The sequence below is a fragment of the Microbacterium sp. 4-7 genome, assembly GCF_014332665.1.
Taxonomy (GTDB): Bacteria; Actinomycetota; Actinomycetes; order Actinomycetales; family Microbacteriaceae; genus Microbacterium.
Genome location: NZ_MCRH01000001.1, coordinates 456,049 through 568,769 on the forward strand (window position 1 = coordinate 456,049; position 112,721 = coordinate 568,769).

Here is a 112,721-nt window from a genome sequence, read left to right on the forward strand (position 1 = left end):
GCCGTCGGCGATCGACAGCACACCGGCCGCCGACACGATGATCTTCACCGGCTCGGCGAGGAGTGAGAACCCTTCCGGCGCCGTCGTCTCTTCGAGCCAGTACGTGCCAGGGCGCAGGCCCGCGGCGGTGAACAGCCCGACCTGGGCCCCGGCGATCAGCCCGGGAGTCACCGGCGCACCGGGAACCCCCGCGGCGTCGGCGAGCAGCCGGAACCCCGACCCGTCCATACGCACCCAGTCGCCGTTGACGTCTTCGCCGAGCTTCTCGACGATGAGCGAGGCCAGCACCTCTCGCGTGGTCGCGTGGGCCGGATCGGTGTCCGTCACCCGAGCCCCGCCCGACGCCGGCTGCCCTGAGGCGGTCGCCGTGTTCTTGTGCAGCACGCCGCCCGTGGTCGGGGCGGGGTAGGTCGCGGTGAACACGACCGACTCCCCCGGATCGAGCGTGCCGTCCCACGCGCCGACGGGAAGGATCGAGGCGGCCGCGATGACGTCATCCGCGAGCTGCACGGCGGTCAGCACGACATTGCCCGTGTTCGTGACCCGGAACTCGAACGTCATCGCCGATCCGGCGTCGACGGCGACTCCCGGCGCGGTGTTCGCGTCGTCGCCGTTCACGAGCTTGACGACCTCGATCGCGGGTGCCGCCGCGGCGAGGGTGAGGATGTAGTCTTCGACCTCACCGGACTGCGAGATGCCTCGCGGGTCAGCCACTTCCGCAGCGGTGAACGATGTGCGCAGACGCAGGTACGTGTCACCCACGACAGCCGTGCCCGGCACCGTCCACGCGAGGTTCACCGAGGTCGCACCGGCGAGGAATGCGGCCTGCACCCGCTCGGTCGCATCGAAGATGCCGTTCTTGTTGAAGTCGATCCATCCGGCGACCGTGCCGGGCGACGTGGTGCCCGACAGCGGGATCGGCAACGAGTACGCGGTGCCGCGGATCGCGCGCGGAGCCCGGATGCCGTCGGCGATCGCGTCATCCGTGTCGAGCGAGGCTCCTGCACCGGCGTTCGGCGAGAGCGTCGGCTTGGCCGTCGCGTCGGCATCCGACGTGATGCCCGCACCGAGGCGCAGCGGACCCTGGACGTGCACGGCGGCCTGAGCGGCGTCGTAGCTGCTCGGCGCGTCGCCCATGTCCTCGTGCAGCCGGATCGAGAGTCGGATCAGGTCGCCGAGGCTCTTGCCCGGGTCGTAGGTGTTGTACCCGTTCGCCCAGCCACCCGCCGCCGGCGCCCGCTGGATGTGCGTGCCGAGATTCATGGTGACCGTCTGGAAGGTGCCCTTCAGCACGACGGAGCCGCAGCCGGCGAGCGCGGTGCTGGTCATCGTCCGCCCAGCCAGCTCGGCCGCAGTGGGGAGCATGGTGTTGCACCGCGAGCTGCTCGTCTTCGTCGCAGCGGTGAGCGTGGTGGGGGTGACGCTGAGGTTCTGCGCGCCGGCGATCGGAGCGAAGGTCACTCCGGGTGTCACGATGTCCATCTGCATGGCGATCCAGCCCGCGGCTGTGCGGTCACCATCGGCATCCGTCTTCATCGTGAATCCGTTGCCGGTGATGATCTCGCAGAACGTGTCGGCTGTATTGCGCTCCTCCACGCACTGGGCGTAGCCGCCGAGACCGGAGATGTCGATGATCGGATCCGTGACCGCGCGGCTGAATGCCACCGTGAGGGTGCCGTTCTTGTTCGCGCAGTAGCCGGAGAAGTCCAGGCCGTCGCACATGCCGGCGCCCGCCTCGAGTCCTACCGTCGGCGTGGTCGCGACGTCCAGGCCGGGCGCGAACATCGCGTTGGTCGCGCCGTATCCGTTGTGCGGCGTGGTCGCCAGGAACTGCACGCCGGCCGAGCCCGACTTCGTGGTCGCCGGGTTCACCGTCAGTGTGGCGGTGACTCCGCCGCGGTAGTTCATGGTCGCGCTCGTCGCGGTGCGCGTCGTGCTCAGCGCTTCCTCGATGGCCTCTGCCGGCTGCTGCGTCATCGGCAGCCCGCCGGCGAGCAGGATCGCGCCCATGAGCGCGACTCCGAGGATCGTTCGGAGGCGACGGCGCCCTCGGGGTACGCGTGCGGATGCCGGTGCGGGTGCTGTCATGAGGTCCTCGAATCACAGGGACATCTCGCAGGAGTTCCGGGATCCGAGCAACGGACCGATGCGCATGGCAATCAGCCCCGGCGAAGCATGTCTGGGGTGTCGTCGATCTTTCGACGGCACTCACAAGACGTGGGGCTCGCGACATCGTGACGGGGGTGCATGGCCGCTGTTTCGGTACATCAATACACCCGCCCAGACACAGCGATGGGCGGAGGATCCGTGACAGATCCTCCGCCCATCGGAGGGGAGTCCACCCGCGTGCGGACGGACTCGTTCCCGTGAGTCAGGTCAGCTGACGACCCAGTCGAACTGGTCGCCGTTCTCCTCGAGCCACGCGTCGATGGCATCCGCTTCCTTGCCCTCGCCGTACTCGTTCACGACCATGTCCTCGAGCGAACCGTACTGCTCGTCGTCGAGCTTGATCTGCTCGATCAGCTCGGCGGCCTCGGGGAATTCCTCCGCGAAGCCCTTCGTGCCGAGGAAGTGCAGGGCCTCGGACTCGCCCATCGCACCCTTGGGGTCTTCGAGGTCCTTCACGGGGAAGGCGTCGTTGGCCCAGAACGGACGCCACAGCGTCACGACGATGTCCTCCTGCTTGTCGGTCGCCGACTTCAGCTCGGTGAGCATCGCCGCGGTCGACGAGGTGACGAGCTCGTACTCGCCGTCGAGACCGTACTCCGGCATCATCTTCTGGGTCTGCGCGGTGAGGCCGGCACCCGGCTCGATGCCGTAGATCTTGCCGTCGAGCTCTGCGCCCTTGCCCGCGAGGTCCTCGATCGAGTTCAGGTCGGAGTACTCCGGAACCGCGAGGGTCAGCTTCGCGTTGTCGTAGTACGCGCCGAGGTCCTCGATGTCGTCGCCGTACGTCTCCATGTACTCGGCGTGGGTCAGCTCGGGCCAGGCCGACGGGTACATGTCGACATCGCCCTGCGCCAGGCCGGTGTACAGCGGACCCGCCTCGGTCAGCGTCTTCATCTCGACCGTGTAGCCGATCTTCTCGAGCTGGTCCTGCAGCAGGTATGCGGTGCTGAGTCCGTCGGTCCACGAGGGCAGGAACCCGAGGGTGATCGTGCCCTTGTCGCCCGAACCGGACTCGCTGCCGCCGGTGTCTCCGCCGGTTCCGCCCATGCCGTCACCGCTGCAGCCGGCGAGGGTCAGTGTCGCTGCGGCGCCGATCGCCGCGATGGTCAGGATCTTCTTCTTCATGTGTATGTCTCTCGTTCCGTATATATAGGTGCTGTGTTGCTGTGTACTGCGTGTTCTCTTGTGCGGAAGGGATGAGTCAGTGCACGCCGCCGCCGACAGGGGCGCGGCGCGGGGAGGCCTTCAGTCGCTCGGCCTCGGCGTCGGCATCCAGCGCGTCGGCCGCGTCGGCCGATGCGGGAGCGGATGCCGTCGCCGTCGTGTCCGCCTCGGCGGATGCGGCATCGAGACGCTTCTGCGTGCGGCGACGCGCCAGCATCCCGAGCAGCGACGAGCGGTTGCTGCCCAGGTCGCCGAGGGCCGCGGTGACGCGGTCGAGGAAGACGGCGATGAGCACGACGCCCAGACCGGCCTCGACGCCCTTGGCGATGTTGATGGTCGAGATCGCCTCGACGACGATCTTCCCGAGGCCGTCGGCGCCCGCCATACCGGCGATGACCGCCATCGACAGCGCGAGCATGATGACCTGGTTGACGCCGGCGAGGATCGTCGGCATCGCGAGCGGGAGCTGGATGCCGCGCAGGATCTGACCCGGCTTGGCGCCGAACGCCTGACCGGCCTCGACGGTCTCGGAGTCGACTCCGCGGATGCCGAGCTCGGTCAGTCGCACACCCGGAGGCAGCGCGAAGATGACGGTGGCGACGAGACCGGGCACGACGCCGATGCTGAAGAACACGATCGCCGGGATCAGGTAGACGAACGCCGGCATCGTCTGCATGAAGTCGAGCACGGGCTTGAGCACCGCGCGCACGGTGGCGTTGCGGGCCGACCAGATGCCCAGCGGCACCGCGATCAGCACGGCGATCACCGCGGCGACGAGCACGAGGGCGAGGGTCTGCATCGCGGGGACCCAGAGGCCCATGGCCACGATCAGACCGAACGAGACGATCGTCCCGATCGCGAGCTGCCACGAGCGCACGAGCCACGCGATGAACGCCGCGATCAGGATGATGACCACGAAATGCGGGCTCAGCAGGGCGCGGGTGAGGCCGTCGACCAGGAAGCTGACCACGAACGAGATGACGTCGAGCAGACCGTCGAGGTTCGTCTTGATCCAGTCGACTCCCGTTGCGACCCAGCTGCCGAGAGGAATGCGGAAACCATCCATCAGCGCACCTCCTCCGTCGTCGTCGCGACCGGCAGCGGCTCGGCCGTCCATCCGTCATCGAGCACGGCATCGATCTCGGCCTGCGGCATCGGAAGAAGCGGCAGGGTGAGCTCGCCCGTGGCACCGGGGCCGGGGCCTAGGGCTGCGAGCAGGGTGATGCGTGGGATCACGCCGACGAGGCGCCCCTCGGCATCCACCACGGCCAGAGGCAGCGGCGATTCGACGGAGGGGATGAACAGGTTCATCAGCACCTCGTCCTTGCTGACGCTCTGCGGCGCCGGCTTGATGATGGAGTCGAGGGTCGACACCCCCTGGCGCACGAGCTTGACGGCATCGCGGTCGGTGACGATTCCCAGAAGCTTGCGGTCGCGACCGGTCACGTAGGTGGCCGACATGAACGCGTCGCGCATCTGGCGAAGCGCCGTCCGGGGGCCGGCGGTCTCGGCGACGACCGGGCGCGGGCGCTCCATGACGTTCGCGGCGGTGAGCACGCGAGCGCGGTCGACGTCCTGCACGAACTGCTCGACGTAGTCGTTGGCGGGGTCCGTGAGGATGTCCTCGGGCGTGCCGATCTGCACGATGCGACCGTCGCGCATGACAGCGATGCGGTCGCCGAGGAACATGGCCTCGTTGAGGTCGTGGGTGATGAAGACGATCGTCTTCTGCAGCTTCTCCTGCAGTTCGAGGAGCTGCTCCTGCATCTCGCGACGGATCAGCGGGTCGAGCGCGCTGAACGCCTCGTCCATGAGCAGGATGTCGGAGTCGGCGGCGAGCGCACGGGCGATGCCGACGCGCTGCTGCATGCCGCCCGAGAGCTCGGACGGGAACTTGTCGGCCTGGCCTTCGAGACCCACCAGGGTGAGGATCTCCTCGGCCTTCTTCAGTCGCTCGTCCTTGCCGACGCCCTTGAGCTCGAGCGGATAGGCGACGTTCGCGGCGACCGTGCGGTGCGGCAGCAGGGCGAAGTGCTGGAACACCATCGAGACGCGGTCGCGGCGGATCTCGCGGAGCCGTGACGACGGGATGCCCGTGATCGGGTCGCCGTTCACGATGACAGATCCGTCGGTCACATCGTGCAGCCCGTTGAGCATGCGGATGATGGTGGACTTGCCGGAACCGGAGAGCCCCATGATCACGAAGATCTCGCCGCGGTTCACGGTGAAACTGGCGTCGATGACGGCGGCGGTTCCTGCGTCGCCGACGGCGGATCTGCTCTCACCGGCCTTGAGTCGACGGACGGCACTGCTCGGATTCTTCCCGAACACCTTGTACAGATTGCGCGCTTCAAGAGCGATTTCGGACACGTTTCCCCTGCGGCTCGCCTTCGGGTGGCTGAGCCTGCTTCGGTTACGCCCGGGTGATCCTCCCGGCCGTTTCGAGTTGGAGCTGTGGCGGCGCGGACGGCGGATTTCGGATCCACCGCGATAGAGCATCGACCGTACGTCCACGCCTCTTCGCAGCACAGCACATTCGAAAGAAGGACGTGGTCGCGGACTGGTCTTCGGGCCGTCAGGCCCACCAACCAACGTAACGAAATGGCCGGTCAGGGGCAAATCCACGATCCCTAGTGCCGTTCAGTTTCGTCGGCTGACCGGGGGATTGCGCGGGTTTCGGACGCGGTCGCGGCGCGGTTCTGGTCGGCGATTTCGGTCGGCCGTTCGCGCCTGCGTCGGCCCGATCCCGAGCATTCGGCCGCGGGAAGTGCGTGTGACCGAACGACGCCCAGTCGGCGACGGATCAGCGCCGGATGCTGCGCGTGACCGTGAACTTCGGGGTGCGCGCGAGCTGCTCGGTCGCCCCGACGAGCCGGGTCAGTTCGGCGCGGTACCCGAGCGACGAGTTGAAGACCGTGAAGAGCTCTCCGCCGGGGCGGAGGATGCGGGCGGCGGCCTCGAACAGTCGGGTCGCTGCCCCGGTGTGCACGCTGCTGCCGAGGTGGAAGGGCGGATTGAGCAGCACGACGTCGGCGGTCGCGTCGGCGATCTCCGAGCCGGCGTCGTCGTGCATGACGGTGACTCGATCGTCGACGCCGTTCGCGACCATCGTGGCGCGGGCCGAGGCGACGGCCGCCGCAGATCGGTCGGTGGCGATCACGCGGGCTTCCGGGTGCGCGAGGGCGTAGGAGGCGGCGAGCGCGCCGGTCCCGCAGCCCAGGTCGACGACGATCGGAGCCGGGCTCGGCTGTTCATCGAGACCGAGCACCTCGAGCAGAACCCGCGTGCCGATGTCGAGTCTCGGCCCCGCGAACGCGCCGCCGTGCGCGACGAGCACGAGCCCGTCATGCCGCTCCGCGACCGGGAACGGCGGCTCAGCGGGGGTCGGCCGCGGCTCGGACGCGACCACCAGCCGCGACTTCCGCTCGGCGCGCTGCGCCTGCACCGTCTCGAAGCTCCGCGCGAGCACCTCGTTCTGCGTGATGGTCATGTGCTTCACGCGCCCGCCGGCGACGAGCACCACATCCGGGGCGGCCCAACGCGCTACGGCATCCGCGATCTCCTCGAGCTCGGCAAGCGCCTTGGGCAGCTGCAGCAGCACGAGCCGCGCGCCGTCGAGCAGAGTGGAGTCGAGCTCGTGCGTGGAGAATCCCGTCAGCCCGAGCTCCTCGGCGTTGCGGGCGAACGCGCGTCGCCCGGTCGCGAGGTCCTGATGCACGCGGATGCCGTCGAGTCCGCCGTCCGTCAGCGCGAGCGTGATCGCCCCGTATTCGTCGCCGATCACCGCGATCTCGCGCCCCGAGACACCGGAGAACTCCGGCGCCAGCGCGCGCTCGACGAGCAGCAGGTCGGTCGCGTCGTGCGCCTGCAGATTGTCGGCCTCGACGTCGGGCCAGCGGCGCAGGCGGCTGTATGGGAAGTCCACTCCTCCAGAGTACGAGCGACCCCTCTTGACCGCGGCTGAACATCTGTTTAGTGTGCTGTACATGCGTTCAGCTTCCGACGATCTCACCGCTCGTGCCCGCATCCGCGACACTGCCATCGCCGCTTTCGCGCGCAACGGCTTCGATGCCACCAGCCTTCGCGCGATCGCCACGGAGGCCGGAGTCAGCGCCGGGCTGATCGTGCATCACTTCGGCGACAAGAACGCCCTGCGCACGGAGTGCGACGACTATGTCGTCGGCGTCTTCACCGATGAGGAGCACGACCTCATCACGGCCCCGACCGGCGACCGCATCCGCACCGCGCTGAACGACCTCGGCCGGTACGGGCCCTATATCGACTACCTCGCCCGGATGCTGATCGACGGCTCTCCGGCAGCGGATCGGCTGTTCGACAGCTTCCTCGCGAGGACGCGCGATGTGCTCGCCGAGCAGCGCGAGGCGGGGATGCTCGAGCCGATGAGCGACCCCGAGATGACGACGCTGACCCTCACCCTGATCGGCCTGGCGCCGGTCGTGATGCGCGCTCAGATCGCCCGGGCCCTGGGCACCGATCAACTGAGCCCGGCCGGGCTGCGACGCACGACGCTGCCCACACTCGAGCTGCTCACCCACGGCATCTATTCGACGACCGCGCTGCTCGACGGTGCGCGCGAAGCCCTCGGAACAGAGGGTCCCACCCCGGAAGGAGACGCATCATGACCGACACCATCGAGATCGAACGTCTGCACAAGCGCTTCGGCAGCCGCGTCGCGCTGCACGAGCTCGACCTCCGAGTACGTCCGGGAACCGTGTTCGGGCTCATCGGACCGAACGGCGCGGGCAAGACCACCACGCTCCGCACACTGGTCGACATCATCCGTCCGTCCTCCGGCACAGTGCGCATCCTCGGCGAGGACCCGCGTCACGGCGGTGCCGCTCTGCGGCGGCGCATCGGCTACGTGCCGGGCGAGCTGCACCTCGAGGGGCGCACGAGCGGACATCGGATGCTGGCGTTCTACGCCCAGGTCTCGGGTTCACGGGACTCCGCCGCGACCCTGCGCACGGCACGCGACCTCGGCGACCGTCTCGGCGTCGATCTGTCACGTCCGGTGCGCACCCTGTCGAAGGGCAACAAGCAGAAGGTGGGGCTGATCCAGGCGTTCATGCATCGTCCGGAGCTGCTGATCCTCGATGAGCCCACCAGCGGCCTCGATCCTCTCGTGCAGCGGGAGTTCCTGCAGATGGTCCGCGAGGCGAAGGATGCCGGGCAGACCGTGCTGCTGAGCTCGCATGTGCTCAGCGAGATCCAGCAGACCGCCGACGAAGTCGCCGTCCTCGCGAACGGACGGGTCGTCGCCGACGGTGACGTCGCCTCGCTGCGACTGGGCTCGATCCGCCGGGTGAGCGTCGAGCTCGCGACGACGGATGCCGCGGCCGCGCGCGCCGGCTTCGACCGGGTGCCGGGGCTCACCGGCATCGACGCGCACGATGCCGACGGCATCCTGCAGCTGTCCGGCACGGTCGACGGCGCGATCGACCCGTTCATCAAGGCGCTCGCGCCGTTCGAGGTGCGCGACCTCACCGTCGAGGAACCGGACCTCGAGGAGTCCGTGCTCAGGCTCTACGGATCCTCTGTCGCTCCGGCATCGGCCCGACCCGCGACCCGACGATCGCGGCGCGACAGGGGGGAGCAGCGATGAACGGCATCCTGCCCGTGTTCCGACGCAGCCTGCGCGAGTCCTGGCGAAGCCTGCTCGGATGGACCGCCGGCCTCGCCGCGGTGCTGTTCCTCTATCTGCCGCTGTACCCGAGCCTCGCCGGAGACGGCCAGCTCGAGGCCATGATCTCGTCGCTGCCGAAGGAACTCGTCGACACCCTCGGGTACGACCAGATCGCGACCGGCGCCGGATACGCGCAGAGCACGTTCTTCGGCCTGATCGGCTTCCTTCTGCTGACGATCGCAGCAGTGACGTGGGGGTCGGCGGCCATCGCCGGCGCGGAGGAGAGCGGACGGGCCGAACTCGACCTCGCGCACGGCATCGGCCGCGGCCGGTATGCGCTGGAGTCGGCCTTCGCCGTGCTCGTGCGACTGCTGTGGCTCGGCGTCTTCTCGGGGCTCGTCGTCTGGGCGTTGAACGACTCGGCCGAACTCGGCCTCGACGGCTGGCGCATCGTCGGAGCGAGCGCCGCGCTCACCGGACTCTCTTTCCTCACGGCATCCGCCGCTCTGCTCGCCGGCGCAGCGACGGGTCGCCGCATCTGGGCGACCGGCGCCGGCGCGGGAATTGCCGTGGTCGGCTACGTCCTGCAGGCCCTCGCGAAGCAGTCCGATGACCTCGAATGGTTGAACGCGCTCTCGCCCTACGCCTGGGTGTACCGTCAGCCACCCCTCGCCGAGGGCGTGGATGCCGGTGGACTCGCGCTCACCTGGGGCCTGGCCGTGGTCTGCGCCGCAGCTTCGGCCGTCGCGCTGCGCGCCCGGGACCTGCGCGGCTGAGCCGCTTCGCACCGCACCAGCCAGGCGGGGTCAGTTCCGCACCGCACCAGCCGTGCGGGGTCAGTTCCGCACCGCAATGCGGCCTTTCGGATGCAGAACTGACCCCGCACGGCTGCGTGCCCGAAACAACTGTTGACACACCCGCGGTTCAGTGGTTACCTACTCTAGTAACTAACCCACCAACCAGCGGAGGACTCGTGATCGAAGAAGGCAAGCCGCTCTTCCTCCAGATCGCCGAGCAGATCGAGGACTCGATCCTCGACGGCTCTCTCGAGGAGGAATCGCAGGCGCCCTCGACGAACGAGCTCGCCGGCTTCTACCGGATCAACCCCGCGACGGCAGCGAAGGGAGTCGCCATGCTCACCGACAAGGGAGTGCTCTACAAGCGCCGCGGCATCGGCATGTTCGTCGCCGCCGGGGCGAAGGATCTGCTGCTCGGCGAGCGCCGTGCCGCATTCGCCGACCGCTACATCGAACCGCTCATCGCGGAGGCCCGCACACTGGGCCTCGGCTCCGAGGACCTCGTCGCGCTGCTGCACGAGCGCGCGACCCAGACACAGCAGAACGACCAGACAGAAGGGAAGACCACCGCATGACCGCCGTCATCGAGGTCCAGAACCTCACCAAGCACTACAAGGAGAAGAACGCGCTCGACGACGTGTCGCTCAGCCTCGAGGGCGGCGCGATCTACGGACTGCTCGGCCGCAACGGCGCGGGCAAGACCACGCTCATGTCGATCCTGACCGCGCAGAACTTCGAGTCCTCCGGCACCGTGCGCGTCTTCGGCGAGCACCCCTACGAGAACACGCACGTCCTCAACCGGATCTGCTTCGTGCGCGAGAGCCAGAAGTATCCGGATGACGCCTACCCGCGTCACGCGTTCAAGGCGGCGAGCCTGTTCTTCCGCAACTGGAACCAGGAGCTGGCCGACGAGCTCATCGAGCAGTTCCAGCTGCCGATGAAGCAGACCATCAAGAAGCTCTCCCGCGGACAGCTCTCGGCCGTCGGGGTCATCATCGGCCTGGCGTCGCGCGCCGAGCTCACCTTCTTCGACGAGCCGTACCTGGGGCTCGACGCGGTCGCCAGGCAGATCTTCTACGACCGCCTGCTCGAGGACTACGCCGAGCATCCGCGCACGATCGTCCTCTCGTCGCACCTGATCGACGAGGTCTCGAACCTCATCGAGAAGGTCATCGTGATCGACAACGGCAAGATCCTCCTCAACGAAGACACGGATGCCGTGCGCGACCGCGCCGTCACCGTGGTCGGCGATGCAGTCAAGGTCGACGCGTGGGCGGCAGACCGTGAGGTCCTGCACCGCGAGGCGCTCGGCCGAGTGGCATCCGTCACCGTGCTCGGGGCGCTGTCGGCCGCCGAGCGCGCCGAGCTCACGGCATCCGGTCTCGATCTGGCCCCGGTGTCGCTGCAGCAGCTGATCGTCCGTCTGACCCAGAAGGCCGAGGCGGGCGCAGCCACCAGAGCCTCCGTCGCGAAAGAGGAGGTGCGCTGATGCGACGCACACTCAACGTCATCCGCCTGCAGCTCATCAACCGTCAGACGTTCATCTGGGTGCCGCTGATCATCCTCGGCTCCGCGGTCGTGATCTCGGTGCTGATCTACGCGATGATCCCCGTCGACACCCCCAAGTACGGCGGTGGCGGCCAGGCTCCGCTCTGGTACTTCTTCGCGATCGGCCTCTCGGCCATGACACTCACCTTCCCGTTCTCGCAGGCGATGAGCATCACGCGGCGCGATTTCTTCTTCGGCACGCTGCTCACCGCGATCCTCGGCAGTGCGCTCATGGGCGTCGTCTTCCTGATCGGCGGCGGAATCGAGACGCTGACGAACGGCTACGGCGTGAACGGCTACGTGTTCTACCTGCCGTGGCTGTGGGAGGCGGGTCCGCTCGGAGCATTCACCGTCTACTTCACGCTCGCCCTGTTCCTGTTCGTCGTCGGCTTCACCGGGGCGACGATCTACAAGAGCTGGGGACCCACCGTGCTCACGATCGCGGGCGTCGGGCTCGGTCTCGTGCTCGTGGGTCTCGCGTTCCTCGCGACGAGGCTCGAGCTGTGGGACGAGGTGTGGCGGGGCATCCTCGACGCCGGAGCTCTCGGTCTCGCACTGTGGGGTCTCGTCGTGACCGCGGTACTGGCGGGCATCTCGTTCCTCGCGTTCCGCCGGGCCATCCCCTGATCGTCCGCTGATCACTCGACGCCGGTCGCTCCGAAGAGGGGCGGCCGGCGTCGACGCGTCGCGACCGCTACTCGCCCTCGCCGCCGGACGCAAGCACATGCGTGAACGGATGCCGAGCGGCTAGCGTCACCCTTCGGGGAGGATGACGAGAGGATGCCGTGACGAACATCAGGACACGAGTGCGCGCGCGCCGTCCCGGCATCGTGCGCTCACTGCGCGAGGCGGTCGACCCGGCCCGGCTGCTGCTCGTGGCCAAGACCGCTCTGGCTGTCGGACTCGCGTGGCTGATCGCCCCGCACATGCCCGGCGTCACCGACGAGTACCCGTACTACGCCCCGCTCGGCGCCCTCGTGAGCATGTATCCCACGCTGATGGGGTCGGTGCGGTCGGGGGTGCAGACCCTGCTCGGACTCGCCACCGGCATCGGACTGGCAGCGATCGTCGTGCTCACCGTCGGCCCGACGTGGTGGACCATCCCGGCCGTGGTCGGCATCGGCGTGCTGGTCTCGGGAACGGGGTGGTTCGGCGTCGGCCGCGAGTACGTGCCCATGGCCGCGCTCTTCGTGCTGATCATCGGCGGCCAGAATGCTGACGACTACTCGATCGGGTACCTGGTGCAGACGGCGGTCGGCGTCGTCGTCGGACTCCTCGTCAACCTGGTGATCGCGCCGGCGCCGCTGACCCTCGCCGCCGCGGCCAAGGTCGACGCGTTCCGCACGCAGCTGAGCGAGCACCTGCACGACATCGGGTCGGCGGTCTCGGAGTCATGGCCGCCCGAGCACCAGCAGTGGGCCGATGATGCGGCCTCACTCGCCGACACGACGGCGGAGCTGCGCACGGCCCTGTCGGAGGCCGACGACAGCCGGCGAGGCAACCCACGGGCGCTGGGACGACGGGGGGAGACGCGACACATCCACGCCGAGCTCGCCCGGCTCGACAGGATCGCGCATCTGATCCGCGACATCTCGGACGAGATCGCCGACACCATCTGGGATCGCCCAGGGGCTCTGGTGCTCGACGCGGCGCTGCCCGAACCGCTGTCGAACGCGTGCCATGCCGTCGCCGAGGTGATCGCCCAAGAGGATCCCCTGTCGCCCGAGGATCACCGGGTCAGGGGTGAGGCCGCGCGCGCCGTGAGGCTGCTGCTCGAGACCGTCGACGACCGGACCATCGACGCCCGCCGCTCGATGGGGCCGGGAGTGCTCGCGGCCATGCACCTGCGGCGCATCCTGATCCTCAGCGGCCACCGCGACGAGGACGAAGACGAGGACGAGTCGGACGACGGGGCGGGGTAGTCGGATCCGACGAGCGACCAGGATCGACGACGGTAGCCGATGTCCGTGCCCCTGCGTAGGATCGGCGGCACGCACCCACGACCTGAGGAGACGACGATGTCCGCCGAGCAGATCACCGAGAAGCCCCTTCCCTACGTCCGCCTCGCGGCGCTGACCCAGAGCGTCGCCTCACAGCCCGAGGTCGCGGGGGTGGTGGGTCCGCTGTTCGATCAGGTGGCCGATGCGATCGTCGCGTCGGGCGGAGAGCCGGGGCTCCCGATCGCGGAGTACGACATGAACAAGCACGGCGTGCGCATCACGGTCGGCTTCACCTATGACGGGCCGGCGATCGACGGCCTCGTCATCGTCGAGCTTCCCGCGGTCGACGATGCGTTCACCGCCACGCACCTCGGCACCATGGCGACGATCGATGACAGCTGGCATGCGCTGAACCAGGCGATCGCCGCGCACGGGGCGACGGCGCAGGGCGCCTGCCGTGAGGTCTATCTGCAGTCGGAGTCCGAAGATCAGGCCGACTGGATCACCGAGCTCCAGCAGCCGGTCACCCGCAGCTGATCGTCAGAGCGCTCCGGCGAGCGCCGCGATGCCGACGATCACCGAGACGAGCGCGAGCACCAGGGCGATCGCGATCAGCACGGCGTGCACCTTGAGGAACGCCGTCGCCTTGCCGTCGGCATCCCGTGCCCGCGGGTCGGTCGCGACGCGCTTGTAGAAACGGGGCCACACCAGCACGTTGAAGGCGGCGTTGAGGAAGAGCACGACGGCGAGAGCGATCACCACTCCACGCTAACGCCCGCGGCACGAGTCTCCGGACACCCGGCATCCGTCTCCCCGGGACGGAATCCCGCCAGAACCCCGAAAAAACATACCGAGTCCATGTATCAGGAGCCTCTTGCCGTGCTCCTTACCGGTGTGATCACAATGGGACTCATGATCGACGGCGCACCCGACGGCGCCGCCCTCGATCCTGCACCGGACGACGGAGCAGCACGCTGGAGGCGTGCCGCCGAGTTCTTCGACGCATGGCGGGACGGCGAGAGCCGCGCGATGGACGACCTCGTGCGGCTGATGACGCCTGTGCTCTGGCATGTCGTGCGCGCCTACGGACTCGACCGCACACTGGCCGAAGACGTCGTCCAGACGACGTGGCTGCAGCTGGTTCGCGGGCACCGCTCGATCAGTGATCCGAAAGCGGTGTCGGCCTGGCTGACGACCACCGCTCGCCGCGAGGCCTGGCGGGCCGGGAAGGCCCAGAACAGGGTCGACACGACCGAGTCGGATGCTCTCGACGCACTGCTTCCCACGCAGCAGTCGGCCGAGCACCACGCCACCGTCGGCGACGAGAAGCGACGGCTGTGGGCAGCGGTTCGCCTCCTCGCCGACCGATGCCAGCGACTGCTGCGAGTGATCGCCTTCGAGGAGCGACCGGACTACGCCCGCCTCGCCGCCGATCTCGCGATGCCGGTCGGCAGCATCGGCCCCACCCGCCAGCGCTGCCTCGCGAAGCTGCGCGAGCTGCTCGACGCACCGACACCACGAACGGAGGGCAGCTCATGAGCGAGAACGATCGCGCCAACGGCGGCGACAACCATGAGGATGCCGAGCTGTTCGCGCAGCTGCGTTCGCTCTGGCGTGACGTCGACCCGATGCCGGCCGCCCTCATCGACCGCATGATCGCGGCCGTGGCAGCCGAGGGGCTGTCGGAGGAGTACGCGCTGCTCACCCTCATCGAGGAACCGCTCGGAGCCGTTCGCGGCGACGCCGACGCGCTCACCCTGCAGTTCAGCGACGGCACGACCAGCATCCTGCTGCACGTCACGCGCACGGCGAGCGGTGCGCACCGGGTCGACGGCTGGGTCGACTCGATCTCGGGTGCGATCGAACTGGCTCAGGGCGAGAGCATCCGCACGACGACGGCGAACGACACCGGCCGCTTCCTGTTCGACGACGTGCCCGACGGGTTGACCCGCGTGCGCCTGAGCACCACGGTCGGCGACCAGGAGCGCACCCTGTCGACCCCGCAGTTCGAGTTGTGATCCACCGCGGGGCGACCCGCGCATGACGGGGCGACCCGTGCACAACACCGCTGGGCGACTCCCGCACCACGCAGGACCTCACTCACCGGAAGCGGGCCGACCCGCACACACCGCGGGGTCCCCCGCACAGGACGCGGGCTCATCCCGCAGAGGACGCGGGTCCGCCCGCGAGGAGAGGATCGACGATGGAGCAGCCCAAGGGGTGGAGCTGGCAGGACCGGGCGGAGGGATCGATCAGACGGGGGACGGCGCTGGACCCGTCGGTCGAACCCGTCGAGGGCGTCAGGGCGTTCCCCACCGCATATCTGCAGGAGCGGCTGCTGATCACGCAGGATCAGGAGAATGGTCAGGAGGAGTACGACGAGGAGATCCGCGAGCTGCGCGATGCAGCCGGCTCGTTCGGCTGGATGCTCGAGATCGATTCGCCGGATGCTCTGCGCGCGGCTGATCCGCTGGTCCCCGGCGTGCCGGGGTTCCTGCGCGCTCGCCTGACCACTCCCGACGAGCCGACCCGCGGCGAGTCCCCGGTGCCGCCGGACGCCTGGCGCGTGCTGCAGCGCGCGCGGCGCAGCTCCGGCACGTCGATGCCGCGAACCAGCCTCGAGCATGTGCTGTCGATCGACCCCGTCGGACTCAACCCGTTCAGCCGAACGAATCCCTTCAGCCGCACCAACCCGTTCAGCCGCACCAACCCGGTGCGCGGCGCGGGCGGAGGGGCCGGAGGCAGCGACGACTACCTCGAGCCGGGGCGCGGCGCGCGCCAGCCGGTGACCTGGCTCGGACCGGCTCCCCGGCGCACGGCGGCCCCGAAGCGCGGCCGACGTCCGGTGGTGGCGGTGCTCGACACGGGATGCGGTGTGCACGACTGGCTGCCGGACGACATCGTCACCCGCCACATCGAGATCGACGGCGTGCCGATCGGACTCACCGACGACGCAGACCCCGAGGTCTATCCGGATCTCTACGGGCAGCTCGACGGCGAGATCGACGCCGTCGCCGGGCACGGCACGTTCATCGCGGGCATCATCCGTCAGACGGCGCCGGATGCCGACATCCTGTCGATCCGCATGGCCGGCGCACTGGGCGTGATCGACGAGAGCACCTTCCTGACGACCGTCGCGCAGGTCGTCGAGCTGCTGCGGCGACACCGCGAGGACCCGTCGACCGGGCATCCGATCGACGTGCTCAACCTGTCGCTCGGGTACTACCACGAGACCCCGGTCGACGGTCAGTTCAGCCGGACCCTCGACGCGCTGCTCACCGCGGCGCGAGAGCTGGGGTGCGTGGTGGTGTGCTCGGCGGGCAACGACGCGATCGACCGGCCGTCGTTCCCGGCATCGCTGTGGCCGTGGCCCGGTGCCGACAACGGCATCTCCCGTGATCACGCTGCGCCGCATGTGTCGGTCGGGGCTCTCAATCCGTCGGGCCGGTCGGTCGCGCTGTTCTCGAACGTCGGCCCCTGGGTGCAGGTCTACGCCCCCGGCGCCGCCGTCGTGAGCACGTCACCGGCCTTCGTCGGAGGCGAGCAGGCGACGACCAGAGCGGACGTCGACGGACTGCGGCGCGAGACGATCGACCCGGACGACTACCGCGGAGGCTTCTCGATCTGGAGCGGCACGTCGTTCGCGGCTCCCTACGTGGCAGGGCGCATCGCCGCACAGTTGGGTTCGGTGCCGGCGCAGGGCGTCAGGGCGGATGCTGCGGCCAAGGCCGTCTCCGCCGTGCTCAAGACTCTGCCCTCACCGGTGACAGGGGCGTAGCCACGCACGTCGGATCACAGATGCATGCTCAAAACACAGATGCATGCCTGAAACAGCGATGCGGGCATGCATCTGTGATCTCGGCATGCAGTTGGCGCACGAATCAGCCGACAGGCGGCGAGAGCGAGCGTTCGTCCGATACTGCAGAAGCGGATGCGGCCGCATATCTTCCCTGAGACCAGGGATACCGGCATTCTGGTGCAATGCCCCTGTCTGCTCTCGAGCTGCATCAGCGCGGCGTCGACGCAGCCAACTCCCGACGGTTCGCGCAGGCGCGGCGTGCACTGACCGCGGCAGCGGCGCGCACCGACGACGCCGATCTGCGCGCCCGCATCGACGGAACCATGGCCTATGTCCTCGCCCAGACGGGTGAACCGGCCGAGGCCGAGAGGCTGTCGCGCGAAGCGCTGTCGCGCCCGGGCCTCAGCGACGAGACGGTCGCCCTCGCGAACGGTCAGCTGGGCACGCTGCTCATGCACAACGGCAGACTCGATGAGGCCGACCTGTGTCTCACGGCGGCGATCGACGGCCTCGACGTGGGCTCGATCGAGAGCGCGAACTGCCTGATGAGCCGGTCGATCGTCAGCATGCAGAGGCACCGGCTCGACGACTGCTCGGCCGATCTGCAGCGGGCCATCGCCGCCTATGAGGCCCACGGCGCCGACGAACCGCTCGCCGAAGCCCGACACAACCTCGGCTACGCCGCGCTGCTCGGAGGCGACCTCGTCACCGCGCTCGGGCTGATGACCCGTTCGCGGCCGATCCTCGCCGCCACGAGCGACCTCGCCGCAGCCATCAGCGACCTCGACCGGGCCGAGGTGCTGCGCGATGCCGGTCTCACCACCGAGGCCGAGGCGCTGCTCGGCGCGGTCGCGGCGCGGTTCGGCGCCCAGCGGATGCGGCAGGCCAGGGGCGAAGCAGAGCTGCACCTCGCCCGGTCGCTGCTGCGCCATGACGCCACAGGCGCCGAGCGTGCCGCAGCGACGGCATCCCGTCGATTCGCCGCACTGGGGAGCGAGAGCTGGGCTGCGCGCGCCGAGGCCGTGCGACTGGAGGCGCGGCTGCGGACACGACCGCAGAGTCCGCCGACCGCAGAGGACTTCACCCGCACGGTCGACGCGCTCACCCGCGGAGGATTCCGCACCGAAGCCACCGCCGTGTCGCTCACCGCTCGGCTCGCAGACGGAGGTCGCCTGCCCCGGCTCAGCACCGACGCGCCGACCCCGCTGCGGATCCGTGCGCATGAGGTGCGGGCGATGCGGGCGGCCGGCAGGGGCAGGGATGCCGAGGCCCGCCGGGCCGCGGCCGAGGGCCTCGACCTGCTCACCGCCTGGCAGCAGTCGTTCGGTGCGCTCGACCTGCAGGCATCGGTGGCGATGCACGGCACCGAGCTGATGTTCGCCGGACTCGCCGCCGCCGCACGGTCGCGCGATCCCGAGGTGCTGTTCGAGTGGTCCGAGCGTGCCAGGCACCTGAGCCAGCAGGTGGCACCCGTGCGTCCGCCGCACGATGCCGACCTGTCGTCCGACCTGGCCGAGTTGCGGATGCTGCGCGCCGACCTCGCGGGGTCGGACTGGACGACCGACGCTCGGGTGCGCGAATTGCGCGATCGGGTGCGCGACCGGCAGTGGTCCTCGACCGGGGTCGGCAGGAACCATGAGCGCCTCGGGCTGCCCGAGACCAGGGCACGGCTCGACGCCGACACCGCGATCCTCGCCTACGTCTTCACGCGCGAGGAGCTGCTGTGCGTCGTCGTGACGGCATCCGGGTCGTCGATCGTCGAGCTGTCGCTGCCGCTCATCGAGGCCGCGCTCGACGGACTCCGCGCCGACCTCGACGTGGCTGCCCTCACCCATGGCGGTCCGATGGCGCACGTCGTGGCGCGTTCGCTCGACGAGAGGCTGCGACGACTGGACGCTGCCCTCCTGGCACCTGCGCGCGCGGCATCGGGCGGAGCCGCACGTCTGGCGCTCACCGTGCCGGGCATCCTGGGCGGCATCCCCTGGGCGATGCTCCCCGGAATGCGCGGAACACCGTTCACGATCGCGACCTCGGTGTCGCGACTGCTCGGCGACTCACGTCGACGCCCCGCCTCGGGCGACGATCACAGGGCACAGGCCTCCCGGGCAGGTTTCGCGACCGGCCCCCGCGTCGCGCGCGCCGAGGAGGAGGTGCGTCGGGCCGCCGCAGCGTGGGCAGGAGCCAGCATGCTGACCGGCGACAGCGCGCGGGTCAGTGCCGTCACCGAGCTCGCCGAGCAGGTCGACGTGCTGCACATCGCCGCGCATGGCCGCCACGCTGTCGACAACCCGCTGTTCTCGGGATTCGAACTGGTCGACGGCACCCTGTTCGGGTACGACGTCGATCTGATCTCGCACGCGCCCGAGACCGTGGTGCTCTCGGCGTGTGAGCTGGGCCGCTCGTCGGTGCGCTGGGGCGAGGAGGCCCTGGGAATGACGCGGGTCTGGTTGCATGCCGGCACCGGCTGCGTGATCGCCGCCCCCGTCGTGGTGGCAGACGACGTGGCCTGCGAGCTGCTCGGGGCGGTGCACACCGAGCTGGCCGCGGGCGCACGGCCGGCGGCCGCGCTGGCCACGGCAGCCGATTCGACCGGGCTCAGTGCCCCATTTCAGTGCCACGGAAGCGGACTCTGAAACTTTTCTCCAGTCGATGTATCAGAACATCGATGGTCTGCTCCTTATCTCCAGAAGGTGCCGCGAAGGACTTCGGAAACGAAGTGCGAGGGAGGCGCAGTCGAATTGGGGACCCTCGTGCACTGGGGAGTGTGAGGGAACGACAGGACACCATCTGCTCCGGGGATGTCGCGAGAGGGGTCGCGGCATCCCCACCAGGAGTTCGGCACTGTGCTGCTTGTGAGAGCCGAGTCCGCGTGCGAAGATCACAGGCACATTCAGCACCGAAGGCAGTGTGCCCTGGCGTGCGGAGAGCTGGTCGTCATGGGGTCGAAACGAGTGCTCGCATTCATCGCAGTGGCCGTCTTCGGCGCTGCGGTGTCGGTGGGGTGCACCGACCAGGGTCTGAATTCAGCGACGCCGACCCCCACGGCCATTGACTCGACACCCTCACCGGGTGCGGCGGCGGTGGGCGAATGGGCCTCACCGGACGATCCCGACGTGACGCTGACTCTGAATGAGGATGGGTCGTTTGTCGGTTTCGACGGCTGCAACGGGCACTCGGGCGACTGGAGCGGCCCGAACGGCGGAGTCATCCACCTCGAGTTCACGATGCACACGGATGCCGGCTGCCCCGACGGGGTGGTGCCCTGGCTCGCGCTGTCCGACGGGGCGATGCTGCGCGGCGACGCGCTCGAGCTCTTCGGCCCCACCGACGGAACGACCGGCGAGCTGGCGAGGTCCGAGGACTGAGCAGCGAGCGAGGACGGCAGGTCAGGCCGTCAGGACCTCGTAGCCCGCGTCACGGAATGCGGCCAGAGTCGCGGCATCCGTGCCGTCGTCGGTCAGGAGCACGGGGAACAGCTCGGAGCCGCCGACGGCCGCGAACGCCACCGTGCCGATCTTGCTGCTGTCGGTGACGACCACGGCTCGGCGGGCGCGTTCGGCCATCATGCGGTTGACGGCGGCCTCGCGCTCGTCCTGAGTCGTGGCGCCGGCAACGGCATCCATGCCGTTGACTCCGATGAAGGCGATGTCGAGTCGCACTCCGCGCAGCAGCTGCTCGACGAACGGACCGACCAGTTCATAGCTGCGCGAGTGGATCACCCCGCCGGTCACGACGACCTTGATGTCGGGTCGGGTGGCGAGCTGGGCTGCGATGTTCACGGCGTTGGTGACGACCGTGATGCCCGATCCTGCGGCGAGGTCGTCGCGAGCGGCGAGCGCTGCGGCGATGGCCGTGGTCGTGGTTCCACCGGACAGACCGACGACCATGCCCGGCGCGACGAGAGCGGCGGCGGCCTGGGCGATGCTCTCCTTCTGCTGCGAGCGCTGGTGGCTCTTGTAGCGGATCGGCAGCTCGTAGGCGACCGAGTGCGCGACCGCCCCGCCGTGCGTGCGCGTGAGCAGACGCTGCTCGGCGAGCGAGTCGAGATCGCGGCGGGTGGTGGCGGCAGAGGCGCCGAACTGCTCGACCAGTTCGTCGACGTTCACCTCGCCGTCCGCGGCCAGCAGGTCGAGGATCGCGTTCAGTCGGGCGGCGCGCTTCATGTGACCATCCTGCCCGGCATCCCGAGCCTCACCCTGCGACCTGGGCGGTCTCGAGCGCGAAGAGGCGCAGCATTCGGGCGGCCTCGCCCGCGAGCGCCTCCCGCGCGGGGGTGAGGTACTTGCGCGAGTCGACGAGCTTCGCATCGGCGTCGAGGGTCGAGCGGATCGCCCGGGTGAAGAATCCGTTCAGGTGCGTCGAGACGTTGATCTTCGTCATGCCGGCCCTCACGGCGTCGGCGATCACGGCGTCGGCTACCCCGGATGATCCGTGCAGCACCAGCGGCACGTCGAGCGCGTCTCGCAGTCGCGCGATCAGCTCGAGATCGAGCGATGCCGTGCGATCGGTCATCGCGTGCGACGACCCCACGGCCACTGCCAGCGCGTCGACGCCGGTCGCTGCGACGAACGCGCGCGCCTCGTCGGGGTCGGTGCGCACACCGGGGGCGTGGGCGCCGTCCTTGCCGCCGACCTCGCCCAGCTCTCCTTCGACATAGACGCCCGCCGCGTGCGCTCTTTCGGCGACGGCAGCGGTCAGGGCCACGTTCTCGTCGTACGGCAGCGCACCGCCGTCGAACATGACCGAGCCGAAGCCCAGGGCGATGGCCTCGTCGACGAGCTCTGGGCGCTCCGCGTGATCGAGGTGCACCGCGACCGGCATCTGCGCGCGACGGGCGACGGCGAGCGTCGCCAGAGCGATCGGCTCGAGTCCACCGTGATAGTCGGCGCAGTTCTGCGAGATCTGCAGGATCACCGGCAGTCCGGCGTCGGCCGAGGCGCGAACGAGCCCCTCGGCGGTCTCGAGGTGGATCACGTTGAAGGCGCCGATGCCGGTGCCGCGCGCTGCGGCATCCGTCACCAGCTCACGGGCGGAGACCAGGGTCACAGAGGGTCCTCTCGAACGGTGGAGTCGTAGGGGGCGACGACCAGGCGCTCCTCGAGCTCCGCCCAGTCGTCGGAGATCTCGCCGGCGAGCGGCATGAGCACCGCGGCGGCCGACCAGGCGGTGGCGCGTCGCAGAATCGTGGCGGGATCACGGATGCCGTCGGCATAGAGCACCGCGCACGCGGCCACCCCTGCGTCGCCCGCGCCGGTCGGATTGCCGGCCAGCGGGGCATCGAGACGGGCATGGAGCACCGCCGATGCCGTGACCGCGAGCATGCCCTCGGCGCCGAGCGACAGCAGCACGAGATCGACACCGCGCTCGATCAGCGAGCGGGCACCGCCGACCGGGTCGGTGATGCCGGTCGCCTCGACGAGCTCGGCGGCGTTGGGCTTGAGCACGGATGCTCCGGCATCCGCCGCGTGCAGGAGAGCCGGACCCGAGGTGTCGACGATCACGGGCACACCGGCGTCCCGCGCCGTGCCGATCAGCAGCGGAAGCAGCGTCTCAGGAGCACCGGGCGGCAGGCTGCCCGAGACCACGAGCACGCGCGCGCCGGGAAGGGCATCGACGACCTCGCCCAGCATCGCAGCCCACTCGGGGTCGGAGGGGTTCACGCCCCGCTCGTTCACGATCGTCGTGTCGCCGAGGGTCTCGTCGACCAGCGCGATGCTCTGCCGTGTCGCTCCGACCACGGGGACCAGGCGATGGGGCACGCCGCTGGCCCCGAGCTCTGCGGCGAGCTCGACACCGCTGCGACCGCCTGCCGTCGACACGGCGAGCACCGAGGCGCCCTGCGCGTGGGCGACCCGGGCGACGTTCAGGCCTTTGCCGCCGGCACGCACCGCACCGGCATCCGCTCGGTGGGTCTCGCCGAGGGTCAGTCGCTCGACGTGCCAGGTGAGGTCGAGCGCGGGGTTCGGGGTGACGGTGAGGATCATGCCAGCTCCCTCGCGCGCAGCGCCGCGCCCAGGATGCCGGCATTGCCCGACAGCTCCGCCGGCACGAGCTCAGGAAGGCGATGGAAGCTCAGACGCTCCGCCAGTCGTGCCCGCAGCTCGTCGAAGAGCGCTCCCCCGGCGCGGGAGAGTCCACCACCGATCACGATCGCCTCGGGGGCGATGACGGCGGTGAGCTGCGCGAGGGACAGGGCGAGGGCGTCGAGCGCCGAGTTCCAGATCTCGGAGGCGACGCGGTCGCCGGCCGCCGCGCGGGCGATCACGTCCTTCGCGCCGTCGGGGCTGATTCCGGTCGCCTCGCGATAGCGGCGAGCGATGGCGCCGGCAGACGCGACGACCTCGAGGCACCCGCGCGCACCGCACGCGCACACCGGTCCGTCGGCGATCGGCGAGTGGCCGATCTCGCCCGCGTAGCCGCCGGCGGTGTACGGCTCGCCGCCCACCAACAGGGCACCCGCGATGCCCGTGCCGATGACCAGCACGACGGAGTTCGAGTAGGCGCGGGCGCCGCCGAGGCGGTGCTCGGCCCAGCTCGCCGCCCGCACGTCGTGATCGAACGCGACGGGCAGACCGAGCTTCTCCGACGCGAGGTCGCGCAGCGGCGAGTTCCGCCAGCCGAGATTGCTCGCGAAGACGCCGAGGCCGGCCTCCGCGTCGACGATCCCCGGCACCACGAGTCCTGCCGCCAGCGGCACGACATCGGGGTGGTCGGCCCGCAGTTCGGCGGCGAGCACGCCCAGGCGCTCGATCAGCACCTCCGTGCGGTCCCCCTCGGCGACGGGGGTCGGCGTGCGGCGGAGGCCGAGAGCCGTGCCGTCGGCATCGAACAGCGCCGACTTGATGTCGGTGCCGCCCACGTCGAACGCCAGCACCGGCGCGCCGTGACCGAGCGGGCGCGCGGCGGCGAGCCGCTCGCCCGACGCGTCGCTCACGACGTCGGCGATGCTCGCGGCATCCTCAGTGCTGGTCATCGATCGCTCCGCTGGTGGGTCGGGTCATGCATCCAGGATGACGGATCGCGTGAGGTTGCGCGGCTGGTCGGGGTCGAGCCCGCGGGCGACGGCCCTGTCGAGGGCGACGCGGTGCAGGCGCACGAGGTCGGCGAGCGGGTCGACCGGATGCTGCACGAAGCGGGCCCCGGTGGCCTCGACCTGCGCGGCCAGGCCTTCGGGCGCCTCGCCGAACTGCCAGGTGACGCGGCCGGGGGCGGCGATCGCGATCGGACCGTGGCGGTACTCCATCGACGGGTACGACTCGGTCCACGACTGCGACGACTCGCGCATCTTCAGCGCGGCCTCGTGCGCGAGGCCGACCGTCCACCCACGGCCGAGGAACGAGTACTGCTCGGCGTCGCGGAGCTCGTCGTCGTAGTCCGCCGTGAGCACGGCGGCCGCATCGGCGATCGCGCCGGAGAGATCCTCACCGAGTGAGGCACGGAAGAGGGCCAGGGCCGTGGTCGCGAAGCGGGTCTGCACGACCGACTTCTCATCGGCGAAGGGCAGCAGCACGGCGTCGTCGACGAGCGAGACGAGCGGCGATGTCTCGTCGCCGATCACGCCGATCGTGGGAACGCGGCCCTTGATGCGCTCGACCAGCTCGAGCACCTCGGTCGTCGTGCCCGAACGCGTCAGTGCGACGACCGCGTCGTAGCCGCGGTCGACGAACGACTCGGATGCGGCGAACGCATCGGTCTCGCCCTGGCCCGCGGTCTCGCGGAGGAACGCGTAGGACTGCGCCATGAACCACGAGGTTCCGCAGCCGACGACGGCGATGCGGGCTCCGGATGCCGGGAGCAGCGCCTGCGCGTCGCGGAGATCCGCCGCGCGGGCCCAGGTCTCAGGCTGCGAATTCAGTTCTTCGCGCATGTGTGCGCCGGGCAGAAGTTCGGTCATGTCGGGCCCTCCGGACCAGATGTTGCAAGTTTGTGATTGTTTAGCGGCTTATTCGATCATAGTATGTCGACATTAGGAATCGTTGCAAGGTTCCTCTTGATTTGTTTATTCTCCTGACAAATAATCGAACAAGTTCCACCGCCCCTCCGGAGATCCGGTCCATGGAGGGTTCCTCGAGCCGACCCGGCTTGAACCGATCGTCCCGCCACCGGGGGAGGCGATCACACGCATCGTCGCGTGCTGTGCTTGCGACTGTGCACCACCTACACAGTGAGGAATGCAATACACATGAAGAAGTCACTGCGATTCGGTGCTGTCGCTCTTGCGGCCACCGCCACGCTCACGCTCGCTTCGTGCGGGTTCGGCGGCTCGACAGGAGGCGGCGGAGACGCCGAGGGCGAGACGACGCTCAACCTTCTGGTCCCCAGCTACTCCGACGCCACCAAGGGCCTGTGGGAAGACGTGATCGAGGGTTTCGAGAAGGAGAACCCTGACATCACGGTCGACCTCGAGGTGCAGTCATGGGACAACCTCGAGAAGGTCGTCTCCACCAAGATCCAGGCCGGCGAGGCTCCCGACATCTACAACGGCGGTCCGTTCGCCGGATTCGTCGGCGACGAACTGCTCTACCCGGTCGAAGACGTCGTCTCGGAGGAGACCTACTCCGACTTCCAGGACGCGTTCCTCGCGAACGCCGAGGTCGACGGCACGGCCTACGCCCTGCCGCTGATCGCATCGGCCCGTGCGCTGTTCGTCAACAACGCGCTGCTCGAGCAGGCCGGCGTCGAGGCTCCGACGACCTGGGACGAGCTGCTCGACGCTGCGACCAAGGTGTCGGCACTCGGTGGCGGCGTGGCCGGCTACGGCATGCCCCTCGGCTCCGAAGAGGCTCAGGCCGAAGCGGCCGTGTGGCTGTGGGGCGGCGGCGGATCGTTCGGCGACGCGTCCGAGATCACGATCGACACCCCCGAGAACCTCGAAGGTGCCGAGCAGATCAAGAAGATGATCGACGCCGGTGCGACGCAGGCCGACCCCGGCTCGACGCAGCGCTCGCCCCTGATGGATATCTTCATCCAGGGCAAGATCGGCATGCAGGTCGGCCTGCCGCCGACGGTCGGCCAGATCGAAGAGGGCAACCCCGAGCTCGACTACTCGATCGTCCCGATCCCGACGAAGGACGGCTCGCCCTTCACCCTCGGCGTCATGGACCAGCTGATGGCCTTCCAGAACGACGGCGACAAGCAGGAGGCGATCACCGCCTTCTTCGACTACTACTACTCGGCAGACGTGTACGTGCCGTGGGTGCAGGCAGAGGGCTTCCTGCCCGTCACCAAGTCCGGTGCCGAGCAGCTCGCCGGTGAGGAGGCGCTCGCGCCGTTCCTCGAGGTCCTGCCCGACGCGCAGTTCTACCCGTCGACGAACGAGAAGTGGTCGGCCACCGACGGCGCCTTCAAGTCGCTGTTCGGCCAGCTGCAGTCGAAGCCGGCCCAGGACGTCCTGGCCGAGATCCAGGCACAGGTCGACGCGGGCTGAGCCCCGCAGACGGAGAGGTTCGGGTATCCCATGAGCCAGACGAAAGAATCCTCGAACCTCGCGGGGGCGGCCACCGGCCGCCCCCGCACCCCGGGCCGCCGATCGGGCGCCGCCCGCGGCAAGCCGGGAGGGAAGGACCTGCTCCAGGCGCTGCCCTGGATCGCGCCTGCCCTGCTCCTCATCATCGGCGTGGTCCTGTTCCCCGCCGGGGTGATGTTCTTCAACTCCACCCGTGACATCTCGCTCTCGGGCCTCGACAAGGGCTCGGTCGGCTTCGACAACTTCGTGACCGTGTTCACGTTCGCCGAGTTCTGGCCGATCATGTTCCGCACGATCATCTGGGTCGTCGCGGTGGTGACCTTCACCGTGATGATCTCGCTCGGGCTCGCGCAGATCCTCAACAAGGCCTTCCCCGGTCGCCAGATCGTCCGCATGGCCGTGATCGTGCCGTGGGCGGCATCCGTCGTGATGACGACGATGGTCTTCTACTACAGCCTCGAGCCGTACTTCGGCGTCTTCAACAAGTTCCTCTACGACATCGGGCTCGCAGACGACGCGGTCGGCTACGGCTGGACCAAGAACCCGGCCACCGCCTTCGCCTGGTCGATCGTGATCGCGATCTTCGTCTCGCTGCCGTTCACGACCTACACGATCCTCGCGGGGCTCCAGACGGTTCCGGCCGACACCCTCGAAGCCGCGAAGATGGACGGCGCCGGCGCGACCCGCACCTACTGGACGGTCGTCGTGCCCCAGCTGCGCAGCGCCCTCGCCGTCGCGATCCTCATCAACATCATCAACGTCTTCAACTCGCTGCCGATCCTCAAGGTGATGACCGGGTCGATCCCCGGATACGGCGCCGACACGATCATGACGATGATCTTCAAGTACATCGAGCTGCAGAAGAAGGTCGACGTCGCGAGCGCACTCTCGGTCGTCGCCTTCCTCATCGTGATCGTGATCGTCGCGATCTACGTCAAGGCCGTCAAGCCCATGAAGGAGGTCTGATCATGACCCTGACCGAGACCGCCCTCGTCACCACCGCGGGCGATGACGCCGCCCCTCGCATCCCCGGACGCAAGCGCCGCTACACCGAGGACCAGGTCACGCTTCCCCGCGTCATCCTGCGCATGGCCGCCGGCATCCTGGTGCTCGCGATCTTCGTGCTGCCGTACCTGATCATGTTCTTCGGCTCCGTGAAGACGAAGTCGCAGATCCGCTCGGTCGACCCGACGTACCTGCCGATCGAGTGGCACTGGGAGAACTACATCTCGATGTGGTCGACCCCCGAGACGCCGCTGCCCTACAACCTCATCTCGACGATCATCATCGCCGTGTTCGCGACGTTGCTCGTGCTGCTGGTCTCGCTGCCCGCGGCCTACTACACCGCCCGCTTCAAGTTCCCCGGGCGCATGGTCTTCCTGTTCCTGGTGATCGTGACGCAGATGCTGCAGCCGGCCGTGCTCACCTCTGGCCTGTTCCGCCAGTTCACGGTGCTCGGACTCAGCGACACGTGGGCGGCGATGATCTTCATCAACGCCGCGTTCAACCTGTCGTTCGCGGTGTGGATCATGCACTCGTTCTTCGCGGGCATCCCGAAGGAGATCGACGAGGCCGCCCAGATCGACGGCGCGGGGCGATTCACCGTGCTGTTCAAGATCAACCTGCCGCTCGTCTGGCCGGGCATCGTGACGGCCATCGTCTTCACGTTCGTCGCCTGCTGGAACGAGTTCGCCGCATCGCTCGTCATCCTCTCGACCGACAAGAACCAGCCGCTCTCGGTCGCATTGACCAAGTTCGTCGGTCAGTACGAGACGAGCTGGCAGTACGTGTTCGGCGTCTCGATCGTCGCGATCCTGCCCGTCGTCATCCTGTTCATGCTCATCGAGAAGCGTCTCGTCGGCGGCCTGACCGCCGGCAGCGTCAAGTAGACCTCGGGCCCGTCGCGGGGCGTCCGGTTCGCAGTTCGTGCCGCCGGGCGCACCCGCGAGCGGCACGAACTGCGACGGGAACCTCGACTCTGACGCCTACCGCGCAGGCAGCTCGACCCCGGTCGCGTCAGCGAGGGCCGCGAGGAGCCGCTCCTGGAAGGATGTGTCGTCGACGGCCGGGTGGGGTGTGCGCCGCTCGCCGTGGTGCCAGTATCCGCCGGTGACGTCGAGACGCGGCTCGGTCGCGAGGCGCTCCTGCGTCTCATGCCCGAGATCGAAGTCGTCGGGGGCGCCGGCACCGCCCATCTTCGTCGGCACCCATCCAGGATCGACCGAGTCGGCCGCGACGCGAGGCGCCCACCGTCGGGCGACCGCCGCCGACAGAGCCGTGACGAACAGCTTGCTGTCGGAGTAGCTGGCCGTCGTCCGCGAGCCGTCCCAGTCGAGCTCTGTGAGATCGGTCGAGCCGCCGCGATGCATCCCGCTGCTGAGGTAGACGTGACGTGTGGGCGTGCGCAGCAGCGCGGTGAGCAGGTAGGGACTGACCACGTTGACGGGCAGGATGCCGGACCCCGAGATGACACCGGCGTTGTGGATGACCGCGTCGACCTCCGCTCCCCCGTTCAGCTCGTCGGCGACATCCCTGACGGCGCGGCGATCCGTGAGGTCGGCGATGACGAGATCGGCACCGCGATCCGTCAGCGATGAGACGGCGGCTGCTCGATCCGCGCTGCGCGCATGGACGATCACCCGATGGCCCTGGTCGAGAAGTGCGGCGGCCGTCGCGCGGCCGAGACCGTCCGTGGAGCCCGTGACGAGGATGCGTGTCATGACCCCATCCTCTCGCGATGCTCAGCATCCTCTCCACCGACAGGAACCGACCGCTCCCGGTACTCTGGCACGGTCGACTCCGCCATCCGGCGCGGTGAGACGGGGGGGGATCACATGACCTGGCAGGATGCGGGGCGCGTCGAGAGGCGGCCGACGGAAGACGCTCACCCCGGGTGGGGGTGGGGCGTGGTGCTGGTGCCCGTGGCCGTCGGACTCGCGGCTCTCGGGCTGTTCTTCATCCGTGAGCTCGACCCCGGGATGGGCACCGTGATCGGCGTCGCGCTCATCGCCTGGGCCGTGTCTCTCGCGATGCCGTTCTTCGTCATCGCCTGGTATGCCGTGCAGGCTGCGTGGAAGGCATCACGCGAAGAGCGCGGGCAGACGTTCGCCGCACCGTCGCACGCGCTGCGGCGCATCGGGTTCGGCATGCGCTGGAGCTTCCGCGCACGCGGCACGCTCTTCAATCCCGCGTCGTACGACGGACCCGACCTGCCGATGCTCGTCGTGGGCAAGGTGGTGCACATCCTCGCGATCGTCGTCCTGGTGATCGCCGGGCTCGTCGCCGCTCTCGTCGGGATCGCCTCGCGCTGAGCGGGATCCCGCACCCTCCGATGCGTCGTCGCCGATCCGCGAATCAGGATGCCGGAACGGATGCCGCGCGCAGCTGCGCGGGACTCCAGCGGACCCCGAGCGCGCTCGACAGCGCCACCTGTGCGACCCCCGTCGAGATCGACGCGTCGGCATCCGCGAAACGCACCGGAACGTTCGCGGTGCCCGTCGCCGTGTAGTCGATCTCCGCCTGCACGAGGCCGAGGAACGGGTCTCCGAGCGCGCGCGCCGGCCCCCCGATCACGACCTCGGCCGCGTCGAGCACTGCGGCGATGAGCTTGATGGTGCGCGCGAGTGCGCGTGCGCCCTCAGCCAGCTTCTCCTCATCGGCAGACGCGGCCAGCGCGGTGATCGCCTCGTCATCCATGGCGTCATCGAAGTCGTCGCCCAGCATCGCCGTCATCGACGACGCCGATTCCAGGCATCCCTGGCGTCCGCAGCGACACGCGCGCGCATCCTCGCCGAACTGCACCTGGACGTGACCGATCTCGCCCGCGCGATCGCGTGGGCCCGGTGCGAGCTCGCCGTCGAGAGTCACCGCCGCACCGATCCCGGTGCCGATGTGGATGAACAGCCGGTATCCGGACGACTCATCCTCTCGGGCCGCTTCGGCGATCGCTTCGGCATCGACGTCGTTCACGAGAAGGACGGGAACCGAGAGCAGGCGCTCGAAGCGCTCGGCGAGCGGCACGTCGGTCCATCCGAGCTGCACGCTCTCGAACACGCGGCGGCCGTCTGTCGTTCCGGGAAGCTGCACGCCCGCGACGAGCAGCCGTCCGGCGTATTCGGCGGCGATCTCCGTCAGCGCAGCGTCGAGCATTCGCACCCGTGATTCATCGGAGAACGCGACTCGCCGCGTCTCGACCTCGGTGCCGTCGAGCGCGACCAGAGCGATGCGCGCATCGGTCGGTCGGATCACGAGCACCAGGATGACGTGATGCTCGGCCTCGATGCTCAGCGTGGTCGCGCGTTTGCCGCCCGTGCTGGCGGCCTGCTCGCCGTCGACGACCAGCTGCAGCTCGATGAGCTCGGCGACCAGCGACGAGGCCGTCGCCGCAGTCAGGCCGGTGGCTCGGGCGATCCCCGCCCGGGTCTCGGAGCCCGGGTTGCGGAAGACCAGCTGCAGCGCCCGGCGCAGGTTCGCGCGGCGGACCGAGGCCTGGGTGTCGAGTGCGTCATCGCCGTTCAGCATGGTGCCGGTCCCGGTGCAGGAATCAGTTGACAGACCTGGTGGTTCTGCGTACCCTCAGTCATAGTTTATTCAATAAACTTAGTTCGGTCCCCGGGCGAGTGAGTGCTGCACACACTGTCACTCGCTCGGAAGGCCGGATCATCGTCCTTCGGCGGCTTCGGTGTGATGGCGGATCACTTCGGCCACGACGAAGTTGAACCACTTCTCGGCGAACTCCGGATCGAGATGCGCCTGTTCGGCGAGTGCCTTGAGCCGCGCGACCTGCTGTTCCTCGCGACCCGGATCGGATGCCGGCATCTCGTGCTCGGCTTTGAGCTGACCGACCTGCTGCGTGGCGCGGAAGCGCTCGGCGAGCATGAAGATGAGTGCGGCGTCGATGTTGTCGATGCTCGAACGCAGTCGGAGGAGTTCAGCTCGGGGGTCTTCGGCGGCGGTCATGCCCCCTACTCTACGGAAACACGCGGCAGAACGACCCCACCCTGAAGGGGGGATGCCTCCCGGATGGACCCGCGCTCGGCCGCTATCGTGAGCACATGAGCCGAGAAGAGCAGGACCCGTCGAAGAGCGCGTCTGCTGCCGCATCCGAACCCTCCTCGGCACCCGACGTCGCAGCGTCGATCACCGAAGCATCCGCCGACACCCCGGGGTCCGCGAGCTCCCCCGCAGGAGACACCGCCGTTTCGGCGATCTCCCCGCACACCCCGAAGACGTCGCCGGCAGTTCATCACGGGGTCGTCGAGCCGATGACTCCGAGCCGCTCGTTCTGGACGCGCATCGACCGGCCTTTCGTGTTCGGATTCCTGGTGACGATCGGCGGCCTCGCCGCCATCGTGCTCGGTCTGGCCGTCGCGAACCTGTCGACCGTGCTCATCTACATCGCCCTGGCACTGTTCGCCGCCCTGGGCCTCGACCCCACCGTGCGCTTCCTCGAGCGGCGCGGGCTGTCTCGCGCCATCTCGGTGGTCGTCGCGATCCTCGGGCTCGTGGTCGTGGCGGGTCTCGTCGTGTGGATGGTACTGCCGGTCGTGATCGACCAGGTCGCGAGCTTCGTGCGGTCGGTGCCGGGGATGATCCAGGAGTTCACCCGCAGCGACATCTACGCGACGCTCGACGCCCAGTTCGGCGACCAGTTCCAGGACCTCGTCGCCGATGTGCAGACGTTCCTCACCGACCCGGGAAACATCGCCGCGATCGGCGGAGGAGCGCTGCAGGTCGGCGCCTCGATCGCCAACGCCATCTCGGGCATCATTGTGGTGCTCGTGCTCACGCTCTACTTCGTCGCGACGCTGCCGTCGATCAAGTCGGGGATGCTCCGCCTCGCTCCCGCACGTGACCGCGCGCGCGCAAGCGACATCACCGAGCAGATCACCGATTCCGTAGGCGCCTACGTGATGGGAATGGTCGTGCTCGCGTTCTGCAACGCCGTGCTCGCTTTCGTGCTCTATCTGTTCCTGGGCCTGCCTTTCCCGCCGCTCATGGCGACGGTCGCCTTCTGCATCACGCTGATCCCGCTCGTCGGATCGGTGATCTTCTGGATCATCGGCACGAGCCTCGCCCTGTTCACGAACCCTGTGGCAGCGCTCGTCTTCGCCCTCATCTACCTCGTGTACATGCAGATCGAGGCCTACGTCATCACCCCGCGCGTCATGAACAAGGCCGTCGCCGTTCCGGGTGCCCTCGTCGTGATCGGCGCGCTCGCCGGCGGCACGCTGCTCGGCCTGCTCGGCGCTCTCGTGGCGGTGCCGGTCGCGGCATCCATCCTCATCGTGATCAAACAGGTGCTGATACCCCGGCAGGACGCCAGGGTCTAGGCAGTACCTGGACGCAGAAGTGCCCGGCCCCCTGAGGGGCCGGGCACTACTGTGAGGACGACTCGGATCAGACGAGGTCGTTGTCAGCGAGCCACTTCTTCGCGATGTCCGCGGAGGACTGCTGCTCGACCGTGCTGAGCACGTTGAGGGCGACGAGCTCCTCGCCGGTCAGCTTGGCGCTGATGGCGTTGAGGACATCGGAGACGTCGTCGGCGATGTCGCTCGAGACGATCGGCACGACGTTCGACGAGATGATCAGGTTCTCGGGGTCTTCGAGAGCGACGATCTCCTCGGTCTCGAAAGCCGGGTCGGCGGTGTAGATGTCGGCGACCTGGATCTGGCCGGCGAGCAGCGACTCGAGCGTGGTCGGGCCGGTGGCCGAGAACGTCAGGTCGACGCCGTAGACCTCTTTGGCCTTGGCCGGGCTGTACGGACGCTGCTCGAACTCTGGAGCCGCACCGATCGTGACCTCGGAGGTCACCTTCGAGAGGTCGCCGATCGTCTTCAGGTCGTTCTCCTCGGCGAAGCTCTTCAGCACCGTGTAGGAGTCCTGATCGGTCGCCTCGGCGAAGTCGAGAGCGGTCAGGCTCTCGGGAAGGGCCTCCTGCAGCGCCGCGTAGACGTCGTCAGGGCTCGTGACGTCGACCTCGTCATCCGAGATGTACTCGAGCAGGCTGCCCGTGTACTCGGGGAAGACGTCGATGTCGCCCGACTCGACATCCGGCATGTACGCGTCACGCTGGCCGATGCTGAGCTGCTTCTCGACGTCGAAGCCGGCGGCCTCGAGCGCCTGGGCGTAGATCTCGGCGATGATCTCGTTGGAGTAGTACGCCTGCGAGCCGACGACGATCGTGTCGCCGCTGCCCGAGCTCTCACCGGAGTCGGACGGCTCGTCGAGCGGGTTGCTCGACGAGCAGGCGGACAGGGCGAGTGCAGCCGCGGCGACAAGACCGACGGCGAAGACAGAGCGCTTGCCTCGTGCTGTGAACATGGACTTCCTCTTTTCTGGAACTGCTGTGGGGGACTGCTGCTGTGTGGAACTGCGCGGTAGGGACGGAGGAGCCGGTGCGCGATCAGGCCGTGGCCGGAGCCGCGGCGGGAGCGAGGTCGCGCGACCGGCGACGGGTGGGACGGCCGGCACGGAGCCCCGCCGGCACCGCGGCGTGCTGGGCTGCGGCGAGGATCAGGTCGACGAGCAGCGCCAGCGTGGCCACGAGGATCGCCCCGGCCAGGACCTGATCGAACTTCTGCAGGGGAATGCCCTGGATGATCGGCCAGCCGAGGCCGCCGAGATTCACGTAGGCGGCGATCGTGACGGTCGCGATGACCTGAAGGAGGGCTGAGCGGAGGCCGCCGACGAGCAGAGGCAGTCCGAGCGGCACCTCGACCTTCCAGAAGATCTGCCAGCCGGTCATGCCCATCGCCTTGGCCGAATCGATCACGCGGCGATCGATCGCCTCGAGCCCCGTATACGCGCCGGCGAGCAGCGAGGGGATCGCGAGCAGAACGAAGGTGATGATGGCCGCCTGCGGCACACGCAGCACGCCGAGCAGGAGGACGAGCAGGATCATCAGGCCGAACGCGGGAATCGCTCGCGCCGCGCCGGAGATCGCGACCGCGACCTCGCGTCCCTTGCCCGTGTGGCCGATCAGCCAGCCGATCGGCACCGCGATCACCGCGGCGATCAGCACCGAGATCACCGTCAGGGCGAGGTGCTCGGCCAGCAGCTTCGGCAGCGCGTAGTTTCCCGTCCACTGCTCGGGAGCGAGCATCCAGGCGAAGGCCTCGGCGAAGAGATTCATGCCGGGGCCCCCAGCGCGATCGGGCGAGACGCGATCTTCTTCGAGGCGGCGCGAGTCCACGGCATCAGCGCGCGACCGATCAGCAGCAGGATCAGATCGATCACGAGGGCGATGATGACCACGGCGACGACGCCCGCGAACACCTCGGCGATGATGCGCCGGTCGAGGCCGTTCGTGAACAGGTAGCCGAGGTTGGTCACGCCGATCAGGATGCCGACCGTGGCGAGCGAGATGGTGCTGACGGCCGTCACGCGGAGTCCGGCGAGGATCACCGGACCGGCGAGCGGGAACTCCACCGCCCAGAATCTGCGGAAGGCGGCGAAGCCCGTCGCCGTCGCCGCCTGGCGCACATCGTCATCGACCGAATCGAGACCGTCGGAGACCGCGCGCACCAGGATCGCGATCGCATAGATCGTGAGCGCGATGACGAGATTCGACTCGCTCCGGGCCGAATACCCGGCGACCGAGGGCAGCAGGATGAGCAGCGCGAGCGACGGGATCGTGTAGAGCAGACCGGTGAGCACGATGATCGGGCCGCGCACCAGGCGGAAACGCCACGCGACCCAGCCGAGCGGGAGCGACAGCACGAAACCGAGCACGATCGGGATGATGCTCTGACGCAGATGCACCAGAGTCAGATCGAGGATCAACCCGAGGTTGTCGGTGACCCAGTTCACGCGCCCTCGCCCTGCACAGCGCCGAGAGCGGCGGCATCCGGCCCCGCCAGGGGACCGTCGGACGTCTCGGCCGCCGCGACGATCGCGCCCTGCGTGCGCCCCTCGGAGTCGACCACGACGGTGCCGTGCGGGGTCTCTTTGAGGTGCAGGGCCCGACGCCCACGGTCGGCTCCGATGAACGAGGCGACGAAGTCGTCTGCCGGGTTCTCGATGATCTCGCTCGGGCTGCCCACCTGCACGATGCGCGCGCCCTTGTCGAGGATCACGACCTGATCGCCGAGCAGGAAGGCTTCGTCGATGTCGTGGGTGACGAACACGACGGTCTTGTCGAGTTCGTGCTGCAACCGCAGCGTCTCCTGCTGCAGGTCGGCGCGCACGATCGGGTCGACGGCGCCGAAGGGCTCGTCCATCAGCAGGATGTTCGGATCCGCCGCAAGACCACGGGCCACGCCCACGCGCTGCTGCTGACCGCCCGAGAGCTGACTGGGATACCGGTCGGCGAGTGACTGGTCGAGTCCGACCGTCTTGAGCAGCTCACGCGCGCGCTCGTGCGCCGGCCCCTTCTTCACGCCGGTGAGACGCAGCACGGTGGCGACGTTGTCGATCACCGTGAAGTGCGGCATCAGGCCGGAGTTCTGCATGACGTAGCCGATGCGGCGGCGCAGGGCGACGGGGTCGCCGCCGAGCACGCTCTCCCCGTCGATCTCGACCTCGCCCGAGGTCGGTTCGACCATGCGATTGATCATGCGCAGCAGAGTGGTCTTGCCGCATCCTGAGGATCCGACGAACACCGTCGTCTTGCGGGACGGCAGCACCAGGCTGAAGTCCTTCACGGCGGTCGTGCCATCGGGGAATTGCTTGGTGACGTTGCGGAACTCGATCACGATTTACTACTCTCCGGTCGATCGATCGACGAGGCGCGCATCAGCACCTCGACTGCGGCATACAGAGGTCATGCAGAGACCTCGACCCGCGGGTCGAAGGCGACGAAGCCCGAGAAGTCCTTGCCCACACGGTCGAAGGCGCTCGGATACGGCGTCGGATAAGACCAGGCGTAGTCGGTGTGCAGCTCGCCACCGGCCTGGACGGAGAAGTACTGGGCGGCGCCCTTCCACGGGCATGTGTACGGAGTGGGGCTCTCGACGAGCACGCCCTCCGTGATGGATGCCGGCGGGAAATACCAGTTTCCCTCGATGCGCGCGAGATCGCTCTCGTCGGCTTCGGCGATGACGGTTCCTGCGAGTACAGCCTTCATGGTCCTGCCTCCTCGGATGTGTGTTCGAGCGTATAAGAGGTATGCGACATTCGGCCGGGGGTTGTGCCGGAGGTCGTCAATGTGGGAAACAATCCTGCTCCGGGCGCGCCGATCGCGCCAGTCTCTCCTCGGTTGTTCGGAGCGGATGCCGAAACGGATGGGCCGCGCGGCGTCCGTCGTCGGCATCCGTCCGATGCGCTCAGGCCGAGTCCCTCCCATAGGACTCGAGCAGCCGCAGCCAGATCTCGCTGATCGTCGGGTACGCCGGAACGGCGTGCCACAGGCGGGCGATCGGCACCTCACCGACGATCGCGACCGTGGCTGTCTGCACGAGCTCGGCGACCTCGGGGCCGACGAAGGTCGCTCCGATGATCACGTCGCGCTCCTTGTCGATCACGAGGCGGGCCTGCCCCTCGAAACCGTCCTCGTAGAGACTCGCGCCGGCGACAGAACCCAGGTCGTAATCGACGACGGCGACGTCGGTTCCGGCCTTGCGGGCCTCTGCCTCGGTGTGCCCGACCGAGGCGACCTCGGGGAACGAGAAGGTCACCTGAGGGGCGCCCGCGCCGTCCGCGGTGGCGACGTGACGACCCCAGGCCGCATCGTCGACATCCTCGCCCTTGGCGCGCGCCGCGATCACGTCGCCCGCTGCTCGCGCCTGATACTTGCCCTGGTGCGTGAGCAGCACACGACCGTTCACATCGCCGACCGCATAGAGCCAGTCGGATCCGGGAACACGCAGCGTGTCGTCGACCGTGATCCAGCGACCGGGCTCGAGACCCGCGACGTCGAGGCCGATGTCGCCGCTGCGAGGAGACCGCCCGGTCGCCACGAGGACCTCGGCAGCGGTGACCGTCGACCCGTCGTCGAGCACGATCTCGACTCCCTCGTCGCCTCGCGTCACGCTGGTCGTGCCGGTGTCGGTGCGGACGTCGACACCGAGCTCCTTCAGCCCGGCCGCGACGCGCTCCCCGGCGAACGGCTCCATCGAACCCAGCAGACCGCTGCGGGCGATGATCGTCACCGTCGAACCGAGGGCCGCATAAGCCGTGGCCATCTCGACAGCCACGACCCCGCCGCCGATCACGGCCAGCGACTCGGGCAGCTCCTCTGCGCTGGTCGCCTCGCGGCTGGTCCAGGGGGACGAGTCGCGCAGGCCCTCGATGGGCGGGATCACGGCATCCGATCCGGTGCTGATCGCGACGGCGTGGCGGGCCCGGAGCACGCGGGTGCCGCCGTCGGAATCCGTCACCGTCACCTCGCGCTCACCCGTCAGACGACCGTGCCCGCGGGCGAGGTCGATGCCGGCGGAGTCGAGCCACTTCACCTGCCCGTCATCCGACCAGTTGCTCGTGAACGAGTCGCGGCGGTCGAACACCGCGCGCACGTCGAGCGACCCCGTCACCGCCTCGGCCGAGCCCTTGACGTTCTGCGCGGCTCGCAGCGCCTGGGCCGGACGCAGCAGCGCCTTCGACGGCATGCATGCCCAGTACGAGCACTCACCGCCGACCAGCTCGCTCTCGACGATGATCGCGGTCAGTCCGTTCTGCACGGCGCGGTCGGCGACGTTCTCGCCCACCGGCCCGCCGCCCAGCACGATCAGGTCGTAGTCGTCGGTCTTCTCAGCAGTCATGGGGTGCACCTCTCCGTCGCCCAGTCTTGCTCAAGTCCAACGTCGAGTCACGGGGTGGTTGTTCCGCGACGCGCCGTCGGGCGCGTTGCCGGCCTGCTCCACAACTCCGGAAGGCCGGCGAACAGCGACGCGCACCGGCCGTGCAGCCCCGCATCGGGCCGTTCGTCCGGAGTTATGGCGCCGCCCCGGTTCACAGCCTGAGTGCGAACGCCAGGTCAAGGTCCCCGAGGCGCGACCCGCGCGTCAGCGAACCGGCAGGATGTGCGTCGGCGCCGGGGCCTGCGCGAGGTGGCGGATGCCGAGCGGCGCGCCCGTGCGCTCGTCGAGGTCGATCAGCGCGACGGTGTCGGAGCGCTGCCCCGCGACCAGCAGCTTGCCCTCGTGCACGACGTGATGACGGGGCCAGTCCACGCCCGAGTCGGCGAGGGCGATCGACTCGAGAGCCTCGCCTCCCCCGCGCACGCGGAGCGCGGCGATCGTGTTGCTGCCGCGCAGGGCCGTGTAGAGGAACTGCGCGTCACGGCTGCGGGCGAGTTCGGCGGGGAAGTCCACGCCGATCTCGGCGATCGGGCTCGCGAGCACCGACGACACGACAGCCCACGTGCCGTCGCGCCCGGCGCCGAGAGTGAACACCTCGCACGAGTACTCGGTCACCACGTGCAGGTGGCCGCTGGGGTGCACGACCATATGCCGGGGGCCGGTGCCGACGGGCAGCACGACCTCGTGATCGAGCACCAGGCCACCCCCGGTGGGTCGCCAGATCCGCACCAGGTCGAAGCCGAGATCGGTGGTCGCGATGCGCCCGTCGGCGAGGAAGGCTGCCGAGTGCGCGTGCGATGCGCGCTCCTCACCCGTCGCGGTGAGCTCGCCGGGGTACGGATCGGATGCCGCGACCGCGACGCCCGCCGGAGGCGCCGCCTCGAGCGGCTCGCCGAGGAGAGCGGCACGCAGTTCGGCTGCCTTGTTCACGGCATCCGGCACCAGGCGGCCCTGCGAGTCGATGCCGATGCGGACGACCCGGCCGTCGCCGTAGCAGCTCGCGACGAGGAACGATCCGCTCGACGAGACCGCCACGTGGCAGACGCCGTCGCCCGCGGCGACCGGCTCTCCGAGCGGCTTCAGCGTCGAGTCGCCGCTGCGCGCGAACGCCTGCACTCCGGCATCCCCTTCGAGCGCCGCGTAGACGACGTCGAGCGACGGATGCTGCGCCAACCACGACGGGGAGGGGGTCTGCGTGACCGCTCCCCGATACTCGAGTGCGGTGGGCGCGCTCTCGTCGCCCGCGAGCAGGCCGATGCCGTCGGCCGAGCCGTCCATCGCGGGTCCGTACCCGCCGAGCCAGAACCGGGTCATGTCAGCCTCAGTCGAGCAGGTCGTGACGCACGATGACCTGGTCGCGCTCGGGGCCGACGCCGATGACGGAGATGCGCGTGTTGCTCATGCCCTCGAGCGCGATGACGTAGTCCTGCGCGTTCTTCGGCAGGTCGTCGAACGTGCGTGCGGTCGAGATGTCCTCGCTCCACCCCGGGAAGTACTCGAGGATCGGCGTCGCGTGGTGGAAGTCGGTCTGGTTGACCGGCACCTCGTCGAAGCGCCGACCGTCGACGTCGTATGCGACGCAGACGGGGATCTGCTCGAGTCCGGTGAGGATGTCGAGCTTGGTGAGGACGAGATCGGTGATGCCGTTCACACGCGTCGCGTAGCGGGTGATCGGGGCGTCGTACCAGCCGACCCGGCGCGGACGGCCCGTGGTGGTGCCGAACTCGAAGCCGCGTGACCGCAGCCACTCGCCCTGCTCGTCGAACAGCTCGGTGGGGAACGGACCGGAGCCGACACGGGTCGTGTAGGCCTTCACGATGCCGACGATGCGGTCGAGCGCTCCGGGGCCGACGCCCGATCCGGTGGACGCGCCGCCCGCCGTGGCCGACGACGACGTGACGAACGGGTAGGTGCCGTGGTCGACGTCGAGCATGGTGGCCTGACCGCCCTCGAACACGACCACCTCGTCGCGGCGCAGGGCCTCGTCGAGCAGGTATCCCGTGTCGGCGACCATCGGCCGCAGGCGCTCGGCGTACGAGAGCAGGTCTTCGACGACCTCGTCGGCGGTGATCGCGCGACGGTTGAAGATCTTCACCAGCAGGTGGTTCTTCTGGTCGAGGGCGCCTTCGACCTTCTGGCGCAGGATGTTCTCGTCGAAGAGGTCCTGCACGCGGATGCCGACGCGGTTGATCTTGTCGGCGTAGGCGGGGCCGATGCCACGGCCGGTCGTGCCGATCATGCGCTTGCCGAGGAAGCGCTCGGTGACCTTGTCGAGAGTGCGGTGGTACTGGGTGATGATGTGCGCGTTGGCGCTCACCTTCAGACGGGAGACGTCGATGCCGCGGCCGCCGAGCGCCTCGAGCTCGCTGAAGAGCACCTCGAGGTCGATCACGACGCCGTTGCCGATCACCGGCGTGACGCCCGGCGACAGGATGCCGGACGGCAGCAGGTGCAGTGCGTACTTCTCATTGCCGACCACGACGGTGTGGCCCGCGTTGTTGCCGCCGTTGAACTTGACGACCCAGTCGGTGCGCTCGCCGAGCAGGTCGGTGGCCTTGCCCTTGCCCTCATCGCCCCACTGGACGCCGACGATAACGATTCCTGGCATGGGTATCCCCCTTGCTTTCGCCGGGTTTGCACCGGCTGATGAGCTGGCCCTCTTCGGGCGGCTCCATCCTATCGAAGGTCGTTCGCCGACCCTCCGGGCTGTGGGCGGCGGACGCTCTCGAACGGACTGCAGCGACCCGTGGCGGAAAACGAGCGGATGCTGTCGCTCGGGCGCATCGCCGATGTCGGTGGCCGGTGCCAGGATCGAAGGATGCCGAAGACCGGTCGCGTGCGTCGCGACGACAGCCTGAACCCCGCGAAGCCCCGACCACAGGGTCCGCTCGTGCTAGTCGCCGCACTGGTGACGGTGGTGCTGTGGGCCTCGGCGTTCATCGGCATCCGCGGCGCCGGTCCGCACTTCGACCCGGGCGCGCTGGCGCTGCTGCGCATGGCTGTAGGAAGCGCCGTGCTCGCGATCATCGCGGTGCGCCACGGCATCCGTCTTCCCGACCGGAGGCACTGGTGGCTCGTCGCGGTCTGGGGCGTCGGGTGGTTCTGCGTCTACAACCTGGCCCTCAATGCCGCCGAGCGCACGCTCGATGCCGGCACGGCCGCGATGGTGGTCAACCTCGCGCCGCTCATGGTGGTGGTCTTCAGCGGGCTCTTCCTGCGTGAAGGCTTTCCGAAGCCGCTGATCATCGGCGCGCCGATCGCCTTCCTCGGTGTCGTCCTGATCGGCATGAACTCGTCGACGAGCGAGGGTCCCGACATCACCGGGCTGCTGCTCGCGCTGCTCGCGGCAGTGATGTACGCCGGATGCACTCTGCTGCAGAAGCATCTGCTCAGCGCGGGGTCCGACGCGACCACGCTGACGTTCCTCGGCGCGGTGGCCGGCACGGTCGCGCTGCTCCCGTGGGCAGGCAGCCTGGTCGGAGCACTGCAGACGGCCCCGCTCGGCTCGACGCTGTGGGTGGTGTATCTCGGCATCTTCCCGACGGCGATCGCGTTCACCACCTGGGCGTACGTCCTGCAGCGCAGCACGGCCGGCCAGACGTCGGCGACGACCTATGTCGTGCCCGCGATCGCGATCCTCATGTCGTGGGCGATCCTCGGTGAGGTGCCGACCCCGCTCATGTTCGTCGGCGGTGCACTGTGCCTGCTCGGGGTGCTCGTGACACGGATGAAGTGGGGGCGCCGCGCCGCGTGACGTGACGGCATCGAGGCTAGCGTCAACCGGCATACTGACCGATAAAGTGTGCGCGGAGGCGAAATGACGACCTGGTGGCCCTACGCCCGACTGGCAGCAGCAGCGCTCGGACTCGCGGCGATCATCGCCCAGCTCGCACGCAGCGTCGAGAACGCTCTCGCGGCCACCACAGAGTGGGGCCAGCACCTGCCGACGGTCGCGGCGAACTTCCTCAGCTTCTTCACGATCCTGTCGAACCTGCTCGCGGCCATCGTGCTGATCGTCGCCGCGGTCTGGGCGCTGCGCCACCGTCACGACGACGAGCGGGAGCCCGCCTGGCTCGCTGTCCTCCTCGTCTGCGTCAGCACGTACATGATCGTCACGGGCATCGTCTACAACACCCTGCTCCGCGGCGTCGAACTGCCCCAGGGCGTCACGGTCCCCTGGTCGAACGAGGTGCTGCACGTCGTCTTCCCGTTGTTCCTGCTGGTCGACCTGCTGTTCGCTCCGCGGCGGCGCGCGCTGCGCTGGCGTGCCGTGGCGATAGCGACGATCTTCCCCATCGTGTGGGTCGTCTACACGATGATCCGGGCGAATCTCATCATCGCCCCCGCCACCGGCGAGGCCTGGTGGTATCCGTACCCGTTCCTCAACCCCCACATCGTGCCGGGCGGCTATCTCGGGGTCGCCGGCTACATCGTCGGCATCGCCATCGCCATCATCGGCGTGGCCTGCGCGGTCGTCTGGGTGGGCCGCAAGCGCGGCGCCCCTCAGGACGTCGCCGACACGACGCACGTCGAGGAGTCCCCGCGCGCCCGAGGATGATGCGGCGAGAAGCCTGCCCCGAGGCGGAGCGGCTCACGCTGCGGCTATCGGGTTCCGCCCTCGGGCCTGAACGTCGCGAGCACCGCATCGCTCACGTGCTGAGGAGTCGTGGCCAGGGCCTCGCGCGGATCGAGGAGGCGAGTCGGAACACGGTCACCGCGAAGCTCCTCCCGCGTCGATGGTTCGAGTACGTAGAGACGAAGGGCGAGCCAGAGCAGTGTCCCGTCCAGCCCCAGCGCTGCCGGGTCGATGTCGATCACGCCGCGCCTGCGTGAGAAAGGAGGTACGCCCAGGCGCAAGCAGAGGTAGCGACGGCCGCGAGGATCACGTTCAGCACGACCACGGCCACCCACAACGGTCGTCCGATCGAGTACTCGAGCGCACTGCGCGGCATCGTTCTGGGCTGCTTCATCGTTCCCGCATCATCCGAAGATCGAGTTCTCAGCTAAGCACGCGTCCGTCGCTCCGCCGATATACGCGTCGGGCCGGATCAGATCCCATGATGTCGAGTCACGGATGCCGTCCCCCCTGCGTGCCCCGCCGCCGCGCCATCCGCGCCGGGGCCGGAGCCGCGCCGGCCGATGCGGTTACGCTGGTCGACGGGGGGTCGTCGACGCGTCCCCCGTGGGAACGAGGAGACACACCGATGAACGAGCCCTACGCGCCCGGCCCCTCCGCAGGTTCGACGCCGCCGCCTCCGCCTGCGCCCTCCGCCCAGGCCGCCGCGCCGGCTCCTCCCGCTCCCGCGACCCGCGCCGAATCGTCGGCCCCCGCGGCCCCCGCGGCCTCCCCGTCGGCGAGCAGGAAGTCCGAAGCGCCGACGGACGCCGAGCTCCAGCGCGCGAGCGCCGTGCTCAAGACCGTGTCCGACGCGTACTCGGCCAAGATGGTCGGCCAGGAGCGTCTGCGCATGAGCCTGCTGATCTCGCTGATCGCGGGCGGGCACATCCTGCTCGAGAGCGTTCCGGGTCTGGCGAAGACCACCGCGGCCAGCACCCTCGCCGACACCGTGAGGGCGCAGTTCAAGCGCATCCAGTGCACCCCCGACCTGCTGCCCAGCGACATCACGGGCAACCAGATCTACGACGCGGCGACCGGGTCGTTCCGCACCGTGCTCGGACCGGTGCACGCGAACTTCGTGCTCCTCGACGAGATCAACCGCTCGAGCGCCAAGACCCAGAGCGCCATGCTCGAGGCCATGCAGGAGCACCAGACCACGATCGGCGGCGAGGTCCACCACCTGCCCAAGCCGTTCCTGGTGATCGCGACGCAGAACCCCATCGAGCAGGAGGGCACCTACGAGCTGCCCGAGGCGCAGATGGACCGCTTCCTGCTCAAGGAGATCGTCGAGTACCCGAGTCCCGCCGAGGAGTTCGAGATCCTCGGCCGCATCGACTCGGGAGTGCTCGATCCCGACCGTCACGTCTCGAGCGCCATCAGCCTCGACGACGTGCACATGCTGCAGGACGTCGCGAGCCGCATCTACGTCGACCCCGCGATCCGCAACTACATCGTCTCGATCGCCTATGTCACGCGGAACCCCGCCCCGTACATCGGCGAGGAGCGCGCGCGCTTCATCAAGTACGGCGCGAGCCCGCGCGCGAGCATCGCGTTCCTGCAGGCGTCGCGGGCGCTGGCGCTGCTCAACGGCCGCGGCCACGTGATCCCCGAGGACATCCGCTCGCTGCGCCACCTCGTGCTGCGTCACCGCGTGCTGCTGACGTTCGAGGCCGACGCCGAGGGCATCCGCAGCGAGGAGATCATCGACCAGATCTTCGCGTCCGTCCCCACGCCCTGACCCGCCATGGCCAGCCTGATCGCCCAGGTGAAGAGCAAGCTCTTCATCCACTCGTCGCGCAAGTCGCTGCACGCGCTCGACGGCGCCTACGCGTCGCTGCTGCACGGCCGCAGCCTCGACTTCGAGGACCTGCGCAAGTACGAGTACGGCGATCAGGTGCGCGACATCGACTGGCGCGCGACGGCTCGACTGGGCACTCCTCTGGTCAAGCGGCACCGTGCGATGCGGATGCACACGGTCCTCTTCGTGGTCGACACCGGCCGCTCGATGGGCGCGCTCGCGCACGACGAGAAGTCGAAGAAGGACCTCGCGATCCTCGCCACCGGCGTGCTCGGCGTGCTGGCGCTGCGGCACGGCGACGACTTCTCACTGGTCTACGGCGACTCCGACCGCATCCGCCGCCGCGCGCCGGGCCGCAGCGAGGGCGCACTGGAACACGCGCTGCGCACGATCGACCGGTCGATCGACACGAGCAGGGCAGCCAGCGACCGCGACGCGCTGCTGTCGTACGTCACGCGCACGATCTCTCGCCGCATGATCGTCGTCGTCATCACCGACGAGGCTCCGGTCACGACGGAGACCGAACGGATGCTGCGCCGACTGCGCGTGCAGCACGACGTCCTGTGGCTGACCGTGAGCGACGCCGATCCGGTGCTCGACCACGCGACGGCCACCATCCGCAGCGATGTCGACAGCATGTGGGAGGTGCCGGACTTCGTGCAGGGCGACCCCGACATCATCCGCGAGCTCGCCGCGCAGACCGAGGCCGACGCGGCACGACTCGCTGAGCTGCTCAAGCGGATGGAGATCAGCCACAGCGTGCTGGCGGGTCAGGACGACGCCGTCTCGCAGCTGCTTCAGCTGCTGAATCGGAGGTCGAATGCCCGACTCTGATGAGCTGTACCCGCCTTTCCAATACGGCTGGGGCTGGATCCTGGTCGCATTCGGCATCCTCCTGCTGCTGATCGCGGCAGCGTGGGTGGTCGTGGCGCTCACCAGGCCGCGGCGTGACCTCACGCTGTCGCGCGACGCCCAGGGACCGACCCTGCTCACCACCGACGTGCTGTCGCAGCTGCGGGTCGAGTACTTCGACCGGATCCAGCGCATCGAAGACGACTACCGCGCCCGCACCCTGTCCGCCCGCAACGCGAACCTCGAGCTCAGCCGCGTCGTGCGCACCTTCGTGAACGAGTACAGCGGACTCGAGGCACCGGTGCTCGCGCTCGACGACCTCGTCTCTCGAGGGGTCCATCCCGCGCTCGTCGACGCCATGGGTCGCCACTACTACCCCAGCATCTTCCGGCCCGGTCCCGCGATCGACCCGATCGCCGGCGCCGAGGCGGCCCGAACGGTGGTGCGCACATGGCACTAGCGAACGGGTGGCTCATCCTCGTCGCCGTGGCCGTCGTCGTCATCGCGATAGCGCTCGGAATCGTCATCGGGCTGCGCAGCGGTGCGAAGACCGAGGCCCACGAGCGCGCCCGCGTCGCCCGAGCCGAGCGCCTGCGCGCGCTGCCGACTTTCCGCCAGGCGTTGAACCGCCGCGTGCTCGCACTGTCGAGCATCCTGCTCATCGGCGTGATCGCGACCCTCGCGGCCGGGGTCGTCTCCGCCCGGCCGATGGCGTCGCAGACCATCCAGCCCGTCAACACGAGCCGCGACATCATGCTCTGCCTTGACGTCTCGGGGTCGATGAGCGAGGTCGACGTCGAGGTGCTCACGGTCTTCGAGGAACTGCTCGAGGACTTCGAGGGTGAACGCATCGGCCTCACGATCTTCAACAGCTCTCCCGTGCAGATCTTCCCCCTGACCGATGACTACGAGTTCATCCGCAGCCACCTGCAGAGCATCCGCGAGAGCTTCGAGTTCACCGAATCGGTCCCCGAGCACTGGGTCGGCACGCTCAACGGCAACGGCGCCTCGCTGATCGGCGACGGCCTCGCGGCATGCGCGATGGCGTTCGACCACCCCGACGACGAGCGGTCGCGCTCGATCATCTTCGCGACCGACAACGAGGTCAACGGCGCCTCGATCGTGACGCTCGACGAGGCCGCCGCGTATGCCGCATCGAACGGCGTGCGCGTCTTCGCACTCAACCCGGTGCAGGGCAAGGACGCCGACGTCAGCGCCGAGCTCACGAAGGCCGCCGAGGCCACGGGCGGACAGGCGTACGGCCTCCGGGACACCACCACCGTGAGCGACATCGTCACGCAGGTGCAGGAGCAGGAGGCGTCCGCGCTGAAGGGTCAGGCGCAGGTCGTCTGGACAGACGCGCCGAACCTCTGGATCGTCGTGCTGATGATCTCGATGCTCTCGTTCATCGTCGTGCTGTGGAGGGTGAGACTGTGATCTTCCAGCCCGTGCTGAACGTCTTCCTCCTCGCTCTGCTCTGCGCGCCGGTGGCCGCCCTCGCCGTGATGGCGCTGGTCAGGGCGACCGGCCGCGGACGGGCGCTCTGGGCCATGCGGCTCGTCATGCTGCTCGCGTGTTTCGTCATGCTCCTGCGCCCGGGGATCCCCGGCGGTGCCACCGAGACCCTCGCGACCGACACCGACATCGTGCTCGTCGTCGACACCACCGCGAGCATCGTCGCCGAGGACTGGGACGGCGACAGGCCTCGCCTCGACGGCGTCCGCGCCGACGTGCAGGCGATCGTCGACGAGTACCCCGGTGCGCGGTTCGCGCTGATCACGTTCGACGCCACGGCCGATCTCCGCATGCCGCTCACCACCGACACCACCGCGCTCGTCTCGTCGCTCGAGGTGCTGCGCCCCGAGGTGACGAGCCAGTCGCGCGGCAGCTCCATCGGCATCGCGAACCAGCTGCTCTCGGACACCCTGTCGAACGCGGCCGAGTCGTCGCCCGATCGCTCGCGCATGGTGTTCTACTTCGGAGACGGCGAGCAGACGGTCTCGTCGGCCCCCGAGCCGTTCGACGGGAGCGCCGAGCTCACCGACGCCGGCGCCGTGCTCGGGTACGGCACCGCGGAGGGCGGACCGATGAAGCTCACCACGGGCGGCGTGGACGGTTCGTCGAGCGAATACATCGAGTACGAGGGGGCGGACGCACTGTCGGTGATCGACGAGGGGAACCTCGAGGCGATCGCCTCGGATCTCGGAGTCGAGTACCAGCACCGCACCGCGGATGCCGCACTCACCCTGCCCGAGGCGCCCTCGACCACCACCACCTACGCGGAGTCCGGAACCGTGGGCAACGTGACCGAGCTCTACTGGGTCGCCGCCCTCGTGATCGTGGCGCTGCTCGGCGTGGAGCTCACGAGGGCGAGCATGCTCGTGGCCCGACTGCGTCTGCTGCGAGCGCCGTCGACATCGCCGCGACGCCGGACGACCGACGGAGGTGCCGCATGACAGATCTGTCTGCACGCGCCGGCGGGACGCCGTCCGACAGCCCGGAGGACCTGAGGGCGTCGGCCGCCGCCGCGCTGCTGGCCTCGAATCGTCGCCGTCGCCGCATCCGACGGTGGATCGCGATCGGCACGCTTCCGCTGACGCTGGCCGCACTGCTGTTCGTCGGCAAGATCCTCAGTATGTACGCATTCGCGCACCAGTCGATCACCGCGTACGTGGCCGATGACTATGCCGGATCAGAGGCGTCGGCCCGCGGGCAGGAGTTCCTCAACTGGTTCGAGCCCTTCAAGGCGCCGTTCAACGTCGGCACCGCGCTGGCGGGCGCCGAGAAGCTGCCGGATGCTCGGGCGAAGCTCGAGGAATCACTCGACCTCGCGACCGGCCTCGAGGTGTGCACGGTGCGCATCAACCTCGCTCTCGTCCTCGAGCGCATGGGTGACGCCGCCCGCGCCGAGGGCGACGGCGAGGGGGCCGCGGAGTTCTACGGCGAGGCGCTCACCATCACGACCGAGATGCCCGAGGAGTGCAACAGCGACGAGGCGCAGGAGCAGTCGTCCGACCCCGACCGAGACATGCAGCAGAGCAGGGAAGACCTCGAGGACCGCCTCAAGCAGAAGCAGCAGAACGAGCAGCCGCCGCCGGAGGAGGAGCAGGAGCAGGAGCCGCAGCCCTCCGACGAGAAGCTCGAAGAGCTCGAGGACAAGCTCGAGCAGGGCACGCAGGAGCGCGATCAGCAGCAGGGCGACGATGGCGGAGGCTCGGGAACGGACAAGCCATGGTGATGGATCACGAGAAGCAGCGGGCCCGCTACGTCGCCGGCACGGAGGGAGCGCCGCCCGTGCCGCCGCCCGGTGGCTATCGCAACGCCCGCCGCCAGGCCGGGCCGGTCGTGCAGCATCCCGGTGCTCCGGCGATGTCGGGCACGGCGACCGCAGGCGAGGTCGCCTCCGCCGAGAAGAAGCCGGCGAACGCACTCGGCTGGATCGCACTCATCGCCGGCATCCTGTTCGCCCTGATCCTCCTCATCATGCTCGCGATCGGAGCGACCGACGCGGTCTACGGCGTGACGATGCTGACGCTGCAGCTCGTCGTCGTCGCCGTCGTGATCGGCGCGCTGTTCACCGCCCGAGGACGCACGCTGGCAGCCGTCGCCCTCGCTGTCACGCTGATCTTCAACGTCGCCACCGTGGGCGGCATCGGTGCACTGCAGACGTCGGCCTCGGGCAGCTACGACGGCATGAAGACCGACGAGCAGAAGCACGAAGAGGCCTACCCGGGCATCAAGGGCACCGACCCGCAGGACGCTCTCACCCAGCAGTCGCTCGAAGAGGTGAAGGCCGAGGCGGACAGCCTGTTCGCCGACATCCGCGAGCGCATCACCGCCGAGTACGGATACGACTGGGTGCAGGTCGGCGACGAGGATCTGCGTCCGGAGCGCAACGGCTACGGCGGCGAATCGATGCTCATCGAGTACACCTCCGCCGGCTGGGCCACCACCGAGCCGATCCAGGACTACAGCCTCAAGCTCGAGGTCATGTCGACGATCGACTCGGTCGTCGCCGAGCACGGTCTGCCCACGCTGTACTCGTTCAACGGGGAGTACTCGGGGATCGACCCGTCGATGATCGCGAAGCTCTACGGCAGCGAAGACCCGCGCGAGCAGCACACGTGGGAGTACTACACCGAGAACTACCCCGATCCGATGAGGTTCTACGCGAACATCTTCGACCTCTCGAACGACCCGTCGGGCGACTTCCTGACGACGCGCGAGGCGCAGAACGCCCGCACCGGCGAGCCCCTCGAGGGGCTGCAGATGGTGGTCATCGCGAGCGCCGTGCTCAGCGATGCGGACCGAGCCGAGTTCGAGCAGAAGCTGCAGGAGTACCCCGGGTTCTGAGCCCTGCCGGCTCTACCACGCCGCTGACCGCGGTCGCGCTCGTCTTATCTCTCGCGACGCCCAGATCAGCTCGCGAGCGAGAGCCCCGCGGCGAGCGCGAAGCCCAGCACGGTCGCGAGCCCGGTCACCTGCTTGGCCTTCTGCTGCGCGTCGGGCACCATCGAGTCGACGAGCATCACGAGCAGCGCGCCTGCCGCGAAGCCGCTCGCGCCGGCCCGGAAGTCGTCGCCGGTGCTGCTCGCCACAGCGAATCCGGCGACGGTCGCCAGCGCGCAGATGACCGAGATGCCGGCCCACAGCAGCAGCACGCGCGACTTCGCCATGCCGCCCTTCAGCAGGTCGGCGGCCGAGCCGATCGACTCGGGTAGGTTCGAGACCACGATCGCCACGACGAGCGCGATGCTCACCGGTTCTCCGGAGGCCAGTCCGATTCCCAGCACGAGCTGCTCGGGGATGCCGTCCAGCAGTGCTCCGAGCGCGAGCGGGACGCCCGCCCCCTGCTCCTGGGACTTCGCGGCTCGCGCATCGAGGATCCGGTCGGCGATGAAGTACGCGAGCGCGCCCGCGACCACGCCGACGATGAGAGGGATGGGGCCTGCGAGGTCCAGCCCCTCCTCCCACAGCTCGAAGGCGATGGAGGCCATCAGGGCACCGGCTCCGAAGCCGAGCACGATGCCCAGCCAGCGCGGCGGCCAGGTGCGCAGCAGAGCGAGAACAGCGCCGACGATGAGGGGCGACGCCGCGACGACGCCCCACAGGATCGCTCCACCCATGCCGTCCTCCTTCACGGACACTCTGCCACCGTCGGGGCCGATCGTGCAGAAGCGGAGAGCTACGCCCGCACGCGTCGGGCCGCGTCGCCTCAGTCGACCGCGACGCGATGGATGCCGAGGTCGGTGCGCCCGGGAAGCAGGTCCGATCGCAGCGCCCGGGTGCCGTGGTAGTCGCCATCGCGCAGCCGACGGTACGGGCGGCTCGGAGATTCGAACGCCACTCCGGAGAGCCTCTCGATCAGCCGTGCGCTCTCGAGATCGACGCGCTCCGCGTCCAACCCGTCAGCGTCGTGGACGACGTGCAGGTCGAGCGGCTCGATGCCCGTGTACCAGAGGGTGCCGTGGGTCAGCGGGAACAGCAGCGAGTCCAGATCCCCGCTGATGCCCCGTTCTCCGATCGAGCGCTCGTCCTCCCCTGCCGTCACGATCACGAGGGCTCGGCGCCCGGCGAGCGGGCCCTCTCCGTATCGCAGCGGCAGACCGGTCTCGGCATCCGCGGGGCCGTAGGCGAAGCCGTTGGTGAGCACCCGATCGAGCCAGCCTTTGAGGATCGCCGGCGGTCCGTACCACCACAGCGGGAACTGGAGCACGACGAGGTCGGCGGCCGCGAGCTTGCGCTGCTCCTCGGTGACGTCCGGCGGCAGCTGGCCCGCGGCGTACGCCTCGCCCATCAGGTCGACGACGCTGCCCTCACGCCCCCGGGGCTCGCCCAGATCCGGCGTTGCGAGAACCGGATCGAAGCCCTGAGAGTACAGGTCGGTGATCTCGACATCGTGGTCGTGCACGAGGGCGTCGACCCCATCTCGGAACAGTCGCGCGTTGAACGAGCTCGATCGGGGGTGGGCATAGATCCAGTGGACGGTCGGGCGCGATGCTGACACGAGTGTCCTTCCTTCAGCGGGCATCGATGGCCGGGTTCTCGGCAGTGGTCACCGGCGAGCGTCTCCACAGCGGCAGGAGCGCGGCGGCGACGACCGCGACGGTCGCGACCAGCAGGGCGACGAGGAAGCCGCGAGACCCGACGATCGATGCGATCGTGCCGAGCACCGCGATGCCGAGACCGCCGCCGAGGGCGAACCCGACCTCCTGGATCGCCCCCACCTGACCGGCGTCGTCCTCCGTCGTGACGTCGAAGAGCGTGGTGGCGGCGAGCGTCGCCGCGACTCCGAACCCCGCGCCGACGAGCACCAGAGGGATCACGACCAGCTCGACGCCCGTCGACAGCCACGCGAGTCCCGCCCCCTGCACCACCAGGGCGAGCACGGTGAGCGTCGGCGAGGTCAGCCACCGCAGGAACAGGGGTGCGAGCACCCCGCCGAGGGCGATCGCCACCGCCTGCGGCAGGATCGCGATACCGGCTTCGGCCGCGCTGAAGCCCCGCGCATCCTGCAGGTGGAGGCTCACCAGGAGCACGGATGCCGTCGACACCCCGCTGCTCGCCAGGATGCGCACGATCGCGGGGCTGAAGCCGGGCACGCCGAACAGCCGCATGTCGATGAGAGGCTCGGCGAGGGCACGCTGGCGGCGGATGAAGAAGACGAGCGTCGCGACGGCGATGACACCCGCGATGCCGGCGGCGAGGGGAGCGGCGAGCGCCTCGTGCAGGGCGAAGACGAGAGACCCGAGCGCGACGATCGACGACACGATGCTGAGGATGTCCCACGACGGGCGACGGGAGCTGCGCGAATCCGGCACGAGCCAGATCGCGAGCACCCCGGCGACGACGGCGAGCGGCACGCTTCCGAGCAGCAGCCAGCGCCACCCCGGCCCCTCGGTCACCAGCCCGCCGAGCACGGGTCCGAGCGCGCTGCCGGCACCGAACGTCGCGGTCCACAGCCCGTAGGCGAGCACCCGCTGCCGTGCGTGATAGTGCGCCCCGATCGTCGCGACGACGCCCGCCACGACGAACGCCTCGGCGACGCCGAGGAGCGCCCGGACGACGATGAGCAGCATCCCGTCCTGAGCGAATCCGCCTACGAGGTTGAGCACCGCGAAGCCGGCGAGACCGGCGAGCACGATCCGCTTGCGACCGAACGCGTCTCCGATCCTGGCCGCGATGATCAGGGTCGCCGCCAGCGACAGCGCGTACACGTCGACGAGCCACAGCGCGCCGCTGTCGGACAGGACGAGATCGCCGCGGATCGCGGGCAGTGCGGTCGACATGCTGCTGATCGCGAGAGCCCCGATCAGGATGCCGAGAAGCAGCGGGATCATGGCGAGCCACGGATGCAGGGTCGTGCGCGGTCGAGCGGGTGCCGTGGGAATCGGGAAGGTCACCGCATCAGTCTCCCGGTCTGAGTACACTTCAGACAAGTACTGTCATTCGGGGTAGATAGTGACCGGATGGATACCATGACGACCAGGAGGCGGAGCGATGAGGGAGAAGACCGAGCGGATCGTCCGGGAGTGGGGCGACGCGTGCGACGCGGAGATCTCGATCGCCGTCCTCGGCGGGGCCTGGAAGCCCAGCATCCTCAGCCTCCTCGGTGAGCATGAGGTCCTGCGGTTCGGCGAGCTCAGCCGGCTTCTCGACGAGCCCACAGCCCGCGTGCTCACCCGTCAGCTGCGCGAGCTGGAGGATGACGGCCTGATCCTCCGCACGGTCTACCGGCAGGTGCCTCCCAAGGTCGAATACCGCCTCAGCGACCTCGGGCGCGGATCGATGCCGCTCGTCGAGGCGCTCACGAGCTGGGGTGCCGGCTACGCCGCGCATCAGCGACGCGAGTTGGTGCGGCTCGACTCCGAGCCCGAGGCACTCGACGCCGGCGTCGCCCGCTGACGGCCGACGCCGTCCGAAACAGCCGACACGCCGCCGATAGACTGGGAAGCATGTCCAAGGTCCTCCAGTCACTTCCCGTCGGCGAGCGCGTCGGCATCGCCTTCTCCGGAGGACTCGACACCTCCGTCGCCGTCGCGTGGATGCGCGACAAGGGCGCCGTCCCCTACACGTACACCGGTGATCTCGGTCAGTACGACGAAGACGACATCGAGTCGATCCCCGGCCGTGCCCTCGAGTACGGCGCCGAGGCCTCGCGCCTGGTCGACTGCAAGACCGCGCTGGTCGAAGAGGGTCTGGTGGCGCTCGCCTGCGGCGCCTTCCACATCCGCTCCGGCGGCCGCACCTACTTCAACACCACTCCCCTCGGCCGCGCCGTCACCGGCACGCTGCTGGTGCGCGCCATGAAGGAGGACGGCGTCGACATCTGGGGCGACGGCTCGACCTACAAGGGCAACGACATCGAGCGGTTCTACCGCTACGGCCTGCTCGCCAACCCGCGTCTGCGCGTGTACAAGCCGTGGCTGGATGCCGACTTCGTCACCGAGCTCGGCGGCCGCAAGGAGATGAGCGAGTGGCTCGTCGCCCACGACTTCCCCTACCGCGACTCGGTCGAGAAGGCGTACTCGACCGACGCCAACATCTGGGGCGCCACGCATGAGGCGAAGACGCTCGAGCACCTCGACGTCTCGCTCGAGACCGTCGACCCCATCATGGGCGTGAAGTTCTGGGACCCCTCGGTCGCGATCGAGACCGAGGACGTCTCCGTCACGTTCGAGGCCGGCCGCCCCGTCGCACTCAACGGCGTCGAGTACACCGACCCGGTGGCCCTGGTGCAGGAGGCCAACACGATCGGCGGACGCCACGGCCTCGGCATGAGCGACCAGATCGAGAACCGCATCATCGAGGCGAAGTCGCGCGGCATCTACGAGGCCCCGGCCATGGCGCTGCTCTTCATCGCCTACGAGCGCCTCGTCAACGGCATCCTGAACGAGGACACCCTCGCGACCTACCACGAGCAGGGTCGCCGCCTCGGTCGACTGATGTACGAGGGCCGCTGGCTCGAGCCGCAGTCGCTCATGCTGCGCGAGTCCATCCAGCGCTGGGTCGGCCTCACGATCTCGGGCACCGTGACGATCCGCCTGCGCCGCGGTGACGACTGGACGATCCTCGACACCACCTCGCCGAACCTGTCGTACGGCCCCGAGAAGCTCTCGATGGAGCGCGTCGGCGACGCCGCCTTCGGCCCGGTCGATCGCATCGGCCAGCTCACCATGCGCAACCTCGACATCGCCGACTCGCGCGCACGCCTCGAGCAGTACGCGGGCCTCGGCCTCGTGGGCGGCGCGACCGGCGAGCTCGTCGGTCGCGTCACCGCCGGCGAGTCCGGCGAGATCACGGGTTCCGTCGAAGAGGTCGACGAGAACTTCGCCGACGCGGTCGACACCGCATCCGAGGGCGCTGCCTTCGACTCCGGCACCGACTGACGCCAAGGGTTCTGCAGAAGGGGGCGGATGCTGCGGCATCCGCCCCCTTTTCTGTCTGTGCCCGCCGCTCGCCGTTCACGATTCAGCATGAGCGCCGGGATTCGGGTCCGCATGGTGCTGATTGCGGCTTTAAGCGCCCATCCGTGCTGAGTTGTGAACGGCCCACCGTTCAGACCCTGTGAGTCCCCCGAGTTATCTTGCACACGGCTGTGCACAATACGTAGAATAGGGGCATGACAACCCGTGCTCCCCGCCGCGACTCCGTCGAGAACCGCGCCGGAATCCTCGACGCGGCCCGCGCGACCCTCGCCACCGACCCGCGGGCGTCCATCGACGTCATCGCCCGCAGCGCCGGCCTGTCGCGCCGCACGCTCTACGGCCACTTCGACGACCGCGAAGCCCTGGTCCGCGAGCTGATCTCGGTCGGGGCGCAGCGCTTCAACGCGATCGCCAAGTCCGTCACCGACGCCGACTCGCGCATCGCCCTCGCGCGCCTCGCCGCGCGGCTCTGGCAGGAGGCCGCGCACGTCCAGGTCGCCGCAGCGCTCGCGCTCGACGAAGCGCACGTCGAGCACACCGCAGACGCCCTGGCCCCGCTGCGCCGCACCGTCGCCGCCCTCGCGCGTCGCGGGCAGGAAGACGGCAGCTTCCGCACAGACCTCTCTGCCCCGACCCTCGCCCGCCTCATCGAAGAGGTCGCCCGCACGGTCGTCTCGCGCACGGACGCATCGAGTACCGGGGCAGCCGATCTCGCTGTTCGCACTCTGCTCAGCATCGCCGGACTCTCGTGGCGCGAGGCCGACGAGCTGTTGAGCGCGCACCCGGACATCGTCGAATCACAGGAGGTCAGCGCATGAGGGTCACCCTGCACGACGTGAGCAAGGGGCGCGGTGGCCAGGCGCTGCCGACGACGAGCCTCGAGTTCCACAGCGGAGCCGTGCGCTTCGCACTCGCCGAGACCGAGCAGCGCCCGACGGTGCTGGGCCTCATCGCCAGCGGTCGGATGCGGCCGGACACCGGGCGCGTGACGATCGACGGCGACGCGGACAACCGCGCGCTGCGCCGCACGATCGCGCTCGTCGACGCCCCCGACGTGAGCGATCCCCACACTGACATCACCCTCGCGGGTGTCGTCGGCGAAGAGCTCATGTTCGCCGGCGTCGGCGCCACCCCTCTGCACGCACGGCGCTGGCTGAATCAACTCGGCTTCGGCGAGCTCGCCGGCGTGGCGATCGGCAACGTCGATCCCGCCGCACGGGTGCGCATCCTCTGCGAACTCGCGATCCTCCGCACGGGCACCGAAGGAATCGTGCTCGTCTCGCCCGACCGTCACGGCGGCAGCCCGGACGGCTGGTGGCGGATCGCGTCGGAGTTCGCCGACCGCGGGTACGCGATGCTCGTCGTCATCGGCGGATCCGCCGCGGTCGCCCTCGAGCGCATGCACGAGCTCGAGGCGATCAACGCGTCCGGACCGGTCGAGCCGCTCGTCCTCGACCTGCCCGGCGGCTCTGATCCCGAGCCCGAGCCAGACTCCGAGGCCGAGCCCGAGCCGGCGCCCGAACCGGATCCCGAGCCCGACCCTGAGCCCGAACCGGATCCCGAGCCCGAGCCCGACCCTGAGCCAGAGCCCGAGGCGGAAAACCCGGACGAGCGCCCCGCGACACCGCATGCCGACGCCGAGCACGCGGATGCTCTCGGCTCTCCCCCGGCCGACGACGAAGACCCACCCGCAGAACCCGAGCCGAATACGACAGAGAACGGAGGCGAGCGATGAAGGTTCCCGCCATGATCGCCGCCGAGCTGCGGCGCCTCACCGCGAGCAGGATGGGCGTGATCGCCCTGATCGCACTGGTCTGCGTGCCCATCCTCTACGGCGGCCTGTACCTCTGGGCCAACCAGGACCCGTACGCGAAGTTCCCGGAGGTCCCCGTCGCGCTGGTCGTCGATGACAGCGGAGCCCCCGAGCCCACCACGGGAACGGATGCCGCCACCGGCGAGACCGTGAACTACGGCGAGGACGTCGCCGACAACCTCATCGACGGCAACGCCTTCGACTGGCAGCGGATGTCGGCCGACGAGGCCGCCGACGCATTGCGGGAGGGAACGGTCGACTTCACCGTCACGATCCCCGCCGACTTCTCGTCGGCGTTGACCTCGGCCGCGGGTGACGACCCCCACCAGGCGCGCATCGAGCTCGAGACCAACGACGCGAACAACTACCTCGCGTCGTCGATGGGCACGCAGGCGGTGGAGAAGATCCGCAGCTCGGTCGCCGAGATGGTGGGCAGCGAGGCCGCAGAGCGCCTGCTCACCGGCCTCAGCGAGGTGCGCGACAACCTCGTGACCGCGGTCGACGGAGCGACCCAGCTCGCCGACGGCGCCGACACCGCCGCCACCGGCAGTGCGACGCTCGCAGACGGAACCTCTCAGCTCGCCGCGGGCACGTCGCAGCTCGCGGGCGGCGCATCCGAGCTCGCCGGTGGTGCGGCGACGCTGGCGTCGGGGGCTCAGCAGGTCAGTGACGGCAACCGGCAGCTGGCCGACGTCGCGGACCGGGCCGGATCGGCTGTGCAGCAGGCGACGGATGCTCTGCCCCAGGCGCGCGAGGACATCGCCACCATGCTCACGGATCAGGGCCTGACGCCGGAGCAGATCAATCGCGTCCTCACGACCCTCGATCCCCTCGCGACACGACTCCAGGAGGGCAACTCGACCGTGCAGAACGCGGTAGACAAGGTCGACCAGCTCGCCGCAGGAGCGGACTCGGTGGCATCCGGCGCCTCGCAGCTCGCCGGCGGCGCGCAGACCCTGGCCAGCGGCGCGCAGACCGTCGCCACCGGCGCGGCGGCCGCGAACGACGGCGCGGCCCAACTGCGCGATGGGCTCGGCACCCTCGCGTCAGGCACGGCCGAGTTGCGCGACGGGCTCTCGGACGGTGTGCAGCAGATCCCCGTCTCGACGCCGGAGCTCCGCACGCTGCAGGCCGACACGATCGCCGACCCGGTCAAGGTCTCGAGCGACAAGGTCGCCTCCGCCGAGGACTACGGCGCCGGTCTCGCACCGTTCTTCGCCGCACTGTCGGCCTGGATCGGCATCTACGCCCTGTTCCTCATCGTGAAGCCGATCTCCCGCCGCGCGGTCACGGCGCTGCACTCTCCGATCCGAGTGACGCTCGCCGGGTGGCTCACCCCGGCGATGCTCGGCGCGGTGCAGATGTTGGGGCTCATGGGCATCCTGGCGATCACCCTGGGCTTCACGTTCAACAACCCCGTCGGCACCTTGGGCGTGATGATCTTCGCGTCGGCGACCTTCGCGGCGATCATCCTCGCCCTCAACGTCTGGCTCGGTTCCGTGGGGCAGTTCCTGGGACTCGTGCTCATGGTTCTGCAGCTCGTCACCGCGGGCGGCACGTTCCCCTGGCAGACCCTCCCCGCCCCGCTGGCCGCACTCCACCACGTGCTGCCGCTCGGCTACGTCGTCGACGCCATGCGGCAACTGATGTACGGCGGCAACCTCGGCCGGGCGGGCTGGGATCTGGTGGTGCTGGGCATCTGGCTGGTCGGCGCGCTGCTGCTCGCCGCCATCGGAGTGACGCGCATGACGCACCGGCGCACGCTGCGCGACCTGCAGCCGAGCCTGATCGGCTGACGCCGCGGGCGGGGGCGAGAACACCCCCGCCCGCGAATGCTTTATGGGTAGTATTCCGGAAGCGTCTGTTGAGACGCGCTCTGGGACTCTCTGGGACTGAGTTCCGCCATGCCACCCGAAAGAGTTCTCGAAGATGACAACCCATTCGACCGAGATCGTCGACCCGTCGCGCCCTTCCCTGGGTGCTCGCATCGGCCGCATCGTGTTCCTCGTCGTCGCTGCGATCGTGGTGGTCGCCGTCGCCGGTGCCTTCTTCGTGACCTGGACCATCCAGCGCTCGTTCCCGCAGACCGACGGCACCCTGTCGCTCGACGGGCTGCAGGCCGAGGTCACGGTGCAGCGCGACGCCAGCGGCATCCCGACCATCACCGCCGACTCATCGCACGATCTCTTCTACGCCCAGGGCTTCGTGCACGCGCAGGACCGCTTTTTTGAGATGGACTTCCGCCGCCACGTCACGGCGGGACGCGTGGCCGAGATGTTCGGCGAATCGCAGGCCGGGACCGATGCCTTCCTCCGCACGCTCGGCTGGCGCAAGGTCGCCGAGGCCGAGGTCGAGGCGATGGACGACGTCACCCGCGGCTACTACGAGGCCTACGCCGACGGCGTCAACGCCTACCTCTCCTCCCGCTCGGGTTCCGAGCTGTCGCTCGAATATGCCGTTCTCGGAATACAGAACCCGGAGTACGCGCCGGAGCCCTGGGAAGCCGCCGATTCGGTGGCGTGGCTCAAGGCGATGGCCTGGGATCTCCGCGGCAACGTCGAAGACGAGGTCGAGCGCTCGCTCCTGGCCGCACAGCTGGCGGAGACCTCCGACGCCGCCGGGATCACCACGACGCTCGACGAGCTGTACCCGCCGTATCCGTTCGAGGATCACCCCGTCATCGTCCCCGAGATCTCGACCGCCCCGATCACCGAGGCCGGTGCCGAGCCCGCCGCGTTCACGACCGATGGGAACGACGGCGAGATGCAGCAGGCGGCGACGACGATCCAGTGGCAGGAGGCGTCGGACGTGATCGAGGCGGCGAGTCTGCTCGTCGGCGATGTCGGCGAGGGCATCGGATCGAACTCGTGGGTCGTGTCCGGGGACCTCACCGACACCGGCATGCCGCTGCTCGCCAACGACCCGCACCTGGGCGCATCACTCCCCTCGGTCTGGTACCAGGTGCAGCTCCGGTGCAGCGAGGTCACCGACGACTGCCCGTTCGACATGGGCGGTTTCTCGTTCTCGGGTCTCCCCGGCATCGTGATCGGCCACAACCAGCAGGTCGCCTGGGGCTTCACCAACCTGACCACCGACGTCACCGACCTCTACGTCGAGCGGATCGAGGGCGACCAGTACTGGCGCGACGGCGCGCTGGTGCCGATCGACGAGACCACCGAGACGATCGCCGTGGCCGGGGGCGACGACATCGATCTCACGATCCGGTCGACCGTGCACGGACCGATCATCTCGGGTCTCACCGACGACTTCACCGCGATCGCCGACGACCCTGAGCCGGGCCTCGCCGCCGGCGGCGCCGCAGGTCCGGCGCCCACCGGCACCGCGCCGGAGGGAGCCGAGTACGCGGTCAGCCTGCGCTGGACGGCGCTCGACCCCGGCACGGCCGCGACCGCGATCTTCGCTCTGTCGACCACCCAGGACTTCGAGGAGTTCCGCGCGGCGGCCGCGCTGTTCGATGTGCCGGCACAGAACCTCATCTATGCGGACGTCGAAGGCAACATCGGCTATCAGACCCCCGGACGCCTCCCCGTGCGCGGGGCCGGCGACGGATGGATGCCGCAGCCCGGCTGGGACAGCAGCTACGACTGGACCGGATTCATCCCGTTCGACGAACTGCCGGTGTCGTACAACCCGGCATCCGGGTACATCGTGACCGCGAACAACGCGATCGTCACCGACGACTACCCCTACTTCCTCTCACGGGACTGGGACTACGGCTACAGGGCCGATCGCATCGCGCACCTGATCGAGCGACGCGCCGCCGCCGCACCGCTCACCGCCCAGGACATGCGGGAGATCCAGATGGACAGCGAGATGTGGATCGGCAAGCGACTGGCAACGGAGATGGAGGATGTGGAGGTGACGGGTGCGGGGACTGCAGATGCCGTGGCGCTGCTGCGCTCGTGGGACGCACAGAACGACGCAGGGTCGGCCGCAGCCGCCTACGCGAACGTCCTCTGGTCGAACCTCGTGCAGAACCTGTTCGCCGAACGCGACCAGCCTTTGCCGATCGACGGCCAGGGTCGACTCTTCACCGTCGTCGCGGATCTTCTCGACGACCCCTCCGACCCGCTCTGGACCAACCCGAGCATCGATGTCGCGGGCATGGACGAGATGCTCGCCCTGTCGGCCGAGGAAGCGTACGACGAGCTCTCCGCGGTTCAGGGCGACGTCGTCACCGCATGGAGGTGGGGCGACCTGCACGCGATCACCCTCACGAGCGACACCCTCGGGTCCTCCGGCATCGCCCCGATCGAAGCCCTCTTCAACCGCGGCCCCTACGCCGTCAGCGGCGGCGCGTCCGTGGTCAACGCCACCGGCTGGGAGCTCGGCACGTCGTACGCCACGACCACCGTGCCGTCGATGCGGATGGTCGTCGACCTCTCCGATCTCGACGCCTCGACCTGGATCCACCTCACCGGCGCATCCGGACACGCGTTCGACGAGCACTACGTCGATCAGACGTCCGACTGGGCGGCGGGGATTCAGCGGCCGTGGGCATTCACCGACGCGGCGGTCGATGCGGCGACGCGTCACACTCTGGTGCTGGCGCCGGCCGGTTAGCCCGGGGCGGCTCTGCGGGCTCAGGCGGGAGCAGGCGTGGCGGATGCTGCGGCGCGGCGTGCGATGAGCCAGATGCCGATCGCTGCGGCGAGGAAGATCGCGGCGAGGATCACCCAGCCCACGAAGCCGAAGGTGATCGCGGTGGCGTTCACGACGATCGGCGACGCCAGGGCTCCGAGCGAGAAGCCCATGCCGAACACGCCCTGGTAGGCGCCGGCTCGCACAGGGTCGGCGAGCTCGAAGCTGAGACCCCAGGCTCCGGCCTGCGACAGGATCTCGGCGAACGTGTGCGCGATCATGCCGACGATGAGGATGACGATCGCCGCCCATGCCGGAAGCCCCGCGGCGAGCGCGTAGATCAGGCAGGCGGAGACCATCAGCCAGCCGGCGATCATCGTCACCCTGCCGGCGATCCGCAGGTCGTGCGTGCCACGGGAGGCACGCACCTGGAACAGCACGACCAGCGCGGTGTTGACGATCAGGAGCACTGCGAACGTGGCATCCGGGGCGTTCGTGTACTCGCTGATCCACAGCGGCACCCCGAGTTCCGCGACTCCGAACTGCATGCCGAAGATCGCCGAGAGCGCGCTCAGCAGCAGGTACCTCGGGTCCCGCCACGGTGAGCGGCGGTTCCAGTCCCTGCGCTCGGCGGATGCCGCGGCCGTGGCGTGCGTGTCGATGGATCCCGTTTCCGTCAGCTGAGCCGCGGCTCGGTTGCGCGGCGGCGCGTCGACGGCCGAGGTCAGCCGCAGGAGGGAGAGCGAGCCGAGCGCGCAGACGGCACCCGCGCAGGCGATGACGACGCGGTAGGCCTCGGGTGTGCCGAGAGCCAGAGCGATCGCGCCGAATCCGGAGCCTGCCGCGATCGCGAGGTTCGTGACCGTGCGCAGCACCGCACGCGCGTGCACCCGCCGGTCCGGCGCGAAGCCCCGGGCGATGATCGCGGAACGAGCGGAATACCCCAGCGAGTCGAAGAAGCCCGAGAGGCTGGCGAGGACGAGCGCCGACACGAAGTCTCCGACGAACGCGTATGCGGCGAGCAGCACGCCACCCGCCATCTCGAAGCCGAAGGCGAGGCGTCGGGCGCTCCACCGATCGGCGAGCCAGCCGCCGAGGAGCGACCCGACCACCCCGCATCCGCTCGACACGGCGAGCACCACCGCGGCGTGCGCGGGCGAGAGGCCGATGATCTGCGTGAAGAACAGCACGGTGACCGCGAGGAAGACGCCGCGGCCGATGCGTGAGACGGCCGTCGCGGCGACGAGCGCGCGCAGCACCGGATCGCGCAGCCCGTCGGCGATGCGCGCGATGACACCCTTGGTCGAGCCTGAGGTCTCGCCCTCCGACTCGATCTGATCGGGATCGGGGTTCGGCGAAGACACCCTTCATCCTCGCACGACGCAGGCTCGCCCCTCGTCGCACACCGGCGTACGGCATGCGTGGATCCCGGTTCGTCGCAGGGGTCCCACTCGGTTAGCGTTGAGGTGTGGTCTCCAGCTATCTCGCCCCGAAGGGCACCCCCGTCACGCTGCTCGAGTTCGAGCACGCGGGCGCGACGCTGATCGCGGAGACCTTCGGCGACGGACCGCACACCTTCCTCCTGCTGCACGGCATCGGCATGGGACGCAGCGTCTACCTCGACGTCGTGCAGCGACTGAAAGGCCGGGTGATCGCACTCGACCTGCCCGGTTTCGGCGAAGCACCCGAGCCCGCTCGCACCTTCACCATGGAGCGTCACGCCGACCTCGTCGCCGCGTACCTCCGTCATGCCGACGAGGGCCCCGTCGTCGTCATCGGACACTCGATGGGCAGTCAGATCGCCGCGGAGCTCGCCGCCCGGCATCCCTCCCTCGTCGAGGGCGTCGTGCTCGCCGGTCCGACCGTCAACAAGGCCGCACGGAATGTCGCAGCGCAGGCGAGCTATCTCCTCACGGACCTGGTCGGCGAGCGCCCGCTCGTGATCTGGCGAGGTGCCCGCGAATATCTGCGCGGCGGCCCCCACCTCATCCGCAAGATCCGGGCGACCATCGTGCACGAGCCGGAGAAGGCGTTCGCGCGCATCGATCAGCCTGTGCTGGTGCTGCGCGGAGAAGACGACCCGCTCGCTCCGATGACCTGGTGCCAGGAGATCATCGACGAGATCCCGGGTGCCGATCTGCAGGTCATCCCGGATCACGGCCACGGCACGTTGATCAGCGACTCCGAGCCGGCCGCGCGCCTGATCCAGAGCTTCGCCGACGGCCTCTGACCCGCCGCCCCGCACTTTTCCGTTCACAACTCAGCATGAACGCATGTGAGCCCCGTGATTCCGCTACTCGACCGCCGCTCCGCGGCGATTCCTGCTGAATTGTGAACGACGTGCGTCTACGAACCTCGGTCCGAGTGCAGCGATGACCTGCTCGAGAGCCTGCCTCACAGACGCCTGGTCACCGAAAATGTCTTTCGCAAGGGGCCGGACGGTCACGAAGCCGAGTCGGGCCGCGGCGATATCGCGCTCGCGATCCTGCATCTGCTTCTCCCACCCCTCGTGGAACTCCTTGCTGTCGCACTCGATGATCAACCAGCCGTCCACCACGAAGTCGACGTACCCGACGCCTTCGAGGTACACCTGGGTCTCATAGGCGACGCCCATCGTCCGGAGCAGCAACCGCATGAATGTCTCTGAGCCCGAGCCCGCCGACGGGTCGACCAGTGCGAGCAGCGGGCGGAATCGGGCGGGTAGAGCAGCGAACATCGTGACCAGATCGTCGCGGGTCAGGAGTCCGTGATGAAGCACACTGTCCAAGGTGGCAAGCGCCTCGCGCGGAGCCTGGCAGAGCACGGAGTGCGCGACGGCATCGATCAACGGAGCCGCATGAAGGCTCTCGCGAACGCTGGTCAGCGCCTTCCAATGGAGCACGACCTTTCCGTCCCTCGCCACACGTAGACGAGACGAACCCGGAGTCACGAGCACATGGAGCTCTCGGCAACGGAACACGAAGACACCGAGAAGGGCGAGGAGAGACAAGCATGAGACCCGCCCGCCGATGCGGACAGCCTCGACGATGTCCCGGTGCGTCGACGGCAGCGCATATCGATCGCGGCGCACGTGCTGGAGTTCTCCTCGGGCCACTGACTCGGCGATGAGACGCCCCGTGAGCCCTCGGTGCACCAGATCCGATCGACTGAAGACCGTGCGCGAATAGGTGTCTCTCGCGCGCTGAACGACCGTCTTCTGCTTATTCCCCATCGCAGAAGTGTGCAGACAAGGACGGTGTCGATGTGCGTCGTTCAAGCAACAGTGGATGACTTGCACGGAACAGGGTTCCGTGTAGGAGAAGAAGCAAGGACCGGTGTCGTTCACTACTCAGCATGGATCTCGTATCGAGCAGCCCTGAAGCCCCTTTGGCCCCACCGGCACAGGCTCATGCTGAATTGTGAACCGCAAGCGGCCCCGCACCGGCGTAAGACGTGCGTGGCGTCGGTCTCAGCGCAGCTGCGGGCGTGCGATCAGCCGGCGGCCGGCGGGGTCTGCTTCGACTCGGCGAGCTCGTCGACGACCAGGCTGCGCTCGTCGGTGGTGCCGTTGCGATATGCCTGCCGCCCGACGATGTGCGCGGACAGCGGCGCGGTGGCGAACTGCATGAGCACGACCGGGGCGACGAGCGCGAGCCCGAACAGGATTCCGCCGACCGTGCGCTGAGACAGGGCGATCGCGAGGCAGATGAGGATGAGGCCGAGCACCTGCGGTTTGGTCGCGGCGTGCAGCCGCGACGGCACGTCGCGGAATCGCAGCAGCCCGACCGCCGCCGACAGGCAGAGGATCGCGCCGAGCAGGATCAGCACGAGCACGGCGACGTCGATGACCACGTCGGGAATGGCGAGACCGAACACGTTCATGGTGTCGTGTTGTCCCTTCTGGCCACGAACCGGGCGACCGAGATCGAGCCGAAGACGCCGACCGCGGCGATGATCAGCATCACCGGGATGTTGCGGGTGTGGCCATTGATGGCCATCTCGGCACCGAGCACGCACATGACCTCGGTGAGCAGCACGTCGGAGGCCACCGCTCGGTCGAGGATCGAGGGCCCCCGCACGATGCGGATGATCGTCAGGATGGCGGCGACGCCGAAGACGACCATGATCGCGAGCATCAGCACATTCATCGGGCACCTCCGCTGGCGCGCGCCGCACGTTCGTCGGCCTTGAGGGCACGGTACTGCGCCGGGGCTCCGAGCGCACGCACGACCCGTCGCTCCCAGCGCAGCACGCCTTCGCGCTGCTTCTCGACATCGGCCATGCTGCGCACCCCGATCACGTGCAGATACAGCACCTGCCGGTCGCGATCGGCCTCGACGACGAGCGACCCGGGAACCAGCGACGACACCACGGACACGTGCGTCATCATCAGGTCGTCGGCGTAGCGCAGAGGAACGGCGATGATCGCGGCGCCGGGCTGATGCCGGAAGTCGAACACCTGCAGGGTGACCGCGACAGCGCCGCGGAGCACGGCGAAGAGGAACTGCACGATGAGCAACGCGGCGAACCAGATGTTGATGCGCCCGGAGAGCTCGACGGTGGGCAGCCGGAAGACACGGGTGACGAACACCGCGATGACCAGGCCCGAGACGAACGCCAGCACCGTGAACTGCCCCCACAGCAGCATCCAGAGCACGACGAGCCATGCCAGGAACGGCAGCTGCACGCGGATGTCCCGCCAGAAGTGGCGGCCGGTCTCGGTGGGGCTCATCCTTCCACCTCGTCTTCCAGCTGCACGAGGGTGACGGGGTCGAGCAGCGCCGCACCGATGCGGTCGCACAGGGCATACAGCGGGCCCGCGAACACGGTGAGCGCGATCGTGACCCCGACCATCCCGGCGGTCGCGATGGTCATGATCCGGGGGATGCGGCGACGCTCCTGCTGCTCATCCGCGGCCGGGGCGTTGCCGAGGTACGAGATGCGCCCCTCGGTCTCGGTCGAGTCGTCCTCCTCGCGCCAGAACGCGAGGTTCCATGCTCGCATCAGCGCGTAGAGCGTGAGGAGCGAGGTGACGATGCCGCCGAAGATCAGCACGAGCATCAGCGGCGTTCCCACGGATGCTGCCGCTTCGAACAGCGCGAACTTGCCGATGAAGCCGGAGAACGGCGGCAGTCCGCCGAGGTTGATCGCGGGGATGAAGTAGAGCACCGCGATCACGGGCGCGACCTTGAGCAGTCCCTTCACGCGCAGGATCGACGTGCTCCCCGCTCTGCGCTCGATGAGACCGACCGCCAGGAACAGCGTCGTCTGCACGATGATGTGGTGGACGATGTAGTAGACCGTCGCGCCGATCGCCGCGGGGGTCGCTATCGCGAGGCCGAAGATCATGTAGCCGACGTGGCTCACCAGCGTGAACGACAGGATTCGTTTGAGCTCGGCCTGTGCGACAGCGCCGAGCACGCCCACGATCATGGTCGCCAACGCGATGATCAGGAGCACGGTGTCGATGCTGTTCTCGGCGAACAGCTGCGTCTCGGTGCGGATCAGGGCGTAGACGCCGACCTTGGTCAGCAATCCCGCGAACACCGCTGTGACGGGCGCCGGTGCCGTCGGGTACGAGTCGGGCAGCCAGAACGACACCGGGAAGATCGCGGCCTTGATGCCGAAGGCGATCACCAGCATGAGGTGCAGCACGAGCTGCGTCTCCTGCGGGAGCTCGGTCATGCGCTCGGCGATCTGGGCCATGTTCACGGTGCCGAGGGCACCGTAGATCATCGCGATCGAAGCGAGGAACAGGATCGACGAGACCAACGAGACGACGATGTAGACGGCACCCGTGCGGATGCGGGACTCGGTGCTCCCGAGCGTTATCAGCACGTACGACGCCACGAGCAGGATCTCGAATCCGACGTACAGGTTGAAGAGGTCGCCCGCGATGAAGGCGTTGAAGATGCCGGCCGCGAGGATCAGGTACGACGGGTTGAAGATCGAGATCGGGGTCTCGTCGGTGCCGTCCGCGGCACCCTGACCGATCGAGAAGAGCAGGACCGCGAGCAGCACGATGCTCGAGATGAGCACGAGGAGCGCCGCGAGCCTGTCGACGTAGAGCACGATGCCGAAGGGCACCGGCCACCCGCCGACCGAGACCGCGAGCGGCTCACCCGCATCGACGACGACCAGCAGCACGGCCGCGATGACCGAGACGATCGCGAGCGTGGCCACCGTGACGAAGGCCTGGAGGCGCGGATTGCGGCCGAAGATCAGGGTCACGGCGGCGCCGAGCAGCGGCAGGGCGACGAGCAGGGGGACGAGGGCGCTCATCGGCGGTCCTCCCCATCGTCGGTGTGCTCGGGTGCGCTGTCATCGGATGCCGTGTCAGCCGCCGTATCTCGAGCGGCGTCCGCCGCATCGGTCTCGTGGGCGTCCGACGCGTGCGTGTCGGCATCCGTCCGGAAAGCCGACGAGTGCGTCGAGTCCTCGGCGTCGTCGTCGGGCGGTGCCGACTCCCCGTCGAGGACGGCCGCGCCTGGACCGGCATCCACCTCGGGATCCTGGTCGGACGCCGCGGACACGGCTCGAGGCGGGGTGGGCCGGTCGGTCGGAGCGTCGTCGTTGATCGCGGCGTGGTCGCGCATGTGAAGCACGGTGATCGGCGACGTCTGCACGCCGACGAAGTCCGTGGTCGCCTCGTCGTCCGCCGCGTCGGCCTCGTCGTCCATGAGGTCTTCGTCGGCATCGGTGCGCTCGCGGAGTGCGATGTCGGCCTCGTCGTCCTCGACGGTGTCGGCCTGACCCAGCTGCCACGAGCGGTAGATGAGGGCGAGGAGGAATGCCGAGACGGCGAAGGTGATGACGATGGCGGTCAGGGTGAGCGCCTGGGGCAGCGGGTCGCTGAGCTCGCCCTCGGTTCCGAAGAAGGGCGCGTTGCCGGGCACTCCCATGACGATGAGGAGCAGCAGGTTCGTCGCGTTGCCGAGCAGCAGGAAGCCGATCAGCACGCGGGTGAGACTGCGCTCGAGCATCGCGTAGACGCCGCAGGCGAAGAGCACGGCCATGATCACGATCAGGGTGAGGGAGACATCCATCAGAGGGTCACCCCTCGCTCGCGGAACTCCTGCGCCTGACGGTCGACCTCGGCACCGAGGCTGCGCAGCACGTCGAGCACGAGGCCGATCACGACCAGGTACACACCGACATCGAAGATGGTCGAGGTGACGAACTCCATGTGGCCGATGCCGGGGATCTCCCACTCCCAGAAGTTGCTGGTGAGCGGCGCCAAGCCGAAGAACAGCGGCACGACCGCCGTGCCGACGGCGAGGATCAGACCGGCACCGAGCAGTCGCCCGGCATCCGTGGGTGCGGCAGCGCCCAGCTCCCAGCGTCCGCCGGCGACGTAGCGCATGACGAGGGCCATGCCCGCGACGAGGCCTCCGGCGAAGCCTCCGCCTGGGAGGTTATGGCCGGAGAAGAGCAGGAAGATCGACACGACGATGATCGTGTGGAAGAGGATGCGGACGATGACCTCGAGCAGGATCGACCTGTTCTCGGGCTTCATCTTCGGGCCGCCGACGAGCCAGGCGCGGGGGCTGCTCTCGTTCTCGTCGGTCTGGAAGCGCACGCCCTCGGTCGTCTCGACGAGCGGGCGGCTGAGCGTGCGACGGCGGCGCGCCTTGGGCAGCGTCTTCGTCGCGGAGAGCATGTCGGCGCGGTGCGTGACGAACACGAGAGACGCGACACCCGTGGCGGCGAGCACGAGCACCGACAGCTCGCCCATCGTGTCCCAGCCGCGCAGGTCGACCAGGGCGACGTTCACGACGTTCTTGCCGTGACCGATCTCGTACGCGAGCTTCGGGAACGCGGCGGAGATCGGATCCGCGACGCGGGACTGGGTCGCCACGATCGCGACCAGCGCCATCGTGAGCCCGACCCCGACACCCAGCAGCGCGCGGGGAATGCGCCCGACAGAGGCGTTGTGCTCGCCCATCCGCGCGGGCAGGCGACGCAGCACCAGTGCGAAGGTGACCATCGTCACGGTCTCGACGAGGATCTGCGTGAGCGCGAGGTCGGGGGCGCCGCTGGTCGCGAACAGCACGACCATCCCGAGGCCGGTGATCGACACGAGCACGACGCCCGTGTATCTCTTCTGCGCGCGCACGGCCATGACGCCCGCGGCGGCCATCATCGGCGCGACCACGAGCTGCGTGGGCGTGTGCCAGGCCGAGAGCTGGAAGCGATCGATGTCACTGGCGACGAGCGCCGTGATCTCGGCGGCGACGAACACCACGAAGATGGTGCCGACGTAGACCGGCAGAGAGCCGCGCTGGGTGAGCGTCGTGCTCAGCACCGAGAGTCGGTCGATACCGCGCATGACCAGGTAGTAGACGTCTGCGGCAGTGAAGCGGATCAGTCGCGCCTTGCGGTCCCATCCGGTGCGCAGCGTGAGGAGGAAGACCGCGGCGCCGAGCAGGATCGACAGGATCGAGATGCCGAGCGCCGGCTCGAGACCGTGCCAGAGCGCGAGGTGCCCGGGTCCTTCCGCGGCGACCCCCTCGGCATCGAGGCCCGGGGTGGCTGTGAGCGCGTATCCCTGGAGCGCGACGTCGAGAGCCGGTGCTCCGATGCCTGCGGCGAGCGTGAGCCCGGCGAGGATGATCGGCGCCGAGAGGAATCCGACGGGCGGGTCGGGCCAGGCGGTGTCGGGAAGGCGATCGCCCGCCGCATCGCGCTTGGTCCAGAAGGCACCCCAGAGGAAGCGGATGCCATATGCCGCCGTGAGCATGGATCCCAGGCTGACGCCGATGATCGCGACGAGCCCCCAGGGCGAGCCGTGCAGTGCGTCGTCCAGGAGCGCCGTGAGGGTCGACTCCTTCGCCACGAATCCGAGGGTCGGTGCGATGCCGGCCATTGATGCGATGGAGATGAATGCCGCTGTCGCCATGACGGGAGCCTGACGCCCGACGCCGCTCAGCTCGGTGATGTCTCGCGTCGACAGCTGACGGTCGATCACGCCGACGATCAGGAACAGCGCCGACTTGAACAGCGCGTGCGCGATCACGAGTGCGAGACCGGCCAGCGCGCTCGCCTGGGTGCCGTAGCCGATGACGACCGAGAAGAAGCCCAGCTGGCTGACGGTGCCGAAGGCGAGGATGCGCTTGAGGTCGGTCTCGCGCAGCGCCTGGATGCCGCCGATCAGCATCGTCAGGATGCCCAGCGAGATGATGATCGGCCGCCACGGGCCGGTGAACGCGAAGATCGGGGCGAAGCGGGCGATCAGGTAGATACCCGCCTTGACCATCGCCGCGGCGTGCAGGTAGGCGCTCACGGGAGTGGGCGCCGCCATCGCACCGGGCAGCCAGAAGTGGAAGGGGAAGATCGCGGACTTGCTGATCGCGCCGACGAGGAGCATGACGACGGCGGCGTCGACGATGGCACCTGTGGGTGCGATCTCGAGGATCTCGCGGATGCTCGAGGTGCCCGCGTCGACCACGAGCAGCACGACTCCGACGAACATCACGAGGCCGCCGAGAGTGGTGACCAGGAGCGCCTGCAGTGCTGCTCGTCGGCTGGCGGCGCGGCGTCGGTAGTGCCCGATGAGGAGGTACGAGAGGATGCTCGTCAACTCCCAGAACATCACGAGCATGACGAGGTCGTCGGTCAGGACGAGGCCGTACATCGCACCCGCGAACCCGAGCAGGACGCCCGCGAACTGGCCGATGCCGGCGGAGTCGTCATGGAAGTACCAACGGCAGTACAGCAGCACGAGAGCACCGACGCCGGTGACGATGAGCGTCAGCACCCAGCCGAGCACGTCCATGTTCATGGACAGATTCAGTCCGAGCTGCGGGATCCACGCGACCGAGACGAAGGGCGTCGGTCCGTCGAGCACCTGAGGGGTGAGGACGAGGGCGTGGATGAATGCCGCGGCGGGAATGAGAGCCGCGATGGCGAATGCCTGGGATCCCAGCCAGCGCACCAGAACGGGCATCAGGATCGACCCGAGGAGGAACACGGCGAGGAGCGTCAGCATATACGCGGCTCCTCAAAGCTCGTCGGCCGGGTGCGGCGCAGGCGGGCGGGCGGGTGTCGATATCGAGTTTACCTTGATATTCCGCGCTTCAGGGTCGATCATGTCGGCGCCCGACCATGCAAATGGTCGGTTTCCCCCGGATTTTCGGGCACTTTGCGCGATCTCGCACGCAGAATCAGATCATTCGGATGCGTTCTCAGCCTGCCGAGCGAGCGCCGGACCGAGACGGTCGTACGAGTTCGCGATGTGCATCCTCATCGCCGCGGCGGCGGCTTCGGGGTCGCGTCGGCGCAGCGCGTCGAGGATGCTCTCGTGCTCGCTCACGGTGTCGTCTTCGAAGTCGTGGCGGAAGTTCAGCCGGTAGAGGTGCATGTGCGCACGCAGCCGCACGATGGCCTCCGACAGCAGCGGACTCTGCGCACTCTCCGCGATCAGGTGATGGAAGTGCAGATCCTCGTCGATGAACCGCCGATAGTTGCGGAAGCGCTCGTCCTCATCGGGTGCCGACGCTGTACGCATCGTCACCACGGACTCCGCCAGCTCGGTCTCGGTCTCGTGGTCGAGGTGCGCCGATGCACGCCGCGCCGCCTCCGGCTCCAGCAGCTCGCGCATGTCGTACAGATCGCGCAGGCCCGCCGCGTCGAGCAGAGGAGCTGCGACATAGCCCTTCAGCGCCCGCTTCGCGACGAGCCCTTCGGACTCGAGCCGCGTCAGCGCCTCGCGCACGGGCGTCGGAGACACGTCGAGGTCGCGGGCGACCGCGTCGATGTTGACCTTGGCGCCCGGTTCGATGACCTGGTCCATGAGCAGGCCGAGCACCGCGTCGTACACGTCGTCGACGAGCGCGCGCCGTGCCGGAAGCGGCCTCGGTCCGCGTGCCTCGTCGTCGCCGAACATGAGTCTCATCGTAGGGGGTGCCCTTCGTCGGCGATCAGACCGCGATCACGCAGATCGTCCCAGACCGCCGCGGCGACCGGGCGTGCGACGAGACGGCTGTTGCGCGCGACCTGCTCCGCGCTGGCACCGCCCATCACCACCGCGCCCACGGCGGGATGCGTCAGCGGATACTGTGCGGCCAGCTCGGGGAGTGTGGTGCCATGATGCCGGGCGACCCGGGCGATCGCCTGAGCCCGGGCGAGCACCGAGCGGTCCGCGGGGCCGTAGTCGAACGTGGCATCGCGAGCGGGAGCATCCGTCGCGAGGATTCCCGAGTTGAAGACGGCGGCGGCCAGCACCGTCACCGCACGCTCCCGGGCGATCGGGAGCAGGCCGTTGGCGGCCGACTGGTCGAGCAGCGTCCAGCGCCCGGCGACCATCATGACGTCGGCATCCGTCTCCTGCACGAACCGCGTGAGCATGCCGCTCTGATTCATGCCGGCACCGAACGAGCGGATGACGCCCTGGTCCCGCAGCTCGCTCAGGGCGGGGAAGGCACCCTCGAGCGCCTCGCGCTCGTGCTCATCGGGATCGTGCACGAGAGCGATGTCGATGCGGTCGAGTCCGAGGCGCTCGAGCGACTGCTCGACCGAGCGCAGCACGCCGTCGCGGGAGTAGTCGCGCACGCGCCGATGATCCGCCGGCACGTCGAACAGGTTGTCGAGGTCCGAGCGGCCCGCGGCATCCTGCGGAACCAGCAGGCGTCCGACCTTGGTCGAGACGATGTACTCCTCACGCGGGAGCTCGCGCAGGCTCTCGCCGAGGCGTCGCTCGGCGAGGCCGAGACCGTAGTGCGGCGCGACATCGAAGTACCGCACGCCGCCCTCCCACGCGGCCGGCACGATCCGCGACCACTCCCGGTCGTCCAGCGCCCGGTACAGATTGCCGAGCGCGGCAGCCCCATAGGCGACGGGCGGGGCGAGAAGCCCTCCGCGTCCGATCGCGACGGGCTTCGCTGCGGTGGAGGCAGGCGCACTCATGACACGATCAGCCGGCCCAGGGCGTCATCGTTCCAGGGGATGCCGAGGCCCGCCTGCGTCGGCGCCCACCCGCGACCGTTCTCGATGCGGATCTCGCCCGTCGTGACCGCTCGCAGCTGCGGGATGTGCTCGAGGTACAGCGCGTTGGGGATCGCGCAGACGAGGGAGACGTGGAGCTCCATGAGGAAGTGCGGCGCGACGGGGGCGTTGAAGGACTCGGCCAGATGCGCGATCTTGAGCCACGGAGTGATCCCGCCGACCCGGGCGACGTCGGCCTGCACGATCGACGCGCCGCCACGCTGCAGGTGCTCGCGGAAGTGACCGAGCGAGTACATGCTCTCGCCGACCGCGATCGGCACCGACGTCGAGCGCGCCAGAAGGCGATGCCCCTCGATGTCCTCCGCAGGCAGCGGCTCTTCGAACCAGAAGACGTCGACCTGCTCGAACAGCCGGGCTCGACGCACGGCTTCGGCGACCGTGAACGATTGGTTCGCGTCGACCATGATGTCCATGCCGGGTCCGACCGCGTCGCGCACGGCACGCAGTCGCTCGAGGTCCTGGTGCCCTCGCGGCATGCCGACCTTGATCTTCACGCCGCCCATGCCGCGCTCTTTGGCGGCGACCGCATGGGCGACGAGCTCGTCGGTGCGGAAGTGCAGCCATCCGCCCTCCGTGTCGTACACGGGCACGGAGGGCGACGCGCCTCCGGCGGCGACCCAGAGCGGGAGTCCGGCGCGACGGGTCTTCGCATCCCAGACCGCGGTGTCGACCGCGGCGAGCGCGAGTGCCGTGATCGGCCCGACCGTGGTGGCGCGAGTGATGCCGAAGAGTGCGAGCCAGAGCGCTTCGGGACGCTCGGCCTCGAGCCCGATCAGAGCGGGCAGCAGCGTCTCGCGCAGCATGCTGAGCACCGCCCCACCGCCGGTGCCGATCGTGTAGCTGTAGCCGATGCCCTCGGTGCCGTCGGCGGTGCGCAGCCGTACGAAGATGGTCTCCTGCTTGACGAACGTCTGCAGGGCATCCGTGCGCTCGGTCTCCACGGGCAGGTCGCACAGCTGCGCCTCCGCGTGCACGATGCGGCTGCCGGCCGTCGCGTCCGCGACGGCCTCCCGCACGGGCTTCGTGGTGTGGTGTGTCGTGGTCATCAGCGTCCTCCGAGTCCGCCCAGGGTGACCCCCTTGATGAGCTGCCGTTGCAGCAGCAGCACGAGGATCAACGAGGGGATGACGGCCAGTGTCGATGCGGCCATGAGCAGCGACCACTGCGTGCCGAACTGACCGGTGAACATGCCGAGCCCGAGGGGCACCGTGGCCATGTCCTGCGTGTTGATGATGATCAGCGGCCACAGGTACGAGTTCCAGTAGCCGATGAACGAGAACACCGCGAGCACGCTGAGCGGGGCGACCAGCTGCGGCAGCAGCACCGACCACAGGGTGCGCAGTCGCGAGGCGCCGTCGATCAGTGCCGCCTCCTCGTACTCCATGGGGATGGTGAGGAAGAACTGCCGCATCAGGAACGTGCCGAACGCGGTGAAGGCGAACGGGATGATGAGGGCCGCGTAGCTGTCGTTCCATCCCCAGCTGTTGATCATGATGAAGAGCGGGACGACGAGCACCTCCTGCGGCAGCACGAGAGTGAGCACGAACAGCAGGAAGAGCTTGTCGCGGTACTTGAACCGCAGTCGAGAGAAGGCGTAGGCCGAGAGCACGGCGACGATCACCGAGAGGGCGGCGCCGAGGATCGCGACGAACAGGCCGTTGAGGATGAAGCGTCCGAACGGTACGACGGTCCACGCCTCGACGAAGTTCGCCCAGCGGATCTCCGATCCGAAGATCTGCGGGGTGGCGGTGAAGACCTCGTTCTCGGGCTTGAGCGCCGTGAGGAACATCCAGATGAAGGGGAACGCGAAGATCAGCGCGACCACGGCGATGGCTGCGGTGTTGAGCCACTCCTTGAGCGACTCACGGCGCTGTCGCGCACGACGGGGCAGACTCACGACGTCACTCATAGTTCACCCACCTGCGCTGGCCGACGAACTGCAGGGCCGTGATGAGCATCACGACGAGGAAGAGGATCCACGCGAGAGCGGATGCATAGCCGAGCCGATCGAAGACGAATCCGTTGCGGTACAGGTACAGCACGAAGGTGTTGGTGCTCTCTCCCGGCCCGCCCTGCGTGAGGAAGAGCGGCTGTACGAACACCTGGAACGCGCCGATCATCGTCATCGTGGAGCAGAAGAACAGCGACGGCGAGAGCAGCGGGAGGATGATGAAGCGCAGTCGCTGCCACGCCGAGGTGCCGTCGATGCGAGAGGCCTCGAGCAGTTCCTTCGGGATGGCGCTGAGTCCGGCCGACAGGACGATCACGTTGTAGCCGAACGACTGCCATACCGACATCGCGATGACCGAGGGCAGCGCCCACGCCGAGTCCGACAGCCAGTTCGGTCCATCGATGCCGACGGTCGCGAGCATCGAGTTGACGAGACCGTCCTGCGAGAGCAGGAGTCGCCACACCAGCGCGTTGGCCACCATCGGCGTGATCACGGGCAGGAAGAAGATGACCCGCCACGCCCCGGCCGCCTTCATGCGCGTGCTGAGCCACAGCGAGATGGTGAGGGCGACGACCAGATTCAGCGCCGTGTACACGATCGCGAAGATCAGGGTGTTGCCGAGCACCGTGTAGAACGTCGGGTCGCGGAACAGCTTGACGTAGTTCTCGAAGCCGATGAAGTCGGGGCTGCCGAACAGCTTCCAGTCGAACAGGCTGATGAAGGCCGACCCGAACAGCGGAGTGAGGATGAAGAGGACGAACCCGATCATCCCGGGTGCGAGGAAGGCCACCGCCACCCAGGCTTGGCCGCGCCGTCGCGGGGGGCGGGGAACCCGCGGGGCGGGAGCGCCGAAGGGCACTCCCGCCGCGCCGGGCACGGGAGAGGAGGCCGTGGCCTCTCTCCGCTCGCTCATGATCGCCATCCGCTCAGCCCGCGACCGAGTTCTGGATGGTCTCCATGATCTCCTCCGCCGTCAGCTCACCCCGGTAGCCCTGCACTCCGTACTGGGTCATCAGGGTCTCGACCTGGTTCCAGGTCGGGGTGGTGCGCTGCGGGGTCGCATCGGCCAGCAGAGCCTCGACGACCTCGGCCGCACCCTCGGTCTTGCCCTCAGCCCAGGCCGGGAGCGCCTCGATGCGCGCCGGAACGATGCCGCGCGCCTCGGCCTGCTTCTCCTGCACCGACACCGAGGTCAGTGCCTCGATCGCCGCGAACGCCTCGTCCGGGCGGTCGCAGTTGGCCGCGATGCCGAAGCCCGAACCCGCCGTCATCGCGGCGGCCTCGCCGCTGGTCGACGGGACGATCGTGACGCCGAGCGTGAAGTCGGCGGCGTCGGCGAAGCTGCCGTACATCCACGGACCTTCGATCAGCATCGGCACCTCGCCCGAGGTGAAGGCCTGCTGCGAGACCTCCGAGCCGTCCGCCGCCTCGGGGGCCTTGGCGACCTGCTCGACCGACACCAGGTCGAAGAAGCTCTGGATCTGGTCGACGAAGTCGGGGTTCGTGAGGTCGAGCTCGCCGTCCTCGGTCACGGCCGGAACGCCGTCGGCGAGCGACCAGGCGTTCGGGATGAAGATGCCGGGTGCGAGCGCGAGGCCCTTCTTGTCGCCGTCGGTCAGCGCCTTCGCATCCGCGATGAACTGATCGCGCGTGTACTCGGTGCCGGGCAGTTCGAGACCCGCGGCCTCGAACGCCTCGACGTTGTAGAACAGCACGATCGGCTCGGCGTCGTAGGGGATCGCCCTGATCGTGCCGTCGACCGTCATGCCGCTGAGCATGGATGCGTCGATGTTCTCGATGTCGAAGTCGGACTTCTCGATCAGGTCGTCGAGCGGCATCAGCAGGTCGCCGAGCTCCTGCGCGCGGGCCGCCTGCGTGGTCAGCAGGCAGGGCGGGTTCGAGCCGCTGAGGCGGGTCTTCACCTTGGTCCAGTAGTCCGAGAAGCTGGGCCCCTCGACGGTGATGTCGAGGTCGGGATCCTCGGCCTGGGCGCCGTCGATGAAGTCAGCCCACTGCGCCTGATCGCCCTCGCTGGCGGCCCACGTGTAGAGCACGAGAGGGCCGCCGGCGTCGCCGCCTCCTCCTCCCGATCCGCTGGCACAGCCGGCGAGGGTGAGAGCGGTGAGGCCCGCGACGCCTGTCAGGATGAGACGCTTCGCGCGTCGGGATGAGAGTGCATTCATTCTGTCTGCCTCCTTCATTGGATGCTGATTCGATGCGATGGGTGAGGGGGTGCTGCTCGGGGGTTCGGGTCGTGCTCGGGTCACTCGGAGAAGTCGATGGCGACGACGTCGATCAGGGCGCCGCTCGGTGCGGGGGCGACGATGCGCAGCTCGCCCAGGTCGTCGCCGGCGATCGAGGCCTCGTGCACCTCGAAGCTCGCGTCATGCTGCAGCTCGAGATCGTCGGCCAGGCGGTGCACCCGGGTGATGCGACGCACGGGCAGGCCCCGCACGATGATCTCGTCGACCGGCACCGCGGTCAGATGCAGGTAGAGGCGTCCGGCGCGCGCGGTCGTCGGCCCGTGGAAGTCGATGCCGACGGTGGGCTCGACACCGATCACGGACTCGGCGTGCGCGTGCATCCATTCCGCGAACTCGCCCAGCCGCTCCTGTTCGACCGCCGGCAGCGCACCGTCGGGACCGGGCCCCACGTTGAGCAGCAGATTGCCGCCGCGGGCGACGACGTCGATGAGGGTGACGAGCAGCGACCGCGCGGACTTCTCGTTGTCCGGCCCCGTGCGCCATGCCCAGTGATCGCCGATCGTGAGGCACAGCTCCCACGGACCGGTCGGCGGGGTGAGCGGGAAGCCCTGCTCGGGGGTGCGGTAGTCGCCCTGGCCGGGCAGGCGGTCGTTGATGACGACATCGGGCTGCAGCTCCTTGATCAGGCGGCGCAGTGCCGGCGCCGTCCACTCGACGGCGGAGCGCTCCCAGTCGCCGTCGAACCAGAGCAGATCGATCTGCCCGTAGTTCGTGAGGAGCTCGGTCAGCTGCGCCCGCACGTAGTCGAGGTAGCGCGACCACTCCTCCGGACTCGACCGCCGGTGGCGATCGGTCGCGTCGGGGGTGTCGGCGAACTCGGCGAGGCCCGCGGCGGGCCAGTGCTCGAGCTTGTACGGCCGGTCCTCATCGCGGAATGCCGGATAGTCGGGGTGGTTCCAGTCGGGGAGGCTGTAGTAGATGCCGACCTTCAGACCCTCGGCGCGCACGGCGTCGACGAACTCACGGGTGATGTCGCGACCGAAGGGGCCGTGCTGCACGCCGAAGTCGGACTCCTCGGTGAAGAACATGTTGTATCCGGCATGGTGACGTGCCGTGAAGACGAGGTAGGTGGCTCCCGCTTCGCGGGCACGACGCGCGAGATCTGCGGCATCCCAGTTCACGGGGTCGAACGTCGGAGCCGTCGCCTGGTACTCGGCCACGGTCACGGCGTCTTCCACGGCATCCTCACCCGGGATGATCGATCGTCCGACGAGGGGCCAGGAGATCTCGATGCCCTGCTGCGATGCCTGGTCCCAGTGCACGAAAAGGCCGAAGCCTGCGCCGCTGAACCACTCCCCGCCGGGGATGCGCTCTGTGGGGCGTCGGAAGCGTGCGTCTGTCATCGAACCTCTCCTTTGAGTCCAAGATTTCCTATAGGATACGTGATAGACGAAACCGTTCACAAGGGTGTGATGAAGGGTGCCTACCGATGGCGATGTTCGAGACCGATCCTGTTCGTCCCGAGGCCTACCGCGAGTTCGAGCGACCGCTTCCCGAGTGGTTCCGCGGCGCCGCACTGGGGATCTTCGTGCACTGGGGGCCGTACTCGGTTCCCGCCTGGGCAGAGCCCACCGGTGAGCTCGGCGCCGTGCCACGGGACGAGTGGTACGCCCACAATCCCTATGCCGAGTGGTACGCCAACACCATGCGCATCGAGGGCTCGCCGACCCACCGGCATCACGAGGAGGTCTACGGCGGGGCTCCTTATGACGACTTCCTCGATGCCTGGAAGGCCGAGGAGTTCGACGCCGACGAGGTGCTCGCCGTGGTCGCGGCGACGGGCGCACGGTACTTCATCCCCACGACCAAGCACCACGACGGCGTCACACTCTGGGACGCACCGGGAACGGATGGGCGCAACACCGTCGCCCGTGGCCCAGGGCAGGACCTCATCGGAGCCTTCGCCGACGCGACGCGCGCGGCCGGCCTCCGCTTCGGCGTGTACTACTCAGGCGGTCTCGACTGGCACTTCTCCGACCTGCCGCCCATCGACCATGACGGCGCCCCCGCCCCCGATGACCTCGCCTACGCGGAATATGCGCACGACCACGTCATCGACCTGATCGACCGCTATCGTCCCGACATCCTCTGGGGCGACATCCGGTGGCCGGCTGCGGGAATCGAGCCGGGGCCGAAGAGCATCGCCCACGCCTTCCAGAGGTTCTACGCGCAGGTTCCCGAGGGCGTCGTCAACGATCGCTGGGGAGAGTCCCACTGGGACTTCCGCACCAGCGAGTACGTGCACGGCACCGCAGTCGAGGTCGGCGAGGCGTGGGAGAACACCCGGGGGATCGGACTCTCGTTCGGCCACAACCGCAGGGAGACGAGCGAGCACCTGCTGTCGGCGCACGAGGCCGTGCTTCTGCTCGTCGACGTGGTCTCACGCGGCGGCAACCTGCTGCTCAACATCGGCCTCGAGGCGTCCGGCCGCATCCCCGATCTGCAACGAGAGACCCTCGAGGGCATCGGCCACTGGAACAGGCAGTACGGGCACGCCGTGCTCGGTGCGCGACCGGAAGAGCGGATGCCGGCGTCCGACGACCCCTGGCTGCGCTGGACACGCACGGATGATGCGGTGCACGCGGTCGTCGACCGGAACGGACACGTCGAGCTCCCCGATCCGCACGGCCTGCTCGACGAGAGCAGCGCACGGATCGGCGAGCATCCGGTGATCGCGGAACGCGTCGATGGTGCCATCCTGGTCGAGGTGGCGGACGCGACGACCCCGGTCGCGATCTCGTTCCAGCCCAGGGACTGACGGAAGGACCCTCTCATGCGCATCGCTCTGCACTCCGAGATCCGCGACGGCGCGGTCGACGACTACCGCACGAACCACGCCCGCATCCCGGATGCTCTCGCCGAGACCTTCGCGCGCATCGGCATCCACGACTGGACGATCTGGAGGTCGGGCCGGCGCCTGTTCCACCTGGTCGAGTGCGATGACTGGGATGCCGCGGTCGCCGCGCTCGAGGACGATCCGGCCGACCACGCCTGGCAGGCCGACATCGGCCGCTTCGTCGAGCTCTTCCGCGACGAAGACGGCGCCGAGGGCACCGCTCCCCTGGAGCAGGTCTGGGATCTGAGGTCGCAGGTCTCCTGACCGCCCCGCTGCCCGGGTCTGCCGCGGGCTCGTGGCAGAGTTGCCCCGTGACTCGGACGTGGGTGCGCGAGCTGGCCGGCTGGATGTGCGCTGCCGCCGTGTCGATCGTCACCGCATCCGTGGTCGCGTCGTCAGTCCGGTCCGACCTGCTCTTCCGAGACGGCGATTCGCTGGTCGTCGCGATGCTCGCGCGGTCGCTGCTGTCGGGAGAATCGCTCGACTGGGCGATGTCGAGCGTGCTGTTCCTGCCCGAGACCGCGGCGTTCACCGCGATCGACGCCGCCGTGCCTGCGACGGTGAACGGCCTCTTCGCGATCAGCGCGGTCGTCAATCTCCTCGCCCTCTATGGAGCCATCCGGCTCGTCGCCGGCCGCGGCCGCGCGGGTTCTGCGCCCGTCACCTGGTCCGTCGTCGCGCTCGGGGTGTTCGGCATGCTCGCGATGACCGATGTCTCGGCGTCGCGAGAGGCGCTCGACCTCGCATCCTTGCAGCTGACGACCACCTACTACTCGGCGACCGTGATCGGCGTCGTCATCACGGTCGGCATCGTTCGGCGCGTGATCGATGACGGTCGCCTCAGAGCCTCGCCGTCGATCGCTCTCGGCGCCGTCGCGCTCATATCGGCTCTCTCGAACCCGCTGTACGCGGTGTGGGCGACCCTCCCCCTCGCGATCATCCTGGGCATCGCCGCGGTGTCGCCGTCGCGGCGTGCGCAGATCCTCGCCCTCATCGCGGTGCTGCTCGCCGGCATCACCGCGGGCTTCCTGGCTCGTATTCCGCTCGCGGCATGGATCGCGAACACCGGCGTCGGCTACGCGCAGCCCGACCACTGGCACGAGTCGGTCGACTATTACGCACGGCTCATCGCCGAACGCGGCCAGAGCCTCCCCGGGCTGATCGGGCTGCTGGTCACCGTCGCCCTCATCGTCTTCGCCGTCGTGAGAACGGCGAAACAGGGCGACCCGGGAACCCGTCTCGTCGCCGCGGTGGCCTGGGCGGCACCGATCGTCGTCGTCATCGGGGCGATCGCGCTGGGCACGCATGCCGCGCGTTACCTGCAGCCTCTCGTCTTCGCTCCGGTGCTCGTGCTCGTCGCATCACCTCGCGTGCTTCGCCTCCCCGCCCGACTGCGTCGTTCGACAGCTGCCATCGTCGGCGTGGTGCTTCTCGTCGGCGGCGGCCTCAGCATCCCGCGCCTGACGGAAGCGACCACCCGGCCGGACCCCGATCTCGCGTGCGTGACGGACTGGGTCGACGCCTCCGGTCGCACGGGCGCCGGACAGTTCTGGACCGTTCGTCTGCCCGCACTGCATGTCGCAGACCCCTCGCGCCTCGTCCAGGTCGATCATCAGCTCAACGGCTACGCGTGGCTGGTCAACCGCACGGACTTCGCAGTCGGCGAGGTGTCCTTCCTCGTCGAGGATTCGCAGACCGTGCCGTGGGATCTTCCGCAGGCGGTGCAGCCTGAGCGTGTGGTCGAGTGCGGCCGGTACTCGATCCTGGACTTCGGCAGTCAGACCCTGCCCCTGGGGCCGCAGCGCAGCTGAGCGAGACCGCAGCGACCCGGTGTCAGCGAGCCGGTGCCGCGGTGGTCGTTCCCTCGCGGAACCGACACGTGAGGTGCAGGGTCTGGCCGGCTTCTCCCCGGAGCATCCGCGCGACCTGCTCCCCTGCGGCGCGCCCCTTCTCGACCGCCGGCTGCACGCTGGTCGTGAGCACGAGGTCGCCGAGCCCATCGGCGGCGATCCCGTCGAAACCCGCGACCGACAGGTCTTCGGGCACGCGCAGTCCCAGCTCCTCCGCGGCGCGGATGATGCCGACGGCGATCAGATCGCTCTGAGCGAGGATCGCCGTGGGCCGCGTCTCGGCATCCGCCAGCAGATGCCGTCCGGCGAGGAGCCCCTCGTCGATGAAGCTGCCTCCGGCCGAGATCGCGGGCGCGTCGGGAAAGATCTCGCGCATGCCGGCGAGGCGATCGATGGTCACATCCACCGTCGCCGCGTCGATTCGCTCCTGAGTGACCGGTCCCCGCTCGCGACGGGTGTCGAGCGGCAGCGTGACGAGTGCGACGTCGCGGTGCCCGAGGTCGCGCAGGTGACGTGCGACGTCCGCGGCCGCCGCAGAGTTGTCGAGCAGGATCTTCGGGATGCCCTCCCCCGCGTCGCCCTCGATCACGACGACCGGCAGGCCCCGGCTGCGCACGATGTCGAGCGACGCCTTGGCGCGCCCCGAGCACCCGATCAGCACGACCGCATCGACGGGTGCGTTCGAGAGCGACGACTCGTCGTCTCCCGGCTCGTCGCGCATCAGCAGGATGCCGGCACTGAGCTCGGCCATCCCATCGGTCAGGCCGTCCATCATGGCGGTGGTCACCGGGTCGAGGAACGCCGCACGCAGGTGCCCCTCGAGCACGACCGCGACGATGCCGCTGCGTCCTCGACGCAGCGATGCGGCGCGCGGGTCGGGACCGGCATACCCGAGGGCCGCCGCTGCGGCGAGCACCCGCTCGCGCGTGTTCGGTGCGACGTTGGCCTTGCCGCTGAAGACGACGGATGCCGTCGACGTGGCAACTCCCGCCTCGCGTGCGACATCGGCGATCGTCGCTCGGCGCGGGCTGTCGTGGCTCGTCATACTCCGAGGATAGCTCCCCGGCTTCCCGATCATCGAATCGATTCGATATGCTGATCCGCATGGACACGGCTCTCTCCCGATCGCAGTACGTGCGCTGGCGCACCGCGATCTTCGCGATCTTCCTCGCCAGCGGTCTCTCGATCGCGACCTGGGCGTCCCGTGTCCCCGACATCAAGCTCGCCCTCGAGGTCGACAAGGCTCAGGTGGGCATGCTGCTGCTCGGCGCGGGCATCGCCTCGATCATCGGCATCTCGACCAGCCCGGCGATCATGGCACGCACCGGCGCGCGCCTCGGCATGATGGTGTCGATCTTCACCTTCGCCTCGGGCGTGGCCCTCATCGGCATCGGCGCCAACGTCCTCGGCTCGTACTCCGTGGTGCTGATCGGTCTCGTGCTGTTCGGACTCGGCAACGGCTGCGTCGACGTCATGATGAACGTCGAGGCCACCGCGATCGAGCAGCACTCGGGCAAGACGATCCTGCCCCTCTTCCACGCCTTCTTCAGCTTCGGCACCGTGATCGGCGCCGGGCTGGGGGCGCTTGCTGCACAGCTGCACATCAACGTCTTCACCCATACGCTCGTGATCGCCGTCGCGATCGCCGCCATCGGCATCGCCAGCATCGCGAACGTGCAGCGACGCGAAGAGGCACTCGACCCCGCGGCCGACGACGCAGAGAAGCCGCACTGGCGGGAGCGGATGCACGTCGCGATGTCCGCCTGGCGCGAGCCGCGCACCTACGCGATCGGCGTCGTCATGCTCGGCATGTCGTTCGCAGAGGGCGGCGCCAACGACTGGCTCGCCCTCGGCGTCGCCGAAGACCACGGAGGCGGCACCGCACTGGGCGCCGCCGCGCTCGCGACGTTCTCGGTCGCGATGACCGTCGTCCGCGTCTTCGGAGGCCCACTGGTCGACAGGTTCGGCCGCGTCGCCGTGCTGCGCATCCTCGCGGTTGCCGCCGCATCCGGCATCCTGATCTTCATCCTCGCCCCCAGCCTTCCTCTCGTCTTCGTGGGCGCAGCGCTGTGGGGCGTGGGCGCTTCTCTCGGCTTCCCGCTCGGTATGTCCGCCGCCGCAGACGACCCCGCCAAGGCGGCCGCGCGAGTGAGCGCAGCCGCGACGATCGGCTACATCTCGTTCCTGGGCGGCCCGCCCGTGCTCGGCTTCATCAGCGAGCACATCGGACTGCTCAACACGCTCTACATCCTCGTCGGCCTGGTCGTGTTGTCCGGCCTGTTCTCGGGTGCCGCGCGCCCGCTCCGCAAGGACGAGATGTCGACGCCGCCGGTCACCGCGAAGTCAGCCTCGTAGATCAGCGGGCGACGAGCAGACGCGGCGCCGGGCCTTCGAGTCGGGCGATGGCGATCTTCACCTCTCCGAGCTCGACGTCCACCTTCTCGAACCGCGCGTCCATACGCTGCTCCACCTTCTCGAACCGCGCATCCATACGCTGCTCGAACATCTCGAACCGCGCATCCATACGCTGCTCGGACTTCTCGAACCGCGCATCCATGCGCTGCTCGAACATCTCGAACCGCGCATCCGTGCGCGTGATCATCCATCCGAAGCCTGCGGCAAGCCCCAGCAGCGTGGTCGCGACGGTCACGATCATGGTCACCAGCTCTATCGACACCGTCATCTCCTCATCCTTGACCTGTCCGCCCAGAATGTCAGGATCCAGTCCGATGGAATCGACGACGGGAGTCGATCCGCCGCAGATGTGGAAACTTCGGCGCTGATGCTGACATCAGCAGAACGGGTCGGCCCGACGAAGTAGGCTCGACGGGTGCGTCTCGTCATCGCCCGCTGCTCCGTGGATTACACGGGCCGCCTCAATGCCCACCTCCCGCTCGCCACGCGTCTGCTCGTGCACAAGGGAGACGGGAGTCTGCTCGTGCACTCCGACGGCGGCAGCTACAAGCCGCTGAACTGGATGAGCCCGCCGTGCTCCCTCGCGGCCGAGGAACCCGGCGAGGAGGAGTCCATCGCCGGTGTCACCGAAGTATGGCGAGTGACGCACAAGAAGACCGGCGACGCGCTCCGCGTGCAGATCTACGAGATCCTGCACGACACCAACCACGACCTCGGCGTCGACCCCGGTCTGCAGAAGGACGGCGTCGAAGCCGATCTGCAGCGCCTGCTCGCCGAGCAGGTCGAGCGCATCTCCGACGGCGCGACCCTGGTGCGCCGCGAGTACCCGACCGCGATCGGTCCCGTCGACCTGCTCGTGAGGGATGCCGCCGGCGCGGCGATCGCTGTCGAGATCAAGCGGCGCGGAGACATCGACGGCGTCGAGCAGCTCACCCGCTATCTCGAGCTGCTGGGCCGCGACCCGCACCTCGCGCCGGTGCAGGGCGTGTTCGCCGCGCAGGAGATCAAGCCGCAGGCGCGGGTGCTCGCCGAGGACCGCGGCATCCGCTGCCTCGTGCTCGACTACGACGACATGAAGGGCATCGAGTCCGGCATCCCCCGCCTGTTCTGAGGCCATCTGCACAGATGTCCACCGCGGTCGGTCGCGTCGTGCACTGCCCATAGGCTGGAAGGTATGGCTTCTTCCCCCTATTCGTGCGTGCTCTGGGACGTCGACGGCACGATCGCCGACGCGTCGGTCGGCATCCTGCGCCGTCTGAACGTGGCCCTCACGCACTTCGGTCACCCTGCTCCCACGCGCGAACAGCTCGTGCACTGGATCGGGCCGCCCATGTTCGAGTCGTTTCAGGCGCAGGCGGCGATGACCCCCGAGCAGGCGACCGAGGCGGTCACCTTCTATCGGACACTCGGCAAGGCCGACGGATACACGACCGATGTCGCGACCTACCCGGGCGTGCCCGAGATCATCCGCGATCTGCACGCGGCAGGGGTGCCTCAGGCGACCGCCAGCTCGAAGCCCGAGATCCAGGTCGATGCGATCGTCGACTTCTTCGCACTGCGCCCGTACTTCCTCACGACGGTGGGTGCGACGCCCGACGAGGCGACGCTCGCCTCGAAGACCGACATCGTCGCCGAGGCGCTGCGCCGTCTGGCCGAGCGCGGGGCAGACATCTCACGCCCCGTGCTGGTCGGCGATCGCCATCACGACGTCGAGGGCGGCAACGCCAACGGCGTGCCGGTGATCTTCGTCGAGTGGGGCTTCAGCGACACGCACGAAGGCGATGAGGCCGCGTTCCGCGCCGCATCCGCCGACGAACTGCGCGCGCTGCTGCTCCACTGATCTCGGCCGACCGGAGGCCACCCGGCCGGGGTAATCCGGCCGGAAAGCACAGAACTCCCCGCCGGGGGTCGCAACGAGTGCAGACCTCCGGTCGGGGAGTTCTATGACGTCCGCTCTCAGAGCGGACGGATGTTCTCAGCCTGCAGGCCCTTGGGGCCCTGCGCCACGTCGAACTCGACTCGCTGGTTCTCTTCAAGAGAGCGGTAGCCGGATGACTCGATGGCGGAGTAGTGCGCGAAAACGTCAGCGCCGCCGTCGTCGGGGGAGATGAAGCCGAAGCCCTTCTCCGAGTTGAACCACTTAACCGTGCCCTGGGTGCTCATGTACTGCCTGTTCTGCTGGAAAGAAGCCGACGCAGGATGCCCCGACGTGCTCCACGCTAGTGGAGCACGCGCTGAGCGGAAGTCCTGATGTCAGCCCGTAACCCAAATGTTGCATGAGCGGTCGTCCGCGGTCACATGACAGGGCAGATGGAGACCCTCAGAAAATGGTGTGGCCCTCACCGCGGGGGGAGCGATGAGGGCCGAAGACGACCGGAGGGTGCGTCAGATTCCAGCCTAACCCCTCGCGCCTGCTTTTGTCCCCCATTTGGGGGACAGATTAGAAATTTGTGCGATGGAGACAAACGACAGCGGCCCTCTCGAGCAGTCCGTTGGGGACAGAACTACTCGAGAGGGCCCAATCGCATGCACGGATCGCCCTTTGCCTCTGGGGAAGGCAGCCCGTCTCTGGGGAAGACGGAGACGATCAATCCCCTGTGCATGCACCTTCACCCTAGGGGAGTCCGTTCGATCCCGCCAAGGGGGGTTGACGATCGTCGTCATCGGTGGCAATGACGGGACGGACTGCGCGAGTAGCCTGGTGCGGTGACCATGCTGAACAAGGACATGACCCTGTGCATCTCGCTGTCTGCACGCCCGAGCAACAACGGCACGCGATTCCACAACTTCCTCTACGAGGAGCTGGGCCTGAACTGGATCTACAAGGCCTTCGCCCCGACCGACCTCGGCCAGGCGATCGCCGGCGTGCGCGGTCTCGGCATCCGCGGGTGCGCGATCTCGATGCCGTTCAAGGAAGACGTGATCGCGCTCGTCGACCGCATGGACCCTTCGGCGACGGCTATCGACTCGGTGAACACGATCGTGAACGATGACGGGGTGCTCACCGCATACAACACGGACTACAGCGCGATCGCCCAGCTGATCGAGCGCAACTCGCTCGACCCTGCATCATCGGTGCTGCTGCGGGGCTCAGGCGGGATGGCCAAGGCCACCGCCGCCGCCTTCCGTGACGCCGGATTCAGCCGCGTCACGATCGCGGCCCGCAACGAAGAGCGCGGTCGAGGGCTGGCCGATCTCTACGGCTTCGCCTGGACGGCGGATGCGGATGCCGCCACCGCCGACATCATCGTGAACATCACGCCGATCGGCATGGCGGGAGGCGCGGACGAGCACGAGCTGTCGTTCACCGAGGAGCAGATCGCGGCGGCATCCGTCGTGTTCGACGTCGTCGCCCTGCCGGCGGAGACGCCTCTGATCTCCGCAGGGCGCGCGGCCGGGAAGACCGTCATCACGGGCGCCGAGGTGGCGACCCTGCAGGCCCTCGAGCAGTTCGTGCTGTACACCGGCATCCGCCCCTCCGCCGCTCAGGTGCAGGCGGCCGAGGAGTTCATGCGGGCGCAGTGACCACTGCGCCCGCAGTCCGCCCCGAGGACCTCAGCCGTTGAACGCGGCGGGGTGGGGGCCGGTGCGACCGTCGCGCTCGAGGCGGTCGACCGCGGCCAGCTCGTCGTCGGTGAGCTCGAACCCGAACACGTCGAGGTTCTCGGCGATGCGAGCGGGGGTCACCGACTTGGGGATCACGATGCGCCCCTGCTGCAGGTGCCAACGCAGCACGATCTGGGCCGGCGTCCGCTCGTGCCGCTCGGCGATCTCGACGACCGAGCGATCGGAGAGCACGGCGCCCTGGGCGAGCGGGCTCCATGCTTCGGTGAGGATCCCCCGCTGAGCGTTCGCCTCGGCGACCGCTCGGTTCTGCAGCGCCGGGTGGAGCTCGACCTGGTTGACGGCGGGCACGACGCGACCCTCGGAGGCGATGCGCGCGAGGTGCTCGGGTTCGAAGTTCGAGACGCCGATGGCTCGTACGCGCCCGTCCGCGTAGAGGCTCTCGAGCGCACGCCAGGTCTCGGGGTACGTCGCCAGAGCGGGCGCCGGCCAGTGGATCAGGTACAGGTCGAGGTGATCGAGGCCGAGCCGTTCGAGGGACGCGTCGTATGCGCGCAGGGCGCCGTCGTATCCGTGGTCGGAGATCCATGCCTTCGACGTCACGAACAGCTCGTCGCGAGGGATGCCCGACTCGGCGATCGCACGCCCGACGCCGGCCTCGTTGCCGTAGATCGCCGCGGTGTCGATGCTGCGGTACCCGGCGTCGAGGGCGGCAGCGACGGCGGCCGTGGTCTCGGCATCCGGCACCTGGAACACGCCGTATCCGAGCTGCGGCATCTCGATGCCGTTGTTCAGGGTGAGTGTGGGGACGGTGGGAGCGTTCATGCTCGTGCTTCTTTCTCTCTCTGCGAATCGGGTGGTCACGCGGCGACGGTCTGCAGCGTGCCGGTGGGGGCGGGCGACGGCTTCCTGGCTGCGACCACGGCGATCACCATGACGACCAGGGCGGATGCGGTGATCGCGGCCCCGATCCAGATCGGCGAGGTGTAGCCGAGCCCTGCGGCGATGCCGAGGCCGCCCGCCCACGCGCCGAGGGCGTTGCCCACGTTGAAGGCGCCGATGTTGGCGCCGGAGGCGAGGGTCGGTGCACCGCCGGCGTAGTGCATGATGCGGCTCTGGAGCCCCGGAACCGTGCCGAATCCGAACGCGCCCATCAGAACGAGGATCGCGATGGTCACGGGCTGCGACCAGGCGAAGAAGCCGAACAGCACGAGCACGACGACCAGAGCCGCGATGAAGATCAGCAGCGTGCGGTCGATCGATCGGTCGGCCAGGCGTCCGCCGATCCAGTTGCCCGCGACGAGCCCGGCGCCGAAGAGCACGAGCAGCCACGGCACCGTGGTGTCTGCGAAGCCCGTGACCCCGGTGAGCGTGTAGGCGATGTAGGTGAAGGCGCCGAACATGCCGCCGAAGGCGAGCGCGGTGACGATGAGCGAGAGCCACACCTGTCCGGACCGGAAGGCCCGGAGCTCGCCGCGCAGACTCACCTGCTGGCCTGCCGTCTTCGGTGCCGTGACCAGCAGGGCGATGCCCGCGAAGGCGACGATGCCGATGGCGGAGATGACCCAGAACGTCGACCGCCAGCCGAACTGCTGTCCGAGGAAGGTTCCGAACGGAACACCGAACACGTTCGCCGCTGTGAGGCCGGTGAACATGATCGCGATCGCCCGCGCCTTCTTCTCGGGGGCGACGAGGTCGGCGGCGACGACGGATCCGATGCCGAAGAACGCTCCATGGCACAGCGCCGCGACGATGCGTCCGATCATGGCGGTCGTGTAGTCCGGGGCGAGGGCGGTGATCGCATTGCCGACGATGAACAGCACGACGAGGCCGAGCAGCACCGGTTTGCGGGGCAGACGGGTCGTTGCGGCGGTGAGGCCGAGTGCACCGACGACCACGCTGAGCGCGTAGCCCGAGATGAGCCAGCCGGCCGTGGCCTCGGTGACCCCGAAGTCCGCGGCGACGTCGGGGAGGAGCCCCATGATCACGAACTCGGTGAGTCCGATCCCGAAGGCGCCGATGGCGAGTGCGATGAGTCCGAGTGGCATGGGTGTGCTCCGTGGTCCTCTGCTAAAGTAGTTGCAGACGCGGGATATTGCGTCACGAGGGATAATCATTGCATACGCAACTATCCCGCGCAAGCAACTACTTCGGAGGTCACTGTGGGCATCTCAGACGACGCTGTCGAGATCCGGGCACGCGGCTGGCGAACGCTCGCCGCTCTGCACGGGATCATCGAGGCCGACCTCGAGAAGGCACTGGGCGCATCCGTCGGCCTGTCCGTCGTCGAGTACACGGTGCTCGACGCCCTCAGCAGACAGGACGGCTGGCACATGCGCATGCAGCAGCTCGCCCGCGCGACCGCGCTGAGCCCGAGCGCCACGACGCGTCTCGTGACACGGCTCGAAGACCGCGGGCTGCTCACCCGCATCCTCTGCGCCGACGACCGTCGGGGCATCTACACCGAGCTCACCCCGGCCGGCCTGGCGCTCTACGAGAACGCGCATCCGATCCACGACGAGACCCTCGAGCGTGCTCTCGGCGAGGCGGTCACGCAGCCCGAGCTGGCCCCCGTCGTGCACGCGCTTCAGTCAGTGACCGCCGAGGCCTGAGTCAGGCGAGCGCCCTCACGCGCTCGCGCGCGAGACCGTCACCTGGATGCTCTTCATCAGCGGCTGGTCGCTCTGGACGCTGAAGTCCTTGCGACCGATCAGCACGTTCATCTCCGGCATGTACCCGGCGGCGCTGCCGCGCGGCAGGTCGTACGGAACCGCGCGGAACGCCTTCAGCATCCGTGTCGACCCGTCTTTCGACGTCGACACGATGTCGACCGGATCGCCCTCGACGAGGCCGCGATCGCGCATGTCGTCCTCATGCAGGAAGACGAGCTCGCGCAGGTTCTTGACGCCTCGGTACCGGTCGTCGTTGGAGTAGATCGTGGTGTTCCACTGGTCGTGCGAGCGCACCGTCTGCAGCACGAGGGTGTCGGCGGACTCGGGGATGACGTTCGGCAGTGGAGCCAGGGAGAATTCGGCACGGCCCGACGGCGTCTCGAACACGCGGTCCCTGGCGGGCTGCGGAATGCGGAACCCGTGCCGGTCGCGGATCAGGTCGTTGAAGCCCTCGAACCCCGGCAGCACCTTCGCCATCACATCGCGGATGTTGTCGTAGTCGCCGACGTACCAATCCCAGGGCGTCGCCGTGTGCGGCAGGGTCGCCTTCGCGATGCCGGCGATGATCGCCGGCTCCGACCTCAGATAGGCGGATGCCGGCTGCTTGCGTCCCCTCGAGAGGTGCACCATGCTCATCGCATCCTCGACGGTGACGCCCTGCGGGCCCTGCGCCTGCTGGTCACGCTCGGTGCGGCCGAGACACGGCAGGATCAGGGCCTTCTCGCCATGCACGAGATGGCTGCGGTTCAGCTTTGTGCTCACCTGCACCGTCAGGCGGCACTTCTCGAGCCCCTGCGCGGTGAACGGGGTGTCGGGAGCGGCGAGCACGAAGTTGCCGCCCATGCCGACGAACACCTTCACGCGCCGGTCGTGCATCGCCTCGATCGTGCGGACGGTGTCGAGCCCCGGATGCCGCGGCGGCTCGATGCGACAGACCTCCGCGAGGCGGTCGAGCCACGCCTCCGTCGGCCGGTGATCGATGCCGCACGTGCGGTTGCCCTGCACGTTGCTGTGTCCGCGGATCGGCGACGGGCCCGCCCCCTTGCGGCCGATGTTGCCGCGCAGGAGCAGCAGATTGACGATCTCGCGCACCGTGTCGACGCCGTGCTCGTGCTGACTCACGCCGAGGCACCAGCTGATGATCGTGCGCTCCGAGGCCAGATAGACCGCAGCGGCGGCGCGGATCTGCTCTTCCGTGAGGCCGGACTGAACGACGAGATCTGCCCAGCTCGTGACGTCGACCAGTGCGCGGTACTCGTCGATGCCGTTCGTGAGGGTGCTGAGGAATTCACTGTCCAGCACCGACGGGTCGGAGGCGGCGGCTTCGAAGACGACCTTCGACATGCCGCGGATCAGCGCCAGATCGCCCCCCGGGCGCACCTGCAGGTTCATGGTGCTCGTGTCCGTCGCCGCGAAGCGCGCCATGTCGACGAAGTCGTGCGGCACGATCGTCCGGGTCGCCCCGGCCTCGACGAGCGGGTTGACGTGCACGACCTGCGCGCCGCGCTTCACGGCATCCGAGAGCGCGGTGAGCATGCGGGGGGCATTGGATGCCGCGTTGACGCCGAGCACGAAGAGGGCGTCGCAGTCGTCCCAGTCGTGCATGTCGACAGTGCCCTTGCCGGTCGCGATCGACGCCTTGAGCGCGCGTCCGGAGGCCTCGTGGCACATGTTCGAGCAGTCGGGCAGGTTGTTGGTGCCGTACTCGCGCACCATCAGCTGATACAGGAAGGTCGCCTCGTTGCTCAGACGCCCCGAGGTGTAGAACGCGGCCTCGTCGGGACTGACGAGCGCCTGCAGCTCGTCGCCGACGAGCGCGAAGGCGTCGTCCCACGAGATCGGCACGTAGTGATCGGTGGCGGCGTCGTAGACCATCGGCTCGGTGAGACGACCCTGGTCCTCCAGGTCGAAATCGGGCCACGTCGCGAGCTCGGTGACCGAATGCTCGGCGAAGAACCGGCGGTCGACGCGCTTGCGCGTCATCTCCCACGTGACGTGCTTGATGCCGTTCTCGCAGATGTCGAGCTTCAGATTGCCCGGGTCGTCCGGCCACGCGCATCCGGGGCAGTCGTAGCCCGACACGGGGTGGTTCATCTGCAGCATCGCGAGCGGTCCGGCGATGGGCTCTCGCTGATCCAGCACCACCCGCCCCACCGACACGGCGGCTCCCCACCCGGCGGCCGGATGCCGGTACGGCTTGCGCGACCACGGTCGATCGGTGCGAGGGCCGTATCCGCCCTGACGCGGCTCGGCGGGCATCAGCCCGAACGCGGTGCCGATGGGTCCCTGGCTATCGAGCATGGCGTGCCCCTTCTTCGGCGTGCGCAGACGGTGCGAGCCCGTCGAGGCGCACCCGATGCGCGTGCGTATAGATGTTCATCGAACGCCCTCGGACGAACCCGATGAGCGTCACCCCGGCCTCCTCGGCGAGCTCGGCGGCGAGAGACGAGGGGGCCGAGACGGCACTGAGCAGGGGGATGCCGGCCATCGCGGCCTTCTGCACCAGTTCGAAGCTCGCCCTGCCAGAGACCTGGAGGATCTGGCGACGCAGGGGAAGCCGGTCGTTCAGCAGCGCCCAGCCCACCACCTTGTCGACCGCGTTGTGTCGGCCGACGTCTTCGCGCAGCACGAGCAGTTCACCCGAGTCGGCGTCGAACAGCGCGGCGGCGTGCAGACCACCGGTCTTGTCGAACGCCGCCTGCTCGGCGCGCAGCCGATCAGGGAACGACGCGATCTGCTCGGCCCCGACCTGGACATCGTCGACGGACACCGGATGCCGCGACACCGTGCGGACGGCGTCGATGCTGGCCTTGCCGCAGACCCCGCAGGAGCTGGTCGTGTAGAAGCGCCGAGCGACCTCGGGGTCGGGAAGCGCGACGCCGTGAGCGAGGCTGATGTCGAGCACATTGTAGGTGTTCTCCTGTCCACCTGTGCCGGGGCCACCGCAGTGGATCGCCGAATGGAAGTCTTCGGCCTGGGCGATGATCCCCTCGGACACGAGGAACCCCGCCGCGAGCTCGACGTCATGCCCGGGAGTGCGCATCGTGACGGCGAGCGGCGAGCCTGCGACCCGGATCTCCAGGGGCTCCTCGACGGCGAGCGTGTCGGCACGCCGAGTGGCTCCCTCCCCGAGAGTGAGCTTCAGTATCGGTCTCCGCGTCGTGATCCGCCCCACACGAGCGAGCGTACTCCGCGGTCACAGGATCGCCTCATACCCATCTCACCCGGTCACCGGGTCCGCCTACCGCGTGACGCGACCGTCCACGAGGTGCAGCACCCCGTGCATGCGCGGCAGGTGCACGAGGTCATGGGTGACGAGCAGCGTCGAGGTGTTGCGCTCATCGGTGAGTCGGAGGATGAGGTCGATGATCTTCGCTCCGCGCTCCTGGTCGAGAGCGCTGGTGGGCTCGTCGACCAGGAGCACGCTCGGATCGTTCATGAGCGCTCGCGCGATGTTGACTCGCTGACGCTGTCCGCCGGAGAGCTGGTGCGGCCTCTTGTGACCGTGCTCGGCGAGGCCGACCGCGGCGAGCAGCTCATCCGCACGGGATGCCGCGGCGGCGCGATCGCGGCGGCGGCTGCGCGGCGCACCGAGCTCGTTCATGACGCTCAGCTGCTCTCGGGCCGTCAGAGAGGGGATGAGGTTGGGCTGCTGGAAGACGATCCCGATCCGGTCCCGCCGCAGACGCGTCGCCTCGGCCGGACTGAGCGCCGTGACGTCGTTCCCGTCGATGAGGATCTCGCCGGAGTCCGGACGCAGGAGGGTGCCGGCGACGGCGAGCAGACTGGACTTTCCCGAGCCGCTGGGCCCCGTGATGCCGGTGACGGTTCCGGGGTGAGCCGTGAGTGAGACACCGTCCACGGCGGTCACCCGCGAGTCACCGTCGGGGAAGGTCAGAGTGATGTCGTTCAGGCGGATCATCGGTTGCTCCCGAGGGCGGTGAGAGGGTCGGCGGAGGTGACGGAGCGCAGGGCGAAGGCGGCGCCTGCGAGGCCGAGGGCGATCATGATGCCGCCCGGAAGGATGGTCGTGACAGGACTCAGCAGGAACGGGAGGGCGGTGCCCGCGAGCAGGCCGAGCGCGGTGACCAGGCTCAGCCCGATGCCGATGCCCGCCAGCAGGACGATCAGCGCCTGCCCCAACGCGTCTCGGATCAGGGAACGCGTGCTCGCGCCGAGCGCTTTGAGGACGGCGACATCGCCCTTGCGCTGCATCGTCCAGACGGTGAAGAACGCCCCGATGACGAGTCCCGAGATGCCGAACAGCATGCCGACCATGAGCAGGAGCGATCCGATCTCGGAGCGGAAGGCGCTGAGTGCCGTCAGCGATCCGAGCGTCGTCTCGGAGATCGTGTCGTTCGCCGCATCCGCGGCATCCCAGTCGGGGGCTCCCGTGACAGCGAGGACCGTGGCGTAGGCGTCAGGGTTTCCGGTGGATGCCGAGTACGCCTGCCAATCCTGCAGGGTCATCTGCACGACCGGGGTGTGGCTGTACCAGGCATCTCCCTCGATCGACTCGACGTCGTAGGAGACGCCCGCGATCTCGATCTGCTCGCCGACCTTCGCGGCGAGCGCGTCCGCCGCGGGCACCGACAGGCGCAGCCGTCCGTTCTCGGAGGGGGCGGCAGCGTCGAAGCCGGGTTCGACACCGAACACCGCGATCGCGGCCCGGGTGTCGTCCGTCTCGGCGCGGGTCTGACTGATGCCGAGGGGGCGCGCGTCGGTCACCCCTGCCGTCTGCGCCCAGTCGTTCGCCTGCTGCTCGGTGATGGCGGAGTCCGCGAAACTGGCCGCACCGTCGCCGCCCGACGGTGCGGAGAACACGATGCGGTCTGCGGGGAGCGCGAGCACGCCCGAGACGTTCTGGATGGCGAGTCCCCCCGTCAGTCCGCTGAGGAACCCGACGAGCAGGGTGATGAGGGCGACGACGGAGCCGATGAGGATGAATCGCCCCTTGGCGAAGCGGAGATCGCGTAACGCGACGAACATTGTGGTGCCTTTCCTGTCTCCGGTGCGGTGACCATTCCACTTTCGCCGTCGGCCCATTCGACGTCATCGGCCGCTCGACGAGCCTTTCGCGCCCGGAGTGAGGACGCCTCGATCGTCCTTTCGGACGATGCCGCGGTGCGCTCGTCGGCGTAGAGTTCGAGCCATGGCGCATACCGCTCTGACCCCGGTGTTCGTGGGTCTGCGGACCGGTCTCCACGTTCTCTTCTTCGCCCTGACGGGGGTCGTCATCGCGCGGGCCGTGCTCGACCCGTCGGAGTCGAGCGCGTCCGCGATCGTCCTGGCGCTGATCGTCGGCGCGACGTATGCGTCGGGTGTGCTGCTCGCTCGTCTCTCGCGCGGACGACGGCTCACGTCACTGATCTGGCTCGCCCTTCTCTCGGCGGAGTGGTTGGGCCTGCTGTGCGTGAGCGCCGACGCCGCCTACCTCGTGTTCCCCCTGTTCTTCCTGTTCCTGCACCTTCTGGGGCGCTGGGCGGGATCGGCGGCGATACTGGCCACGACGATCGTCGCCGTCTGCGCCCTCGGCATCCACGGCGGGTGGAGCGTCGGCGGCGTGGTCGGCCCGTTCGTCGGCGCCGGCGTCGCCCTACTGATCGGCCTCGGCTACCAGGCCCTCGCGAGAGAGGCCCAGCAGCGTGAGGCGCTGGTCAGCGAACTGCTGGCGACCCGCGGACAGCTCGCCGCGCGCGAACACGAGTCGGGGGTCCTCGCGGAGCGCGCCCGGCTCGCCCGCGAGATCCACGACACACTCGCGCAGGGACTCTCCAGCATCCAGATGCTGCTGCACGCCGCGGAACGCGCCGATGACACCCGACCGGGCATCGAGCACATCCGGCTCGCGCGCGAGACGGCCGCCGCGAACCTCGTCGAGGCTCGGCGATTCATCCGTGAGCTGACCCCACCCCAGCTCGACGACCAGACCCTCGGCGGGGCGCTGCGCCGACTGGCGCGAACGCAGTGGGCGACGCAGGGACTCGACGTCCAGGTGCGGGTGTCCGACGCTGTCGTGCTGCCCATGCACCTGCAGACGGCGCTGCTGCGCATCACGCAGGGAGCCATCGCCAACGTCATCCAGCACGCTCACGCGACGACGGCGACGGTCACCATCGGCATCGAGAACGACCACCTGCGCTTTACGGTCGAAGATGACGGAGACGGATTCGACGCCGAGATCCCTGCGCCGGGGACCGCTGAGAAGTCCGACTCGTTCGGTCTGCGCGCCACCGCCGAGCGAGTGGAGCAGCTCGGGGGAAGCCTCGTGATCGACACGGCATCCGGGCGGGGAACGACGCTCACCGTCGACCTCCCCCTCACCGAGTTCGCATGATCCGCCTCGTGATCGCCGACGACCACCCCATCGTCCGAGCCGGTCTCCATGCCCTGTTCAGCCTGGAACCGGATCTCGAGGTGGTCGCGGAGGCGGCAACGCCTGATGAAGCGGTCGCCTGCGCGGAGCGCGAGAATCCCGACGTGGTGTTGATGGACCTCCAGTTCGGGTCTCAGACAACCACCACCGGGGTGGATGCGACGCGACGCATCCGGGCGCTCGAAGCGCCGCCCTACGTGCTCGTGCTCACGAACTACGACTCGGATGCCGACATCCTCGGCGCCGTCGAGGCCGGTGCGAGCGGCTACCTGCTGAAGGACGCCCCGCCGCACGAGCTGACCGCCGCCGTGCGCGCGGCGGCCGCCGGAGAGAGTGCTCTCGCGCCGGTGATCGCCTCCCGGCTGCTGGATCGCATGCGCGCGCCGCGCGTCAGCCTCAGCAGCCGCGAGATCGAGGTCCTCGAGCTCGTCGCCGCAGGGCGTTCGAACAGCGAGGTGGCAGAACAGCTCTTCGTCAGCGAGACGACCGTGAAGTCGCATCTCGCGCACATCTTCTCGAAGCTCGATGTCACCTCACGCACCGCCGCGGTCTCGGAGGCGCGCCGGAAGGGGATCCTCCGCTGACACGGGCCGCACTCCGCGGTACCCACCTGTCGGACACGGTGCGACGGTGGGCGACTCAGCGGGAGTCGTCAAGCGGCGGAGCGGTCGACGCGCGCACGATCAGCTGCGACCCGAGGGTCACGACGTCGTCGATCGCGGTGCCGTTCATCGCCTGCAGAAGCAGGTCGACGGCGAGCGCGCCACTGCGTTCGATCGGCATCCGCACCGTCGTGAGCGCCGGGGTGACCGCACCCGCGAGGTCGATGTCATCGATGCCGACGATGCTGATGTCGGCGGGGCACCGCTTGCCCAGCTCGAGCAATCCGGCCTCGAGTCCCAGGGCGACGAGGTCGTTGTAGGCGATGACGGCCGTGGCGCCACTCGCCGCCGCCGGGGCGGCTGCGGCCCGTCCACCCTGAATGGACGCGGCATGGTGGCTGAGCCCGGTGAGACGGATGCCGTGGCGCTCGCACGCTCGCGCGACGGTGTCGGCGCGGCGCACATCGGCCCATGATCCGCGCGGACCGGCGGCGTAGGCGATGTGCGTGTGCCCGAGGGCGGCGAGGTGCTCGATCGCCTGGGCAGGTCCGTGCTCGGTGTCCATGAGCACGCACGGTGCGCCGTCGATCTGCCGGTTGACCACCACGTAGGGGGTGTCTCCGACGAGGTCGAGCACGTCGGCGTCGGGCAGACGTGGTGAGCACAGCAGCATGCCGTCGAGCTTTCGGGCCTGCTCGATCTGCTCGCGTTCGCGGCGCAGGTCTTCGTCGGCGTCGAAGAGCACGATGCGGTGGCGTCCGTGCCATGCCTGCCCCTGGATCGCCTTGAGCAGAGTGGCGTAGACGGGGTTCGCGACGTCGGGCACGACGACCCCGAAGGTGCGCGTGGCGGTGGCCGACTGCGACGCCGCGTAACCGAGCTCCCCCGCCGCTTCGAGCACGCGGCCGAGGGTGTTCGGGGCGAGACGATCGGGCTCCCCGAAAGCACGCGATGCGGTCGCGATGGACACGCCTGCGCGTCGTGCCACATCCGTCAGCGTCGCTGCCATGTCGTTCTCCCGCCCTCGCAGGCAATCCTACGATCCTCCACCTCGATGTAAAACTGCTTGACAAGTTTGTACAAACACTGCACACTGATTTGCATGACGATCAACGCCGATCACCCTCAGCGGTGCGCGGCCCCGAGCGAAGGAGCCACCGCGTGAGCATCCCAGCACCGGCCCTGCGCCGCACGACCTCTGCCACCGCATCCCCGCTGGTCGCCCCGACGGCCCCGGGCATCCTGCACCTCGGCCTCGGCAGCTTCCACCGGGCACACCAGGCCGTCTACACGGCAGCCGCGCTGCAGTCCGCGGGCGGCGACTGGGGCATCGTCGGCGTCGCCTCGCGTTCGCGCACCATCGTCGACGCGATGCACGCTCAGGACATGCTCTACACGGTCGCGACCATCGCCCCGGGCACCACGTCACTCACCATCCCCGGTGTGCACGCCGACGCCTTCGTCGGCGCCGAGCAGCCCGAGCGCGTCGTCGCACAGATCGCCGACCCCGGCATCCGCATCGTGACCCTCACCGTCACCGAGAACGGCTACAGCTACTCCCCCGCCACGCAGCATCTCGACCTCGACGACGACACCGTGCGCTCCGACCTCCGGGGCGGCGCCGCCCGCTCGACCATCGGCCAGCTCGCCCGTGGCCTGCAGGCCCGTGCCGCAGCCGGTGGAGCGCCGATCTCGATCCTCAGCTGCGACAACCTCTCGGCCAACGGCGCCCACACCGAGAAACTCGTCCGGGAGTTCCTGCACGAGCTGCCCGGATCCGAAGGCGCCGACACCCTCGCCTTCCTCGACCGCGCCGTGTCGTTCCCCTCGAGCATGGTCGATCGCATCGTGCCCGCGACCACCTCCGAGCTGCGCACCCGCGTCGACACCCTGCTCGGCGCCCGCGACGACATCCCGGTGCCTGCCGAGCCGTTCACGATGTGGGCGATCGAAGACCGCTTCGCCGGCGGACGCCCCGCCTGGGAGGCCGGCGGTGCCGTGTTCACCGACGAGGTCGGACGCTACGAGCAGATGAAGGTGCGACTGCTCAACGGCACGCACTCGCTGATCGCCTACCTCGGCGCGCTCAGCGGAGTGGGGACGATCCCCGAGGCCATCGGGCTCGACGACATCGAGAGCGCGGCGCGCGCCGTGCTGCGTGACGAGTACGAGCCCTCGATCGAGGTTCCGTCCGGCGTCGACCTTCGCGCCTACGAGAGCGAGCTGTTCGAGCGCTGGGCCAACAGCGCCCTGGGTCACCGCACCAGCCAGGTCGGTACGGACGGCTCCGTGAAGCTGCGCCAGCGCATCCCGGAGCCCGCCCTGCGGGCGCTGCGGCTCGGCGAGATGCCCCACCTGATCGCCCTCACGGTCGCCGGATACCTGTCGTGCATCGCCCCGCTTCCAGGATTCGACCCCGGCCTGCACGCCGCCGCGATGACCGACGGCGCCCGAGAGCGTCTCGCCGGCTATGCGGCGAGCGCCCGCACGGGTCGTGAGCTGGCACAGCGCGTGATCGGCGAGCTGCACCTGTTCGGTGATGGACTCGGATCACAGGATGCGTTCATCGCGCGCGTCGGCGAGCTCGTCGACACGATCCAGCGACGCGGCGTCGACGCCGCGATCGCCGATGCCGTCTCGGCATCGGCGACCACCACACCATCACTCACCCGCGCAGAGGAGTTGCAGCCATGAAGGCTCTCGCCATCCACGGCAAGGAAGACATCCGCTGGGAGGACCGCGAGGTCCCGACCCCCGGCGACGGCGAGGTCCGCCTCCGCGTGAACTTCGTCGGCATCTGCGGCTCCGACCTGCACTACTACTTCCACGGAGCGAACGGCGAGTACACGATCCGCGAGCCGCTCACCCCCGGCCATGAGCTGTCGGGTGTCGTCGACCTCGACCCGTCCGGCCGCCTGGAACCCGGCACCCCCGTCACCGTGCACCCCGCGCGCTACGGCGCCGAGGTCCCCGGGCTCGAAGGCCACCCGCATCTGCGTCCCGGCGGCGACTACTTCGGCAGCGCCGCCGCGAACCCCCACCGCCAGGGCGGGGCATCCGAGCTGCTGATCGTCGAAGACCACATGCTGCGCGTGCTCCCCGCATCCCTTCCGCTCGAGCGCGCAGCCCTCGCCGAGCCGCTGGCCGTGGCGATCCACGCCGTGAGCCTCGCCGGAGACATCACCGGCAAGCGGGTGCTCGTGATCGGCGCGGGACCCATCGGACTCCTCGTCGTCGCTGCGGCACTCCACGCGGGCGCCGCGGTGGTCGGCGCGAGCGACGTGCGTGAAGAGCCTCTCGACCGCGCGACGTCCCTCGGCGCGACCGAGGTCTCGCTCGTCGGTCGCGACACCATCGAGAACGAGTCCTACGACATCGTGTTCGAATGCTCCGGCGTCGGAGTGGCCCTCACCCAGGCGGTGCGCGCCGCCCGCCGCGTCGGCACCATCGTGCAGGTCGGGATGCTGCCGAACGCCGACATCGGAGTGAACCTCGCGCCGATGCTCGCCAAGGAGCTCACCATCCGCGGCGCCTTCCGCTTCTCGACCGAGATCGACGACGCGGTCGCGCTGCTGGCCGAGTCCGACGCCCTCGACTCCGTCATCTCGCACGTCCTCCCGGCATCCGACGCCGTCCAGGCCTTCGAACTCGCTCGCGACTCGTCCGCCTCGGCGAAGGTCCTGCTGGCCCTCTAGCAACACCCTCCGCGCTCCCCGCGCACCCCACCCGATCCTGGTCCGAAGGAGTACCTCCCATGTCCGAACCGCAGACGACCGCCACGGTCGCCGATCCTGCCGCGAAGAGGTCGGTGCGCGACCTCGTGCGCGCCGCCATCTCCGGATGGCTCGGCACGGCCCTCGAGTTCATGGACTACCAGCTCTACTCGCTGGCAGCCGCCCTCGTCTTCGCCGACCTGTTCTTCTCGTCCGAGAACCCCGCCGTGGCCGTGGTCGCCGCGATGGCCACCTACGGCGTCGGCTACGTCGCCCGCCCGGTCGGCGCATTCTTCTTCGCCCGCCTCGGCGACAAGACCGGTCGCACGAAGGTCCTCTTCTACACGATCCTCCTCATGGGTCTCGCGACCACCCTCATCGGATTCCTTCCGACCTACTCGCAGGTGGGCGTCCTCGCCCCGATCCTCCTCGTGCTGCTCCGCATCGCGCAGGGCTTCGGAGCCGGAGCCGAGATCTCGGGTGCGGGCGTCATGCTCGCCGAGTACGCCCCCGCCAAGCGCCGAGGCATCATCGCCTCGCTCGTCGCACTGGGCACGAACTGCGGAACCCTGCTCGCCTCGGGCATCTGGGCGATCCTGCTCGTCGCGTACAGCGAAGACGAGGTCATCGCCTGGGCGTGGCGCATCCCGTTCATCGCCAGCGCCGTCATCATGCTCTTCGCGATCTGGGTGCGCTTCAACCTCAAGGAGACCCCGGTCTTCGAAGAGCGCGACGACGTCGTCGACGGCAAGGCGCTCTCGCGTGAAGAGGTCGTGAAGCTCGCCACCGAGACCAACGACATCCGCACGCTCGAGGCGATGAACCGCAAGCCCTGGAAGGCGTTCTCGATCGCGCTCCTGCTGCGCTTCGGCCAGGCCGGCAACTCGGGCATGATCCAGACCTATCTGATCAGCTACATCACCGTCGTGCTGCTGCTCGACCGCTCGATCGGCGTCAACGCCGTGATCGTCTCGTCGCTCGTCGCCTTCATCACGGTGCCCTTGTCGGGCTGGCTCGGCGATCGCTTCGGCCGCAAGCGCATGTACATGGTGTGGGCGATCATCGCGCTCATCATCATCGTCCCGACCATGCTCATGATCAGCAGCAAGGACACCGTGCAGGTGTTCGTCGGCTACGTGGTGCTGCACAACCTCGCGGTGATGAGCTTCGCGTCGCTCGAGAACCTCACGCTCCCCGAGCTCTTCGGATCCCGCAACCGCTACACGTTCACGGCCATGGCACGCGAGATCGCCGCCATCGTCGCGACCGGTGCGGGCCCCGTCATCGCCGCCGCGTGGGTGTCGGCCGTCACCGGCTCTTTCATCCCGATCATCATCATGCTGTTCATCTTCACGCTGTGCGCGCTCATCGCCTCGATCTGGATGCCGGAGGTCGCCGGCCGCGACCTCACGGACCCGCGCGACGCGATCTGATCGGACCGCTCTTCACGACCAGGGGTGCGGGCGCCCGAACGCCCGCACCCCACACCTCATTCCGCACCTCCAGGAGAGAACGACATGACCATCGAGATCGTCGACGTCAACATCACCAGCCCCGGACGCAACTTCGTCACGCTCAAGATCACGACCTCCGACGGCATCGTCGGCCTGGGCGACGCCACTCTGAACGGCCGCGAGCTCGCCGTCGCCTCGTACCTGTCCGACCACGTCGCCTCGATGCTGATCGGTCGCGATGAGGACAGGATCGAAGACACCTGGCAGTACCTCTACCGCGGCCCGTACTGGCGTCGCGGACCCGTCACCATGGCGGCCATCGCCGCGGTCGACATGGCACTGTGGGACATCAAGGCGAAGAAGGCCGGGATGCCGTTGTACCAGCTTCTCGGCGGCGCCAGCCGCGAGGGCGTCCGCGTCTACGCGCACGCCTCGGGCACCGACTACGCCGCCCTGAAGAACGCGATCACCGGATACGAGGAGCTCGGGTTCACCGCCGTCCGCGTGCAGACCGGTGTTCCCGGCCTCGGGCAGATCTACGGCGTCTCTGCCGCGGGCCCCGGCGTGCGCTACGACTACGAGCCCGCCAAGCGCTCGGGCGACCGCCCCAGCGAAGAGACCTGGGACACCCGCAACTACCTCAACCACATGCCCGGGATCTTCTCGCAGATCCGGGAGGACTTCGGCACCGACCTCCGCATCCTGCACGACGGACACCACCGCATGTCGCCGATCGAGGCCGCGCGCTTCGCGAAGGACATCGAGCCCTACGACCTGTTCTGGCTCGAGGACTGCACCCCCGGCGAAGATCAGACCGCCCTGCGGCTCGTGCGTCAGCACTCGACGACGCCGCTCGCGATCGGCGAGGTCTTCAACTCGGTCTTCGACTATCAGACCCTCATCACCGAGCGCCTGATCGACTACGTGCGCTCGGCGGTGACCCACACCGGTGGCATCACGGCCATGAAGAAGCTGCTCGACTTCGCCGCGATCTACGGCATCAAGTCCGGCATCCACGGGCCGACCGACATCTCGCCGGTCGGCATGGCCGCGGCACTGCATCTCGACCTGGCGATCCACAACTTCGGCATCCAGGAGTACATGCCGCACAACGAGCAGACGCTCGAGGTGTTCCAGACCTCGTTCACGTTCGACAAGGGCTTCCTGCACCCCGGCGACCAGCCCGGTCTCGGTGTGGACCTCGACGAGGATGCCGCGGCGGGCCACGAGTACACCAAGGCGTACCTGCCGGTGAACCGTCTGCTCGACGGGACCGTCCATGACTGGTGAGGTGCGACGGGTCGCCCTCCCCCCGCGAACGGTCGACTCGCGCCTGATCGTCGTCGCCCGCGCGAAGCGGGCGGCGGACTACGACGCCGTGCTCGACGTGCTCGTCGATGCCGGCATCCGCAGCGTCGAGCTGACGCTGACCACACCGGGCACGTTCGAGCACTTCCCGCACCTGCTCGCGCGGTTCGGCGACACGATCGACCTCGGCATCGGCACCGTCACGAACGCCGTGGACCTGGCACGGGCGATCGAGGTGGGGGCGGCCTACATCGTGACCCCGATCACCTCGCGCGACTTCGTCACACAGGCGACGGATGCCGGTGTGCCGATCGTCCCGGGCGGACTCACGCCGACCGAGCTGTTCGCCTCGTGGTCTGCCGGGGCATCCGCGGTGAAGGTGTTCCCCGCGGGGCAGGTCGGACCCGCGTACCTGAAGGATCTGCGCGGCCCTTTCCCCGACCTCGTCGCCGTGCCCTCGGGGGGAGTCGACCTCGCCGGGGCCGAGGCATGGCTGCGTGCCGGTGCGGTGGCGGTGAGCGTCGGCGGGCCGCTGCTCGGCGACGCGTTCGCCGGCGGTGACCTGCATGCACTGCGGGAGCGCGCCGCGTCATTCGTCGACGTCTGCGCGCGGAGCGCCGAGTGACCACCTCGTCGCCGTCCGTCGTCACGCTCGGAGAGACGATGGCGCTCGTGCGCACGACCGAGATCGGCTCGCTGCGTCACGCGAACTCGCTGGCGTTCGGCATCGGCGGTGCTGAGAGCAACGTCGCGATCGGACTCGCGCGACTCGGAGTCGCGACCTCATGGCTGGGCCGCGTCGGCGACGACTCCCTCGGCGAGCGCATCGTCCGAGAGATCCGCGGTGACGGCGTCGACGTGCGCGCGATTGTCGACCCGGATGCCGCGACCGGCCTCATGGTGAAGGAGCGCCCGTCTGCGGCATCCACCGCGGTGCACTATTACCGTGCGGGGTCAGCCGGATCACGGCTGCGACCGGAGGACCTGCCCGACGGGTGGGTCGAGGACGCGTCGCTCCTGCACATCACCGGGATCACTCCGCTGCTGTCCGAGACGGCCCGGGCGGCCGTCCACTCAGCCATCGATCGTGCTCGGGCAGCCGAAACGATCGTGAGCTTCGACATCAACTACCGGTCGGCGCTGGCGTCGCCCGATGTCGCCGGGTCCGTGCTGCGCGAACTCGCGGAACGTGCCGACATCGTCTTCGGCGGCGACGAGGAGTTCGCCATCCTGTATCCCGGCACTTCGGCAGCGGATGCCGCGGAACGCCTGCGGGAGGCCGGATGCGCGACGACCGTGCTCAAGCAGGGACCTGACGGCGCCTCGGTCCTCACCGCCGGATCGGTGGTCGACTCGCCGGGGTTCACGATCGAGCCGGTCGACACGGTCGGTGCGGGCGATGCGTTCGTGGCCGGGTATCTGAGCGCCCTGCTCGACGGCCAGGCGGTCGATGCGGTCCTGCTCCGGGCGAATGCCTGCGGCGCCATGGCCTGCCTCGTTCCCGGCGACTGGGAGGCGGCACCGACTCTGCGCGACCTCGAGCGCTTCCTCGACGCCGGCTCCGACCCGGTGCGCCGCTGAATCGGCGTTGACGCCGCCTCAGGACGCGTAGCCTCGAAGGATGTCCAAAGCCGTCGCCTCCCTGTCCACGGCTTCCGCCCTCCCGGAGTCCGTGCCCCGTCGCACCCCGTTGTTCTCCCGCGCCGCGGTGAACTTCCGACCGGCCGCACTCGTCTACCGGGTCGTGGCGCTCGCCATCATCCTCACCGGTGTCATCCGGCACTCCGACATCCTGACCGGTCAGCCGGCGTGGACGACCCTGCTGTTCTACACGATGGTCAGCAACCTCCTGTGTCTCGCGTGGGTGGTGCTCCTCCTCGTCCGCACGGTCGGCGATCTGCGTCAGCGCGGACGGTTCGGCACATCGACGCCCAGCGCACGCGGCAGTGGAGCGGTGATGTTCGCGATCACCGTGACCATGCTGATCTACCTGATCGTGCTCGTTCCCTCGAGGTTCGCCGACGGCGACGCCGAGATCTTCTCACTCACCGACAACCTGATCCACATCATCACGCCCGTGCTGGTGATCGTCGACTGGCTGGTCTTCGTGCCGAAGGGATCGTTCCGGTGGATCGATCCTCTGCTGTGGACACTGCTCCCCTACGTGTATCTGACCTGGGCTTTCGTCTACGGTGCGCTCGGCGGCGAGTTCACACCGGGACAGGCGTATCCCTACCCGTTCATGGATGTCGACGTGCTCGGGGTCGCGGGCGTCGCTCAGTGGATCATCGCCCTCACGGTCGCTCTCGTCGCGGTCGGCTTCGTCTTCGTCATCATCGACCGCGTCCTCGGATCGCTCGCCCGGCGGTTGGTCCGGCACTGAGACGCCCCGCGCCGGCGCTCAGTTGATGATCTCCGCGCGGTCGTCGGCGTGCAGCGCCGCGAGCCGTTCGCGCCATGCGGCGAGCGCCTCGGCCGAGAGGCGGGTCCAGTCGAGCACCTCGCGGACGACCCTCAGCGGCTCCGCGCTGCGATAGGAACGGGTCGGATTGCCGGGGAACTTCTTGTCGGTCACATTCGGGTCGTTCTCGAAGTCCCCGGTCGGCTCGACCTCGTAGACCCGCGGCTCGCGATCACCCGGCGCGAGTTCGGCGGCGAGTCCCGCACCGTCGGCCACGGCGGTGAAGTAGATGTGGTTCATCACGATCTCGGGCCGGTAGTTCGACGGATGACCCGCGGTCAGCAGGTCGCCCGGTCGCAGGTCTGCCTTGGTGCCGTGGAAGAAGGGGCCGTCATCCAGTGCGTCGCTCACCCGCAGCATCCTATGACTGCGCGCACACGCAGGGAAGGAGATCTCGCAGTACGAAGGACGGATGCCGACGGCTCACCCTTCGTCGAGAGAGATCTCCTTCACTGCGGTCGTCGCACAGATGGCGACGGTCAGTCGCCCGAGCGTCGCGTTCCGATACCCGGTTCGTCGTTGTGGATGGACTCGTCCTGCACGGATGACTCCGACGACGGGTCGACGCGCACCGCACCGGAACCGCCCGAGTCGGCGCCAGCGTTTCCGGCGGGAGTCTCTCCGACCTGGTCGGGGTCGTCCGCGTTGCGGTCTTCGATCAGCGCGGCGATCCCCTCCTCGGAGGGTTCTGCACCGCCGAGATCCTGACCGGACTCCTCGCCGCGGCCGCTCACTCGGTGCCGTCCCGCAGGTCGGTCGGCGCGTCTCCGCTGTGCTGCAGACCCTCGTCTTCCGGAGCCAGGTCTCCCTGTCCGTCGTCGCCCAGCTCGGCGTCGACCGGGTCGTCGCCCTGGGTCTCGGGCTGGTCGGTATCGGTGGGGAAGGTGCCGTCCGAGAAGTCGTCGACTCGGGGGATGCCGGGCATGTCCGGCGGGAAGCTGTTCGCGAAAGCGTCGATGTTCGACATGATGCCCTCCAGGGTTGGTGTCCGAACTCTCATGATGCGTCCGATCCGCGGCGAGCGCAGGGCGGTTGACAGCCCGGCGGAGGGCGAGGATCATTCCCACCCCGATCCCGACGGGTGACGTCACAGGCCGAGCCGATTCGGCGGGCTGCTCGATTGTGTCGACACCCGGTCGCCCCTATGGTGTGGTCATGAACCGCTCGCGCCTCCGTCCACTGGTGAGCGCGGCTCTCGCGCTCGGGGCGGTCGCGCTTCTGGCCGGCTGCGTCAACGCTCCGACGGTCGACCTTCTCGCCAGCGGCGAATCCGCCCGCCTGCCTGATTCGGTCACGTCCGACCAGATCGCGACGGTGGTCCCCGACACGGCGCGCCTGCTCGGCGAGGACTCCGAAGGGCACACTTTCTACGCCGTCGAGGCGAGTGACGAGAGCGGGCTCGGAAGGGTCTGCCTGGTGATCGACGGCGTCGAGAACGGGCCGGTCATGGGATGCGGGGCGATGCCGATCGAGGTCGAGACCGCCGGCGTGCGCGCCCGACTCAGCGTCGAGGTCGTCCCCGAAGACAGCGGCGAGAAGATCGGCGACTACCTCCGCGTCTTCCTGTGACCGACGACCCCGCACCGCGCGTGACCGTGAGAGCATCGATCGCAGACCACGACTCGAGGGAGATCTCGGATGCTCGACACAGCAGACAGCGTCAGGCTCGGCCGTTCCGGAGTGAAGATCTCGAAGGTGGTGCTCGGATGCATGAGCTTCGGCGCACCGGACCGCGGCGCACACGGATGGTCGCTCGATGAGGAAGCGAGCCGCCCGCTGATCGCGCAGGCTCTCGAGGCAGGAATCACGACGTTCGACACCGCCGACGTGTACTCCGACGGCACGAGCGAGGAATTCGTCGGCCGTGCACTCAAGGACTTCGCGCGCCGCGACGAGATCGTGCTCGCGACGAAGGTGCACGGGCGCATGGGCCCGGGCGCGAATCAGGCCGGACTCAGCCGCGGGCACATCCTGTCGGGCATCGACGCGAGCTTGACGCGCCTCGGCACCGAGTATGTCGATCTTTACCAGATCCACCGGTGGGACCCCGAGACGCCGATCGAAGAGACCATGGAGGCGCTGCACGACGTCGTCCGCTCGGGCAAGGCTCGCTACATCGGCGCATCATCGATGTGGGCGTGGCAGTTCGCCAAGGCCCAGGGTGTCGCTGCGCAGAACGGCTGGACGCGCTTCGTCTCGATGCAGGATCAGTACAACCTGCTGCAGCGCGAGGAGGAGCGGGAGATGCATCCGTTCTGCCTCGACTCGGGCGTCGGCGTGCTGCCCTGGTCGCCGCTGGCGCGCGGCAGGCTCACGCGGGACTGGAACGAGGCGACCACGCGCACGGCGACCGATGCCTTCGGCGCGACGCTCTACCGCCGCGAAGAGGAGTCGAATCGGGCGATCGTGGATGCGGTGGCTCGCGTCGCCGAGGGACGCGGCGTCTCCCGGGCGCAGATCGCACTCGCGTGGGTCGCGCAGCAGTCGGCGGTGACCGCCCCGATCGTCGGCGCGACCAAGGCCGTTCACATCGACGATGCGGTCGCAGCCGTCAGCATCCGACTCGAGGCCGCCGAGCTCGCCGAGCTGGAGGGTGCCTACACGCCGCGGGATCCCGAGGGCTTCTGACCGCGCTTCGGCGCCTACTCGATCTGACCGATGGGCTCCCGCTTCTCGGCCTGGAACTGGTCTTCCGCGCGGCCTCTCGCCCAGTAGGCGGAGATCGACAACGACTCTCTCGGCACCTCGCGCTGCTTCAGCAGGGCCCGAACGGCCTTGATGGTTCCGCGCTCCCCGTGCGCGAACACACCGGGGTGCCCGTCCGACCAGGCCAGCTCCGCGAGGACGGCCAGCAGCTCGTCATCGGACTCAGTCCATCGCACTGTCACTCCCGACGGAGCATCGGGAAGGATGCGATCGGCGGGGTCGGCGACGGTGAGGATGACGTGCCCGACGGCATCCGAGTCCATCGCCTCGACGGCTGACGAGATCGCCGGGAGCGCGGTGTGGTCGCCGATGAGCAGATGCCACGGCGCTCCGGGCTCGGGCAGGTAGCCGCCGCCCGCGCCGCTGACGACCAGCGTGTCCCCGACCTGTGCACGTCGAGCCCACGGACCGGCGACACCCTCATCGCCATGCACGACGAAGTCGATGACGAGACGCTGACGCTCGGCATCCGCTGCTCGCACCGTGTATGTGCGCGGAGTGGGCAGCTTCTCGGGGCTGTGCTCCCGCAGCTGAGCGAGATCGTAGGGAGGGGTGAGCCCGTGGCGAGGCTCGGCGAACAGGATCTTGACGTACTTGTCGGTGTAGACGTTGTCGGTGAAGGCCTCGTACCCGTCGCCTCCGGCCGTGATGCGCACGAGGTCGGGGCTGACCTGCTCGACCTGCTGCACGTTGAGCACGGCTTGGCTGGGGGTTCGGCGAGGCTGTTCCGGCATTGCGTCTCCTGACGAAGAGGAAGGAAGTCCTCTCCAGTCTGCCGGTCCTGTTCGGTGCCCCGGCCCACTTGCCAATATGGAAAGCGAACGCTAAGTTTCCACTATGGAAAACGAACCGACCGAGTCCCACGCCGATGCACTGGCTCGTCTCGACGCCGTCGCCACGTCATACGCCGACGCACCCCGGGGCGAGGGCTGGTATCACGTGGCGCTGGGTGCCGGCGCTGGAGTCTTCATCGCGTCGCAGGGATTCCCGCAGCCCTGGGCGATGGTGGTCGCACTCGCTTTCGTCCTCGCCCTCCCCCTCTTCATCGCCTGGTGGCGCCGCACTCACGGCTGGTGGGTGTCGGGCTACACGGGTGGCGCGACGTTGTGGGTCACTTCCCTGATGCTGGTGGTGCTCGCCGCGACCGCGATGTGGTCGTACCTTGCGGCAGAACTGTGGATGAACGTCGCCGCGGGCGCGATCGCGTGCATCGCCGTCAGCGCCCTCGGCTTCCTCTGGATGCACGTCTGGCGCCGACAGATGCGGATGAAAGCCGCGTCATGAGTGGACTCGATCCTGCGATCCACGCCGTCGCGCGCCTGGAGCTGTGTGGCTTGCTCGCGCCCGTCGATGACGCGGAGTTCTCCTTCCTCCGCGACCGGCTGAACGTGTCCGACTCCGTGCTGTCGAAGCACGCGAAGGCACTCGAGCAGGTCGGCTACCTCCACATCGTGAAGATCACGCGGAACGGGCGTCAGCGCACTCTCCTCTCACTCACTCCGGCAGGACGCCGGGCGTTCCGGTCGCATGTCGACGAACTTCGACGACTGGCAGCGGTCGCGGACCCGTCGTACACCGCGCACGACTAGTCACGACTAGTCGCTGAGCAGGTCGTGCTCGTCGCTCTCCCGGCCTGCTGCCCGGCGACGCGACACCACCATGAGCGCGATGCCACCCGCGACCACGAGCAGCGCAGCACCGCCCACTGCCAATGCGAGCGTCCCGTCACCGCCCGTGCCCGGAAGTCCACCACCGGATCCTCCCTGGTCGGGTGGCGTCGGATCCACCGGCCCAGGAGGCTCGGTCGGGTCAGGGGACTCGGTCGGGTCAGGAGACTCGGTCGGGTCAGGAGACTCGGTCGGGTCAGGGGACGCGGTCGGGTCAGGAGTCGGGGTCGGCGTAGGAGTCGGGGTCGGAGTCGGCGTAGGCGTCGGGGTCGGGGTCGGCGTAGGCGTCGGAGTCGGGGTCGGAGTAGGCGTAGGCGTAGGCGTAGGCGTAGGCGTAGGCGTAGGCGTAGGCGTAGGCGTAGGCGTAGGAGTCGGCGTAGGAGTAGGCGTAGGGGTAGGAGTCGGCGACTCGTCGAAGACGTTGACGATCGTGCACGTGACGTCGACCGCGAGAGGCAGGGTCAGCTCCGCAGTGCCGTCGCCGGTCTGCCGGACGCCGCCCACCCCGGGGAACCCTTCGCCCTCGCACACCCACTCACCCGCCGAGTAGTCGCTCGCCGCGCCGTCGTCCGATGCTTCGGAGAGAGCGTAGACGCCGGTGGACACCTCGGTGCGATCGACCGACCCGAGTCCCTCGAGGTCGGCGGGTCCGTCGGCGCGCACAGTCCAGAGCTCGGGATCGGCGTCACCACCTTCGACCCTCTTCACGAGACTCAGCGACGGGGCGATTGCGACGTTGAGGGCCGTGCAGACGGCCTCGTCGCCGTAGCCGAGGATCGCCTTCTCGGTCGACTCCTCAAAATCGGCTCCGACACAGGACCACGAGACGTCGTATCCCGCCGGACCGTCCTCGCTGAACACGTACTCACCCGGCGGGGTGAAGAGGCCGGTCACCGCATCCGTGCCGCTCTCGCCGGCGAAGGCCGCGTTGCCGGGTCCACGCGTCTTCAGCACGAAGTCCCTCACCGAGGCCGTTCCGCCAGCCGTGTCGTCGATCTCCTTCACGAGCGTTATCTGGGGAGTGATGGCGTTGTTCAGCACTTCGCAGACCACGTCACGACCCCCGGGGATGGTGACCTGGCCGTCGCGAGCGGTCGCACCGAAGCACGACCAGCCGAGCTGCTCGAAGCCGTCAGGACCCGACACCTCTGACAGCGACCAGGTCTGATCGGCGGTGATCGGGATGCGGGTGACGCTCGGCGACCCTGCCTGACCCGCGACCGTCGTCGCGCCGGATGATGCTTGCAGCACCCATTCGCTCGGCAGAGGCGGCGTTCCGAACGCGGCGCTCACACGCTTCTGCAGGGTGATGGTCGACTGCGTCCAGGTGTTCGTGATCGTGCAGACGACCGAGTCTTCGCTTCCGTCGATCGTGACGGACGTCGCCGTGGGCATGACCGCTGGGCCACCGGTCTCCTCATCGACGCACGCCCACTCGCTCGGCACATAGAGCCCTGCGTCGACCGCGGTGCTGGACTCGCCGAGCTCGTAGGTGCCCGGGTCGACCGCCGCATAGCTGACAGC

The 112,721-nt window shown here is 68.8% G+C and carries 111 protein-coding genes and 1 pseudogene (2 of these 112 only partly in view); 55 read left to right on the top strand and 57 right to left on the bottom strand.

Translation table 11 applies throughout. The features are described 5' to 3' along the window. From BEP68_RS02100 to BEP68_RS02120, 5 genes are all read right to left on the bottom strand, one after another. Positions 1–2,088, bottom strand: partial view of a GEVED domain-containing protein gene (locus tag BEP68_RS02100; protein WP_187249083.1) — the 5' portion only. Its footprint begins 213 nt before the window's first position; only the first 2,088 of its 2,301 coding nucleotides appear in the window; it begins with the start codon at positions 2,086–2,088; the stop codon falls past the left edge of the window. A gap of 288 nt (positions 2,089–2,376) precedes the next feature. Next, positions 2,377–3,294: a glycine betaine ABC transporter substrate-binding protein gene (locus tag BEP68_RS02105; protein ID WP_053098368.1), complete on the bottom strand. Its 918-nt coding sequence runs from the start codon at positions 3,292–3,294 to the stop codon at positions 2,377–2,379. Between the two features lie 76 nt (positions 3,295–3,370). Beyond that, positions 3,371–4,399, bottom strand: coding sequence for an ABC transporter permease (locus tag BEP68_RS02110; protein ID WP_056277616.1), 1,029 nt, complete (start codon positions 4,397–4,399; stop codon positions 3,371–3,373). Beyond that, positions 4,399–5,703: a glycine betaine/L-proline ABC transporter ATP-binding protein gene (locus BEP68_RS02115; RefSeq protein ID WP_056275952.1), complete on the bottom strand. Its 1,305-nt coding sequence runs from the start codon at positions 5,701–5,703 to the stop codon at positions 4,399–4,401. Before BEP68_RS02115 ends, BEP68_RS02110 begins: the two co-directional genes overlap by 1 nt. 433 nt (positions 5,704–6,136) lie before the next feature. Continuing rightward, a complete protein-coding gene (locus BEP68_RS02120; RefSeq protein ID WP_315985253.1) occupies positions 6,137–7,258 on the bottom strand; it encodes a class I SAM-dependent methyltransferase in 1,122 nt (373 codons plus the stop codon). A gap of 61 nt (positions 7,259–7,319) precedes the next feature. On the opposite strand from BEP68_RS02120, the gene BEP68_RS02125 reads away from it, so the two are divergent. The 8 genes from BEP68_RS02125 (at position 7,320) to BEP68_RS02160 (ending at position 13,799) form a co-directional block, all read left to right on the top strand. Then, positions 7,320–7,976: a TetR/AcrR family transcriptional regulator gene (locus tag BEP68_RS02125; protein WP_187249085.1), complete on the top strand. Its 657-nt coding sequence runs from the start codon at positions 7,320–7,322 to the stop codon at positions 7,974–7,976. Continuing rightward, positions 7,973–8,956 (top strand): ABC transporter ATP-binding protein, encoded by a 984-nt coding sequence (locus BEP68_RS02130; RefSeq protein WP_187249086.1) that lies wholly within the window; start codon positions 7,973–7,975, stop codon positions 8,954–8,956. The genes BEP68_RS02125 and BEP68_RS02130 overlap by 4 nt, the downstream gene beginning before the upstream one ends. Continuing rightward, a complete protein-coding gene (locus tag BEP68_RS02135; RefSeq protein ID WP_187249087.1) occupies positions 8,953–9,753 on the top strand; it encodes an ABC transporter permease subunit in 801 nt (266 codons plus the stop codon). Before BEP68_RS02130 ends, BEP68_RS02135 begins: the two co-directional genes overlap by 4 nt. Before the next feature lie 197 nt (positions 9,754–9,950). Continuing rightward, positions 9,951–10,349 (top strand): GntR family transcriptional regulator, encoded by a 399-nt coding sequence (locus BEP68_RS02140; RefSeq protein ID WP_187249088.1) that lies wholly within the window; start codon positions 9,951–9,953, stop codon positions 10,347–10,349. Next, entirely contained in the window at positions 10,346–11,263 is a 918-nt protein-coding gene (locus BEP68_RS02145; RefSeq protein ID WP_056275931.1) for an ABC transporter ATP-binding protein, read from the top strand. Before BEP68_RS02140 ends, BEP68_RS02145 begins: the two co-directional genes overlap by 4 nt. Beyond that, the gene (locus tag BEP68_RS02150) at positions 11,263–11,949 is read left to right on the top strand and encodes a hypothetical protein (protein WP_053098360.1); all 687 of its coding nucleotides are present in this window, start codon (positions 11,263–11,265) and stop codon (positions 11,947–11,949) included. Before BEP68_RS02145 ends, BEP68_RS02150 begins: the two co-directional genes overlap by 1 nt. Positions 11,950–12,107: 158 nt before the next feature. Then, positions 12,108–13,244 carry an FUSC family protein gene (locus tag BEP68_RS02155; RefSeq protein ID WP_187249089.1) on the top strand — a complete coding sequence of 379 codons (1,137 nt, stop codon included), beginning with the start codon at positions 12,108–12,110 and terminating at the stop codon, positions 13,242–13,244. Between the two features lie 96 nt (positions 13,245–13,340). Next, complete coding sequence (locus tag BEP68_RS02160; RefSeq protein ID WP_053098358.1) at positions 13,341–13,799, top strand: GyrI-like domain-containing protein; 459 nt, start codon at positions 13,341–13,343, stop codon at positions 13,797–13,799. A gap of 3 nt (positions 13,800–13,802) precedes the next feature. On the opposite strand, the gene BEP68_RS02165 is transcribed toward BEP68_RS02160, so the two are convergent. Continuing rightward, positions 13,803–14,021 carry an SCO4848 family membrane protein gene (locus BEP68_RS02165; RefSeq protein WP_222839149.1) on the bottom strand — a complete coding sequence of 73 codons (219 nt, stop codon included), beginning with the start codon at positions 14,019–14,021 and terminating at the stop codon, positions 13,803–13,805. Positions 14,022–14,174: 153 nt separating this feature from the next. Between BEP68_RS02165 and BEP68_RS02170 the strand changes: the two genes are divergently transcribed. The 5 genes from BEP68_RS02170 (at position 14,175) to BEP68_RS02190 (ending at position 20,426) form a co-directional block, all read left to right on the top strand. Then, positions 14,175–14,801, top strand: a complete 627-nt coding sequence (locus BEP68_RS02170) for an RNA polymerase sigma factor (protein WP_230101089.1) — start codon at positions 14,175–14,177, stop codon at positions 14,799–14,801. After that, complete coding sequence (locus tag BEP68_RS02175) at positions 14,798–15,280, top strand: hypothetical protein (protein WP_056275923.1); 483 nt, start codon at positions 14,798–14,800, stop codon at positions 15,278–15,280. The genes BEP68_RS02170 and BEP68_RS02175 overlap by 4 nt, the downstream gene beginning before the upstream one ends. Positions 15,281–15,465: 185 nt before the next feature. Then, positions 15,466–17,040, top strand: coding sequence for a S8 family peptidase (locus BEP68_RS02180; RefSeq protein ID WP_187249090.1), 1,575 nt, complete (start codon positions 15,466–15,468; stop codon positions 17,038–17,040). Positions 17,041–17,243: 203 nt separating this feature from the next. Next, positions 17,244–19,694, top strand: coding sequence for a CHAT domain-containing protein (locus BEP68_RS02185; protein ID WP_187249091.1), 2,451 nt, complete (start codon positions 17,244–17,246; stop codon positions 19,692–19,694). A gap of 303 nt (positions 19,695–19,997) precedes the next feature. Beyond that, the gene (locus tag BEP68_RS02190; protein WP_187249092.1) at positions 19,998–20,426 is read left to right on the top strand and encodes an META domain-containing protein; all 429 of its coding nucleotides are present in this window, start codon (positions 19,998–20,000) and stop codon (positions 20,424–20,426) included. A 21-nt stretch (positions 20,427–20,447) separates the two neighbouring features. On the opposite strand, the gene BEP68_RS02195 is transcribed toward BEP68_RS02190, so the two are convergent. Genes BEP68_RS02195 through BEP68_RS02215 form a run of 5 tightly spaced genes read right to left on the bottom strand, consistent with a single transcriptional unit; the run spans position 20,448 to position 24,955 of the window. Further along, complete coding sequence (locus BEP68_RS02195) at positions 20,448–21,224, bottom strand: DeoR/GlpR family DNA-binding transcription regulator (protein WP_187249093.1); 777 nt, start codon at positions 21,222–21,224, stop codon at positions 20,448–20,450. 28 nt (positions 21,225–21,252) lie between these two features. Continuing rightward, complete coding sequence (locus BEP68_RS02200; RefSeq protein WP_187249094.1) at positions 21,253–22,107, bottom strand: ketose-bisphosphate aldolase; 855 nt, start codon at positions 22,105–22,107, stop codon at positions 21,253–21,255. Further along, positions 22,104–23,045, bottom strand: coding sequence for a 1-phosphofructokinase family hexose kinase (locus tag BEP68_RS02205; protein ID WP_187249095.1), 942 nt, complete (start codon positions 23,043–23,045; stop codon positions 22,104–22,106). The genes BEP68_RS02200 and BEP68_RS02205 overlap by 4 nt, the downstream gene beginning before the upstream one ends. Beyond that, positions 23,042–24,034 (bottom strand): ROK family protein, encoded by a 993-nt coding sequence (locus BEP68_RS02210; protein WP_187249096.1) that lies wholly within the window; start codon positions 24,032–24,034, stop codon positions 23,042–23,044. Before BEP68_RS02210 ends, BEP68_RS02205 begins: the two co-directional genes overlap by 4 nt. A gap of 24 nt (positions 24,035–24,058) precedes the next feature. Continuing rightward, the gene (locus BEP68_RS02215) at positions 24,059–24,955 is read right to left on the bottom strand and encodes an SIS domain-containing protein (RefSeq protein WP_187249097.1); all 897 of its coding nucleotides are present in this window, start codon (positions 24,953–24,955) and stop codon (positions 24,059–24,061) included. A 288-nt stretch (positions 24,956–25,243) separates the two neighbouring features. On the opposite strand from BEP68_RS02215, the gene BEP68_RS02220 reads away from it, so the two are divergent. From BEP68_RS02220 to BEP68_RS02230, 3 genes are read left to right on the top strand one after another with little or no spacing between them, the layout of a single operon-like run. Continuing rightward, positions 25,244–26,488: an extracellular solute-binding protein gene (locus BEP68_RS02220; RefSeq protein ID WP_056275906.1), complete on the top strand. Its 1,245-nt coding sequence runs from the start codon at positions 25,244–25,246 to the stop codon at positions 26,486–26,488. A 30-nt stretch (positions 26,489–26,518) separates the two neighbouring features. Then, positions 26,519–27,493, top strand: coding sequence for a carbohydrate ABC transporter permease (locus BEP68_RS02225; protein WP_053098347.1), 975 nt, complete (start codon positions 26,519–26,521; stop codon positions 27,491–27,493). Between the two features lie 2 nt (positions 27,494–27,495). Beyond that, positions 27,496–28,416 carry a carbohydrate ABC transporter permease gene (locus BEP68_RS02230; protein ID WP_171821966.1) on the top strand — a complete coding sequence of 307 codons (921 nt, stop codon included), beginning with the start codon at positions 27,496–27,498 and terminating at the stop codon, positions 28,414–28,416. 96 nt (positions 28,417–28,512) lie between these two features. On the opposite strand, the gene BEP68_RS02235 is transcribed toward BEP68_RS02230, so the two are convergent. Continuing rightward, entirely contained in the window at positions 28,513–29,247 is a 735-nt protein-coding gene (locus tag BEP68_RS02235; RefSeq protein WP_053098346.1) for an SDR family NAD(P)-dependent oxidoreductase, read from the bottom strand. A 114-nt stretch (positions 29,248–29,361) separates the two neighbouring features. On the opposite strand from BEP68_RS02235, the gene BEP68_RS02240 reads away from it, so the two are divergent. Next, positions 29,362–29,838 (top strand): hypothetical protein, encoded by a 477-nt coding sequence (locus BEP68_RS02240; RefSeq protein WP_053098345.1) that lies wholly within the window; start codon positions 29,362–29,364, stop codon positions 29,836–29,838. 43 nt (positions 29,839–29,881) lie between these two features. On the opposite strand, the gene BEP68_RS02245 is transcribed toward BEP68_RS02240, so the two are convergent. Further along, entirely contained in the window at positions 29,882–31,048 is a 1,167-nt protein-coding gene (locus tag BEP68_RS02245) for an ROK family protein (RefSeq protein ID WP_053098344.1), read from the bottom strand. Between the two features lie 138 nt (positions 31,049–31,186). After that, positions 31,187–31,486: a chorismate mutase gene (locus tag BEP68_RS02250; protein ID WP_053098343.1), complete on the bottom strand. Its 300-nt coding sequence runs from the start codon at positions 31,484–31,486 to the stop codon at positions 31,187–31,189. A gap of 95 nt (positions 31,487–31,581) precedes the next feature. Between BEP68_RS02250 and BEP68_RS02255 the strand changes: the two genes are divergently transcribed. Further along, entirely contained in the window at positions 31,582–32,859 is a 1,278-nt protein-coding gene (locus BEP68_RS02255; protein WP_187249098.1) for an AI-2E family transporter, read from the top strand. A gap of 67 nt (positions 32,860–32,926) precedes the next feature. On the opposite strand, the gene BEP68_RS02260 is transcribed toward BEP68_RS02255, so the two are convergent. The 8 genes from BEP68_RS02260 to BEP68_RS02295 all read right to left on the bottom strand — a co-directional run bounded on the left by BEP68_RS02260 (position 32,927) and on the right by BEP68_RS02295 (position 40,873). Beyond that, on the bottom strand, positions 32,927–33,850 hold the full coding sequence (locus BEP68_RS02260; RefSeq protein ID WP_187249099.1) for an ABC transporter substrate-binding protein: 924 nt from the start codon (positions 33,848–33,850) through the stop codon (positions 32,927–32,929). Between the two features lie 82 nt (positions 33,851–33,932). Next, positions 33,933–34,661, bottom strand: coding sequence for an ABC transporter permease (locus tag BEP68_RS02265; RefSeq protein WP_053099329.1), 729 nt, complete (start codon positions 34,659–34,661; stop codon positions 33,933–33,935). Further along, the gene (locus tag BEP68_RS02270; protein WP_187249100.1) at positions 34,658–35,338 is read right to left on the bottom strand and encodes an ABC transporter permease; all 681 of its coding nucleotides are present in this window, start codon (positions 35,336–35,338) and stop codon (positions 34,658–34,660) included. The genes BEP68_RS02265 and BEP68_RS02270 overlap by 4 nt, the downstream gene beginning before the upstream one ends. Then, a complete protein-coding gene (locus tag BEP68_RS02275) occupies positions 35,335–36,222 on the bottom strand; it encodes an ABC transporter ATP-binding protein (protein WP_053098339.1) in 888 nt (295 codons plus the stop codon). The genes BEP68_RS02270 and BEP68_RS02275 overlap by 4 nt, the downstream gene beginning before the upstream one ends. Before the next feature lie 68 nt (positions 36,223–36,290). Next, positions 36,291–36,593, bottom strand: a complete 303-nt coding sequence (locus tag BEP68_RS02280) for a DUF427 domain-containing protein (RefSeq protein WP_056275888.1) — start codon at positions 36,591–36,593, stop codon at positions 36,291–36,293. 199 nt (positions 36,594–36,792) lie between these two features. Next, on the bottom strand, positions 36,793–38,226 hold the full coding sequence (locus BEP68_RS02285; protein WP_187249101.1) for a dihydrolipoyl dehydrogenase family protein: 1,434 nt from the start codon (positions 38,224–38,226) through the stop codon (positions 36,793–36,795). Positions 38,227–38,469: 243 nt separating this feature from the next. Continuing rightward, positions 38,470–39,579, bottom strand: a complete 1,110-nt coding sequence (locus BEP68_RS02290; RefSeq protein WP_072590450.1) for a lactonase family protein — start codon at positions 39,577–39,579, stop codon at positions 38,470–38,472. Positions 39,580–39,586: 7 nt separating this feature from the next. Further along, complete coding sequence (locus BEP68_RS02295; protein WP_056275880.1) at positions 39,587–40,873, bottom strand: adenylosuccinate synthase; 1,287 nt, start codon at positions 40,871–40,873, stop codon at positions 39,587–39,589. Between the two features lie 210 nt (positions 40,874–41,083). Between BEP68_RS02295 and BEP68_RS02300 the strand changes: the two genes are divergently transcribed. Together BEP68_RS02300 and BEP68_RS02305 are read left to right on the top strand one after the other, a co-directional pair. Next, complete coding sequence (locus BEP68_RS02300) at positions 41,084–42,019, top strand: DMT family transporter (RefSeq protein WP_187249102.1); 936 nt, start codon at positions 41,084–41,086, stop codon at positions 42,017–42,019. A gap of 63 nt (positions 42,020–42,082) precedes the next feature. After that, positions 42,083–42,823 carry a Pr6Pr family membrane protein gene (locus BEP68_RS02305; RefSeq protein WP_187249103.1) on the top strand — a complete coding sequence of 247 codons (741 nt, stop codon included), beginning with the start codon at positions 42,083–42,085 and terminating at the stop codon, positions 42,821–42,823. 44 nt (positions 42,824–42,867) lie between these two features. Here the strand turns inward: BEP68_RS02305 and BEP68_RS02310 are convergent, their stop codons facing one another. Both BEP68_RS02310 and BEP68_RS02315 read right to left on the bottom strand, forming a co-directional pair. After that, positions 42,868–43,083, bottom strand: a complete 216-nt coding sequence (locus BEP68_RS02310) for a hypothetical protein (RefSeq protein WP_187249104.1) — start codon at positions 43,081–43,083, stop codon at positions 42,868–42,870. Beyond that, a complete protein-coding gene (locus BEP68_RS02315; RefSeq protein ID WP_187249105.1) occupies positions 43,080–43,235 on the bottom strand; it encodes a hypothetical protein in 156 nt (51 codons plus the stop codon). The genes BEP68_RS02310 and BEP68_RS02315 overlap by 4 nt, the downstream gene beginning before the upstream one ends. Before the next feature lie 234 nt (positions 43,236–43,469). Here BEP68_RS02315 and BEP68_RS02320 point away from each other — a divergent pair, with 234 nt between their 5' ends. Genes BEP68_RS02320 through BEP68_RS02350 form a run of 7 tightly spaced genes read left to right on the top strand, consistent with a single transcriptional unit; the run spans position 43,470 to position 49,886 of the window. Continuing rightward, positions 43,470–44,621, top strand: coding sequence for an AAA family ATPase (locus BEP68_RS02320; RefSeq protein WP_222839069.1), 1,152 nt, complete (start codon positions 43,470–43,472; stop codon positions 44,619–44,621). A gap of 6 nt (positions 44,622–44,627) precedes the next feature. Next, on the top strand, positions 44,628–45,515 hold the full coding sequence (locus BEP68_RS02325; RefSeq protein WP_053098331.1) for a DUF58 domain-containing protein: 888 nt from the start codon (positions 44,628–44,630) through the stop codon (positions 45,513–45,515). After that, entirely contained in the window at positions 45,502–45,993 is a 492-nt protein-coding gene (locus BEP68_RS02330; RefSeq protein WP_053098330.1) for a hypothetical protein, read from the top strand. Before BEP68_RS02325 ends, BEP68_RS02330 begins: the two co-directional genes overlap by 14 nt. Beyond that, positions 45,984–46,970, top strand: a complete 987-nt coding sequence (locus tag BEP68_RS02335) for a vWA domain-containing protein (RefSeq protein WP_187249106.1) — start codon at positions 45,984–45,986, stop codon at positions 46,968–46,970. The genes BEP68_RS02330 and BEP68_RS02335 overlap by 10 nt, the downstream gene beginning before the upstream one ends. Continuing rightward, positions 46,952–47,989 (top strand): VWA domain-containing protein, encoded by a 1,038-nt coding sequence (locus tag BEP68_RS02340; RefSeq protein WP_315985254.1) that lies wholly within the window; start codon positions 46,952–46,954, stop codon positions 47,987–47,989. The genes BEP68_RS02335 and BEP68_RS02340 overlap by 19 nt, the downstream gene beginning before the upstream one ends. Next, positions 47,986–48,771, top strand: a complete 786-nt coding sequence (locus tag BEP68_RS02345; protein WP_187249107.1) for a hypothetical protein — start codon at positions 47,986–47,988, stop codon at positions 48,769–48,771. Before BEP68_RS02340 ends, BEP68_RS02345 begins: the two co-directional genes overlap by 4 nt. Further along, positions 48,765–49,886 carry a hypothetical protein gene (locus BEP68_RS02350; protein ID WP_053098326.1) on the top strand — a complete coding sequence of 374 codons (1,122 nt, stop codon included), beginning with the start codon at positions 48,765–48,767 and terminating at the stop codon, positions 49,884–49,886. Before BEP68_RS02345 ends, BEP68_RS02350 begins: the two co-directional genes overlap by 7 nt. A gap of 65 nt (positions 49,887–49,951) precedes the next feature. Here BEP68_RS02350 and BEP68_RS02355 read toward each other — a convergent pair whose 3' ends face one another. From BEP68_RS02355 to BEP68_RS02365, 3 genes are all read right to left on the bottom strand, one after another. Continuing rightward, positions 49,952–50,659, bottom strand: a complete 708-nt coding sequence (locus BEP68_RS02355; protein ID WP_187249108.1) for a ZIP family metal transporter — start codon at positions 50,657–50,659, stop codon at positions 49,952–49,954. Positions 50,660–50,748: 89 nt separating this feature from the next. After that, a complete protein-coding gene (locus BEP68_RS02360; RefSeq protein ID WP_315985255.1) occupies positions 50,749–51,540 on the bottom strand; it encodes an NAD(P)H-dependent oxidoreductase in 792 nt (263 codons plus the stop codon). Positions 51,541–51,553: 13 nt separating this feature from the next. Beyond that, entirely contained in the window at positions 51,554–52,936 is a 1,383-nt protein-coding gene (locus BEP68_RS02365) for an MFS transporter (protein WP_187249110.1), read from the bottom strand. A 97-nt stretch (positions 52,937–53,033) separates the two neighbouring features. On the opposite strand from BEP68_RS02365, the gene BEP68_RS02370 reads away from it, so the two are divergent. The 6 genes from BEP68_RS02370 to BEP68_RS02395 all read left to right on the top strand — a co-directional run bounded on the left by BEP68_RS02370 (position 53,034) and on the right by BEP68_RS02395 (position 61,358). Further along, positions 53,034–53,438, top strand: coding sequence for a winged helix-turn-helix transcriptional regulator (locus BEP68_RS02370; RefSeq protein ID WP_187249111.1), 405 nt, complete (start codon positions 53,034–53,036; stop codon positions 53,436–53,438). A 50-nt stretch (positions 53,439–53,488) separates the two neighbouring features. Continuing rightward, positions 53,489–54,922, top strand: coding sequence for an argininosuccinate synthase (argG, locus tag BEP68_RS02375; protein WP_056275848.1), 1,434 nt, complete (start codon positions 53,489–53,491; stop codon positions 54,920–54,922). A gap of 233 nt (positions 54,923–55,155) precedes the next feature. Beyond that, positions 55,156–55,779: a TetR/AcrR family transcriptional regulator gene (locus BEP68_RS02380; RefSeq protein WP_187249112.1), complete on the top strand. Its 624-nt coding sequence runs from the start codon at positions 55,156–55,158 to the stop codon at positions 55,777–55,779. Next, the gene (locus tag BEP68_RS02385; RefSeq protein WP_187249113.1) at positions 55,776–56,696 is read left to right on the top strand and encodes a hypothetical protein; all 921 of its coding nucleotides are present in this window, start codon (positions 55,776–55,778) and stop codon (positions 56,694–56,696) included. Before BEP68_RS02380 ends, BEP68_RS02385 begins: the two co-directional genes overlap by 4 nt. Further along, the gene (locus tag BEP68_RS02390; protein ID WP_187249114.1) at positions 56,693–58,570 is read left to right on the top strand and encodes a YhgE/Pip domain-containing protein; all 1,878 of its coding nucleotides are present in this window, start codon (positions 56,693–56,695) and stop codon (positions 58,568–58,570) included. The genes BEP68_RS02385 and BEP68_RS02390 overlap by 4 nt, the downstream gene beginning before the upstream one ends. A gap of 133 nt (positions 58,571–58,703) precedes the next feature. After that, on the top strand, positions 58,704–61,358 hold the full coding sequence (locus tag BEP68_RS02395; protein WP_187249115.1) for a penicillin acylase family protein: 2,655 nt from the start codon (positions 58,704–58,706) through the stop codon (positions 61,356–61,358). A gap of 20 nt (positions 61,359–61,378) precedes the next feature. On the opposite strand, the gene BEP68_RS02400 is transcribed toward BEP68_RS02395, so the two are convergent. Further along, entirely contained in the window at positions 61,379–62,740 is a 1,362-nt protein-coding gene (locus tag BEP68_RS02400; protein ID WP_315985256.1) for an MFS transporter, read from the bottom strand. Positions 62,741–62,844: 104 nt separating this feature from the next. Here BEP68_RS02400 and BEP68_RS02405 point away from each other — a divergent pair, with 104 nt between their 5' ends. After that, positions 62,845–63,606 carry an alpha/beta fold hydrolase gene (locus BEP68_RS02405; RefSeq protein ID WP_187249116.1) on the top strand — a complete coding sequence of 254 codons (762 nt, stop codon included), beginning with the start codon at positions 62,845–62,847 and terminating at the stop codon, positions 63,604–63,606. Positions 63,607–63,669: 63 nt separating this feature from the next. On the opposite strand, the gene BEP68_RS02410 is transcribed toward BEP68_RS02405, so the two are convergent. From BEP68_RS02410 to BEP68_RS02475, 14 genes and pseudogenes are all read right to left on the bottom strand, one after another. Beyond that, entirely contained in the window at positions 63,670–64,587 is a 918-nt protein-coding gene (locus BEP68_RS02410; RefSeq protein ID WP_187249117.1) for a hypothetical protein, read from the bottom strand. Positions 64,588–64,847: 260 nt separating this feature from the next. Further along, complete coding sequence (mnhG, locus tag BEP68_RS02415) at positions 64,848–65,237, bottom strand: monovalent cation/H(+) antiporter subunit G (protein ID WP_053098314.1); 390 nt, start codon at positions 65,235–65,237, stop codon at positions 64,848–64,850. Further along, complete coding sequence (locus BEP68_RS02420) at positions 65,234–65,503, bottom strand: monovalent cation/H+ antiporter complex subunit F (RefSeq protein ID WP_053098313.1); 270 nt, start codon at positions 65,501–65,503, stop codon at positions 65,234–65,236. The genes mnhG and BEP68_RS02420 overlap by 4 nt, the downstream gene beginning before the upstream one ends. Next, on the bottom strand, positions 65,500–66,087 hold the full coding sequence (locus BEP68_RS02425; protein WP_187249118.1) for a Na+/H+ antiporter subunit E: 588 nt from the start codon (positions 66,085–66,087) through the stop codon (positions 65,500–65,502). The genes BEP68_RS02420 and BEP68_RS02425 overlap by 4 nt, the downstream gene beginning before the upstream one ends. After that, a complete protein-coding gene (locus BEP68_RS02430; protein WP_056275836.1) occupies positions 66,084–67,637 on the bottom strand; it encodes a Na+/H+ antiporter subunit D in 1,554 nt (517 codons plus the stop codon). Before BEP68_RS02430 ends, BEP68_RS02425 begins: the two co-directional genes overlap by 4 nt. Positions 67,638–67,900: 263 nt before the next feature. Next, positions 67,901–68,401, bottom strand: a pseudogene (locus BEP68_RS02435) (Na(+)/H(+) antiporter subunit C); the annotation flags it as partial. Then, positions 68,401–71,343, bottom strand: a complete 2,943-nt coding sequence (locus BEP68_RS02440) for a Na+/H+ antiporter subunit A (RefSeq protein WP_187249119.1) — start codon at positions 71,341–71,343, stop codon at positions 68,401–68,403. The pseudogene BEP68_RS02435 and the gene BEP68_RS02440, both read right to left, overlap by 1 nt. Before the next feature lie 180 nt (positions 71,344–71,523). Beyond that, positions 71,524–72,240, bottom strand: a complete 717-nt coding sequence (locus BEP68_RS02445) for a GntR family transcriptional regulator (RefSeq protein ID WP_053098309.1) — start codon at positions 72,238–72,240, stop codon at positions 71,524–71,526. Between the two features lie 5 nt (positions 72,241–72,245). After that, complete coding sequence (locus BEP68_RS02450) at positions 72,246–73,259, bottom strand: aldo/keto reductase (RefSeq protein ID WP_187249120.1); 1,014 nt, start codon at positions 73,257–73,259, stop codon at positions 72,246–72,248. Then, complete coding sequence (locus tag BEP68_RS02455) at positions 73,256–74,404, bottom strand: mandelate racemase/muconate lactonizing enzyme family protein (RefSeq protein WP_187249121.1); 1,149 nt, start codon at positions 74,402–74,404, stop codon at positions 73,256–73,258. The genes BEP68_RS02450 and BEP68_RS02455 overlap by 4 nt, the downstream gene beginning before the upstream one ends. Continuing rightward, the gene (locus BEP68_RS02460; protein WP_187249122.1) at positions 74,404–75,267 is read right to left on the bottom strand and encodes a carbohydrate ABC transporter permease; all 864 of its coding nucleotides are present in this window, start codon (positions 75,265–75,267) and stop codon (positions 74,404–74,406) included. The genes BEP68_RS02455 and BEP68_RS02460 overlap by 1 nt, the downstream gene beginning before the upstream one ends. Next, complete coding sequence (locus BEP68_RS02465) at positions 75,260–76,222, bottom strand: carbohydrate ABC transporter permease (RefSeq protein WP_261987667.1); 963 nt, start codon at positions 76,220–76,222, stop codon at positions 75,260–75,262. Before BEP68_RS02465 ends, BEP68_RS02460 begins: the two co-directional genes overlap by 8 nt. A gap of 13 nt (positions 76,223–76,235) precedes the next feature. Continuing rightward, on the bottom strand, positions 76,236–77,492 hold the full coding sequence (locus BEP68_RS02470) for an ABC transporter substrate-binding protein (protein WP_233277270.1): 1,257 nt from the start codon (positions 77,490–77,492) through the stop codon (positions 76,236–76,238). 80 nt (positions 77,493–77,572) lie between these two features. Then, entirely contained in the window at positions 77,573–78,916 is a 1,344-nt protein-coding gene (locus BEP68_RS02475) for an alpha-L-fucosidase (RefSeq protein WP_187249123.1), read from the bottom strand. 86 nt (positions 78,917–79,002) lie between these two features. On the opposite strand from BEP68_RS02475, the gene BEP68_RS02480 reads away from it, so the two are divergent. Genes BEP68_RS02480 through BEP68_RS02490 form a run of 3 tightly spaced genes read left to right on the top strand, consistent with a single transcriptional unit; the run spans position 79,003 to position 82,220 of the window. After that, the gene (locus BEP68_RS02480) at positions 79,003–80,331 is read left to right on the top strand and encodes an alpha-L-fucosidase (RefSeq protein ID WP_187249124.1); all 1,329 of its coding nucleotides are present in this window, start codon (positions 79,003–79,005) and stop codon (positions 80,329–80,331) included. Between the two features lie 15 nt (positions 80,332–80,346). Then, a complete protein-coding gene (locus BEP68_RS02485; protein WP_056275821.1) occupies positions 80,347–80,673 on the top strand; it encodes an L-rhamnose mutarotase in 327 nt (108 codons plus the stop codon). A gap of 47 nt (positions 80,674–80,720) precedes the next feature. Beyond that, the gene (locus tag BEP68_RS02490; protein WP_187249125.1) at positions 80,721–82,220 is read left to right on the top strand and encodes a hypothetical protein; all 1,500 of its coding nucleotides are present in this window, start codon (positions 80,721–80,723) and stop codon (positions 82,218–82,220) included. A gap of 22 nt (positions 82,221–82,242) precedes the next feature. Here BEP68_RS02490 and BEP68_RS02495 read toward each other — a convergent pair whose 3' ends face one another. Then, complete coding sequence (locus tag BEP68_RS02495) at positions 82,243–83,304, bottom strand: LacI family DNA-binding transcriptional regulator (protein ID WP_187249126.1); 1,062 nt, start codon at positions 83,302–83,304, stop codon at positions 82,243–82,245. Positions 83,305–83,363: 59 nt separating this feature from the next. On the opposite strand from BEP68_RS02495, the gene BEP68_RS02500 reads away from it, so the two are divergent. Continuing rightward, on the top strand, positions 83,364–84,614 hold the full coding sequence (locus BEP68_RS02500) for an MFS transporter (RefSeq protein WP_187249127.1): 1,251 nt from the start codon (positions 83,364–83,366) through the stop codon (positions 84,612–84,614). A gap of 1 nt (position 84,615) precedes the next feature. Here the strand turns inward: BEP68_RS02500 and BEP68_RS02505 are convergent, their stop codons facing one another. Next, positions 84,616–84,942, bottom strand: a complete 327-nt coding sequence (locus tag BEP68_RS02505) for a response regulator (protein ID WP_187249128.1) — start codon at positions 84,940–84,942, stop codon at positions 84,616–84,618. Between the two features lie 147 nt (positions 84,943–85,089). Here BEP68_RS02505 and nucS point away from each other — a divergent pair, with 147 nt between their 5' ends. Further along, positions 85,090–85,785, top strand: a complete 696-nt coding sequence (gene nucS / locus BEP68_RS02510) for an endonuclease NucS (protein WP_056275812.1) — start codon at positions 85,090–85,092, stop codon at positions 85,783–85,785. A 63-nt stretch (positions 85,786–85,848) separates the two neighbouring features. Further along, positions 85,849–86,514, top strand: a complete 666-nt coding sequence (locus BEP68_RS02515; protein ID WP_187249129.1) for an HAD hydrolase-like protein — start codon at positions 85,849–85,851, stop codon at positions 86,512–86,514. Between the two features lie 116 nt (positions 86,515–86,630). Here BEP68_RS02515 and BEP68_RS02520 read toward each other — a convergent pair whose 3' ends face one another. Next, the gene (locus tag BEP68_RS02520) at positions 86,631–86,837 is read right to left on the bottom strand and encodes a cold-shock protein (RefSeq protein WP_042540947.1); all 207 of its coding nucleotides are present in this window, start codon (positions 86,835–86,837) and stop codon (positions 86,631–86,633) included. Positions 86,838–87,380: 543 nt separating this feature from the next. On the opposite strand from BEP68_RS02520, the gene BEP68_RS02525 reads away from it, so the two are divergent. Further along, entirely contained in the window at positions 87,381–88,199 is an 819-nt protein-coding gene (locus tag BEP68_RS02525) for a shikimate 5-dehydrogenase (protein ID WP_187249130.1), read from the top strand. Positions 88,200–88,229: 30 nt separating this feature from the next. Here BEP68_RS02525 and BEP68_RS02530 read toward each other — a convergent pair whose 3' ends face one another. Both BEP68_RS02530 and BEP68_RS02535 read right to left on the bottom strand, forming a co-directional pair. Then, positions 88,230–89,063 (bottom strand): aldo/keto reductase, encoded by an 834-nt coding sequence (locus tag BEP68_RS02530; protein WP_187249131.1) that lies wholly within the window; start codon positions 89,061–89,063, stop codon positions 88,230–88,232. A gap of 35 nt (positions 89,064–89,098) precedes the next feature. Further along, positions 89,099–90,286, bottom strand: a complete 1,188-nt coding sequence (locus BEP68_RS02535; protein WP_187249132.1) for an MFS transporter — start codon at positions 90,284–90,286, stop codon at positions 89,099–89,101. 114 nt (positions 90,287–90,400) lie between these two features. Between BEP68_RS02535 and BEP68_RS02540 the strand changes: the two genes are divergently transcribed. Further along, on the top strand, positions 90,401–90,850 hold the full coding sequence (locus tag BEP68_RS02540) for a MarR family winged helix-turn-helix transcriptional regulator (RefSeq protein WP_053098294.1): 450 nt from the start codon (positions 90,401–90,403) through the stop codon (positions 90,848–90,850). 15 nt (positions 90,851–90,865) lie between these two features. Here the strand turns inward: BEP68_RS02540 and BEP68_RS02545 are convergent, their stop codons facing one another. The 4 genes from BEP68_RS02545 to BEP68_RS02560 all read right to left on the bottom strand — a co-directional run bounded on the left by BEP68_RS02545 (position 90,866) and on the right by BEP68_RS02560 (position 95,899). Further along, a complete protein-coding gene (locus tag BEP68_RS02545; protein ID WP_222839070.1) occupies positions 90,866–93,211 on the bottom strand; it encodes an FdhF/YdeP family oxidoreductase in 2,346 nt (781 codons plus the stop codon). Next, the gene (gene fdhD / locus BEP68_RS02550) at positions 93,201–94,085 is read right to left on the bottom strand and encodes a formate dehydrogenase accessory sulfurtransferase FdhD (RefSeq protein WP_072590421.1); all 885 of its coding nucleotides are present in this window, start codon (positions 94,083–94,085) and stop codon (positions 93,201–93,203) included. The genes BEP68_RS02545 and fdhD overlap by 11 nt, the downstream gene beginning before the upstream one ends. 66 nt (positions 94,086–94,151) lie before the next feature. After that, complete coding sequence (locus BEP68_RS02555) at positions 94,152–94,832, bottom strand: ABC transporter ATP-binding protein (RefSeq protein WP_187249133.1); 681 nt, start codon at positions 94,830–94,832, stop codon at positions 94,152–94,154. Beyond that, complete coding sequence (locus BEP68_RS02560; RefSeq protein ID WP_053098291.1) at positions 94,829–95,899, bottom strand: ABC transporter permease; 1,071 nt, start codon at positions 95,897–95,899, stop codon at positions 94,829–94,831. Before BEP68_RS02560 ends, BEP68_RS02555 begins: the two co-directional genes overlap by 4 nt. Before the next feature lie 163 nt (positions 95,900–96,062). Between BEP68_RS02560 and BEP68_RS02565 the strand changes: the two genes are divergently transcribed. Beyond that, positions 96,063–97,247 carry a sensor histidine kinase gene (locus BEP68_RS02565; RefSeq protein ID WP_187249134.1) on the top strand — a complete coding sequence of 395 codons (1,185 nt, stop codon included), beginning with the start codon at positions 96,063–96,065 and terminating at the stop codon, positions 97,245–97,247. Further along, on the top strand, positions 97,244–97,870 hold the full coding sequence (locus BEP68_RS02570; RefSeq protein WP_187249135.1) for a response regulator transcription factor: 627 nt from the start codon (positions 97,244–97,246) through the stop codon (positions 97,868–97,870). Before BEP68_RS02565 ends, BEP68_RS02570 begins: the two co-directional genes overlap by 4 nt. Before the next feature lie 55 nt (positions 97,871–97,925). Here BEP68_RS02570 and BEP68_RS02575 read toward each other — a convergent pair whose 3' ends face one another. Next, positions 97,926–98,897, bottom strand: a complete 972-nt coding sequence (locus tag BEP68_RS02575) for a LacI family DNA-binding transcriptional regulator (protein ID WP_053098288.1) — start codon at positions 98,895–98,897, stop codon at positions 97,926–97,928. A 152-nt stretch (positions 98,898–99,049) separates the two neighbouring features. On the opposite strand from BEP68_RS02575, the gene BEP68_RS02580 reads away from it, so the two are divergent. The 7 genes from BEP68_RS02580 to BEP68_RS02610 all read left to right on the top strand — a co-directional run bounded on the left by BEP68_RS02580 (position 99,050) and on the right by BEP68_RS02610 (position 106,746). Beyond that, positions 99,050–100,582: a mannitol dehydrogenase family protein gene (locus BEP68_RS02580; RefSeq protein ID WP_315985257.1), complete on the top strand. Its 1,533-nt coding sequence runs from the start codon at positions 99,050–99,052 to the stop codon at positions 100,580–100,582. Then, positions 100,579–101,583, top strand: coding sequence for an L-idonate 5-dehydrogenase (locus tag BEP68_RS02585; protein ID WP_053098286.1), 1,005 nt, complete (start codon positions 100,579–100,581; stop codon positions 101,581–101,583). The genes BEP68_RS02580 and BEP68_RS02585 overlap by 4 nt, the downstream gene beginning before the upstream one ends. A 59-nt stretch (positions 101,584–101,642) precedes the next feature. Beyond that, positions 101,643–103,034 carry an MFS transporter gene (locus BEP68_RS02590; RefSeq protein ID WP_053098285.1) on the top strand — a complete coding sequence of 464 codons (1,392 nt, stop codon included), beginning with the start codon at positions 101,643–101,645 and terminating at the stop codon, positions 103,032–103,034. Positions 103,035–103,118: 84 nt separating this feature from the next. Continuing rightward, complete coding sequence (gene manD / locus BEP68_RS02595) at positions 103,119–104,345, top strand: D-mannonate dehydratase ManD (protein ID WP_053098284.1); 1,227 nt, start codon at positions 103,119–103,121, stop codon at positions 104,343–104,345. Beyond that, on the top strand, positions 104,335–104,988 hold the full coding sequence (locus BEP68_RS02600) for a bifunctional 4-hydroxy-2-oxoglutarate aldolase/2-dehydro-3-deoxy-phosphogluconate aldolase (RefSeq protein WP_187249137.1): 654 nt from the start codon (positions 104,335–104,337) through the stop codon (positions 104,986–104,988). The genes manD and BEP68_RS02600 overlap by 11 nt, the downstream gene beginning before the upstream one ends. Continuing rightward, on the top strand, positions 104,985–105,944 hold the full coding sequence (locus BEP68_RS02605) for a sugar kinase (protein WP_315985258.1): 960 nt from the start codon (positions 104,985–104,987) through the stop codon (positions 105,942–105,944). The genes BEP68_RS02600 and BEP68_RS02605 overlap by 4 nt, the downstream gene beginning before the upstream one ends. Before the next feature lie 40 nt (positions 105,945–105,984). Continuing rightward, positions 105,985–106,746 (top strand): Pr6Pr family membrane protein, encoded by a 762-nt coding sequence (locus BEP68_RS02610; RefSeq protein WP_187249138.1) that lies wholly within the window; start codon positions 105,985–105,987, stop codon positions 106,744–106,746. Between the two features lie 18 nt (positions 106,747–106,764). Here BEP68_RS02610 and arr read toward each other — a convergent pair whose 3' ends face one another. The 3 genes from arr to BEP68_RS02625 all read right to left on the bottom strand — a co-directional run bounded on the left by arr (position 106,765) and on the right by BEP68_RS02625 (position 107,791). Next, on the bottom strand, positions 106,765–107,175 hold the full coding sequence (gene arr, locus BEP68_RS02615) for an NAD(+)--rifampin ADP-ribosyltransferase (protein ID WP_187249139.1): 411 nt from the start codon (positions 107,173–107,175) through the stop codon (positions 106,765–106,767). Between the two features lie 128 nt (positions 107,176–107,303). Then, entirely contained in the window at positions 107,304–107,558 is a 255-nt protein-coding gene (locus BEP68_RS02620; protein ID WP_053098281.1) for a hypothetical protein, read from the bottom strand. After that, on the bottom strand, positions 107,555–107,791 hold the full coding sequence (locus BEP68_RS02625; RefSeq protein WP_053098280.1) for a hypothetical protein: 237 nt from the start codon (positions 107,789–107,791) through the stop codon (positions 107,555–107,557). Before BEP68_RS02625 ends, BEP68_RS02620 begins: the two co-directional genes overlap by 4 nt. A 188-nt stretch (positions 107,792–107,979) precedes the next feature. Here BEP68_RS02625 and BEP68_RS02630 point away from each other — a divergent pair, with 188 nt between their 5' ends. Next, positions 107,980–108,393, top strand: a complete 414-nt coding sequence (locus tag BEP68_RS02630; RefSeq protein WP_187249140.1) for a hypothetical protein — start codon at positions 107,980–107,982, stop codon at positions 108,391–108,393. A 69-nt stretch (positions 108,394–108,462) separates the two neighbouring features. Beyond that, positions 108,463–109,452 carry an aldo/keto reductase gene (locus BEP68_RS02635; protein WP_187249141.1) on the top strand — a complete coding sequence of 330 codons (990 nt, stop codon included), beginning with the start codon at positions 108,463–108,465 and terminating at the stop codon, positions 109,450–109,452. A gap of 14 nt (positions 109,453–109,466) precedes the next feature. Here the strand turns inward: BEP68_RS02635 and BEP68_RS02640 are convergent, their stop codons facing one another. Next, the gene (locus BEP68_RS02640; RefSeq protein ID WP_187249142.1) at positions 109,467–110,264 is read right to left on the bottom strand and encodes a siderophore-interacting protein; all 798 of its coding nucleotides are present in this window, start codon (positions 110,262–110,264) and stop codon (positions 109,467–109,469) included. Positions 110,265–110,367: 103 nt separating this feature from the next. Between BEP68_RS02640 and BEP68_RS02645 the strand changes: the two genes are divergently transcribed. Continuing rightward, positions 110,368–110,814 (top strand): hypothetical protein, encoded by a 447-nt coding sequence (locus tag BEP68_RS02645; protein ID WP_187249143.1) that lies wholly within the window; start codon positions 110,368–110,370, stop codon positions 110,812–110,814. Further along, positions 110,811–111,119 (top strand): winged helix-turn-helix domain-containing protein, encoded by a 309-nt coding sequence (locus tag BEP68_RS02650; RefSeq protein ID WP_187249144.1) that lies wholly within the window; start codon positions 110,811–110,813, stop codon positions 111,117–111,119. Before BEP68_RS02645 ends, BEP68_RS02650 begins: the two co-directional genes overlap by 4 nt. A 6-nt stretch (positions 111,120–111,125) precedes the next feature. On the opposite strand, the gene BEP68_RS18045 is transcribed toward BEP68_RS02650, so the two are convergent. Beyond that, positions 111,126–112,721: the 3' portion of a hypothetical protein gene (locus BEP68_RS18045; RefSeq protein WP_222839072.1), read on the bottom strand. Its footprint extends 1,446 nt past the window's final position; 1,596 of the gene's 3,042 nt are visible here — the last part of the coding sequence; the start codon falls outside the window, past its right edge — the gene reads right to left on this strand; its stop codon occupies positions 111,126–111,128.

Bases quoted from the DNA above. Each gene is read 5' to 3' on its own strand.
- BEP68_RS02515 (WP_187249129.1), top strand. From the start codon at position 85,849: ATGGCTTCTTCCCCCTATTCGTGCGTGCTCTGGGACGTCGACGGCACG.
- BEP68_RS02430 (WP_056275836.1), bottom strand. From the start codon at position 67,637: ATGAGCGCCCTCGTCCCCCTGCTCGTCGCCCTGCCGCTGCTCGGCGCC.
- BEP68_RS02320 (WP_222839069.1), top strand. From the start codon at position 43,470: ATGAACGAGCCCTACGCGCCCGGCCCCTCCGCAGGTTCGACGCCGCCG.
- BEP68_RS02315 (WP_187249105.1), bottom strand. From the start codon at position 43,235: ATGAAGCAGCCCAGAACGATGCCGCGCAGTGCGCTCGAGTACTCGATC.
- BEP68_RS02280 (WP_056275888.1), bottom strand. From the start codon at position 36,593: ATGAAGGCTGTACTCGCAGGAACCGTCATCGCCGAAGCCGACGAGAGC.
- BEP68_RS02505 (WP_187249128.1), bottom strand. From the start codon at position 84,942: ATGACGGTGTCGATAGAGCTGGTGACCATGATCGTGACCGTCGCGACC.
- BEP68_RS02570 (WP_187249135.1), top strand. From the start codon at position 97,244: ATGATCCGCCTCGTGATCGCCGACGACCACCCCATCGTCCGAGCCGGT.
- BEP68_RS02190 (WP_187249092.1), top strand. From the start codon at position 19,998: ATGGGGTCGAAACGAGTGCTCGCATTCATCGCAGTGGCCGTCTTCGGC.
- BEP68_RS02425 (WP_187249118.1), bottom strand. From the start codon at position 66,087: ATGAGCCCCACCGAGACCGGCCGCCACTTCTGGCGGGACATCCGCGTG.
- BEP68_RS02210 (WP_187249096.1), bottom strand. From the start codon at position 24,034: ATGACCAGCACTGAGGATGCCGCGAGCATCGCCGACGTCGTGAGCGAC.
- BEP68_RS02305 (WP_187249103.1), top strand. From the start codon at position 42,083: ATGACGACCTGGTGGCCCTACGCCCGACTGGCAGCAGCAGCGCTCGGA.
- BEP68_RS02390 (WP_187249114.1), top strand. From the start codon at position 56,693: ATGAAGGTTCCCGCCATGATCGCCGCCGAGCTGCGGCGCCTCACCGCG.
- BEP68_RS02335 (WP_187249106.1), top strand. From the start codon at position 45,984: ATGGCACTAGCGAACGGGTGGCTCATCCTCGTCGCCGTGGCCGTCGTC.
- BEP68_RS02575 (WP_053098288.1), bottom strand. From the start codon at position 98,897: ATGGCAGCGACGCTGACGGATGTGGCACGACGCGCAGGCGTGTCCATC.
- BEP68_RS02530 (WP_187249131.1), bottom strand. From the start codon at position 89,063: ATGAACGCTCCCACCGTCCCCACACTCACCCTGAACAACGGCATCGAG.
- BEP68_RS02295 (WP_056275880.1), bottom strand. From the start codon at position 40,873: ATGCCAGGAATCGTTATCGTCGGCGTCCAGTGGGGCGATGAGGGCAAG.
- BEP68_RS02585 (WP_053098286.1), top strand. From the start codon at position 100,579: ATGAAGGCTCTCGCCATCCACGGCAAGGAAGACATCCGCTGGGAGGAC.
- BEP68_RS02180 (WP_187249090.1), top strand. From the start codon at position 15,466: ATGGAGCAGCCCAAGGGGTGGAGCTGGCAGGACCGGGCGGAGGGATCG.
- BEP68_RS02470 (WP_233277270.1), bottom strand. From the start codon at position 77,492: ATGAATGCACTCTCATCCCGACGCGCGAAGCGTCTCATCCTGACAGGC.
- BEP68_RS02410 (WP_187249117.1), bottom strand. From the start codon at position 64,587: ATGGGGAATAAGCAGAAGACGGTCGTTCAGCGCGCGAGAGACACCTAT.
- BEP68_RS02245 (WP_053098344.1), bottom strand. From the start codon at position 31,048: ATGCTGAACGGCGATGACGCACTCGACACCCAGGCCTCGGTCCGCCGC.
- BEP68_RS02145 (WP_056275931.1), top strand. From the start codon at position 10,346: ATGACCGCCGTCATCGAGGTCCAGAACCTCACCAAGCACTACAAGGAG.
- BEP68_RS02450 (WP_187249120.1), bottom strand. From the start codon at position 73,259: ATGAGTGCGCCTGCCTCCACCGCAGCGAAGCCCGTCGCGATCGGACGC.
- BEP68_RS02610 (WP_187249138.1), top strand. From the start codon at position 105,985: ATGTCCAAAGCCGTCGCCTCCCTGTCCACGGCTTCCGCCCTCCCGGAG.
- BEP68_RS02635 (WP_187249141.1), top strand. From the start codon at position 108,463: ATGCTCGACACAGCAGACAGCGTCAGGCTCGGCCGTTCCGGAGTGAAG.
- BEP68_RS02220 (WP_056275906.1), top strand. From the start codon at position 25,244: ATGAAGAAGTCACTGCGATTCGGTGCTGTCGCTCTTGCGGCCACCGCC.
- BEP68_RS02105 (WP_053098368.1), bottom strand. From the start codon at position 3,294: ATGAAGAAGAAGATCCTGACCATCGCGGCGATCGGCGCCGCAGCGACA.
- BEP68_RS02110 (WP_056277616.1), bottom strand. From the start codon at position 4,399: ATGGATGGTTTCCGCATTCCTCTCGGCAGCTGGGTCGCAACGGGAGTC.
- BEP68_RS02630 (WP_187249140.1), top strand. From the start codon at position 107,980: ATGAACCGCTCGCGCCTCCGTCCACTGGTGAGCGCGGCTCTCGCGCTC.
- BEP68_RS02170 (WP_230101089.1), top strand. From the start codon at position 14,175: ATGATCGACGGCGCACCCGACGGCGCCGCCCTCGATCCTGCACCGGAC.
- BEP68_RS02380 (WP_187249112.1), top strand. From the start codon at position 55,156: ATGACAACCCGTGCTCCCCGCCGCGACTCCGTCGAGAACCGCGCCGGA.
- BEP68_RS02160 (WP_053098358.1), top strand. From the start codon at position 13,341: ATGTCCGCCGAGCAGATCACCGAGAAGCCCCTTCCCTACGTCCGCCTC.
- BEP68_RS02235 (WP_053098346.1), bottom strand. From the start codon at position 29,247: ATGACACGCATCCTCGTCACGGGCTCCACGGACGGTCTCGGCCGCGCG.
- BEP68_RS02285 (WP_187249101.1), bottom strand. From the start codon at position 38,226: ATGACTGCTGAGAAGACCGACGACTACGACCTGATCGTGCTGGGCGGC.
- BEP68_RS02185 (WP_187249091.1), top strand. From the start codon at position 17,244: ATGCCCCTGTCTGCTCTCGAGCTGCATCAGCGCGGCGTCGACGCAGCC.
- BEP68_RS02290 (WP_072590450.1), bottom strand. From the start codon at position 39,579: ATGACCCGGTTCTGGCTCGGCGGGTACGGACCCGCGATGGACGGCTCG.
- mnhG (WP_053098314.1), bottom strand. From the start codon at position 65,237: ATGAACGTGTTCGGTCTCGCCATTCCCGACGTGGTCATCGACGTCGCC.
- BEP68_RS02640 (WP_187249142.1), bottom strand. From the start codon at position 110,264: ATGCCGGAACAGCCTCGCCGAACCCCCAGCCAAGCCGTGCTCAACGTG.
- BEP68_RS02455 (WP_187249121.1), bottom strand. From the start codon at position 74,404: ATGACCACGACACACCACACCACGAAGCCCGTGCGGGAGGCCGTCGCG.
- BEP68_RS02370 (WP_187249111.1), top strand. From the start codon at position 53,034: ATGAGGGAGAAGACCGAGCGGATCGTCCGGGAGTGGGGCGACGCGTGC.
- BEP68_RS02130 (WP_187249086.1), top strand. From the start codon at position 7,973: ATGACCGACACCATCGAGATCGAACGTCTGCACAAGCGCTTCGGCAGC.
- BEP68_RS02395 (WP_187249115.1), top strand. From the start codon at position 58,704: ATGACAACCCATTCGACCGAGATCGTCGACCCGTCGCGCCCTTCCCTG.
- BEP68_RS02125 (WP_187249085.1), top strand. From the start codon at position 7,320: ATGCGTTCAGCTTCCGACGATCTCACCGCTCGTGCCCGCATCCGCGAC.
- BEP68_RS02215 (WP_187249097.1), bottom strand. From the start codon at position 24,955: ATGACCGAACTTCTGCCCGGCGCACACATGCGCGAAGAACTGAATTCG.
- BEP68_RS02645 (WP_187249143.1), top strand. From the start codon at position 110,368: ATGGAAAACGAACCGACCGAGTCCCACGCCGATGCACTGGCTCGTCTC.
- BEP68_RS02135 (WP_187249087.1), top strand. From the start codon at position 8,953: ATGAACGGCATCCTGCCCGTGTTCCGACGCAGCCTGCGCGAGTCCTGG.
- BEP68_RS02265 (WP_053099329.1), bottom strand. From the start codon at position 34,661: ATGAATCTCTTCGCCGAGGCCTTCGCCTGGATGCTCGCTCCCGAGCAG.
- BEP68_RS02355 (WP_187249108.1), bottom strand. From the start codon at position 50,659: ATGGGTGGAGCGATCCTGTGGGGCGTCGTCGCGGCGTCGCCCCTCATC.
- BEP68_RS02330 (WP_053098330.1), top strand. From the start codon at position 45,502: ATGCCCGACTCTGATGAGCTGTACCCGCCTTTCCAATACGGCTGGGGC.
- BEP68_RS02440 (WP_187249119.1), bottom strand. From the start codon at position 71,343: ATGCTGACGCTCCTCGCCGTGTTCCTCCTCGGGTCGATCCTGATGCCC.
- BEP68_RS02195 (WP_187249093.1), bottom strand. From the start codon at position 21,224: ATGAAGCGCGCCGCCCGACTGAACGCGATCCTCGACCTGCTGGCCGCG.
- BEP68_RS02205 (WP_187249095.1), bottom strand. From the start codon at position 23,045: ATGATCCTCACCGTCACCCCGAACCCCGCGCTCGACCTCACCTGGCAC.
- BEP68_RS02255 (WP_187249098.1), top strand. From the start codon at position 31,582: ATGAGCCGAGAAGAGCAGGACCCGTCGAAGAGCGCGTCTGCTGCCGCA.
- BEP68_RS02475 (WP_187249123.1), bottom strand. From the start codon at position 78,916: ATGACAGACGCACGCTTCCGACGCCCCACAGAGCGCATCCCCGGCGGG.
- BEP68_RS02350 (WP_053098326.1), top strand. From the start codon at position 48,765: ATGGTGATGGATCACGAGAAGCAGCGGGCCCGCTACGTCGCCGGCACG.
- BEP68_RS02460 (WP_187249122.1), bottom strand. From the start codon at position 75,267: ATGAGTGACGTCGTGAGTCTGCCCCGTCGTGCGCGACAGCGCCGTGAG.
- BEP68_RS02625 (WP_053098280.1), bottom strand. From the start codon at position 107,791: ATGTCGAACATCGACGCTTTCGCGAACAGCTTCCCGCCGGACATGCCC.
- BEP68_RS02420 (WP_053098313.1), bottom strand. From the start codon at position 65,503: ATGAATGTGCTGATGCTCGCGATCATGGTCGTCTTCGGCGTCGCCGCC.
- BEP68_RS02535 (WP_187249132.1), bottom strand. From the start codon at position 90,286: ATGCCACTCGGACTCATCGCACTCGCCATCGGCGCCTTCGGGATCGGA.
- argG (WP_056275848.1), top strand. From the start codon at position 53,489: ATGTCCAAGGTCCTCCAGTCACTTCCCGTCGGCGAGCGCGTCGGCATC.
- BEP68_RS02230 (WP_171821966.1), top strand. From the start codon at position 27,496: ATGACCCTGACCGAGACCGCCCTCGTCACCACCGCGGGCGATGACGCC.
- BEP68_RS02560 (WP_053098291.1), bottom strand. From the start codon at position 95,899: ATGTTCGTCGCGTTACGCGATCTCCGCTTCGCCAAGGGGCGATTCATC.
- BEP68_RS02260 (WP_187249099.1), bottom strand. From the start codon at position 33,850: ATGTTCACAGCACGAGGCAAGCGCTCTGTCTTCGCCGTCGGTCTTGTC.
- BEP68_RS02300 (WP_187249102.1), top strand. From the start codon at position 41,084: ATGCCGAAGACCGGTCGCGTGCGTCGCGACGACAGCCTGAACCCCGCG.
- BEP68_RS02240 (WP_053098345.1), top strand. From the start codon at position 29,362: ATGACCTGGCAGGATGCGGGGCGCGTCGAGAGGCGGCCGACGGAAGAC.
- BEP68_RS02565 (WP_187249134.1), top strand. From the start codon at position 96,063: ATGGCGCATACCGCTCTGACCCCGGTGTTCGTGGGTCTGCGGACCGGT.
- BEP68_RS02250 (WP_053098343.1), bottom strand. From the start codon at position 31,486: ATGACCGCCGCCGAAGACCCCCGAGCTGAACTCCTCCGACTGCGTTCG.
- BEP68_RS02175 (WP_056275923.1), top strand. From the start codon at position 14,798: ATGAGCGAGAACGATCGCGCCAACGGCGGCGACAACCATGAGGATGCC.
- manD (WP_053098284.1), top strand. From the start codon at position 103,119: ATGACCATCGAGATCGTCGACGTCAACATCACCAGCCCCGGACGCAAC.
- BEP68_RS02385 (WP_187249113.1), top strand. From the start codon at position 55,776: ATGAGGGTCACCCTGCACGACGTGAGCAAGGGGCGCGGTGGCCAGGCG.
- BEP68_RS02495 (WP_187249126.1), bottom strand. From the start codon at position 83,304: ATGACGAGCCACGACAGCCCGCGCCGAGCGACGATCGCCGATGTCGCA.
- BEP68_RS02345 (WP_187249107.1), top strand. From the start codon at position 47,986: ATGACAGATCTGTCTGCACGCGCCGGCGGGACGCCGTCCGACAGCCCG.
- BEP68_RS02225 (WP_053098347.1), top strand. From the start codon at position 26,519: ATGAGCCAGACGAAAGAATCCTCGAACCTCGCGGGGGCGGCCACCGGC.
- BEP68_RS02150 (WP_053098360.1), top strand. From the start codon at position 11,263: ATGCGACGCACACTCAACGTCATCCGCCTGCAGCTCATCAACCGTCAG.
- BEP68_RS02465 (WP_261987667.1), bottom strand. From the start codon at position 76,222: ATGAGCGAGCGGAGAGAGGCCACGGCCTCCTCTCCCGTGCCCGGCGCG.
- BEP68_RS02445 (WP_053098309.1), bottom strand. From the start codon at position 72,240: ATGTTCGGCGACGACGAGGCACGCGGACCGAGGCCGCTTCCGGCACGG.
- BEP68_RS02650 (WP_187249144.1), top strand. From the start codon at position 110,811: ATGAGTGGACTCGATCCTGCGATCCACGCCGTCGCGCGCCTGGAGCTG.
- BEP68_RS02555 (WP_187249133.1), bottom strand. From the start codon at position 94,832: ATGATCCGCCTGAACGACATCACTCTGACCTTCCCCGACGGTGACTCG.
- BEP68_RS02325 (WP_053098331.1), top strand. From the start codon at position 44,628: ATGGCCAGCCTGATCGCCCAGGTGAAGAGCAAGCTCTTCATCCACTCG.
- BEP68_RS02500 (WP_187249127.1), top strand. From the start codon at position 83,364: ATGGACACGGCTCTCTCCCGATCGCAGTACGTGCGCTGGCGCACCGCG.
- BEP68_RS02485 (WP_056275821.1), top strand. From the start codon at position 80,347: ATGCGCATCGCTCTGCACTCCGAGATCCGCGACGGCGCGGTCGACGAC.
- BEP68_RS02480 (WP_187249124.1), top strand. From the start codon at position 79,003: ATGGCGATGTTCGAGACCGATCCTGTTCGTCCCGAGGCCTACCGCGAG.
- BEP68_RS02600 (WP_187249137.1), top strand. From the start codon at position 104,335: ATGACTGGTGAGGTGCGACGGGTCGCCCTCCCCCCGCGAACGGTCGAC.
- BEP68_RS02545 (WP_222839070.1), bottom strand. From the start codon at position 93,211: ATGCTCGATAGCCAGGGACCCATCGGCACCGCGTTCGGGCTGATGCCC.
- BEP68_RS02590 (WP_053098285.1), top strand. From the start codon at position 101,643: ATGTCCGAACCGCAGACGACCGCCACGGTCGCCGATCCTGCCGCGAAG.
- BEP68_RS02520 (WP_042540947.1), bottom strand. From the start codon at position 86,837: ATGAGCACCCAGGGCACGGTTAAGTGGTTCAACTCGGAGAAGGGCTTC.